Genomic DNA, 114,351 nt, shown 5'->3' with positions numbered 1-114,351 from the left:
CGCGAGCTGCTTGATGAGGATGCCCCCGGCCGCGTCGGGGCGGCGCTCGCGCACCACCACGTGCGCGGCCAGATCACGGGTCGTCCAGCCCTCGCACAGGGTGGGGGCCTCAGGGCCCGCGGTCTCCAACAGGTCGGCGAAGAGAAGCCGTTCACGCTTGGCATGGGTCGACATGCCAGCCAGCCTACGACCGTGCGGGCGCCGCGCCCAGCGCAGGTCCGGCCGGGACGCGGCGAACCGCCCCGGGCCGGGGAGGCACGGGCGCCCGGCCGGAGCGGCGTTCGTACGACAAGCAGGTCCGGCCTGTGGACAACGGACGAGGCCGGTCGGCGTGGCGCGGCACAATGGCACGCATGACCAGCACGCCGTCCTCCAGCAGCCCCCTCGATCCCGGAGCCCCCGCCGGCCCCGGCACCCCCAGTGCGCTGGACCCCGAGATCGCCGCCCGCCTCAAGCGCGGCGCCGACGGGCTCCTGCCCGCCATCGCCCAGCAGTACGACACCGGTGAGGTGCTCATGCTCGGCTGGATGGACGACGAGGCCCTGCACCGCACCCTCACCTCCGGGCGCTGCACCTACTGGTCGCGCAGCCGCCGCGAGTACTGGGTCAAGGGCGACACCTCCGGCCACTTCCAGTGGGTGAAGTCCGTCGCCCTGGACTGCGACGCCGACACCCTCCTCGTCAAGGTCGACCAGGTCGGCGCCGCCTGCCACACCGGCGACCGCACCTGCTTCGACGAGGACGTCCTCAAGGTCGTGGAGGGCGCCCCGGGCGCCGCCGATTCCGACGTACCGTCACTGGATCAGTAAGGTCAGCCGCCATGGACCTCGAGACGTTCCGCAAGCTGGCCACCGACCGTCGTGTCATCCCCGTCAGCCGCAAGCTCCTCGCCGACGGCGACACCCCCGTCGGGCTCTACCGCAAGCTCGCCGCCGAGCGCCCCGGCACCTTCCTGCTGGAGTCCGCCGAGAACGGCCGCTCGTGGTCCCGCTACTCCTTCGTGGGCGTCCGCAGCCACGCCACCCTCACCGCCCGCGACGGCCAGGCCCACTGGCTCGGCACCCCACCCGTCGGCGTCCCCGTCGACGGGGACCCCCTCGCCGCGCTGCGCGCCACCATCGAGGCGCTCCACACCCCGCACCAGGAAGGCATGCCGCCCTTCACCGGCGGCATGGTCGGCTACCTCGGCTACGACATCGTGCGCCGCCTGGAGAAGATCGGCCCCGGCGAGCGGGACGACCTGCGGCTGCCCGAGCTGACCATGCTGCTGACCAGCGACCTGGCGGTCATGGACCACTGGGAGGGCTCGGTCCTGCTGATCGCGAACGCCATCAACCACAACGACCTGGACACCGGCGTCGACGAGGCCCACGCCGACGCCGTCGCCCGCCTCGACGCCATGGAGGCCGACCTCGCGCGGCCCGTGGCGCAGCCCCCGGCGGCCCTCCCGCCGTCCGAGCTGCCCGAGTACACCGCGCTGTGGGGCGGCCCCGACTTCCAGGAGGCCGTCGAGGACATCAAGGAGCGCATCCGGGCCGGCGAGGCCTTCCAGGTCGTCCCCTCCCAGCGCTTCGAAACCCCGTGCACGGCAAGCGCGTTGGACGTCTACCGCGTCCTGAGGGCCACCAACCCCTCCCCGTACATGTACCTGTTCCGCTTCGACGGCTTCGACGTCGTCGGCTCCTCCCCCGAGGCCCTGGTCAAGGTCGAGGACGGACAGGCCATGGTCCACCCCATCGCCGGCACCCGGCACCGGGGCGCCACCCCGCAGGAGGACCAGGCCCTCGCCGACGAGCTGCTCGCCGACCCCAAGGAGCGCGCCGAGCACCTGATGCTCGTCGACCTGGGGCGCAACGACCTGGGCCGGGTCTGCGAACCGGGCTCGGTCGAGGTCGTCGACTTCATGTCGGTCGAGCGCTACTCGCACGTCATGCACATCGTGTCCACCGTCACCGGCCGGGTCGCGCCGGGCCGCACCGCCTTCGACGTCCTCACCGCCTGCTTCCCCGCGGGCACCCTCTCCGGCGCCCCCAAGCCGCGAGCCATGCAGATCATCGACGAACTGGAGCCGTCCCGCCGGGGCCTGTACGGCGGCTGCGTCGGCTACCTCGACTTCGCCGGGGACTCCGACACCGCCATCGCCATCCGCACGGCCCTCCTCAGGGACGGCACCGCCTACGTCCAGGCCGGAGCCGGCATCGTCGCCGACTCCGACCCCGTCGCCGAGGACACCGAATGCCGCAACAAGGCGGCAGCGGTCCTGAGGGCGGTGCACACGGCCAACCGACTCGGACAATAGGGCGCTTCTCACGTGGCCCCGGGTGACAACCCACCCGGGGCGCAGGCGATAGTGGAGCACGTGACCGCAAGTCCTGACCCCCGTTCCGAACCCGCGTCCCACCGCTCCGGTCGGCGCAGCCTCGCCCTGGCCCTGCTCAGCGGTGCCCTCGGCGCGGCCGTCGTGCTGCTCGCCACCCGGCAGCGCTGGTCGGAGGGCACCATCACGGTGGCCGGCGGCTCCTTCCCGCTGACCGCCAGGGGCAGCGACGTCACCGGCGTCCCGGCGTCCCTCGCCGTGGTGGGCCTCGCCGCGCTCGTCGCCGTCTTCGCCGTGCGCCGGTCCGGGCGCGTCCTGGTCGCCGCCCTGCTCGCCCTCTCCGGCGCGGGCACCGTCGCCGCCGCGCTGCTCGGCGCGTACGACAGCTCGGCGCTCGACGACAAGGCGGCCGAGGCCTCCGGCGACACCGCCGCGACCGTCGACGCGCTCAGCCACACCGGCTGGCCGTACGTCGCGGCCGTCGGCGGCGCGCTCATCCTGCTCGCCGGGCTGCTCGCCCTGCGCTACGGACGGCAGTGGCCCACGATGTCCGGCCGCTACGAGCGTGACGGCACCCCCCGCCCCCGCAGGGCCAGGCCGATCGACCCCGACCGGCCCGAGGACATGTGGAAGGCCCTGGACCGCGGCGAGGACCCGACGGGACCCGACCCGGCCTGACGCTGCCCGCCCGCGCGCGGGCACGCATCCGGAACGTGAGAGTGGACACCCCCGCTCATGGCACCCGTACCCGTACGGAACAATGGACGACGAGCGTCCGACTCAGCACAGGCATCGAGCGTCACGCACCGAGCACGACGCAATGAACAACGAGGAGCAAGTCATGGCGGGCAGCAGCCACGGTCACACCCCGGCCGCCTGGACCGGCGTCACCATCGCCTTCATCGGTTTCTGCGTCTCGGGCGCCTACATGGTGATGGCCCAGCCGCTGGGATTCTGGGCCGGCATGGTCATCGTCGTCCTCGGCGGCGTCGTCGGCATGGTCATGCGCGCCATGGGCATGGGCCAGCCGAAGGACGCGCACGCCGTGTACGAGACGGCGGCGGTGCGCGCCAACACCACGACGAGCACCGAGCCGGCCGCCGCCCAGAGCTGACGTCAGCGGGAGGGGCGGTCCGGCGGCACGAAACCGCCGGACCGCCCCTCGTGCGCGTGTACGGCCCGCGCGGGGCAGAATGCGGTGTGTGAACGTCGAGACCGCACCGCCCGCGCCACAGCGGAGCCGCGCGCTCTGGGTGCCCGCCGGGGTGCTCACGGCCGTCGGCGGCGCCTTCGCGTACGTCGCGGCCGTGGACCCCAACGAACCCGGCCACTACCCGGTCTGCCCGCTGTGGCGCTTCACCGGCCTCTACTGCCCAGGCTGCGGCGGTCTGCGCAGCGCGCACGCCTTCGCGCACGGCGACCTCGCGACCGCGCTCACGAACAACGCGCTGGCCGTCGCGGGCTTCGTGGGGTTCGCGGCGCTGTGGACCGTCTGGGTGGTCCAGGCAGCGCGCGGACGACCCCTGAGCCTTCGGTTCGGGACCGTTCAGATGTGGTCGGTCGGCGCGTTGGCGCTGGTCTTCACGGTTGTCCGGAACCTGCCGTTCGGTGGCTGGCTCCATCCTTGATCGAACGGCGAACGTCCAGGTAGTGGGACCGCCGTCAACCGGATGCGAGGCCTACGCCCTCCTCCGGATACCATCGCAGTGAACTGCCTGAACCCTGAGAACCGCTCGACTGTCAATACATGACCGTCAAACGTTGTCACCGATTTTCACCGTCTGAAAGGGGGCCGCTCGCGTGAGTGTGCTCGACGAGATCATCGACGGAGTCCGTGCCGACCTCGCGGAGCGGCAGGCGCGCGTCAGCCTCGACGAGCTCAAGGAGCGCGCGGCGAAGGCTCCGGCGGCCAAGGACGGCGCGGCCGCCCTGCGCGGCGACGGCGTCAAGGTGATCTGCGAGGTCAAGCGTTCCAGCCCTTCCAAGGGCGCGCTCGCCGCGATCGCCGACCCGGCCGGGCTCGCGGCCGACTACGAGGCGGGTGGCGCGGCCGTCATCTCCGTCCTCACCGAACAGCGCCGCTTCGGCGGCTCGCTGGCCGACCTGGAGGCCGTCCGCGCCCGCGTGGACATCCCCGTCCTGCGCAAGGACTTCATCGTCACCTCGTACCAGCTGTGGGAGGCGCGGGCGTACGGCGCCGACGTGGCGCTGCTGATCGTCGCGGCCCTCGAACAGTCGGCGCTGGAGTCGCTGATCGAGCGTGCCGAGTCGATCGGACTCACCCCGCTCGTGGAGGTCCACGACGAGGACGAGGTCGAGCGCGCGGTCGACGCCGGCGCCCGGGTGATCGGCGTCAACGCCCGCAACCTCAAGACCCTCGAGGTCGACCGCACCACGTTCGAGCGGGTCGCCCCCGAGATCCCCGACTCCATCGTCAAGATCGCCGAGTCCGGCGTCCGAGGCCCGCACGACCTCATCGCCTACGCCAACGCCGGCGCCGACGCGGTCCTCGTGGGCGAGTCCCTCGTCACCGGCAAGGACCCCAAGACCGCTGTCGCCGACCTCGTGGCCGCGGGCGAGCACCCGGCGCTGCGGCACGGCCGGAGCTGACCCGGCCATGACCGACCGCACCCGCACCGCCGACCGGCCGGGGCCCGCCCCGGCCGGGGCGACGGCGTGCGGGGCGGCGGCCTCCGGGGCGGCGGACCGAGTGCCGTCGGCCGGGGCCGGTGCCGCCCACACGGGTGAGTCGGTCCCGGTAGGCTGTGCCCCGATGTTCTCGATCACCATGACCCCCAGGGACCCCTACGCCCGCCTCGCGCGCGGGTGCCGTCCCCGTGGCTGCCGGGCGCCCGCCCGTCGCGTCCACGGGCGCCGGGTCCGCTACGTCATCGGTGACGAGCCGGGTCAGGTGAACGGCATGCGATGGCCCAGGACACGTACGCGCCGACGCCCTGTGGGCAGCTGAGCCGCGTCCGTCCTCCCGACCCGCCGGGTGTTCCCTCCCCTGCGGCGACGGTTCGGCGGCGCCACGGACGGCGCGTGTACGTGATCACGCGAGTCATAGTCCGGCCAACGACGGGGCCCTGCCCCTGCGAGGTATCCGCATGTCCAGTGAGTTCTTCATTCCCGACCCCGAGGGTCAGGTTCCCAGCGCCGAGGGATATTTCGGCGCGTTCGGCGGCAAGTTCATCCCGGAGGCGCTGGTCGCCGCCGTGGACGAGGTCGCCGTGGAGTACGACAAGGCCAAGCACGACCCCGAGTTCGCGCGCGAGCTCGACGATCTGCTCGTCCACTACACGGGGCGGCCCAGCTCGCTCACCGAGGTGCCCCGGTTCGCCGAGCACGCCGGCGGGGCCCGGGTCTTCCTCAAGCGCGAGGACCTGAACCACACCGGGTCGCACAAGATCAACAATGTGCTCGGGCAGGCCCTGCTCACCAAGCGCATGGGCAAGACGCGGGTGATCGCCGAGACGGGAGCGGGCCAGCACGGCGTCGCCACCGCCACGGCCTGCGCGCTCTTCGGCCTCGACTGCACGATCTACATGGGCGAGATCGACACCCGGCGGCAGGCCCTGAACGTCGCCCGGATGCGCATGCTCGGCGCCGAGGTCGTCGCCGTGAAGTCCGGCTCCCGGACCCTCAAGGACGCCATCAACGAGGCGTTCCGGGACTGGGTCGCCAACGTCGACCGCACCCACTACCTCTTCGGGACCGTCGCCGGGCCCCACCCCTTCCCCGCCATGGTCCGCGACTTCCACCGGGTCATCGGCGTCGAGGCCAGGCGGCAGATCCTCGAACGCGCCGGTCGGCTGCCCGACGCGGCCGTCGCCTGCGTCGGCGGCGGATCGAACGCCATCGGCCTCTTCCACGCCTTCATCCCGGACACCGGCGTACGCCTCATCGGCTGCGAGCCGGCCGGGCACGGCATCGAGACCGGCGAGCACGCGGCGACGCTGACCGCCGGGGAGCCGGGCATCCTGCACGGCTCGCGCTCGTACGTCCTCCAGGACGAGGAAGGCCAGATCACCGAGCCGTACTCGATCTCGGCCGGCCTCGACTACCCGGGCATCGGCCCCGAGCACGCCCACCTCAAGGACAGCGGCCGCGGCGAGTACCGCGCCGTCACGGACGACGCGGCCATGCAGGCACTGCGTCTGCTGTCGCGCACGGAGGGCATCATCCCGGCGATCGAGAGCGCCCACGCGCTCGCCGGCGCCCTGGAGGTCGGCCAGGAGCTGGGCGAGGACGGGCTGATCGTCGTGAACCTGTCCGGGCGCGGCGACAAGGACATGGACACGGCCGCGCGCTACTTCGGCCTGTACGACAGCGGTGCCGACGCCGAGGTCGCCGCCGACGCGGCCGATCTCGCCGAGATCGAGGGGGACGCCAAGTGAGCGGGAACATCCAGCTGTTGAGTGACACCCTCGCCGCCGCCAAGGCGGAGGGCCGGTCCGCGTTGATCGCCTATCTGCCGGCCGGGTTCCCGACCGTCGACGGCGGTATCGCCGCGATCAAGGCGGTCTTCGAGGGCGGCGCCGACGTCGTCGAGGTCGGGCTGCCGCACAGCGACCCGGTCCTCGACGGACCCGTCATCCAGACCGCCGACGACATCGCCCTGCGCGGCGGCGTCAAGATCGCCGACGTGATGCGCACGGTCCGTGAGGCGTACGAGGCCACCGGGAAGCCGGTGCTTGTCATGACGTACTGGAACCCCATCGACCGCTACGGCGTGGAGCGCTTCACGGCCGAGCTGGCCGAGGCGGGCGGCGCGGGCTGCATCCTGCCCGACCTGCCCGTCCAGGAGTCGGCGCTGTGGAGGGAGCACGCGGAGAAGCACGGCCTCGGCACGGTCTTCGTGGTCGCGCCCAGCAGCAAGGACGCTCGGCTCGCGGAGATCACCGCGGCCGGCAGCGGCTTCGTCTACGCGGCCTCGCTGATGGGGGTCACCGGCACCCGGGAGTCGGTGGGCGCGCAGGCCCAGGACCTGGTGGAACGCACCCGGGCCACGGGTTCGGGCCTGCCGGTCTGCGTCGGCCTCGGCGTCTCCAACGCCGAGCAGGCCGCCGAGGTCGCCGGGTTCGCCGACGGTGTGATCGTCGGCTCCGCGTTCGTGAAGCGGATGCTGGACGCGCCCGACGAGGCGGCCGGCCTGGACGCCGTACGGGAACTGGCGGGCGACCTGGCGAAGGGCGTACGCCGGGTCGCGTGAGCGGCCGGATGGTGAGGCGTGCGACCCGGCGTGTGCGGGAGCCCGAGCCCGTGACGTTCACCCGTTTGTCGTACGGGGATCGCTGGACGTAGCAGGCAATCCGCTCACTCGAACGGGTGGAAGTGGGATCGGGGAGGCGCTGAGCGCCTCCCCGGTTCGTTCTGCGGGATGTGAGCGAGAAGAACCGTGAGGGAAAGCGCACCGCCCGTGAACGGCTGGCGGAGGAGCGCGAGAAGCAGAAGGCCGCCGAGAAGCGCCGTCGGGTGCTGATCGTGGGCGCGTCCGTGGTCTGCGTGCTGGGGCTGGCCGCCGTGATCGGCGTCGTCGCGGCGAACGCGGGCAAGGACGACGGGGCCGACACCTCGGGCCCGGTGGTCGCGCCCTCGGGGGCGAACGGCGAGGACAGCCTCGCGATCCCCGTCGGGGACGCCGGCGCCAGGTCGACGCTCTCCGTGTGGGAGGACTTCCGCTGCCCGGCCTGCAAGTCCTTCGAGGACGCCTATCGCTCGACGATCCACGAGCTGACCGCGGCCGGGAAGCTGAAGGTCGAGTACCACCTCGCCACCCTGATCGACGGCAACATGGGCGGCAGCGGCTCCCGCAAGGCCGCCAACGCCGCCGCGTGCGCGCAGAACGAGGGGAAGTTCCCCGCGTACCACGACGTGCTCTTCCAGAACCAGCCGCCCGAGACGGACGACGCCTTCGCGAGCGAGACCAAGCTCCTCGACCTGGCGAAGAAGGTGGACGGGCTGGACACCGCCGCCTTCCGCACCTGCGTCGAGGACGGCAAGCACAACAGCTGGGTCGCCAAGTCGAACGAGGCCTTCCAGAAGGGCGGCTTCTCCGGCACGCCGAGCGTCTTCCTCAACGGCACCAACATCTACGCGGACCAGTCCATGACCCCCGCCAAGCTGAAGGAGATGGTGGAGGCGAAGGCCGCGGGCTGAGGCCGGGAGTGCCTCGTGGGGCCCGTGGGGTGTCAAGGCGGCAACGGGGCGGCGTTATGGACCCGTTGCCGGGCTGCCTGCCGTCGGCCAGGCCCGGCAGGGTAGCGTCGACCCTGCCATGGAACTTGCCTACATTCCCAGCCCGTCGCGCGGGGTGCTGTACCTCGGTCCCGTCCCGCTGCGCGGCTACGCCTTCTGCATCATCATCGGTGTCTTCGTAGCCGTCTGGCTCGGCAACAAACGCTGGGTCGCGCGGGGCGGACGGGCCGGAACGGTCGCCGACATCGCCGTCTGGGCCGTGCCCTTCGGCCTGATCGGCGGCCGGCTCTACCACGTGATCACGGACTACGAGCTGTACTTCAGCGAGGGCCGTGACTGGGTGGACGCCTTCAAGGTCTGGGAGGGCGGCCTCGGCATCTGGGGCGCGATCGCCCTCGGCGCGGTGGGGGCGTGGATCGGCTGCCGCCGACGTGGCATCCCGCTGCCCGCGTACGCCGACGCCGTCGCGCCCGGGATCGCTCTCGCGCAGTCGATCGGCCGCTGGGGCAACTGGTTCAACCAGGAACTGTACGGAAAGCCGACGGATCTTCCGTGGGCCGTGGAGATCACGTCCTCCACGGACGGTCGGCTGCCGGGTACGTACCACCCGACCTTCCTCTACGAGTCGCTGTGGTGCATCGGCGTCGCGCTCCTCGTCATCTGGGCGGACCGCCGGTTCAAGCTCGGGCACGGGCGGGCGTTCGCGCTGTACGTCGCCGCGTACTGCGCGGGGCGGTTCTGGATCGAGTACATGCGGGTCGACGAGGCCCACCACATCCTCGGACTGCGCCTCAACAACTGGACCGCGCTGTTCGTCTTCATCCTCGCCGTGATCTACATCGTCCTGTCGGCCCGGAAGCGGCCGGGGCGCGAGGAGATCGTCGAGCCGGGGGGCCCCGACGGTGACGGGGACGAGGGCGCTGCCACGGTCGGCGACGAGGAGTCGGAGAAGCCGTCGGGCAAGGCCGAGGCCGAGGCCGACGAAGAGAAGGACGCGGAGGCCTCCGGCGTGGAGGGCGAGAAGGGCGAGAAGAAGGAGACCGAGTCCGCGAAGAAGAGCTGAGCACCGCGTATCGGTCGATGTGCTGCCGACCCACCTGTCCCTTCGGGGCGGGTGGGTCTGTGGTTCGGGGTGCCTAGCAGCTCGGGGATTCGGGTTCGTCGGCGGCTGCGGGTGGTTCGTGGTTGCTCGCGCGGTTCCCCGCGCCCCTGAAGGGGCGCGGCGGGGGCGATCAAAGTCTGCTGGGGCGGGCCGCAAGGGTCAGGGTTCTGCGCGCCGCGGCGACGACGGCCGGGTCGATGAAGTGGCCGTCGGGGAGGGCCAGTGCCCCGGCCGTACCGGTCGCCGCTCTGAGGGTCCGCTCGGCCGACTCCACCTCCTGGGGAGTCGGGGTGTACGCGCGTTCGATCACCGGGAGCTGGCGCGGGTGGATGGCGGCGCGGCCCAGGAACCCGAGCGCGCGGCCGTGGGCGGAGGTGGCCGCCAGGCCCTCCAGGTCTTTCGTGTCCGGGTAGACCGACTGGGCGGGTGACGGGAGACCGGCGGCACGGGCGGCGAGGATCACCCGGGAGCGCGGCCAGTCCAGCGCCCGGTCGTCGCTGACGGCCAGGTCGGCGCGGAGATCCGCCTCGCCGAGGGCGATGCCCCGCAGGGCGGGGTGCGCGGTGGCGATGTCGTACGCCCGTTCCACGCCCAGGGCCGATTCGATGAGGGCGTACAGGGGGATCGCTCCTCCTTCCGCCGGCGCGATGCGTTCCGCGACCTTCGCCACCTCGTCGGGGGACGTGATCTTCGGCAGGCGGAGGGCGGCCAGGCCGGGGAGCGGGGCGAGGGTTTCGAGATCCTCCTCGGCGTCCGCGGTGTGCAGGGCGTTGACGCGTACGTGGACCGGAACGGGCGGCGGTGCCGCGAGGAGTTCGGCGGTGGCCGCGCGGGCGTAGGCCTTGCGGTCGGGGGCCACCGCGTCCTCCAGGTCCACGATCACCACCTCCGCGCCGGAGGCCAGGGCCTTGGTGACGACCTCAGGGCGGTCGCCGGGGACGTACAGCCAGGTCAGGGGGAAGGGTGTCGGCGACTGGGGGGTCACAGGGCACCTTCCCGGCGGAGGGTCTCGATCTCCGGTGCGGACAGGCCCAGTTCGGTCAGGATCGAGTCCGTGTCGGCGCCGTGCGGACGGCCCGCCCAGCGGATCGCACCGGGGGTGCTGGAGAGGCGGAAGAGGACGTTCTGCATGCGCAGGGGGCCGAGGTCGGGGTCGTCGACGGTGGTGATCGTGTCCAGGGCGCGGTACTGGGGGTCGGTCATCACCTCCCGGACGTCCTGGATGGGGGCCACCGCGGCCTCCGCCTTCTCGAACGCCTCGACGACCTCCTCCCGCGTGTGACGGGCGATCCACGCGCCGACCGCCTCGTCCAGGACGTCCGCGTGCCGGGCCCGCTCCGCCCCCGAGCCGAACCAGGGCTCGTCGATCAGCTCGGGCCGGCCGACCAGGCGCATCAGGCGTTCCGCGATGGACTGGGCCGAGGTGGACACGGCCACCCAGGAACCGTCCGCCGTGCGGTAGGTGTTGCGGGGCGCGTTGTTCGCGGAGCGGTTGCCCGTGCGGGGCTGGACATGGCCCAGTTGGTCGTACCACAGGGGCTGGGGGCCGAGAACGGTGAGGATCGGCTCGATGATCGCCATGTCGACCGTCTGCCCCTGGCCGGTACGGTCACGCGCGGCGAGTGCGGTCATCACCGCGTACGCCGTCGCGAGGCCCGCGATCGAGTCGGCGAGCCCGAAGGGTGGCAGGACCGGTGGGGCGTCCGGTTCGCCGGTGATCGCGGCGAATCCGCTCATGGCCTCGGCGAGCGTGCCGAAGCCGGGGCGGTGCGCGTACGGGCCGAACTGGCCGAATCCGGTGACCCGGGCGAGGACCAGAGCGGGGTTCACCGCCGACAGCTCCTGCCAGCCCAGACCCCATTTCTCCAGGGTGCCGGGGCGGAAGTTCTCGATGATCACGTCGGCGGTGGCGGCGAGACGCAGCAGGGTGGACCGGCCGCCGGGGGTGGAGAGGTTCAGCGTCAGGGTGCGCTTGTTGCGGCCCAGCAGCTTCCACCACAGGCCCACGCCGTCCTTCGACGGGCCGTGGCCCCGGGACGGGTCCGGTTTCGTGGGGTGCTCGACCTTGATGACCTCCGCCCCGAAGTCGCCGAGCATCGTGGCGGCGAGGGGGCCCGCGAAGAGGGTGGCGAGGTCGAGGACGCGGAGGTGGCTGAGCGGAGGGTCGTACGCCTGGGGCGGGGGTGGCGCCTGGGTCATGGGTGGGGGGTCTCCCGGAGGGTGAGGTGGGCCAGGGTGTCGAAGCCGACGCCGTTGAAGTCGGCGATCGAGGTGGCCAGGCGGTTCTTGAGGGGAGCCGTCCAGCGGTCGGGGAGCGCGTCCGGGTGGCCGGTCAGCAGCCCCGCGATGCTGCCCGCCGTCGCACCGTTGGAGTCGGTGTCCCAACCACCGGACACCGCACGGCAGATGGAGGCCGTGTAGTCGCCGTCCGCGTGGGTGAGCGCGGCGGTGAGCAGAGCGGTGTTGGGGAGGGCGTGGACCCAGTGGTGGTCGGCGTAGGTGGCGTGGAGTTCGTCGACGATCGTGTCGAAGTCCTCGGTGCCGGCGGTGAGTCGGAGGGCGTGGTTGATCGCTCGCGCGAGGCGGGAGTCCGGGGGGACGACCGTCAGGCCGGTGCGCAGGCACTGGTGGACGTCGTGGGTGCCGGTGGCCGCCTCGGCGATGGTGGCCGCGACGAACATCGCCGCGTAGACGCCGTTGGCGGTGTGGGTGAGGGTGGCGTCCCGGTGGGCCTGTTCGGCCGCGGCGGCCGGGTCGCCGGGGTTGGTCCAGCCGTGGACGTCGGCGCGGATCAGGGCGCCGATCCATTCGCGGAACGGGTTGCGGTGGCGGGCGGTGTGGGGTGGCTCGATGCCGGTGAGGAGGTTGCGGTAGGCGACGCGTTCGGCCGTGAAGGTGCGGCCCGCGGGGAGTTCGTCGAGCCAGAGGCCGGCTACGTCGGCGGTGGTGAAGTCCCGGCCGTGGCGGGTAAGGAGGAGCAGGTTGAGGAGGGGGTAGTTGAGGTCGTCGTCCTCGGGCATGCCGTCGATGTTCTCGGCGAGGGAGGTGGGGGCCGAGCGGCGGTTCCAGGGGTGGGCGGTGAGGAGTTCCGCGGGGACGCCTCGGGCGGTGAACCACGTGCTGAGGGGCCAGTTGCCGGTGACCGCGGCGAGTTGGCGGATGGCGTGGAGGGGGAGTTTCTCGACGGGCTTGCCGAGGAGGCAGCCGGCGGCCCGGCCGAGCCAGGCGGCTTCGAGGCGCCGCGCGTAGGTGGCCGGGGCGGGGAAGGTCGCGCGGGCCCCCGCCGGCCGGGTGGAGGCGGGCTGAGCGGGGTGGGACCGCACGGTCGGAGCCGGGGCCCCGGTCGGGTGCGTGGGCTCGGGTGGCCGCGTGGCCTCGGTCGGCCGCCTGGGCTCGGTCGGCCGGGTGGGCCAGTTCGGGCACAACGCCTTGATCCTGCCGAGGTCCGTCGGCTCGTCGTCCCTCAACGCGCTCGGCAAATCCGCCAGTTCGTCCAGCAGGTCCTCGGCGAGTTGGCGGAGGTAGCGGGAGACCCGGTGGGGGGAGGCGCCGGCGCGGAGGGGGGCCGGGGGGCCGCCCGCCGCCCGCCAGCGGGCGGCGATGACCGAGGGCTCGCGGCCGTCCTGACGGGCCTGGTGGAGTTCGTGGCCGAGGAGGTCCTCGGGCTGTACCCAGGTGAGACGCAGGGCGGTCACCGGACGGGGGCCAGGGCGGTGAAGGCCGACTCGTGGGCGCGGCGACGGCGGACGTCCTGGGTGTGGATCTGGAGCGCGACCTCCGTCAACGTCCGGGCGGGGGCGTGCAGGTCCAGGCGGCTCGCCTCGGCCACCGTCTTGGCCCAGTCGGACGGGACCTCCGAGCCGAGCGCGCCGGCGACGGCGCCGGCCATCGTGGCGATGGAGTCGCAGTCGCGGCCGTAGTTCACCGAACCCAGCACCGCGTGGCGGTAGTCGCCGCGGGCCACGAGCACCATGCCGAGCGCGACGGGGAGTTCCTCGATCGTGTGGAGGCGGGAAGGGCGGCGGGCGCCGAGGGAGGGGGCCCGGTAGTCGGGGCCGACCGTGTCGAACGGGGCGACCGCCTCGCGGAGCGGCCGTAGCGCCGACTCGAAGTCCGTGTGGCGGCGGGCCACTTCGCACACCGACTCGATCGCCGCGCGGGTGCCGTCCTTCGCCAGGGCGAGGCAGGCCTCGACCACCGACTCCGCCGTCGCGCCCGGCATGCACGCCGCGGCGACCGCCGCAGCGAACACGCCCGCCGCCTCCCTGCCGTAGGACGACTGGTGGGCGCCCGCGACGTCGAGCGCCTCGGCGTACGCGCCGCGCGGGTCGGCCGCGTTGACCAGGCCGACGGGGGCCATGTACATCGCGGCACCGCAGTTGACGATGTTGCCGGTGCCGGCCTCGCGGGGGTCGATGTGGCCGTAGTGGATACGGGCCACCAGCCACTTCTCGGCGAGGAAGACCCGCTGGAGGGGGAGCGCCTCGGCCTCCAGCTCGGGGATCCAGCGCGGGGTCGTCATCATGTCGGGCACCAGGTGCTCGGCGACCGCGTACGCGTCGAGGTGGTCGCGTACGCGGTCGTACACCCGGACGAGCGCATGGGTCATCAAGGTGTCGTCGGTGACGTGGCCGTCGCCCTTGTGGTACGGGGCGATGGGGCGGGCGGTGCGCCACCGGTCGCCGTTCCAGGGGCCGACGACCCCGTGCACGCGGCCGCCGTGGCGTTCGAGGATCTGTTCCGGGGTGTAGCCCTCCACCGGGCCGCCGAGGGCGTCGCCGACGGCGGCGCCGACGAGGGCGCCGGTGATGCGTTCGTCGAGCTTGGCTTCCGGAGCGGCCGCGGGGGCGGGCGCCGGGACGGGTGCGGGATGCGATGCGGGCGTCATGCCCGGCTAACGCCGTGCGGGGTGGGGAGTTCCGCTGTGCGGAGAAGTTCGGCGAGGTGGACGAGGTCGGTGCCGGTGAGGCGGGGGAGGGCGCAGCCGGAGAGGGTGCGGCAGGCGTCCCGCCAGGTGTCGGGGACGGCGACGCCGCCGCCGAGTGCTCCGGTCAGGGCGCCGGCGAGGGCCGGGGCGGAGTCGGCGACCCGGGAGAGGCAGGCGGCGGCGGGGACGGCTTCGGCGATCCGGCCGCGGGCGGCTGTGGCCAGGGCGAGGGCCACGGGGACGGTCTCGGCGGCGGCGATGCCGTAGCTGTAGACGTGGTCGACGATCTGGTGCTCCAGGAGGGGGATCAGAGCGAATGTTCCTTCTTTTTTGTGGCGGTGGGCGAGGTCGAGGGCGTGGCGCGCGTTGCGGCCGATCTCCGTCGAGGCGGGGAGTTCGGCCAGGGCCGCGGCCGCGCAGTCGTCGACGTCCGCGCCGGCGAGCGCCAGCGCGAGCGCCGCGGCCATCGCGCGGGCGCCGTGCACGCCGTCGCCGTCCTGGGTGTAGCGGGCGTCGAACTCGGCCAGGTCGGCGGCGCGGCGGGGGTCGCCCGGGTGGGCCACCGCCAGGACGCAGGCGCGGACACAGGCCGCGTCGTCGAAGTAGTGCGGGTTGTCGTGGCCGGTGGCGGGTGGGCGCAAGCCGGTGGCGAGGTTGCCGAGGCCGGCGCGTACGGAGATACGGGCGCGCAGGGGGAGTACGGCGGACTCGACCTCGGGGGCGCGTTCGGCCGCGGCGGCGATCTCGCTGGCCACGGCGTTCCAGGAGAGGTCGATGGAGGCGCGGGTGCGGCGTTCCAGGCTGAGGTCGCCGAGGGCGGCGGCGTCGCCGGCGCGGAGGAGGGCCTCCGCGGCGAAGGCCGCCCATTCCGCGTCGTCGGAGGGGCCGAGGCGCAGGGGTTCGGGGGGTTGGTTGAGGGCGATGGGCACGGGGAGGGTGGTGGTGGCGTTCTGCTCGGCGAAGGTGTCCAGTTCGCGGGTGAGGCGGCGGGTCCACTCGGGCATGCGGGCGGCCCGGTGACGGGCGGCGGGCCAGCCGGCGGCGTCGCCTGCGGCGAGGCCCAGGAGGAGGCCCTCGATACGGCGGGGGGCGCGGGCCGTGGCCTCGGCTCCGCCTTCGGCTTTGGGTCTCCCACCCGCGCCGCCCGTGCGAATCCCGTCGTCGAGTGAGGTCGGCCCCTGGGGGGTGCCTCCACCGTCGGCGGCCGTGGCTCCGTGCGTGAGGGGCTTCGCCGGGACCCGGCGGGCGGGGGCGAGGTGTTCGGGGGCGAGAGGTTCGGCCGGCGGCGCGGGGACGAGTGGTTCGGTGTCGGGTGTGGGTGTGGGTGTGGGTGTGGGTGTGGGCGTGGGCGTGAGGGGCATGGTGACGGTCGGCTCGGTGATGGTCGGCTTCGGTGCGTTCGGGCGTGTGCGCTCGATCGGCTCCGCCAGGAGATGCCGCTCGCCGATGTCGGGCGGGTCCGTCGGCTCTGCCGGTGGTACGTGCGGTGCTGTGGGAGCCGGGGCGTCGCGCGGTGGGGCCGGTGTCCTGGGCGGCAGCTCCTCGTACGGCGTGGAGGGTGACGTGGGGGTCGTGTCGTCCCACGGGGCGGGTGGGGTCATGCGGGGGTCTCCGTCGTGTCGGCCGGGGCGAGGGTGAAGGTGGTCGGGGTCGGCAGGGGCAGGTCGCCGTGGGGGAACAGGGCCGTGCCCGTGGCCCATTTGCCGCCCTCGGTCGGGACCAGGAGCTCGGCCACGTCCAGGACGTGATGCCCGGCCATGGAGGGCAGGCAGCTGCCTCTGGCCGGGCCGATCGCGGCGGTCCACTCGGCCGGGATCGACGCCGCTCCCCGGGTCGCGCCGGCCAGCGCGCCGGCGACCGCGGCGGTCGTGTCGGCGTCGCGGCCCATGTTCACCGCCGTGAGCACCGACTCGGTGAAATCGCCGTCCGCCGCCGCGTAGGCACCGAAGGCGAGGGCGACGGCTTCGGGGGCGAGATCGGTCCAGGGGTAGCCGCCGATGACGACGGCGGAGCGGACCGCGCGTTCGCCCCGGTGGGCGACGGCGACCGCCCGGCGCAGGGAGCGCGCGGTCCAGGAGTCCTCGGGGATCACGGCGAGCGCGGAGGCCACGACCGCGATCGTCGGCGCTCCCGCCATCGCCGCCGCCACTCCCGCCGCGACCGCCTGGCCGCCGTAGATGCCCTCACCGTCGTGGCTGACCGAGCCGTCGATGGCGACCAGACGGGCGGCCTCCGCCGGGCGGCCCGCCGCGAAGACGCCGAAGGGGGCCGCGCGCATGGCCAGGCCGTCGCTCCAGGCGTGCCGGTGCTGGGCGGAGATGGGCGCGGCCAGCCCGCGGCGGAGGTTCTCCAGGGTGCCGCGTTCGCTGAAGCCCGCGCCGCGGAACGGCCCCTCGTCCCGGTCCGCGATCCACTGGTGCCAGGCCGTCTCCACGTGGGTGACGGTGAGCGCCGAGCCGTGCCGGGCCAGCAGCAGCCCGGAGAAGATGGCGTACTCGGTGTCGTCCGTGCCCGAGGGGCGTTCGGCCACGTACCCGGTGATGCGCCCCCAGCGCGCGCGGATCTCGGAGGGCTTCATGTTCTCGGCGGGCGCCCCCAGCGCGTCCCCGACGGCGAGCCCGAGCATGGCCCCCCGTGCCCGCTCGCGGAGGTCGGCGGCGTCGCCGGGTGCCGGGACCGAGGGAATGCAGGCGATGGAAGGCATACGGTCGCCTCTCTGGCCCGTGGGCAGGTCTGGCCCGATGGGCAGTTGATCCGCTCTGAAGATTTGCCAGCTTTCACTGGGAAGATCTCTCCCACATCCGGCGCCCCGGCGGCGCGCGGAACGCTCGTGTATCACCCGGTCGACATCTGTGCAGAGCCCTGTACGAATGAGCGGCAGTCGTTTCTCGAACAGCCGCCAACCCGGGTAAGTACGGCCTTCCTTGCTGGCAGAAGCGATTTTCCGAGCGTACGTTCGACGTGAGGAAAGGGGCTTGATCGTGGCGATCATCGACACCGAGGCCGCGTTGCACGAGGCGCACCGGGACAACCACACCCACCGGGACGTGAACGGCGGCTGGCTGCGGCCCGCCGTGTTCGGGGCGATGGACGGGCTCGTGTCCAACCTGGCGCTGATGACCGGTGTCGCCGGCGGAACGGCCGGGCGGGAGGCGGTCGTCGTCGCCGGGCTGGCGGGGCTCGCCGCCGGGGCCTTCTCCATGGCCGCCGGCGAATACACCTCCGTGGCCTCGCAGCGCGAACTCGTCCAGGCCGAACTCGACGTCGAACGGCGGGAGTTGCGCAAGCACCCCAAGGACGAGGAGCAGGAGCTCGCCGCGCTCTACGAGAGCCGCGGGGTCCAGCCGGGGCTCGCCCGGGAGGTCGCGCGGCAGCTCTCGCGCGATCCCGAACAGGCCCTGGAGATCCACGCGCGCGAGGAGCTGGGCGTCGACCCCGGCGACCTGCCCTCGCCCGTCGTCGCCGCCGTGTCGAGCTTCGGCTCGTTCGCGCTGGGCGCCCTGCTGCCCGTACTGCCGTATCTGCTCGGCGCGAGCGCGCTGTGGCCGGCCGTGCTGGTGGCGCTCGCCGGGCTCTTCGGGTGCGGAGCCGTGGTGGCCAGAGTGACGGCCAGAACCTGGTGGTTCAGCGGGCTGCGGCAGCTCGCCCTCGGTGGTGCTGCGGCGGGTGTGACGTACGCCCTGGGCAGCCTGTTCGGAGCGGCCGTATGATGGATCGGATGGCTACGTATGCGCGGGACCGTATAAGTAGTCGTTACCAGGCGGTTTCGAATGCTTAACCGCTGGGCATGAGCCGTAAGCGCCGCGGGCAACGACGCCCGTCAAGCACCTGAAGCACCTGAAGTAGTGGGCGACGACGCCTCCTGCGCCCCGGTCGACCGACATCGATCTGTCCGGTCGGCTCCCCCTTGATCGCGTTTGATCACGCCACCGTGCGCGGCGACCCCTCCGCGGCGTGGCGTCCGCATGTTGGGACGAAGTATCCGCTTCCCGAGAATCGTTCCATCATGTAACCTGCACGAAATTTTGCACCTTACGCAGAGGGCCAGCGTCGTCCCTCGGCAATCGCATATGCCAGATGACGACGACGGGAGAGCCGATGCGTACGCCGCGCCAGCCGTCCCAGCACTCCACGAGTGGCCAGAAGTGGTCGTTCATGGATGCTCGCCCTGCTGCGCAGGGTATGTACGACCCCCGCAACGAGCGCGACGCCTGTGGCGTCGGCTTCGTGGCCACCCTCACCGGCGAGGCGAGCCATGCGCTGGTCGAGCAGGCGCTCACGGTTCTGCGCAACCTGGAGCACCGCGGGGCGACCGGTTCGGAGCCCGACTCGGGTGACGGCGCCGGCATCCTCTCGCAGGTCCCCGACGCGTTCTTCCGTGAGGTGGCCGGATTCGAGCTGCCCGAGGCCGGCTCGTACGCCGTCGGTACCGGCTTCCTGCCCGAGGAGGGCACCGAGGACGCCGTCGCCCGCATCGAGGCCATCGCCGCCGAGGAGGGCCTGACCGTCCTCGGCTGGCGCGAGGTGCCCGTCGCCCCCGAGCTGCTCGGCGCCACGGCCCGCTCGACGATGCCCGCCTTCCGTCAGGTCTTCGTCTCCGACGGCACCTCGAAGGACATCGACCTCGACCGCAAGACGTTCGTGCTGCGCAAGCGCGCCGAGCGCGAGGTCGACGTCTACTTCCCCTCGCTCTCCGCGCGGACCATCGTCTACAAGGGCATGCTGACCACCGGCCAGCTGGAGCCCTTCTTCCCGGACCTGTCCGACCGCCGCTTCGCCTCCGCGATCGCGCTGGTGCACTCCCGGTTCTCCACCAACACCTTCCCGTCCTGGCCGCTCGCCCACCCGTACCGCTTCGTCGCGCACAACGGTGAGATCAACACGGTCAAGGGCAACCGCAACTGGATGGTGGCCCGCGAGTCCCAGCTGGCCTCCGACCTGTTCGGGCCGCAGGACAAGCTGGACCGGATCTTCCCCATCTGTACGCCGGAGGCCTCCGACTCGGCGTCCTTCGACGAGGTCCTGGAGCTGCTCCACCTCGGTGGCCGCACCCTGCCGCACTCCGTGCTGATGATGATCCCGGAGGCGTGGGAGAACCACGACTCCATGGAGCCGGCCCGCCGCGCCTTCTACCAGTTCCACTCCACGATGATGGAGCCCTGGGACGGCCCGGCCTGTGTCACCTTCACCGACGGCAAGCAGGTCGGCGCGGTCCTCGACCGCAACGGCCTCCGCCCCGGCCGCTACTGGGTCACCGACGACGGTCTCGTCGTCCTCGGCTCCGAGGTCGGCGTCCTCGACATCGACCCCGCCAAGGTCGTCCGCAAGGGCCGCCTGCAGCCGGGCCGGATGTTCCTGGTCGACACCGTCGAGCACCGCATCGTCGAGGACGACGAGATCAAGGCCGGCCTCGCCGCCGAGCACCCCTACGCGGAGTGGCTGGAGGCCGGCGAGATCGAGCTGTCCGACCTGCCCGAGCGCGAGCACATCGTGCACACCCACGCCTCGGTCACCCGCCGCCAGCAGACCTTCGGGTACACCGAGGAGGAGCTGCGCGTCATCCTCGCGCCGATGGCCAAGGCCGGCGCCGAGCCCATCGGCTCCATGGGCACGGACTCGCCGATCGCGGCGCTGTCCTCCCGCCCGCGCCTGCTCTTCGACTACTTCACCCAGCTGTTCGCGCAGGTCACCAACCCGCCGCTGGACGCGATCCGCGAAGAGCTGGTCACCTCGCTGCGCTCCTCGCTGGGCCCCGAGGGCAACATCCTGGAGCCGACCGCCGCGTCGTGCCGCAGCGTGACCCTGCCCTTCCCGGTGATCGACAACGACGAGCTGGCCAAGCTCATCCACATCAACGCCGACGGCGACATGCCCGGCATGAAGGCCGCGACCCTCTCCGGCCTGTACCGGGTCTCCGGCGGCGGTGAGGCCCTCGCCGCGCGCATCGAGGAGATCTGCACCGAGGCCGACGCGGCCATCGAGAACGGCGCCCGGCTGATCGTCCTCTCGGACCGTCACTCGGACGCCGAGCACGCGCCGATCCCGTCGCTGCTGCTCACCGCGGCCGTCCACCACCACCTCATCCGCACCAAGCAGCGCACCCAGGTGGGCCTGCTGGTCGAGGCCGGTGACGTCCGCGAGGTCCACCACGTCGCCCTGCTCATCGGCTTCGGCGCCGCGGCCGTCAACCCGTACCTGGCGATGGAGTCCGTCGAGGACCTCGTCCGCGCCGGAACGTTCCTCTCCGGTATCGAGGCCGAGCAGGCCATCCGCAACCTGATCTACGCCCTCGGCAAGGGCGTCCTGAAGGTCATGTCCAAGATGGGCATCTCCACCGTCGCCTCCTACCGCGGCGCCCAGGTCTTCGAGGCCGTCGGCCTCGCGGACGAGTTCGTGGAGAAGTACTTCAACGGCACGGCCACCAAGATCGGCGGCGTCGGCATCGACGTCATCGCCAAGGAGGTCGCCGCCCGCCACGCCAAGGCCTACCCGGCCAGCGGCATCGCGCCCGCCCACCGCGCCCTTGAGATAGGCGGCGAGTACCAGTGGCGCCGCGAGGGCGAGCCGCACCTGTTCGACCCGGAGACGGTCTTCCGCCTCCAGCACTCGACCCGGACGCGTCGCTACGACATCTTCAAGCAGTACACGGACCGCGTGAACGAGCAGTCCGAGCGTCTGATGACGCTGCGCGGCCTGTTCGGTTTCAAGGCGGGCGAGGGCCGTGCGCCGATCTCGATCGACGAGGTCGAGCCGGTCTCCGAGATCGTCAAGCGCTTCTCGACCGGCGCCATGTCGTACGGCTCGATCTCGCGCGAGGCGCACGAGACGCTCGCCATCGCCATGAACCAGCTGGGCGGCAAGTCCAACACCGGGGAGGGCGGCGAGGACCCGGACCGTCTCTACGACCCGGCGCGGCGTTCGTCGATCAAGCAGGTCGCCTCCGGCCGCTTCGGCGTGACGAGCGAGTACCTCGTCAACGCCGACGACATCCAGATCAAGATGGCCCAGGGCGCCAAGCCCGGCGAGGGCGGTCAGCTGCCCGGCCACAAGGTCTACCCGTGGGTCGCCAAGACGCGTCACTCGACGCCGGGCGTGGGCCTCATCTCCCCGCCGCCGCACCACGACATCTACTCCATCGAGGACCTGGCCCAGCTGATCCACGACCTGAAGAACGCGAACCCGCAGGCGCGGATCCACGTGAAGCTGGTCTCGGAGGTCGGCGTCGGCACGGTCGCGGCCGGTGTGTCGAAGGCGCACGCGGACGTCGTCCTGATCTCCGGCCACGACGGTGGTACGGGTGCCTCCCCGCTGACCTCGCTGAAGCACGCGGGCGGTCCCTGGGAGCTCGGTCTCGCCGAGACCCAGCAGACGCTGCTGCTCAACGGCCTGCGCGACCGCATCGTCGTCCAGACCGACGGCCAGCTGAAGACCGGTCGTGACGTCGTCATCGCCGCGCTCCTCGGCGCCGAGGAGTTCGGCTTCGCGACCGCCCCGCTGGTCGTCTCCGGCTGCGTCATGATGCGCGTCTGCCACCTGGACACCTGCCCGGTCGGCATCGCCACACAGAACCCGACGCTGCGCGACCGGTTCACCGGCAAGGCCGAGTACGTCGTGAACTTCTTCGAGTTCATCGCCGAGGAGGTCCGCGAGATCCTCGCCGAGCTGGGCTTCCGGTCCATCGAGGAGGCCGTCGGCCACGCCGAGGCGCTCGACGTGACCCGCGCGGTCGACCACTGGAAGGCACAGGGCCTGGACCTGGAGCCGCTGTTCCACGTGCCCGAGCTGCCCGAGGGCGCCGTCCGCCACCAGCTCATCGAGCAGGACCACGGCCTGGAGAAGGCGCTCGACAACGAGCTGATCAAGCTCGCCGCCGACGCTCTCGCCGCCTCGGACGCCACCGACGCCCAACCGGTGCGCGCCCAGGTCAAGGTCCGCAACATCAACCGCACGGTCGGCACGATGCTCGGCCACGAGGTGACGAAGAAGTTCGGCGGGGCGGGTCTGCCCGACGACACCATCGACATCACCTTCACCGGCTCCGCGGGCCAGTCCTTCGGCGCCTTCCTCCCGCGCGGTGTCACGCTGCGCCTGGAGGGCGACGCCAACGACTACGTCGGCAAGGGCCTCTCCGGCGGCCGGGTGATCGTCCGTCCCGACCGGGGCGCCGACCACCTCGCCGAGTTCTCGACCATCGCGGGCAACACCATCGCCTACGGCGCGACCGGCGGCGAGCTGTTCCTCCGCGGTCGTACGGGTGAGCGGTTCTGTGTCCGCAACTCCGGCGCCCTGGTGGTGTCCGAGGGCGTGGGCGACCACGGCTGCGAGTACATGACTGGCGGCCACGCGGTCGTCCTCGGCGAGACGGGCCGCAACTTCGCGGCCGGTATGTCGGGCGGCATCGCCTACGTCATCGACCTGAACCGCGACAACGTCAACGCCGGCAACGTGGGCGCCGTCGAGGCCCTGTCCGACGACGACAAGCAGTGGCTGCACGACGTGGTGCGCCGCCACGCCGAGGAGACCGGATCCACGGTCGCCGAGAAGCTGCTCGCCGACTGGACCGTCGCCGTGGAGCGCTTCAGCAAGATCATCCCCAGCACGTACAAGGCAGTGCTCGCCGCCAAGGCCGCCGCCGAGCAGGCCGGTCTCTCCGAGACCGAGATCACCGAGAAGATGATGGAGGCGGCGATCAATGGCTGACCCGAAGGGCTTCCTCAACCACGGGCGCGAGGTCGCCAAGTCCCGCCCCGTCGACGTACGGCTGAAGGACTGGAACGAGGTCTACGTTCCGGGCTCGCTGCTCCCGATCATCTCGAAGCAGGCGTCCCGCTGCATGGACTGCGGCATCCCGTTCTGCCACAACGGCTGTCCGCTCGGGAACCTCATCCCCGAGTGGAACGACTACGCCTACCGCGAGGACTGGGGCGCCGCCTCGGAGCGCCTGCACGCCACGAACAACTTCCCGGAGTTCACGGGCCGTCTGTGCCCCGCTCCCTGTGAGTCGGCGTGCGTCCTCGGCATCAACCAGCCGGCCGTCACCATCAAGAACGTCGAGGTCTCGATCATCGACAAGGCGTGGGACAGCGGCGACGTCGCGCCCCAGGCCCCGGAGCGCCTCTCCGGCAAGACGGTCGCGGTCATCGGCTCGGGCCCGGCGGGTCTCGCGGCCGCCCAGCAGCTGACGCGGGCCGGCCACACGGTCGCGGTGTACGAGCGCGCGGACCGCGTCGGCGGTCTGCTCCGCTACGGCATCCCCGAGTTCAAGATGGAGAAGCGGCACATCAACCGCCGTATCGAGCAGATGCGCGCGGAGGGCACCCGCTTCCGTACGGGCGTCGAGATCGGCCGCGACCTCAAGGCGACGGACCTGAAGAAGCGGTACGACGCCGTCGTGATCGCCGCGGGTGCGACGACCGCCCGTGACCTCCCGGTCCCCGGCCGCGAGCTGAACGGCATCCACCAGGCGATGGAGTACCTGCCGCTCGCCAACAAGGTGCAGGAGGGCGACTTCGTGGCGCCCCCCATCACGGCCGAGGGCAAGCACGTCGTCGTCATCGGCGGTGGCGACACCGGCGCCGACTGCGTGGGCACCGCCCACCGCCAGGGCGCGGCCTCCGTCACGCAGCTGGAGATCATGCCCAGGCCGGGCGAGGACCGTGCCCCGAACCAGCCGTGGCCGACCTTCCCGATGCTCTACAAGGTCACCTCCGCGCACGAGGAGGGCGGCGAGCGGGTCTACTCCGTCTCCACCACCCACTTCGAGGGCGACGAGGACGGCAACGTGCAGTGGCTGCACCTCGTCGAGGTCGAGTTCGTCGACGGCAAGCTGACGCAGAAGCCGGGCACGGAGCGCAAAATCCCCGCCCAGCTGGTCACCCTGGCGATGGGCTTCACCGGCACCGACCGCGAGAACGGCCTGGTCGAGCAGTTCGGCCTGGACCTCGACGAGCGCGGCAACATCGCGCGTGACGCCGACTTCCAGACCAACGTGCCGGGTGTGTTCGTGGCCGGTGACGCGGGCCGCGGTCAGTCGCTGATCGTCTGGGCGATCGCCGAGGGCCGCTCGGCCGCCCGCGGCTGCGACCGCTTCCTCACGGGCGCGAGCGAGCTGCCGGCGCCGATCCGGCCGACGGACCGTTCGCTGATGGTCTGATCCGCCGGGGTCCTGACCGCCCGGGTCCTGACCCGCCGTGTCAGTGATCCACCGGATCGACAGACGTCCCGTACAACGGCGTACGGAACACTGACGGCGCCTGCCCACCAGTCCCCGACCGGACTACAGGGCGGGCGCCGTCGCATGTTCCGACGTCCCCGCGCCTACTTGGCCGGGGCCAGCCAGGTGATGACGACCGCGACCGCGACGGCGAGAATGCCGAGCAGCGCGAGCCATGTCGCCCACTCGATCAGCGTCCAGATCCTTCTGGGGCGTTGCGTCTCGTAGTCCAGCAGGCGGGTCGGCTCCCCGTAGAAGTCCGCGCCGGGGCGTCCGTGCGCGGCGAGCACGGTGAGCCACGAGGCGATGATCAGGGCCAGGAAACCGCCGGCGAGCAGCGTGATGACCGCCCAGCGCGGGCAGTCCGGCAACTTGCTCAGGTCCTCCTGGCCCTTGAGGACGAAGACCGCGGTCAGCAGCCCGGTGAGGGAGGCCACGAAGTTGCGGTAGCCCTCGGCCTGTTGGAGGGCGGCCGCCAGCTGGCGCTCGGGGCGCGTCATCTGCTCCAGGCGGCGCTCGGCGTCGTCGAGTTCGGCGCGGGTGTACGGCATCGTCAGGTCCCGTTCGTCCAGGACGCGATGGTGATCCGGGCACCGCATCCGATCTCGACTCCGTCGGGGCGGTCCGTGTGCAGGGAGGTGCAGCGGCACAGGGTGCTGAAGGGCTGGGAGCCGGGATCCTTGCGACGGCTCCAGAAACCACCGCCCTTGGCCTGGGCGTACTGGGCCGCCGTGAACCGCCTGGTCATGGTGCAACCGCACTCCGGGCAGGCGCCGGTGGCCACGTACATCTCCTTGCCGTTCGACACGGTCCGCGTCCACTGGAAGGTCACCGGGGTGGTGTGGTGGGGTTCGTCGTTGTAGGGGAGGAGTGGGCTCAACTGACTCTCTCGCTTTCCTGTTCCTGGTTCGGGACGCGCAGCCCGAAGAGCGCGGCGTAGCGGCCCAGACGCTCGCGCACCTCCGCCTCCGTGAGGTCCGTCTCCTCCGAACAGAGGGTGACGTGGTCCGGCGTGACCGTCCCGGAGACGGCGGGGGCCCGGCCGGTGAGCTGCTCGGTGAGGACGATGACGTCGGCCCAGTGCGGGATGATCTCGGCCTCCTGCGGGGTGGGTTCGCGGACGGTGACGTCGAGCCCGAGGCAGCGGAAGGGGACGTAGCGGTCGTAGGTCGCCTTGAGGGTCCGGCCGAAGCGGCCGGCGAGCAGGACCAGTTCCAGGGGGCCCAGGGTGCCGGGGCCCAGGAGGTCGGAGTTGAAGGCCACCAGGTCGAAGCGGTCGGGCCGGAAGTCGGCGAGAGCATCGGCGTCAGGGCCGGTGACCTCGCCGGGCAGGGGTGGGACGCCGATGGCAGTGAGGGTGGTCAGCCGACCGATGGAGGACGACAGGGGCGTACCGAGCCTGTCGGCGTGCCGGAGGAGACGTCGGATGGTCGAGCTGGCACGGGTGTCGGAAGCCTCCGGCTCCGAGTCCTTGGCGGGGAGGAGGTACGAGTCGAGCGCCGTGACCCGCACCGAGCGGGCCTCTGACGACAGCTGGGGGAGGTCCAGGGGCAGGTTCTCGCTCTCCGCTTCCAGCCAGTCCAGGACAGTTCCCAGTGTCTCGCCCAGGCCCGCGAGTTCGAGGCAGTACGAGACGGGCACAGGCCGAGCGTCGAGAAGGCTCTCCGAGAACGCGGTGCTGGCGGAGCCGACCTGCGGAGCCGCCGCCTGCCGTATCAGAGCCTCCTGATCCCATGACGGGTCGCTTGCGAGGAGTCCGCAGGCAGCCAGGACCTTCACCGTCTCTCTGAACTCGTCGGTCCCTCGCGAATCCAGGGTCCGACCGTCGAGAAATGAGTTCACGAGTTCCCAGGGTCCGAACACTTGTGTCTGCTTCCGCCAGTACCGCATGGCACGGGCAACCCACGAAGGGGGCGTCCATCCGAGGGCCTCGACGGGGACGTCGGGAGCCCGGATCCCCGTGTAGCGGGAGGCCTCGTTGAGGATCCGTGCTGCCTCGCCGAGCGAGACGGTGACTCCTTCCGACGCGGCCACGAGTTGCCGCAAGGACACGACCCCCTCCTGCCAGGGGTTGCCGTGGGAGGGGTCGACGCGCAGAAGCAGGCGTTCGGCGGACGTCAAGGCGTCGTGTTCGGTCAGCGGTGTTCCGGGAGCTCCCAGGACGGTGAATCCCAAGGGAGCCATGTGGCGGAGGCGGCCCAGCAGTTCCCCTGCCGCCGACGCACCGGCACCGATCAGCGAGACGCGCTTCCTGAGATGGGTGATCGATGTTTCACCGGGATACCACCGGGGCGTCGAGAGCGGCCCGGTGGTGGTGTCGGCGGCCAGCACTTGGGCTTCCGCCCGGGTGAACCGCTCCCGGGCGAGTGCCTCGTCCAGTTCAGGGGCCGGCGGAAGGTCGACATCCAGGGCCCGGAGCCGACACAGCAGGGTCACACACTCGCCGAGAGACAGTTGGTGCTCGCTGGAGATGACGACCATCGGCGCGTGTGTCGCTCGACCACGGGTCGGCCGCGCCGTGTACGCGGCGTAGAGGTCGGCCGCGGCGGGGCTGATCCGTACCGAGAGTCGCGAACGGATGTCCGGGACCGCGGGGACGTGGACTCCGGCGATGGCATAGCGGCGCAGCGCCTTGACCGTGTCTCTGAGGGGAACACCCGCCCATGCCGCGGCTGTCAGAGCGCTGGCCCACCCCCCTCGGGGCGACGAGGTCTCATGGAAGATCAGCGCGTCCAGACTGGCCGGCTCAGGATATCCGGCAGGTGAGAAGCCCTGTTTGAGGACGGGTGCGTGCTCCAGCCGCGTCATGCGCCACCGTCTGAACAGAGAACGGTCCAGGTTCTGCCGACTGGCTGTGTTCCCTCGGGAGACGATCGTCGCGTCGATGGGCAGACAGCCCGTGGACCGCAACGGGAGCCGTTCACGCAGCAGCCGTACGTCGCTCTCCAGGGGCTCTAGGATCGCCGTCACGTCCTTCGGGAGCGCGTCCAGCAGCGCCACAGCCAGCGGAGGCCGCGTCCGCGCAAGCTCCCACAGCCACCGCAGGGACACCTCGCTCCACTGCGCGGCCGCCTCCGAAACGGTCGCACGCAGTTCCTCCAGGACCATGTCCTCGTCGTACGACAGGAGGTTGTTGCGGTCCACGCTCGGCACCGGCCGGTGCCGCTCCCGCAGGTTGACCACGTATCCGAAGACGGAGGGCGCGTCCGAGATCACGACTCCGTCGAGCAGCAGTTGACCGGGGCCCTGGACGAGCCACACATCGGAGCCCTCCGCGTGCGCCGCGGGTCCGCGCCAGCGTGCCACCGCCTGAAGCCTCCCCGGTGCCCACGTCCTGCCCCGCACCTCCCGCTCCGGGTCGTCCCGCGCGTACTCCACCGCCCGCACCGTGTAGTCGCTCACCCACAGCACCGACTGCAACGTCTCCACCAGCGAAGGCGGCTGTTCGTCCTCTCCCAGGGCGAGGTACAGGCGGACCCGTGTGCCTCCGTCGGAGGGCGCGCCCTTGCCCGGGGTGATGCGCAGCAGGCCGGAGCCCGACTGGATCTCGGCGCGGGAGGCCTGGTCGAGGGATTCGCGCAGGCCGTGGCGGTCGACGGGGGCCGTGGTGACGACGACCTCCTCGGCGAGCATGAAGTAGCTGAAGGCACCGATGCCGAAGCGGGAGTTGAGCGCCACGGGCGTGAGTCCCGCGCGTCGCCACTCGCGGCGTTCCTGCATGAACTCGGGGTCCTGCTCGTACCGCTTGCCCGCCCGGGCGAACATCGAGGTGAGCTTGGCGCGGCTCATGCCCGTGCCGTTGTCCTCGCACTCGATGTAGAGACGCCCTTCCTCGTCCCAGCCCTGGGTGAAGGTGATCCGGCCCGTCCACTTCTCGGCGGCCTCACCCTGTCTGCGGCCGTACTGGTCCCGCATGTCCCGCAGCCGACAGGCGTCCAGCGCGTTCTGGTACAGCTCACGGACGGCCAGCATCCTGTCGCCGTACAGTTGCGCGCCCATGAGCAGGGGCCGGATCTCGTCCTCGGCGAGACGGAAGCGCTCCAGCGGGGCGGTGTACTGGCCGGGCTCGGGGACCAGTTGCCGCGCGGTGACGCGTTCGGGCAGTCCACGCAGGAGGGAAGGCATGCTGGAACGCTGCGCCAGCCAGCGTTCGCGGATCGCTGAGACCGACGCGTCGGCCCGGGCCGCGAGTTCCTCCACGGCCGCGTGCAGCGCCGGGTGCGGACAGGGGAAGCGCACGTCGAGCCGGTATCCGCCCGCCGACAGTTCGCCCACCGCGGCCAGCTCGAACTCCTCGGACAGCGCACCGACGACCGTGTGCGCGGCCAGCGGTTCGTGCGCACCGAGGTGGTCGATGAGCACGCTGGACATCCTGCGCGGGTCGGCCGACAGCAGGCCCGCCGTCCACAGCAGTTGCGCCAGCTCCTGGGCACGCCATCTGCCGCCGAGCACCGGAGCGAAGGTGTTCCACGTGTCGTTCTCGAAGTCGTTGACGCGGGGCCGGTCGCCGGGCTCGACCGTCACGTGACCCAGCACCTGGCGGAGCTGTCCGTCGATGCGTTGCAGCGATTGTTCCGAAGGCCCGCCGAGCGGCACCTCCTCGGCGGAGTCGGCGATCACCCGGGCCAGTCTGCACAGCAGAACGTCCACCGACGGGTAGTCGCCGGTGCGCTCCCACAGGGCGTCCCAGTCCGCGATGAACCGGTGCCGCAGCCAGTGCTCGGCGGCCTTGGCCTCCGTGACGAGACCACGGCCGCGCAGGGTCTCCAGGGTGCCTTGGACCTGCTTGTGCGCCCGGCGCACGTCCTCGACCGCGGCGAACACCAGCTCGGCGTGGGGCTCGGGCTCGACATCGGCGGGGCGCTCACGGTCGAGCACCTGGCGCAGGTCCTCCAGAGCGACGGCGGTGATGTCCTCGTACACGAGGGGCGCCGCGAGCAGCACCGCCGTCTCGGCCGGCGACAGGAGGGCCTGTGGGGCGCTGTGCTGGGCGCGTTTGACCAGCCCGACGAGTTGACGCTCGAAACGGGCCGGGTACGTCGACCGCGCGTCCGACCACGGGTCGTCCTGGTGGGCCCCCGCGCTCCGTACGTTGCGGCCCACCTGTTCCGCCAGCTCCGCCAGACCCGCCTTGACCCGGGCCTGCACCGCTTCGCTGCCCGAAGTGTGCTCCCACAGGGCGGACTTGGTCACCATCTCGGCCCATGGGAGGGGCTCCTTGTAGCCCTTGCACAGTTCGAGCGTGTCCACGGGCTGGCGGAACGGGGCGAGATGCCTGACCGTCGGTGGCTCGACCGGCTCGTCACCGGCCAGACGGCGCATCTCGTGTTCGGTGTACCGCATGATCTCGCCGAACGTGGTCGGCGGGGTCTCGGGTGCGAGCGCGTGTGCCAAGGCCCGGCCGAACCAACTGCCGTGCTCCTGGTCGGCGTACGACCGCTGCCCGTCGCCGCAGCTGTAGAGCCAGGCGGCGTCCTGCGCGCCCACCCACGCACCGGTCTGGTCCTCGTCGCCGCGCTGGGGCGGTTCCGTCTCCCGGCAGGCGTCCAGGCAGATGACCGTGGTCACCCCCTGCGGTCGAAAGCCCAGTTGCAGCCCGACGGGGTTGGCGGGAAGCAGGGAACTCTGCATGAGGGCCGGTGAGCCGTCCGAGAGCGGCTCACCGGGCTGGGCGTCGGCCGCCAGCAGGAAGTCGTCGTCACCGATGGTGACCCCGTGACCGGAGAGGTAGACGAAGGCGGTGTCGCCCGGCTCGCAGGAGGTGAAGAACTGGCGCAACGCGCGCTGAATGCCACTCTTGACCAGGTCGATCTCGCGGACGCGGCCCGCGTGGTGCCGGGTGACCTCGTACTCCGACTTCTCCAGTGCCTCGGCGACCGCCTCGACATCCCTCTCGGCGCAGGTGAGTTCGCCGTACATGGCGTGGAGCTCCGGATCGTCGGCCAGGGCCGGTGTCGCCGTCACCCCGATCAGCAGCGCCCGTCGCCGCCCCTGGAACTCATTCTGAACCGTGCCCCCCGACCCCACCCGGAACTCCCTCGCCGACCTGCCGATCAGCGACATGATTCCAGAACCGCCGCATGCGTGGAGGGTGTTGGAGGTACGCGCGTGCTCCGCTCAGCCCGTCATCGCCGCCGCCTTGGCCAGCGCCAGCACCACCAGCAGCGCCAGCACCCCCACGCACGCCCCCGCCTGCACCAGCACCCTGCGCCGGTCCCGGGGTGCGTACGCGAAGCCCAGAGCGATCAGGCCGCCAGTCAGGAGGCCGCCGAGGTGGCCCTGCCAGGATGTCACGACCGCCGAGATGACCAGCCAGATCAGCAGGCCCGCCATGAAGCGGTTGATGCCCGCCGGGTCCGCGCCCAGGCGGCGGGCCAGCACGTAGTACGCCGTGCAGACGCCGAAGATCGCGCCGGAGGCGCCGACCGTGCTGGCGTCGGGGGCGAGGAGGAGGACCAGGACGGAGCCGCCGAGGGCGGAGAGGAGGTACAGGCTCAGGTAGCGGGCCCGGCCCAGCTGGGCCTCCACCACCCGGCCCACGTTCCACAGCGTGACCATGTTCATCACGATGTGCAGGATGCCGAACGTGCCGTCGGTGGGCGGGATGTGGAGGAAGGCGCCGGTGAGGAGGCGGTACCACTCGCCGTCGATCACGCCTTCGAGGTGGAAGTCGGCCGGGTAGGCGCTCTGCCAGACGTAGTGCAGACCGTCCGGGCCTGCGAGGCCCCGGCCCAGCATCGCGAAGTCGTCGACGATCGACGGGCGGAGCAGTTCGGCGACGTAGGCCACCACGTTCAGGCCGATCAGGACGTACGTCACCAGCGGGACCGCCGAGATCCGGCCGCCGAAGGCCGTGCGGGCCTGGCGGACCGTTCTCGCGCCCTCCTGCACGCACTCCGGGCACTGGTGGCCCACGGCCGCGTCGCGCATGCAGTCCGGGCAGATGAACCGTTCGCAGCGGGTGCAGCGGACGTAGGACTCCACTTTCGGGTGGCGGTAGCAGGTGGTGACGGCGGGCTCGGACGACGACGGGGACTCGGGTTCCACGGCCGGCTCCTTGTGGGTGCGGGGCTGATGACGAGCCGGTGAGGACGGCGGCGAACAAAATAGCGAACCTGGGCGGGAGTGTGCTGAGGGGGACTGCCCTAGCCTCGGGATCTTCGTCGTGCTCCAGTGCCGGGAGGACCCTCATGTCCGCGATCAGTCTCAGCAAGGTGCGGGAGACCGCCCCCGCGCTGGTGGACCTGTACAAGGCCGCCGGGGTCTCCCTCGACAAGCACGGTCTGCGGGGGCAGCGCGCCGCCGTCTACCTGGTGGTCGACCACAGCGGCTCCATGCGGCCGTACTACAGGGACGGCAGCGTGCAGGCACTCGCCGATCGGGTGCTCGGGCTGTCCGCGCAGCTCGACGACGACGGGAGCGTGCCGGTCGTGTTCTTCTCGACCGGGGTCGACGCGGTCACCGAGATCGCTCTCACAGGTCACCACGGCCGGATCGAGCGGATCGTGGCCGGGCTCGGGCACATGGGGAAGACCAACTACCACGTGGCCATGGACGCCGTCATCGACCACCATCTCGACCGCGGCGGAGCCGACCCGGCCTTCGTGGTGTTCCAGACCGACGGCGGGCCGACCAGCAGGCTCGCCGCCGAGAAGTATGTGTGCAAGGCCGCCCGCCTTCCCTTGTTCTGGCAGTTCATCGGCTTCGGCGATCCCGGCAGCAAGCAGTTCGACTTCCTGCGCCGGCTGGACGAGCTGGCGGTGCCGGGGAAGCGGGTCGTCGACAACGCCGGTTTCTTTCACGCCGGTTCTGATCCGGGGGCGGTGTCCGACGCGGAGTTGTACGACCGACTGCTGGGCGAGTTTCCCAGCTGGCTGGCGGCGGCGCGGGCGGGCGGGATCGTCCCGTAGTCCCGGGTCCGACCCGTCGACCGGCCGCCCGGCCGGTCGACGGGTCGTGTTCGGGCCCGGGACGCGGATCCCGCGACCCACGGTCGAGGAGTACCGCGATCACCGGCGGAAGCCACCACCGCCGAGGACCACGCCCCGGCACTCGGCGGGGCTGCCCCACGCGCTCCGCAGCGCACGCGCCTTGGTCAGCCAGAGCGACAGGTCGTACTCCGCGGTGTAACCGATCGCGCCGTGCAGCTGCAGCGCCGTGCGCGCGGTCGTGTACGCCGCCTCGCACGCCGTCACCTTGGCCGCCGCCGCGTCCGCCGGGTCCAGGGTGACCGCCGCCCCGAACACCAGCGGACGCGCGAACTCCAGGGCCACCTTGGCGTCCGCCAGCCGGTGCTTCACCGCCTGGAACGACCCGACGGGCACACCGAACTGGGTGCGCTGCCTCACGTACGCCACCGTCCTGTCCAGCAGGGACAGTCCGACGCCGAGGGCCTGCGCGGCGACCGCGAGACGCGCCCGGACGACGGCGTGGGCGAGCAGGGACGGGTCGGTGGCGAGGAGGTCGCCGCCGGGGGAGAGCCGGGTCGGACGGCGGGCCGGGTCCAGGGACGGGCGCACGGGGCCGTGACCGGGGGCGAGGCGGAGTTCGCCCGTCTCCGGGGCGAGGGCCAGGCGGGTCGCCGCCGCGTCCCCGTCCAGCGCGTACGAGCCCGGCGAGGGCGCCACCGTCGCCATCGCCTTGCCCGACACCAGCGCCGGGAGCAGGCGCTCGGCCGGGCCCGGATCGTCCAGGCCGGCCAGGAGGACCGCCGCCGTCACCGTCTCCACGAGCGGCCCCGGAACCGCATGTCGCCCCAACTCCACGAAGGCGACGGTCAGTTCGACGGGGAGCGGGCCGACCCCGTCGTACTTCTCCGGCGCCGCCAGCGCGAAGACGCCCGCTTCCGCGAGACGCGCCCACAGCGCACGCCCTGCCTCGTGCTCCCCGCGCCCCCAGGCCCGTACGACGGCGGGTGTGCCGGCGGCCGTCAGCATGGCGTCCAGCGACTCGGCGAACGCCCGCTGCTCGGTGTCCAGGAGGAAACGCATCGGGTGGCGGCCTTTCGGGCGGGGGCCACGCGTCGGCGGTGGCCCTTGGGTCGGGGTCGCGCGTCCGGTGGCCCGCGGGTCGGGCCGCGCGTCGGCGGTGGCCTTTCGGGCGAATGACCGCCCGTCAGCGGACTGCCCTCGCAGTCGAGGTCACACGTCGGGGGCAGCCATTCGGGCCGGCGGCTCCGAGCATCAGTGGCATCCCGTTCAGGAGGGCTCCGCATCAGCGGCCTTTCCGGGCCGGCCCACGCATCAGCGGCGCCCCTTCGGCAGGCCGAGGAGGCGCTCGGCGATGATGTCGCGCTGGATCTCGTTGGTGCCGGCGTAGATCGGGCCGGCGAGGGAGAAGACGTACCCCTCCGACCAGTCGGTGTCCGCCGACTCGCCCTCCTCGCCGAGCAGGTCCAGCGCCGTCTCGTGCAGGGCGATGTCGTACTCGGACCAGAAGACCTTGTTCAGGCTGGCCTCGGGTCCGATCGGCGTGCCCTCCCGGAAGCGGGAGGCGGCCGCGTGGGTGAACAGCTCGTAGGCGCGGGCGCCGATCAGCGCGTCGGCCACCGCGTCGCGGGCGGACGCCGGGCTTCCCCGGTCGTGCCAGAGGTCGAGCAGGCGGTGCGCGGAGGCCAGGAAGCGGCCCGGGGAGCGGAGCGTCAGACCCCGTTCGTTGCCCGCGGTGGACATCGCGACGCGCCAGCCCTGCCCGGGCTCGCCGATGACGTCCTCGTCCGGCACGAACACGTCGTCGAGGAAGAGTTCGGCGAACGCGGGCCTGCCGTCGAGGCGGCCGATCGGGCGGACCGTCACCCCGGGGGCGCGCAGGTCGAACATGAGGTACGTCAGCCCCTGGTGAGGCCGGGCGGTCCCGGGCTCGCTGCGGAACAGGCCGAACGCCCGGTCCGCGAACGCCGCCCGCGACGACCAGGTCTTCTGCCCGCTCAGCAGCCAGCCCCCGTCCGTGCGCACGGCCCTGGAGGTGAGCGAGGCCAGGTCGGACCCGGCCTCGGGCTCCGACCAGGCCTGGGCCCACACCACCTCGCCGGAGGCCATCGGCGGCAGCACGCGCGCCCGCTGCTCCTCCGTGCCGTGGTCGAAGAGGGTCGGGGCGAGGAGGTTGACGCCGTTCTGGCCGACCCGGCCCGGAGCGCCCGCCGCGTAGTACTCCTCCTCGAAGACCAGCCAGCGCGGCAGGCCCGCGTCGCGGCCGCCGTACGCGACCGGCCAGTTCACCACCGACCAGCGGTCGGCGGCCAGTTCGGCCTCCCAGGCGCGGTGGGCGGCGAAGCCCTCCTCGGTCTCCAGGGAGGGGAGCGGCTCCGACGGGACATGGGCGCGCAGCCAGGCGCGGGCCTCGGCGCGGAAGGCCTCGTCGGCGGGGGAACGGGCGAGGTCCATGGAGCGCTGCTCCTTCCCTAACAAGTGTTTGGTAGGTTAGCGTGCCCGCATGAGGAACGTCGACCCTCCGACGTACGTCCCCGGCCACGGCCTGCTCGCCGGACGCACCGCCGTGATCACCGCGGCGGCCGGCACGGGCATCGGCGGGGCCACCGCGCGACGCTTCCTCGAGGAGGGCGCGCGGGTGCTGATCAGCGACGCCCACACGCGCAGGCTCAAGGAGTACAAGACCGAGCTGGTCGCCGAGTTCGGGGCGGACTCCGTCCGAGCGGTGCCGTGCGACGTCACCGACGACGACCAGGTACGGGCCCTGTTCGAAGCGGGGGCACGGCTGCACGGACGGCTCGACATCGTCGTCAACAACGCCGGCCTGGGCGGCACCTCGGACCTCGTCGACATGACCGACGAACAGTGGTCCAGGGTGCTGGACGTGACACTGAACGGCACCTTCCGCTGCACCCGGGCCGCCCTGCGGCTGATGCGGGAAGCCGGTGGTGGCGTGATCGTCAACAACGCCTCCGTCGTCGGCTGGCGCGCCCAGGCCGGCCAGGCGCACTACGCCGCGGCGAAGGCGGGCGTCATGGCCCTGACCAGGTGCGCGGCGATCGAGGCGGCCGCGTACGGGGTCCGCGTCAACGCCGTGTCGCCGAGCCTCGCCATGCACCCGCACCTGGCGAAGGTCACCACCCCGGAACTGCTGGAGGAACTGACCGCGCGCGAGGCCCTCGGGCGGTACGCCGAACCCTGGGAGGTGGCCAACGTGATCGTCTTCCTCGCGTCCGGCTACTCCTCCTACCTGACGGGTGAGATCGTCTCCGTCAGCAACCAGCACCCGTGAGGACGAGGAACAGCGTGCCGACCAAGAAGAAGCCCCCGACGACCGCCGGCGACAAGCCCTCCGCCGCGCCCGCCCGCCGCCGGGAACTCCTCGACCGGGCCGCCACGGTCTTCGCCGACCTGGGCTACAACGCCACCACCGTCCGCAGGATCGCGGACGACGTCGGCATGCTCGCGGGCAGCCTCTACTACTACTTCGAGTCCAAGGACGCGATGCTGGAGGAGATCCTGCGGACCTTCCTCGACGAACTCTGGGAAGGCTACGACGCCGTCCTGGACGCCGAACTGCGCCCCCGGGAGACCTTCGAGGCGCTGGTCGTCGAGTCGTTCCGCGCCATCGACCGGCACCGCGCCGCCGTCGCGATCTACCAGAACGAGGCCAAGAAGCTGGTCGCGCAGGACCGGTTCCTGTTCCTCGCGGCGTCGCAGCGCAAGTTCGAGAAGGCATGGCTGGCCACGCTGGAACGCGGGGTGGCCGCCGAGGAGTTCCGGGCCGACCTCGACACCAGGCTCACCTACCGGTTCGTGCGCGACACGGTGTGGGTCGCCGCCTCCTGGTACCGGCCCGGCGGACCACTCGGCCCGGAGGAGATCGCGCGGCAGTACCTGTCGATGGTCCTCGACGGGATCGCCGCCGCACCCGCCGAGCCGGCGAGCACCAGAGCTCATTCGCATGCGGTGAACCACCTCTGACGTCAAGGGAGTCGCCATGGCCGAGGCCTACATCGTCGAAGCGGTCCGGACGCCCGTGGGGAGGCGCGGAGGAGGGCTCGGCCAGGTCCATCCGGCCGACCTCGGCGCACACGCCCTCAAGGCGCTCGTCGCACGCGCCGGGGTGGACCCGGCCGCCGTGGAGGACGTCGTCTTCGGCTGTCTGGACACCGTCGGCCCGCAGGCCGGCGACATCGCCAGGACCAGCTGGCTGGCCGCCGGACTGCCCGAGGAGGTACCGGGCACGACCGTCGACCGGCAGTGCGGCTCCTCGCAGCAGGCCGTGCACTTCGCCGCGCAGGCGGTGCTCTCCGGCACCCAGGACCTGGTGGTCGCGGGCGGCGTCCAGAACATGACGATGATCCCCATCGCCTTCGCCTCCCGCCAGGCCGCCGTCCCCCTCGGACTCACGGACGGTCCCTTCGCGGGCAGCGAGGGCTGGCGGGCCCGCTACGGCGACCGGCCGGTGAACCAGTTCGCCGGCGCCGAGATGATCGCCGCGAAGTGGGGTATCAGCCGGCGCGACCAGGAGGAGTACGCGCTGCGTTCCCACCGGCGGGCGGTACGGGCCGTCGACGAGGGCCGCTTCGCGCGGGAGACCGAGCCGTACGGGGACGTGACCGTCGACGAGGGGCCGCGCCGCGACACCTCGCTGGAGAAGATGGCCGCGCTGAAGCCGGTCATCGACGGCGGCACCGTCACCGCCGCCTGCTCCTCGCAGGTCTCCGACGGCGCCGCCGCGCTCCTGCTCGCCTCCGAACGCGCCGTACGGGAGCACGGGTTGACCCCGCGCGCCCGCGTGCACCACCTCTCCGTACGCGGTGAGGACCCCATACGGATGCTCACCGCGCCGATACCGGCGACGGCGTACGCCCTGAAGAAGTCCGGCCTCACCCTCGACGCGATCGACCTCGTCGAGATCAACGAGGCCTTCGCGCCGGTCGTCCTGGCGTGGCTGAAGGAGACGGGCGCCGACCCGGAGAAGGTCAACGTCAACGGGGGCGCCATCGCCCTGGGCCACCCCTTGGGCGCGACCGGCGCCAAGCTGATGACGACCCTCCTGCACGAACTGGAGCGCACGGGCGGCCGCTACGGCCTCCAGACGATGTGCGAGGGAGGCGGACAGGCGAACGTGACGATCATCGAGAGGCTCTGAGGGCACGGGGCGCTGTCCGGCGGGTCCGTTGGCGGTGGTTGGGTGCTGCCGGGTGCCGGGTGCCGGGTGCCGGGTGCCGGGTGCCGGGTGGCGGGTCGGTGGCTCGGTGGGGCTGTCGGGGGGGGGCAGGCGCCGCCGAGACGCGGTGTGGCGGCCGGTCGCGCAGCTCTCGTGGTCGACGACCGGGCGTCAAAGCCGGGCACGGGCAGCCCGCAGGAGCCATCGCCTGGGCGCCAGTGGGCCAGTTGATGGTGAGGGAGCCGCAGGTCTCGGTGGAGCCGTAGGCGTCGAGCGGCTCTCCGGGCGGCGGGTCTGGGGCGGTGGTCGGCGTCCCGCGTCGCCTCCCGTGAGGGTCGCCGGATGTCGCGTCCGTGAGGTGCTGTACGGCGGGTCCGTGGCGGTGGCTGGGTGCCGGGCGGCGCATCCGTGGGGGTGCCGGGGCAGGCGCCGCCGATCGCGGCTGCGTCGCCTCCCGTGAGGGTTGTCGGGTGTCGTGTGCGTGGGGTGGCCGTACGGCGGGTCCGTGGTCGTGGCTGGGTGCTGCCGGGCGGCCGGACCGTGGGCTGTTGGGGGCAGACGCCGCCGAGCCGCGCTGGGCGGTGGCCGGCCGCAGGCGCCGAGCGGTGGGCGTCGAGGGTCAGGCGCCGCCGAGACGGTGCCGTACCTCGTCCGCCTCCCTCATGATCCGCTCCACCAGCTCCGCACACGACGGCAGGTCGTCGATCACCCCGGCGACCTGCCCGGCCGCCATCACCCCCAGGTCCGTACGGCCGTCCACCATCGCGGACCTGAGCAGCATGGGCGTGTTGGCGGCGAGCAGGACCTGGCTCCAGGCGAGGTCCTTGCCGTGCCGCAGCGCGAGGCCGTCGCGGACCATGCCGCGCCAGGTGAGCCCGGAGAGCCGCCGGAAGCCCGCCGCGTGCCGTACGGCGCGCACCAGGGCGCGCGCCCGTCCGGACGCCTCCAACGCGCTCACGAACTCCGTGCGGAGCATGCGGTGCGGCAGCCCGTCCACGGCCCGCGTGACCGTGACGTCCTTGACGGTCGCCGCCAGATAGCGGGCCTTCACCGCGTCCGGCACCGTCGAGTCCGAGGTGAGCAGGAACCGGGTGCCCATCGCCACCCCGGCCGCGCCGAACGCCAGCGCGGCCACCAGACCACGCCCGTCGTGGAAGCCGCCGGCGGCGACGACGGGGATGTCGACGGCGTCCACGACCTGCGGCAGCAGCACGGTCGTCGCCACCTCCCCGGTGTGTCCGCCGCCCTCGCCGCCCTGCACGACCACCGCGTCCGCGCCCCACGCCGCCACCTTCTCGGCGTGCCGCCGGGCGCCCACGGACGGGATCACGACCACGCCCGCGTCCTTGAGCTCGGCGATCAGCTCCCTGGACGGCGCGAGCGCGAACGACGCCACCCTGACGCCCTCCTCCACGATGATCCGCACCCGTTCCCGCGCGTCGCCCGCGTCGGCCCGCAGGTTCACCCCGAACGGCGCGTCCGTGCGGGACCGCACCTCCCGTACGGCGTCCCGGAGCCGCGCGGGTGTCATCGTCGCGGAGGCCAGGACGCCGAGCGCCCCGGCGTTCGCCGTGGCGGAGACCAGCCGGGGACCGGCCACCCAGCCCATACCGGTCTGTACGACCGGATGGCGGACGCCGACGAGCCGGGTGAGCGGGGTCTCCATCAGCCCCGGACCTCACGGTCGCGGGTGCCCGCCGGATCGATCACCTCGCGGATCAACCACAGCTCCTCCGCCGTGGGGTCCCGGGTGTACGGCACCTCGTCCGGGACGGCGAGCGCGAAACCGGTCGCCTCCGCCACCTGCTCGACCGTGACCCCGGGATGCAGCGAGGCCAGCCGCATCGCGCGGTCGGGCGTCGCGAAGTCGAACACCCCGAGGTCGGACACGACACGCGGCAGGCGGTGGAAGCGGGCGGCGGCCGGATGCGCGGCCACGCGGTCGTGACCCACCCCGCACACCATGTCGACCTGCTCGACGAAGACCCGCCGGGAATGCTTGGGGACCCAGTAACTGGTCGGATTGTTCAGGGTGTTGACCGGCGCTCCGCGCACCCCCAGCAGCTGTCGCCGCGGCCTCGCCCAGTCGCCGACGCAGGAGATGTTCTGGTTGCCGTACCGGTCGATCTGGCTCGCGCCCATCATCACGTGCCGTCGGCCGCCGGTGACCAGGGCCAGGTGCCTGCGGTAGGGCAGCCATCCCTCCACGGTGCCGTCGAGGTCGACGAGCAGCGCCTCGCCGTCCGTCAGCAACAGGTCCGGCGCGAAGGTCCGCCGGGCGAGGCGCGCGCCCAGCGACGGGATCAGCCCCATCGGACTGGCGAGGATCTCCCCGGCCCCGCGCCAGGCCTCGGCACAGGCGATCACGCAGTACTCGGCACGCGTCGCTCCGCTCGTCGTCGGCACCTCGTTCACGAGCCCTCCTTCTCCCAGGCCCGTACGGCCGACCGGTAGGCGGATTCGTCGCCGGAGAGGAACCGCTCGGCGAAGTCCTCCCAGGGCATGGCCGCGTACGTCTTCTGGAAGGCCTCGTCCCGGCCGTAGTCGGGGGCGCACGAGGTGAAGTGCGCGCCGTTCGGGGCCTCGATCACACCTGTCACCACGTGGCGGCCGACCAGCAGCGTCTGCGGCGGGGCCTCCTTCGTCAGCTCGGCGGTGTCCACGATCCGTTCGCAGGAGACGTACGCCGTGTCGGCCGCCTCGCAGAACAGGTCGTCGAAGTACGGGTCCGGGCCCAGATACTGGCCGTTGCCCCCTCGGTCGGCCCGATTGACGTGCACGAACGCGGCGTCGAGGCGCAGGGCGGGCATGGCGACGAAGGTCTCCCCGTCGTCGTACGGCGAGGTGACCGTCCGCAGACCGGGGTTGACCCGCATCACGTCCGAGCCGATGCCCGCCCGCACCGGCAGGAAGGGCAGCCGGTGCGTGGCCGCCCGCAGGCCCCACATGAACATCGCCTCGTCGATCTCCGTCAGCTCGAACGCGCCCCGCTCGCGCGCCGCGCGGAAATGGGGTTCGAGGGGGATGGAGTCCAGGGTGGCGAAGGGGGCGACCAGTTTCCGGATGCGTCCGGCGGCGGCGAGCATGCCCACGTCCGGGCCGCCGTACGACACGACCGTGAGATCGGTGATGCCCGACCGGAGCAGCGCCCGCACCAGGGCCATCGGCTTGCGGCGCGAGCCCCAGCCGCCGATGCCGAGTGTCATCCCGCTCGCCAGCCGTGAGACGGCCTCGTCGGCGGTCATGGTCTTGTCACTCACCGAGGTCCCCCTCCATCGCGCCCCTGCCCTCCACCGCGTCGCTTGCCCCGGCCGCGCCCCTTCGCTCGGCAGGCGGACGTGCCTCGGCCGCTCCCTCGACGGCCGGACGTACCTTGGCTGCGCCGGCCGTGCCCGCCTTCCCCGCCGTCCCGAATCTGTCGCGGACCTCGTCGGCCAGCCCGCTGAGGTTCGCCTCGAAGGTGAACCCCTGCTCGAAGCGGTAGCTGCGGCGGACGTCGACGGGGTCGATGCCGTTGATGGCGGCCTTGGCCAACCGCAGCAGCCGGCCGTCCTTCGCGGCGATCTCCCGCGCCAACCCCAGTGCGGCGGAGGTCAGTTCGGCACGCGGTACGACCCGCCACACCGAGCCGTGGGCCCATAGCTCGGCGGCGGTCGCCGTCCGCGAGGTGTAGTACAGCGCGCGCATCAGATGCGGGGGCACCAGCCGGGCCAGATGCGTCGCCGCGCCCAGCGCGCCCCGGTCCAGCTCCGGCAGCCCGAAGGTCGCGTCCTCGCTCGCCACGATCGCGTCCGCGTTCCCCACCAGCCCGATCCCGCCGCCCAGACAGAACCCCTGGACGGCGGCGACCACCGGCACCTCGCACTCGTACACGGCGGCGAAGGCCTCCGCGCAACCGTGGTTGGCGCCGATCAGCGCGCTGTGCCCCGCCGCCTGGATCTCCTTGATGTCCACCCCGGCGTTGAACCCGCGCCCCTCCGCGCCCAGCACGACACACCGCACCTCTGGATCGCGCCCCGCGTCGCGCACGGCCTCGGCCAGCTCGAACCACCCGCGCACCGGCAGTGCGTTCACCGGCGGGAAATCGACGCTGACGACGGAAATCCCCTTTTCCGGGGACGAGGTGGAGACAGTCATCGGAGCATCAGCTACCTTCCACCTAACGTTTGTTTGGTGCGTCTCTCCTGCGGAAGGTAGCAGCGGATGCGGCTCAACGGGAAGGTCGCCGTCGTCACCGGCGGCACGCGCGGCGTCGGTGCCGGCATCGCCCGAGCCTTCGCCGAAGCCGGCGCCGAGGTCGTGACCTGCGCCCGCAGACCGCCCGAAGTGCCGCTCAAGGGAACGGAGTTCATGCCGCTGGACGTCCGGGACCCCGACGCGGTGCACCGCTTCTTCGCCGAACTGCCCCGCGTGGACGTCCTCGTGAACAACGCCGGCGGCACGCCCCACCGCCCGCTCACCGCGACCGACGCCCGCCGCCACGCCCGCGTCGTCGAACTCAACCTCACCGCTCCGCTGACCGTCTCCCTCGCCGCCCACGAGCACCTCCGGCGGGCGGGCGGCGCGATCGTGATGATCGGCAGCGTCAGCGGCAGCCGTCCCTCACCCGGCTCGGCTGCCTACGGCGCCGCCAAGGCGGGCCTGGAACACCTCGCGCGCTCCATGGCCGTGGAGTGGGCCCCGGAGGTACGCGTCAACACCCTCGTCCTCGGCATGGTCCGCACCGAGCTCTCCCACCTCCACTACGGCGACGAGCACGGCATCGCCGCCGTCGCCCGCACCGTCCCGCTGGGCCGCCTCGCCACCCCCTCCGACATAGGCGACGCGGCGGTCTTCCTCGCCTCCGACGCGGCCGCCTACATCACCGGCGCCTCCCTCCTCGTCCACGGCGGCGGCGAACGCCCCGCCTTCCTGGACGCGGCGACGGCCCACACCGACGAAGGAGCAGCACGATGAGCGGCACACACCGGACCCGCGCGGGACGGCTCTGCGAAGGGCGCGTGGTCGTCGTGACCGGCGCGGGCCGCGGCCTCGGGCGCGCGCACGCGCTCGCGTACGCCGCCGAGGGCGCGCGCGTGGTCGTCAACGACCTCGGCGTGGGACTCGACGGCACACCGGACCCCGACAGCCCCGCCGCGCGCGTCGTCGAGGAGATCCGGGCCGGGGGAGGGGACGCGGTCGCGCACGGCGGGGACATCGCCACCACCGACGGCGCCGCCTCCCTCGTCCACACCGCCCTGGACACCTACGGCCGACTCGACACCCTCGTCAACAACGCCGGCTTCCTGCGCGACCGCATGCTCGTCAACCTCGACGAGGACGACTGGGACGCCGTCCTCCGCGTCCACCTCAAGGGCCACTTCCTCCCCCTGAAACACGCGGCCGCCCACTGGCGCGCCGAGACCAAGGCGGGCCGGACCCCGACCGCGCGCATCATCAACACCAGCAGCGGCGCGGGCCTGTCGGGCTCACTCGGCCAGGGCAACTACAGCGCCGCCAAGGCCGGCATCGTCGGCCTCACCCTCGTCGCCGCCGCGGAACTCGCCCGCTACGGCGTGCAGGTCAACGCCATCGCCCCCGCGGCCCGCACCCGGATGACCGAGACGGTCTTCGCCGAGACCATGACCGCCCCCGGCACCGGCTTCGACACCATGGCCCCCGAGAACGTCTCCCCCCTGGTGGTCTGGCTGGGTTCCCCCGCGAGCGACGGCGTCACCGGCCGCGTCTTCGAGACGGAGGCGGGCCGCATCACCGTCATGGAGGGCTGGCACCCGGGCCCGACCGACGACAGGGGCGCCCGCCGCACCCCGCGCGAGGCGGGGGAGACCGTACGCAAACTCCTCGCGGAGGCGACGACACCGCGACCGGTGTACGGCGCCTCATGACCGCGACCGCACCTGTCAGGCCGTCGAGGGGCGCGGGAACTGCGCGACAGGCCCCCACGCCCCCCGAGCGCACTCACCGCCCGCTCACGCGCCCCCACCCCTACGTGTCGCACTCCAGCACCGTCCGACACAACCCGCACCGAGCCCGCACCCGCCCCCGCACCGGCACCCGAATCCGCTGCTGACACGTCGGACAGGGAAACGACACCCGCAACTCCCCCCGCTCCTCCGGCGTGAACACATACGGCACACCCACCCCGGACACCCCGACTCCCGGCGATGCCGACCGCGGCTCGTCCCGCGCATGGCGACGATCCCGCGCGTACCTCCGCCGCCCCGCCCACCCCGCCGCCGTCAGCGGCGGCTGCCGCTCGTCACCGCGCGCCCGCACCCGGCCCGCCGTGTACGCCGCATACGCCTGCGCACTGGTGAACCACACCGACGGATCCTCGTCGAACACCTGCGCCCGCTTGGCCAGCACGTACCCGAACTCCTCCGGCGTCAGGTACCCCAGCTTCTGCGACGACGCGGCGTCCTCCCGGTACGCGTCCAGCAGCAGCCACCCCGCCCCCAGATACGTCGCCGCCGTGTCCGTCAGGATCTCGTTCTCGCGGACACCGGGAAAGGACAGCCCGAGCCGGTGCAGATAGACGTGCATGACCTCGTGCGCGAGGGCCGCCCCGATGTCCCGCCGATGCGTCCGGAAACGGTCGTTGAGCTCGACGAAGTACTCCGGCCCCGCCTCCAGCTCGACATGCGCCGCGTGCGTCATCTCCCGGAACGCGACGATCATCCGGGCGTCCGGCAGCCGAAAGTGCCGCACCAGCTCCCGCGCCACCCGCTGCGCCCCCAGATGCAGATCGTCGGTGTCGCAGAACGCCACGTCCACGGGAGCCACACTGGTGGCGAAGGTCTGGATCGTGTCGTACGAGAGCCGCTTGTACAGCGCGGTGATCGACGCCCGCACGGTGTCCAGATGCGGGTAGCCGTGCTCGACAGGTCCGCCGTTCGCCACGTCCGCACCCCCGAAAGACGCTTCGATACGTTCCACTCTAAGCCGGTGCGTACGCGTGTTCACCGAAAGCCGCCCCCGGAGGACGGCCCACCGCCGCGTCGTAGGGTGACGACCATGACCACCAGCGACACCAACGAGTCGAACACCGGCGCCGCGCGGGCCGGCGAGGTCGACGCGGACGTACGGGCCGAACTCACCCGGCTGCGCGACAGCATCGACAACATCGACGCCGCCGTCGTCCACATGCTCGCCGAACGCTTCAAGTGCACCCAGCGGGTCGGCCACCTCAAGGCCGCGCATCACCTGCCCGCCGCCGACCCGGGCCGCGAGGCCCAGCAGATCAACCGCCTGCGCGGACTGGCCGAAAGCGCCAAGCTCGACCCGGCGTTCGCGGAGAAGCTGCTGAACTTCATCATCGCCGAGGTCATCCGGCACCACGAACGCATCGCGGACGACGCCCTGAACGGCACGACGAACACGACCGGCACGACGAACACGACCGGCACGACCGGCCCCACCGGTACCGCGCCGGACACGGGGGAGTGACATCGCGTCCTCCAGCGGGCATCCTGCGTGGGCACTCCTTGTCAGGAATCGACCACACACCGTGAGTAGCCATGCCGTCGGAAGCCAAGATCCTCATCGTCGACGACCATGAGGACACGCTGTACGCCCTGGAGAGCGCCCTGGCCCCGCTGGGCTACCTGCTGACGCGCGCCACCAGCGGCGACGCGGCACTCAAGGAAGTCCTCCGCGGCCAGGTCGGCCTGCTCCTCCTCGACGTCCGCATGCCCGGCGTCAGCGGCCTCGACGTCGTCCGCTACATGCGGGGCGTCGAACAGACCCAGCACATCCCCGTCATCCTCCTCACCGGCTTCGGCCCCGACGCCGAACTCACCGCCACCGCCTTCCGCCTCGGCGTCGCCGACCTCGTCATGAAACCCATCGACCCCTGGGCCCTGCGCACCAAGGTCCGCTACCTCTACGACGCCCACGAACGCTCCCAGGCCCTGGAACGCGAGGTGCGCGACCTGCGCGCACGCCTCAAGGACCACGACGAGATCAAGCGCCACAGCGACGGCGGCCACCGCGGCAGGGGGCGCCTCCCCGCGCAGGCCGACGGCGCCAAGGACCGGGCATAGGCCGCATACGGCCGGGCGCACGGCGCGTACGACCGGACATAGGTCGCGTACCAGGCCCGCCCCTGTCCTGCGTCAAGGGCATCAGGCAGCATGTCCCTCATGTCCGTACTGACGCGCGACGAAGCGCATGCCCGTGCTCGGCTCCTCGACGTCCACCGCTACGAGATCGCACTCGACCTCACGCGCGGCGACGAGACCTTCGACTCCCGTACCGTCATCCACTTCACCGTGCGGGGGAAGAAGAAGGCCGCGGACACCTTCGTCGAGCTCAAGCCCGCCGACCTGCGCTCAGTCACCCTCGACGGCGAACCCCTCGACCCGGCCACCCTCGACGGCAACCGCCTCCGTCTCAAGGGCCTCACCCCGGGTGAGCACGAACTGCGCGTCGACGCCGCCATGCGCTACTCCCGCACCGGCGAGGGCATGCACCGCTTCACCGACCCCACCGACGGCGAGACCTACCTCTACACCCAGCTCTTCATGGACGACGTGCAGCGCGTCTTCGCCGCCTTCGACCAACCCGACCTCAAGGCCGCCTTCGACCTCACCGTCACCGCCCCCGAAGGCTGGACCGTCCTCGCCAACGGCATCACCGAGCGCCAGGACGACGGCACCTGGCGGGCCGCCACCACCCCGCTGATCTCCACCTACCTCGTCGCCGTCGCCGCCGGCCCCTGGCACTCCGTGCGCACCGAACACCGCGGCCTGCCCTTCGGCATCCACTGCCGCCGCTCCCTCGCCCCCCACCTCGACACCGACGCCGACGAGATCCTCGACGTCACCCGCGCCCTCTTCGACCGCTACCACGAGAAGTTCGAGGAGCCGTACCCCTTCGACTCCTACGACCAGGCGTTCGTCCCCGAGTTCAACGCCGGCGCCATGGAGAACCCCGGCCTCGTCACCTTCCGCGACGAGTTCGTCTACCGCTCCGCCGTCACCGACACCGAACGCCAGACCCGCGCCATGGTCATCGCCCACGAGATGGCCCACATGTGGTTCGGCGACCTCGTCACCCTCAAGTGGTGGGACGACATCTGGCTCAACGAGTCCTTCGCCGAGTACATGGGCTACCAGACCCTCACCGAGGCCAGCCGCTTCACCGACACCTGGGTCGACTTCGGCGTCGCCCGCAAGGCCTGGGGCTACGACGCCGACCAGCGCCCCTCCACCCACCCCGTCGCCCCCGGACACGTCGACGACACCGCCGCCGCCCTCCTCAACTTCGACGGCATCTCCTACGCCAAGGGCGCCTCCGCCCTGCGGCAACTCGTCGCCTGGCTCGGCGAGAAGGACTTCCTCGCCGGCATCAACGCCCACTTCACCCGCCACCGCTTCGGCAACGCCACCCTCGCCGACTTCATCGACAACCTCGCCGGCGCCACCGAACGCGACGTCCACGCCTGGGCCGACGCCTGGCTCCGCACCGCCGGCGTCGACACCCTCACCCCCCGGATCACCCGCGCCGCCGACGGCACCCACACCCTCACCGTCGACCACACCGGCAGCCGCCCCCACCGCATCGCCGTCGGCCTCTACGACCGGGACCACGGCGACGACCAGGGCCACCTCACCCTCCGCGACCGCGTCGAACTCGACCTCCCCCAGACCACCGCCCAGCCCATCGGCAAGCGCCCCGCACTCCTCCTCCTCAACGACGGCGACCTCACCTACGCCAAGGTCCGCTTCGACCCCGACTCGTTCACGGCTGTCACCGGCCACCTCTGCGGCCTGCCCGACCCGCTCACCCGCGCCGTCGTCTGGAACGCCCTGCGCGACGCCGTACGCGACGCCGAACTCCCGCCCACCGCCTACCTGGAGGCGGCCCGCACCCACCTCCCCCGCGAGACCGACCTCGCCATCGTCCAGGGCGTCCTCGCCTTCGCCGGCACCCAGGTCGCCGACCGCTTCCTCGCCCCCGAGCAGCGCGCCGCCGGCCTCGCCACCCTCGGCTCCCTGTGCCGCGACCTCATCCGCCGCACCGAGGACGGCGACAACCCCGGCCTGCGCCTCACCGCCGTACGTCACTTCATCGACGTCGCCGCCCACCCCGAGACCATCGCCGCCTGGCTCGCCGAGGGCACGGTCCCCGGCGGGCCCGAACTCGACCCCGAACTGCGCTGGCGCGTCCTCGGCCGGCTCGCCGTCCTCGGCGCGGTCGACACCGCCACGATCGACGCGGAACTGGAGCGCGACCCCAGCGCCAGCGGTCGGGAGGGCGCCGCCCGCTGCCGGGCCGCGCTGCCCGACGCCGAGGCCAAGCGGGCCGCCTGGGAGGCGATGTTCACCTCCGACGACCTCTCCAACTACCTGTTCACCGCCACCGCTCAGGGGTTCTGGCAGCCGGAACAGGAGGAACTCCTCACGGAATACGTCGAGCGCTACTGGGCCGACGCGGTCGCGCTGGCCGCCCGGCGCGGACCGGCGATCGCGGAAGCCGCCGGACGGTGGGCGTTCCCCGTGTACGCCGTGGATCCGCAGACACTGGGGCTGGGGGAGCGGTGTCTTGAGGACGGCGAGGTGATCCCGGCGCTTCGGCGGAAGCTGGTGGATCAACTGGATGATCTCGCCAGGGCGTTGCGGGTTCGAGAGGTGTAGACCGGGACGCGCCGTAGGGGCTTGGGGCGTCTGCGGGCCTGCGGGCCGTTCGTGGCTGGTCGCGCAGTTCCCCGCGCCCCTGACGGGGCCGCTGCTGTGCGGGGCGTCCTCCCGTACCCTCTTTCGGCTGTAATCAACGGCCTTTTCGGGCGCGGCACCCGATTGGCGTACAAGATGGGATTCCCCGTGCTCGGAGGAGCCCATGACCGCCCCGCCCCTCGCCTCGGGACCCCAAGGTCCCGGCGCGCTCCGGCCGTTGCTCGACACCGTGCTCGACGCGTTGCGGGAAGGGGCCGAGACACGGGGCGGCCCTCTCCCCTCCGGCGGCCCCGAGGCGGTCGCGGCCATGGTGCGGGACGCGCTCGGTGAGCCGCTGCCCGTCGACGGCGAGCCGGACGCCCTCCACCGCCTGGTCCGGGCCCTCGCCGCCGGCACCGCCGACCCGGCCGACCCCCTGTGCGCGGCCCATCTGCACACCCCACCGCTGGCCGTCGCCGCCGCCGCGGACCTCGCCGTCTCCGTCCTGAACCCCTCCCTGGACTCCTGGGACCAGGCCCCGGCCGCCTCCGCCCTCGAAACACTCGTGACGCGGGCACTGGCCGCGGAGGCCGGCGCCGCCGACGCGCTGGTCACCACCGGGGGCACCGAATCCAACCAACTCGCCCTGCTCCTGGCCCGGGAGACCCACCCCGGCGTACGACTCGTCTGCGGGGCCAACGCCCACCACTCCCTGGTCCGCGCCGCCTGGCTGCTCGGACTGCCCGAGCCCGTCGTCGTCCCGACCCCGGCCGGCACCCTCGACCCCGCCGCCCTGGACGACGCCCTCACCCACATCCCGGGCCCCCTCCTCGTCGCCGCCACCGCCGGCACCACCGACGCCGGCCTCATCGACCCCCTGCCCGCCATCGCCGACCTGTGCCGGACCCACGGAGCCCGGCTCCACATCGACGCGGCCTACGGCGGAGGCCTCCTCCTCAGCGACCGGCACCGGCCCCGCCTCGACGGCCTCGCCCGCGCCCACACCATCACCCTTGACCTGCACAAACTGGGCTGGCAGCCGGTCGCCGCCGGACTCCTCGCCGTACGGGACACGGCAGACCTCGCCGCACTGGACCACCGCGCCGACTACCTCAACGCCGACGACGACACCGAGGCCGGCCTGCCAGACCTCCTCGGCCGGTCCCTGCGCACCACCCGACGGCCCGACATCCTGAAGACCGCCGTGACCCTCAAGACCCTGGGACGCACCGGACTGGGCCGACTCGTCGACCAGGTCTGCGCACTCGCCCAGGAGTTCGCCGCCACCGTCGAGGCGCACCCCCGCTTCGAGCTCCACGACCGGCCCACCATCAGCACGGTCCTCTTCCGGCCCGCCGGAGCCCCGGACGCCGCCGTGGCCGCCGTCCGCCGCCGACTCCTCCACGACGGCCGGGCCGTCATAGGCCGCGCCGTACTCGACGGCCGGCTGTGGCTCAAGGCCACCCTGCTCAACCCCCACACCCGGCCGGGCGATCTCACCGCCCTGCTGAACCTCGTCGACCTCGCAAGCCTCGCCGAAGGACACGCCCCCACATGAGCACCACCCCCGCGCACGACCAGCCCGACCCCGAAGCCCCCCGTGACGTCGTCGGCGTCGGCATCGGACCGGCCAACCTCTCCCTCGCCGCCCTCGCCCACCCGCTCGCCGAACTCGACGCCGTCTTCTACGAGCGGCGCCCCGGCTTCGACTGGCACCCCGGCCTGCTCATCGACGGCGCCACCGTCCAAGTGCCCTTCCTGGCCGACCTGGTGACCCTGGCCGACCCGGTGAGCCCCTGGTCGTTCCTGAACTACCTCAAGACCCGCGACCGGCTCTTCCCGTTCTACTTCGCCGAGCGCTTCCACATCCAGCGCGCCGAGTACGACGCCTACTGCCGCTGGGTCGCCGAGAACCTCCCCGGGCTACGGTTCGGCCACCAGGTCGACTCGGTGCGCTGGAACCCCGAACGTGACCTGTTCGAGGTCGACTTCAGCCGACTCGACCCCGACGGCGAGGTCGAGGCCCTCGGCCGTACCCACGCCCGGAACATCGTGCTCGGCGTCGGCACCGAACCGTATGTTCCCGAACCCCTCAAGCCGCTCGTCGAGGCGGCCGGCGTGCCCGTCATCCACGCCTCGGACTATCTCGGCGAGCGCGACCGCCTGCTCACCGCCGGACACGTCACCGTCATCGGCGCCGGACAGTCCGGCGCGGAGGTCTTCCTCGACCTGCTCCGGCACCGGCCCGTCGGCCGCGAAGGGCTGCACTGGCTGGGCCGGACCGAGGCGTTCGCACCCATGGAGTACTCCAAGCTGGGCCTGGAACACTTCACCCCCGACTACACCCGCTACTTCCACGCCCTCGCCGAACCCACCCGGGACCGGCTCGTCGCCGCCCAGTGGCAGCTCCACAAGGGCATCGGCGCCGACACCATCGCCGCCATCCACGACGAGCTGTACCGCCGCACCCTGGACGGCGGCTGGCCCGACGCCGTCCTCACCCCCGGTGTGCACGTCCGCACCGCGGGCCGACTCGCCACCACCAGGGTCGAACTCCACCTCGAACACAGCGAGCAGGGCACCCGCTCCCGCCTCACCACCGACGCCGTCGTCCTCGCCACCGGCTACCAGGAACGCCCCCTGGACCGTGTCCTCGCCGGCCTCGACCCGTACATGCGGCGCGACAGCCGCGAGCGGCCCCGCGTCGACGAGAGGTTCCGGATGATCCTCGACCCGTCCGTCACCGCCTCCGGCTGCCACGTCTACGTCCAGAACGCCGAACTGCACTCCCACGGCGTCGGCGCCCCCGACCTGGGCCTCGCCGCCTGGCGCAGCGCCACCATCCTCAACACCCTCACCGGCAAGGAGCCCTACCCCCTGCCCGGCCGCACCGCCTTCACCACCTTCGGCCTCGAACCCCGGCCGCAGATCCCGCCCGCGCGCAGGCCCGACTCCGCCGTCCCCCTCAGGCCCCTCGTCGACGTGAGGTAATCGACGAGTGAAGAAGGAGGGCAGGAGTGGTGACGGCCGCAGAGAAACTGCCTACCTTTCGCCCATGGCCAGCACCCGCCCAGGCAAGACCTGGATCGCCGCCCACCGCTCCGCCGTCATCGACCCGCACGAAGCCTTCAAACTCTTCGAGGTCCGAGGCTTCACCGACCAGACCGTACGCCAGACCCTGCGCCCCACCGGCGGCGGCGAGGCCCTGCGCGTCCACCTCAGCAACCGCTACGGCCGCACCCCCCTGGCGATCGGCGGCGCCCACCTCGCCCACCGCGTCGAGGACAGCACCATCGACCCCACCACCGACGTCACCCTCCTCTTCGCCGGCGCCGAGAACGTCACCGTCCCACCCGGCGAGGAGATCGTCAGCGACCCCGTGGAAACCCCCGTCACCGCCGGCCAGGAACTCGCCCTCACCCTCTACCTCCCCGGCGACACCGGCCTCACCACCCATAGCGCCATGCCCCACGACGTCGGCCACGCCGTCCCCGGCGACCAGCTCACCGCCGAATCCCTCGACGAGTCCGACGAACTCATCACCGGGCACTTCGTCACCGGCATCGACGTCCTCGCCCCCGACACCACCCGCATCGCCGTCGCCTTCGGCGACTCCTGGATCGAGGGCATGGCCACCACCCCCGGCACCGGCCACAGCTTCCCCGCCCAGCTCGACCGCCGCCTCACCACGGCTGGATCGTCGCCACCGGCATCTCCGGCAACCGGCTCCTCACCGACGAGATAGGCGCCCACCTGCTCTCCAGGGTGCGACACGACGTCCTCGACGTGCCCGGCGTCAGCCACGTCATCATCCACACCGGACTCAACGACCTCGGCCTGCCCGGCGCCATCGCCTTCCCCGAACCCGCGAAACTCCCCACCGCCGCCGACCTGATCACCGGGCTCACCGCCCTCGCCGACCGCCTCCACACCGCGGGCCTCACCGTCATCGGCACCACCCTCGGCCCCTACGCCGGCACCGTCTACCCCGGCTACGACAGCGAAGAGGGCCAGACCGTACGCGCCGAGGTCAACACCTGGCTCCTCGGCGACAGCCACCCCTTCGACGCCGTCGTCGACATCGCCGCCGCCGTCGCGGACCCGGACCACCCCACCCGCATCCGCGACGCCTACGACAGCGGCGACGGCCTCCATCTCAACGACGTCGGCGCGAAAGCCGCCGCCGACGCCGTCGACCTGTCCCTCCTGGACCTGTAGCAGCCTCTACAAGCCTTTAGAAGACCGGCGTACCGTTCCGCGTCAGCTTCCAGTCCACCGAAGCGAACTCCGCCGGGTCGATCGCGCCCTTCGCCTTCACCCACGCGATCATCGTGTTACGGATCTCGTCCGAGTTCGACCACAGCAGCTGCGCCGCGGCCACATGCGGGAAGTTGCCACCGCCGTTGGCCCGGTAGTTGTTCACCGCGAACACGAACTTCTGCTCGTCCGCGAGCGGAGCACCCTCGAACCGCACGTTCGTGACGCGCGACCCCGCGGGCTTCGCGATGTCGATCTCGTACGACAGCCCGCTCACCGCGTCGTAGTTGTAGTCCGGCGTCCCGTTCGCGTTCGTCAGCTTCGCCGGATCGACCACCGCGTCCGCCGCCGTCTGCACGAAGTAGTTCGCCGAGAACTCCAGATACGCCTTCATCTGCGCACCCGTCATCAGACGCGCCTCCAGCGTGTTCTCGAAGACGTACAGACCGGCGACATCCCGGATGGTGACGTTCCCCGCCGGAATCACCGCGCTCCGCGAGAACGCCGCCGCCTGCGACAGCACCGGCAGCGACCCGTACTCGGTCGAGGCGAGAGCCAGCCGCACCGTGTCGGCCTGGATGTGGTTGATCAGATCGATGATCGGCACATCCTTGTACGGCGCCTCCACCGACGTCATCTCGGCGGCATTCGTACCGATGATCTGATTGACGTACGCCACGACCTTCTCGTGCTCGTCACCGAGCATCCTCACGATCGCCGGGTCCTCCTCCACCGTGTTGGAGTTGAGCACCTGCGCCGCGACCTTCTCGACCTTCCAGCAGCCCTTGCTCCACACCAGCTCGAAGTCGAACAGCGTCAGCCGCTGCCCCCACTTCAGCGGCTCCGACAGTACGACCCGCTTGCCCGTCTCCTTGTTGGTGACGAAGTACTCCGGGATCTCCGTGTGCGCGTGCCCCACCAGAATCGCGTCGATCCCCGGCACCTGCTCGGCGACGAGCCCGGCCGCGTTCTCGATGTACGGCAGCTGGTCACCGTAGGAAGACGTGCCGGAAGACCCACTGTGCGCCGACACGATGACGACATCCGCCCCCATCGACCGCAGCTTCGGCACCCACTTCGCCGCCTGCTCCTCCAGCCCCGGGAACGTCATCTTCCCCTGCACGTTCGCCTTGTCCCAGATCGCGATACCCGGGTTGGTCAGCCCGAGGACCGCCACCTTCACATCCCGCCCGTGCGGCGTACGCAGCCGGTGCATGCTGTACGGCGGAAAGGCCGGACGCAGCGTCTTCGCGTCCAGCGCGTTCGCCCCGAGCAACGGGAAACGACACTGCTCCTGGAACTTCCGCAGCACCGGGATGCCGTAGTTGAACTCGTGGTTGCCCAGCGCCGCCGCGTCGTAGTCGATCGCGTTCATCGCCTGCGCCATCGGGTGCACCGGACCACCCTTCGCGGTGATCGGGTCGACCTTCGCGTAGTAGTACGACAGCTGCGTGCCCTGAATGGTGTCACCGGCGTCGATGAGCAGCGTGTTCCGGCGCCCCTTCTCCTCGCGGATCCGGTTGACCAGCGTGGAGATCTTCGCCAGACCGACGTCGTTGTGCGCCTTGTCGTCGAACTCCTTGTCCGTGAAGTAGTCCCAGTTGAAGACGTTCCCGTGCAGGTCCGTCGTCCCCATCACGGTGAAGCTGTACCGCTTCGGCGCCTTCTTACCGCCGGCCGTCACCTCGGCCGCCTGCGCGCTCGGAGCGAGCGCCGTACCGGCGACGGCCACACCCGCACCGGTCACGGCCGACTTCTTCAGGAACTTCCGGCGGTTCAAGGGCATCTCGGGGCACTCCTCGGAGGAACGGACGATCGCAACGCGCGTAGACAAGAGACGTCACAACGCGCGTAGATTCTGACCCGCCACGCCCCCACCGCAACAGACCCTCCAGGTTGCGATCTGATGACCAGCCGGGCCTCCCCACCAGGCCATCGGTGACAGAGTGGGGCGTATGACCACCAGTCCAGAGGAAGCCCAGCCCACCGCCGTCCCCTACGGCACCCCCGACGCGCCCCGCATCGCCGTACGCGGCGAAACCCGCCTCGAAGTCGACCCCGAGATAGCCCGCATCGGAGTCACCGTCTTCGCCCGGGGCAAGGACCGGCGCGCCGCCCTCGACGACCTCACCCGCCGCAACGCCACCGTCCTCGACCTGGTCAAGACCTACGGCGAAGCAGTCGAACGACTGGAGACCGGCGCCTTCTCCATCACCCCCGAACTGAAGGAGAAGGGCAGAGGCGAACGGATCCAGGCCTACCACGGCCGCGTCCACATCACCGCCGACCTCACCGACTTCACCGCACTCGGCGAACTCACCACCCGCCTCGCCGACCTGGACCTCACCCGAGTCGACGGCCCCTGGTGGTCCCTCCGCCCCGACTCGCCCGCCCACAAGCAGGCCCGGCAGAAAGCGGTGAAGGAGGCGGTGCAACGCGCCCGGGAGTACGCCGAAGCCCTCGGCACCACCCTCGCCGCCCTGGTCGAACTCGCCGACATCGGCGCCGAAGCCCCCCAGCCGGTCCGCCCCGGGGCCCCCGGCGGCCGCATGCGCTCCGCCCGAGCCAAGGACGCCGAGGACACCGACGCCCCGCCCCTCGACCTCGAACCCCAACGCCAACGCGTCCACGCACAGGTCAACGCCCGCTTCACGATGCGGCCACCCAGCCTGTGACGCACTCCGTCGCACGGGTGAAGGGGCCGGAGCCCCTTCACCCCGCTTCATCATCTGATGACACCTTGTCAATTACCCTTCACGCGAAGGCCGTTGAGTAGTCACGCTCCGCCAAGTCGCTACCGGCGGGTAAGCCATAGGCTCGAACCATGCGCCGAGCAAAGATCGTCTGCACCCTCGGGCCCGCCACCGACTCGTACGACCAGATCAAGGCCCTGGTCGAGGCCGGCATGGACATCGCCCGCTTCAACCTCAGCCACGGCGGCCACGCCGAACACGATCAGCGGTACCAGTGCGTCCGCAAGGCCACCGACGAGACCGGCCGCAGCGTCGGCACCCTCGCCGACCTTCAAGGCCCGAAGATCCGCCTCGGCCGCTTCACCGAAGGCCCCGTACTCCTCGAACGCGACGACACCTTCACCCTCAGCGTCGAGGAGGGCGCGACCGGCGACAGCGAGGGCTGCGGCACGACGTACCAGGGCCTGGCGGCCGACGTCACCCCCGGCGAACTGATCCTCGTCGACGACGGCAAGGTCACCCTGGAGGTCACGGCGGTCGACGGCCCCCGCGTCCGCACCCGGGTCCTCGAAGGCGGCATGGTCTCCGACCACAAGGGCCTGAACCTGCCCGGCGTCGCCGTCTCGGTCCCCGCTCTCTCCCGGAAGGACGAAGAGGACCTCCGCTGGGCCCTGCGCACCGGCTTCGACCTCATCGCCCTGTCCTTCGTCCGCTCCGGCCGGGACATCGAGGACGTCCACCGGATCATGGACGAGGAGGGCCGCCGACTCCCCGTCATCGCCAAGATCGAGAAACCGCAGGCGGTCGACTCCATCGAGGAGATCGTCGCCGCCTTCGACGGGATCATGGTCGCGCGGGGCGATCTGGGCGTGGAAATGCCCCTCGAACAGGTCCCGATGGTCCAGAAACGGGCCGTCACCCTCGCCAAGCGCAACGCCAAGCCGGTCATCGTCGCCACCCAGATGCTCGACTCGATGATCCACAACTCCCGGCCGACCCGCGCCGAGGCCAGCGACGTCGCCAACGCGGTGCTCGACGGGACGGACGCGGTGATGCTGTCCGGCGAGACGAGCGTCGGCAAGCACCCGGTGGAGACGGTCCGCACGATGGGGCGCATCGTCGCCGCGGCGGAGGAGGAGATGCTGGCGAAGGGCCTCCCACCCCTCACCGAGCACAACAAACCCCGCACGCAGGGCGGCGCGATGGCCCGCGCGGCAGCCGAGATCGGCGACTTCCTCGACGCGAGGTTCCTCGTCGCCTTCACCCAGTCCGGCGACACGGCCCGCCGCCTCTCCCGCTACCGCTCACCCATCCCCCTCCTGGCCTTCACCCCGGACCCGGCGACGCGCTCACAGCTGAGCGTGACGTGGGGCGCGGAGACCTTCCTCGGGCCCCAGGTCGACTCCACGGACGCGATGGTCGACCAGGTGGACGAACTGCTGCTGAAGTACGGCCGCTGCCAGAAGGGCGACGTGGTCGTGATCACGGCGGGCTCACCGCCGGGCGTCGCGGGCACGACGAACATGGTGCGGGTCCACCACATCGGGGAGGACGACGGCCCGCAGTAGGCCGTCGTCAACATGGCAGTGCACACGGCTACTCAGTGTTACTGATCGCCGTCGCGCTCAGCAAAAAGCGGAGGTCCACGCGAACGTGGACCTCCGCTCTCAACGGTACCGGGTGCGGGACTCGAACCCGCAAGCCCTCACGGGCAGAGGTGTTTGAGACCTCCGTGTATACCGTTCCACCAACCCGGCCGGCGCTTCGGAGAGTGTACCGGGTCACCGTGCTGCGCCGCAGCTAGGTACCCTCATGTCAGCAGTACCCCTGCCCCGAACAAGGAGCCACCCGTGACCGCCCCCGAGTCGCCCCAGCCCCTCGACGTGCCCGATGACGACAAGTCGCACGTGCCTCCGCTGACGACCCGTGTCGTCATCGCCGAGGACGAGGCGCTGATCCGTCTCGACCTCAAGGAGATGCTCGAAGAAGAGGGCTACTCCGTCGTGGGCGAGGCCGGTGACGGGGAGCAGGCCATCGAGCTGGCCCGGGAGCACCAGCCGGATCTGGTGATCCTGGACGTGAAGATGCCGAAGATGGACGGGATCTCGGCGGCGGAGAAGATCGCCGAGGAGCGTATCGCGCCCGTGCTGATGCTGACCGCGTTCTCGCAGCGTGACCTCGTCGAGCGGGCTCGGGACGCCGGGGCGATGGCGTACCTCGTGAAGCCGTTCAGCAAGAGCGATGTGGTGCCGGCCATCGAGATGGCCGTGTCCCGGTTCACGGAGCTGAAGGAGCTGGAGAAGGAGGTCGCCGACCTCACGCTCCGGCTGGAGACGCGGAAGCTGGTGGACCGGGCGAAGTCGATTCTGCAGACGGAGTACGGCTTGACGGAGCCGGCCGCGTTCCGGTGGATCCAGAAGACGTCGATGGACCGTCGGATGTCGATGCAGCAGGTGGCGGAGGCGGTCATCCAGGACGCGGACGAGAAGAAGGCGGCCAAGGGCTGAGCCCGGCTCCTCGGTTCGGATACGACGAGGCCCGCACCCCCTACCTGAAAGGGGATGCGGGCCTCGTCGTCGGTGGGCCGGAGGCTAGTCCTCGCCGAGGTAGGCCTTGCGGACCGACTCGTCGTGCAGGAGGTCGGAGCCGGAGCCCGAGAGGACGATCTTGCCGATCTCCATGACGTGGCCCTGATCGGCGAGGGAGAGCGCCGCCTGGGCGTTCTGTTCGACGAGCAGGATGGTGGTGCCCTGGGACTTCAGCTCGGCGATCGTGGCCATGATCTTCTGCATCATGATCGGCGAGAGGCCCATGGAGGGCTCGTCCAGCATGAGCAGTTTCGGCTGGGACATGAGTGCGCGGCCCATGGCCAGCATCTGCTGCTCACCGCCGGAGAGGGTTCCGGCGGCCTGCTTGCGGCGCTCTCCCAGGATGGGGAAGAGGTCGTAGGCGCGCTGGATGTCCTTCTCGATGCCGGGCTTGTCGTTGCGCAGGAAGGCGCCGAGGCGGAGGTTGTCCTCGATGGTCATGCGCGGGAAGATGTGCCGCCCCTCGGGGGAGTGGGCGAGTCCGAGCGAGACGATGTCGTGCGCGGGGATCTTCTTGAGCGACTTGCCGTTGAACTTGACCTGGCCGCCGACGGGCTTGAGGAGGCCCGAGAGGGTGCGCAGGGTGGTGGTCTTGCCGGCGCCGTTGGTGCCGATGAGGGTGACGACCTCGCCGGCGTCGACCTTGAAGGAGATGCCCTTGACGGCTTCGATCTTGCCGTAGGCGACCCGGAGGTCCTCTACTTCGAGCAGTGCGGTCATCGGTCGTTCTCCTTGCCGGGCGCGTCGTCGGTCGTGGCCTCGGCGTGTGCTTCGGCGGCTTCGACCTCGGCGATCTCTTCCTGGCCGGGTGCGTCCTCGAAGGGTTCGCCGAGGTAGGCGGCGACGACGCGCTCGTCGCCCTGCACGGTGGCGCTGTCGCCCTCGACGAGTTTCTCGCCCTGGACGAGGACGGCGACGCGGTCGCAGAGGTTGAAGATGAACCGCATGTCGTGCTCGATGACGAGGACGGCGATGCCCTTGTCGCGGATGGCGAAGACCAGTTCCTCGGTGGCTCGCGTCTCCTGGGGGTTCATGCCGGCGGTGGGCTCGTCGAGGAGGAGCAGGCCGGGCTCGCTCGCCAGCGCGCGTGCGATCTCCAGCTTGCGCTGTTCGCCGTAGGGGAGGTTGCGGGCGAGGTGTTCGGCCTTGGCGTCGAGGCCGACGAACGCGAGGAGTTCCATGGCGCGTTCGCGGGAGGCCTTCTCCGCCTTGTGGAAGCCGGGGCCGCGCAGGAGGGCGGACCAGAGGCCTTCCTTGGTGCGGGTGTGGCGTCCGACGAGGACGTTCTCCAGGACCGTCATGTTGGCGAAGAGACGGATGTTCTGGAAGGTGCGGGCGATGCCGGCCGCGGTGACCTTGAAGGACTTGGGCGGCAGGATCTGGCCCTTGTAGCGGACCTCTCCCTCGGTGGGGATGTAGAGGCCGGTGAGGCAGTTGAAGAAGGTCGTCTTGCCGGCGCCGTTGGGGCCGATGAGTCCGACGATCTCGCCGCTGTTGACGGTGAGGTTGACGTTGCGTACGGCGGTGAGGCCGCCGAAGCGCATGGTCACGCCGCGTGCGTCGAGGACCGTTTCCCCGGGGGCGTTGGCGCCGGGTGCGACGTCCTTGGTGGTGGTGTCGGTGGTCATGGGTCAGGCCCCTGCCTTGCTGAGGACTGTGGGTGCTTCGGCGTCTTCGTGGAATTCGAGCTGGCGGCGCCGGTTGGGGATGAGGCCTTCCGGGCGGAACCGCATGAGCAGGACGAGTGCGAGTCCGAAGGCGAAGAGCTGGTAGTCGCCGAGGAACTGGAGCTTGGCCGGGATGAGGTAGAGCAGTGCGGCGCCGACGAGGGGGCCGCTGATGGTGCCCATGCCGCCGAGGACGACGGCCGCGAGGAGGAACGCCGAGTTGGGCGGGACGACGTGGGCGAACTGGTACTGCTCGGGGGTCACGGTGTAGGTGACGTGTGCCTGGACGGTGCCGGCGAGGCCGGCGAGTGCGGCGCCGAGGGCGAAGGCGATGAGCTTGACCCGGAAGCCGTTGATGCCCATGGCGAGTGCCGCGGTCTCGTCCTCGCGGATGGCGATCCAGGCGCGGCCGATGCGGGAGTCGCTGCTGCGTCGGAAGACCACCACGACGACGAGCGTGATGAGCAGCATGAGGAAGAAGTAGTTGGCGAACCGGGCGATGGTGAACCCGGCGATGGTGTGTTCCTGGCCGAAGTCGAAGCCGAGGATGTTGAGGTTCGGGATCGAGGAGATGCCGTTGGAGCCGTTGGTGATGTCGGGGCCCGAGGTGCCGTCCATGTTGAGGACGGCGAGGCGGAAGATCTCACCGAAGCCGAGGGTGACGATGGCGAGGTAGTCGCCGCGCAGCCGCAGGGTCGGGGCGCCGATGATGACGCCGAAGATCATGGCGACGACGGCGCCGAGGATGGCGCTGGCCCAGAAGGGCAGGTGGATGTCGAAGGGGGAGGAGGGCGAGCCGGAGACCATGGCCGCGGTGTAGGCGCCGACGCCGAGGAAGGCGACGTATCCGAGGTCGAGGAGGCCGGCGAGGCCGACGACGATGTTGAGGCCGAGGGCGACGGTGGCGAAGATCAGGATGTAGACGCCGATGGTCGCGTACTGGTCGTCGGACTGGGTGAAGGGGAACGCGGCGGCCGCGGTGAACGCGCCGATCATGGTGACCGTGCGGTGCTTGGCGGTGACGGCGGAGACCCGGGCGACGAGGCCGGCCTTGGAGAGGGCGCCGATGGCGAAGCCGGCGGTGATCAGGAAGCCGACGAAGAGTTCGTCGTACTCGGTGCCGATGCCGTAGGTGAAGACGAGCAGGCCCACCGCCATGGCCGCGACGATGATCAGGATCTCGGCGTAGGCGGGGATCTTGCGGGCCGGGGCGGCGGTGCCGGGGGCGAAGCAGGCCTTCATGACGGCGCGGGCGTTGCGTGCGCCGAGCAGGAACTCTTCCCAGGCGGTGTCCTCGGGGTCGGCGGTCTCGGGTGCCGGTCGTTCGAACGGCAGGGCGAGTGCGCCGAGGAGGGCGGCGAGGGTGGCGACGGCCGCGACGTAGGCGCCGGGTTCGAGGTTGACGAGCCCGCCGAGCTGGATGGTGATCGCGAGGATCGTGTACCAGGCGGTGGTGAAGGTGCCGAGTGCGGCGAGCTTGATGGAGCTGTCGGCGCCGGCGGGGACGAGCCAGCCGAGGCCCTTGATGCCGTAGGAGGCGAGGCCGAAGAGGGCCGTGAGGGCGCCGCCGATGAGGACGAGGACCTGGAGGCCGCCGGGGTAGCCGTAGACGGTGAGGTCGCCGGGGAAGGCGGAGGTCCACGTCCAGGCGAGGAAGGTGGAGATCACGGCGAGGGCGCCGCCGCCGGTGGCGAGGGCGCGGCCTGTGTTCTCGGGGAGGGCGACGAGGCCACGGGGGGTGGTGTCGTGCTTGGCGGCGGGTGCGGGAGTCGCGGTGGTGTGTGTGGTCATCGGTGTCACGCCCTGTCCGCCACGCGCTCTCCGAGCAGGCCCTGTGGCCTGAACAGGAGGACGAGGATGAGGAGTACGAACGCCCAGACGTTGGCCCAGGACTGGCTGCCGAACTGCTCCATGCCGGGGATGTCGGCGATGTAGGCGGTGGAGAGGGCTTCGGCGAGGCCGAGGACGACGCCGCCGAGCATGGCGCCGTAGATGTTGCCGATGCCGCCGAGGACGGCCGCGGTGAAGGCCTTGAGGCCGAGGATGAAGCCCATGCGGAACTGGACCTGGCCGTACTTGAGGCCGTAGGCGACGGCTCCGACGGCGGCGAACGCGGCGCCGAGGGCGAAGGCGACCACGATGATGCGGTCGGTGTTGATGCCCATGAGCTTGGCGGTGTCGGGGTCCTGCGCGGTGGCCTGCATGCCGCGGCCGGTGCGGGTCTTCATGACGAAGTAGGCGAGGATCGCCATGCTGATCGGGGCGGCGACGAGGAGGAAGATGTCACCGGTCTGGATGGTGACGTTCCCGATCTCGAAGGGGCCGCCCTCGATGTGGGGGAAGTTGATGGACTCCTTGGCGTCCGGGTACCAGGCCCACACCGCCTGCTGCAGGGCCAGGGAGAGGCCGATGGCGGTGATGAGGGGGGCGAGGCGGGGTGCGGTGCGCAGGGGCCGGTAGGCCAGGCGTTCCGCTCCCACGGCGGCGAGCACGGCGACGATGATGCCTCCGACGAGCATCAGCGGGAGCGCCACCCACATGCTCGTGCCGTCGGGCAGCACGTACAGGTAGACCGTGATGGCGCCGAAGCCGCCCAGCATGAATATCTCACCGTGGGCGAAGTTGATGAGCTGGACGATGCCATAGACCATCGTGTAGCCGATGGCGACCAGCCCGTACATGGATCCTAGTAGCAGGCCGTTGACCAGCTGCTGCGGCAGTTCGTTCACCGCATGTCCTCCGAGACTTTCGGATGTTCGACGAATGTGACCGGATGCGAGTCCGCGCGGGGCGCCATGGTGCAGCGCCCCGCGCGGCTCAGATGTGTGCGGGTGGGATCAACCGGCGTAGGTGCCGGACTTGACCGCCTTCCACTCGCCGCCCTCGACCTTGTAGACCGTGAGCTGCTTGTTGGTCGTGTCGCCGTACTCGTCGAAGGAGACCTTGCCGGTGACGCCGTCGAACGAGACGTTCTGCATGGCCTCGGTGATCTTGGCGCGGGCGTCGTCGGGAAGCTTGCCGTCGTTGTCCTCGACGACCTTCTTCACGGCTTCGATGATCGCCCAGGCGGAGTCGTAGGAGTAGCCGCCGTAGGCCGCGTAAGGCTCCTTGTAGCCGCCGGCCTTGTAGTCCTCGATGAACGTCTTGGCGGAGGGGAGCTCCTCGACCGGGGCGCCGACGGAGGTGGCGAAGTCGCCGGTGCTGGCGCTGCCGCCGAGCTCGATGTAGGTCGGGTCGTACATGCCGTCGCCGCCGGCGACCGGGATCTTGGCGCCCGCGGCCTTGATCTGCTTGGTCAGCGGGCCGGACTGCGGGTACTCGCCGCCGTAGTAGACGACGTCGGCGCCGGAGTTCTTGACCTTGGTGGCGACCGTGGAGAAGTCCTTGGTCTCGGGGTCGATGTGCTCGGTGCCGACGACCTCGCCGCCGAGCTTCTTGAACTCGTCGGTGAAGGTGGCGGCCAGGCCGGCGCCGTAGGTCTTCTTGTCGTCTATGACGAAGACCTTCTTCTTCTTGGCGTCGTTGTACAGGTACTGCGCGGCGAACGGGCCCTGGATGGCGTCCGTGGTCGCGGTGCGGAAGTACGACTTGTACGGGCGGACCTTCTTGGTCTGCCAGTCGGCGCCCTGGGTGAGGGTCGGGCCGGTGTTGGCCGGGGAGACCTCGACGAGTTTGGCGTCGTCGAAGACCTTCTGCATGGACTCGGCGACCGAGGAGTTCAGGGGGCCGACCACGCCGAGGACGTCCTTGTTGGCGACGAACGTGGTGGCGTTCTGCTGGCCCGAGGAGGGCTGCGCCTGGTCGTCGAGGGCCTCGATCTCGAAGGTTATGCCCTCGACGTACTTGTCCTTGTTGGCGGTCTTGGCGGCGAGGTCGGCGGAGTTCTTGATGCCGAGGCCCAGCGCCGAGAGGTCACCGGTCAGCGGGGCGTCGACGCCGATGACGACAGTGGTGCCACTGCCGGTGTCCGAGCCGCCCTTGTCGTCGTCGCGCGAACCACAGGCGGTGAGAGTAAGTGCTCCCGCCGCCAGCGCGGCGGTGATGGCGATGAGCGAACGTTGACGCACGATCAGTCCTTTCCCTGGCACGGCCCTTCCTGTTGGAAGTGGCCGAGTCGAGCGCTGGGCCGAAGACGTGACTTCGATTCCGTTGGCGCGGTGACTGGGCGTGACTCTAAGCGTGTGTGGGGAACGTGGAGGAGGGTCTGACCAAGGCTGTGACGCTCTTGTTATGACACGAGGTAATGCAGAGCGGTACTCAGTGGGTGGATGCGCGGAATTCAGGCCGATTCGCCCTGTCCGCATAGTGAGAACGTGCAGGGTCGACGCGGGTAGGTTCAGGAGTGTTCAGCCGTTTGGTGATGACATTGAATCGTTGCTACAGGCGACTTGGAGGGCGTCGGAGAGGTCCTGTGCGTAGCGCTCGCCCAGGATGAAACTATGCGCTTCTATTGCGCGCGTATTACGTAGAGTTACATCCAGGAATGGAAGTCCGGCGCTCTCCGGTGCTTTTCCGCATTCGACGACGCGCATGGTGACGACGATCTTTTGGGCCGTTTTGGTCCCGATCCGGAACGGAGTCCTCGGGTCCGTGCGCAGGGACAGTCCCTCGTAGGGCTGGGTCAGCTGTTCGACGGTGATCGGGGGGCCGTACCGCACGCTCAGCTCCACCTCGAAGCCGAAGCGTCCACGCGGCGTCCGGCCGGACCGCGTCACCGGGCCGAGGTAGCTCACGACGACGGCCTGGGAGGGGTACGGCGTCTCCCGCGGTGTCGGCTCCGGCTTCGGCGCCGATGCGGGCCGCGTGGCGTAGAGGTAGCCGCCGCCCGCGAGCACGACGACCGTCGCGGCACCGGCGAGCACGGCCCGGCGGTGGGCCGCGTACACCTGGGCGTACCGTCCGCGTGGCGGCTCGGGCGGCTCCGGCGGGGTGCCCGCGTCCGCCGCGTCGTCCGCCGTGTCCCACGCGCGGGTGCCCTCGCCCGGCTCCACGGGGCCGATCCCGCTCAACTCCAGGGCCCCTCGCCCGGACCGCCCGAGCGGTACCACTCCTGGCAGCCCGCCCGGGCCCGACGCTCGATCAGCCGCCGCGCCGCGGTGGAACCCGCGCGCTTCTTCTCGGCCCTGGCCTCGTCGACGACCTCCCGCAGGATGTCGTACTGCCCGTTCGACAGTCCCATGGCCTGATAATCCCCGTAGGTGTCGCCGTCCAGCACCTCCAGCGACCAGTGCGAGACGAGCTTCGCGCACAGTTCCTCGGGCGGGGTCACCGACGGCGAGGGCGGGCCGCCGCCGTCCGTGGCCGTGGACGGGCTCGCTGCTCCGCCCGCCTCTCCCGCCCCCGCGCACCCGGTGACCAGGACGCCGATCAGCAGCGCCGGCCCGAGCACCGCCCCCCGCCAGAGGGCTCCTCCCGTTGCCATGCCCCGACGCTAGGCCCTGCGAGCCCCGGGGGACCAGAGGCGAACAGGTCCCCGCTCCGGCCCGCCCCTCGTCCGCATGTCTCACTCCGCGTTCCGGGCCCTCGCGCTCGGGGCGGTCGGGGCGTCCCGCAACAGACAGGTCAACCGGGCCGTGCAGACCCGCTTGCCGTCCTCGTCGCTGATGACGATCTCGTACGTCGCGGTCGAGCGCCCCTGGTGCAGCGGGGTGGCGACACCGGTGACCAGCCCGGACCGTGCGCCCCTGTGGTGGGTGCAGTTCAGGTCCACCCCCACGGCGATCTTGGAGCTGCCGGCGTGCAGCATGGAGCCGACCGACCCCAGGGTCTCCGCCAGCACCGCGGACGCGCCGCCGTGCAGCAGCCCGTACGGCTGGGTGTTGCCCTCCACGGGCATCGTGCCGACGACCCGGTCCGCCGAGGCCTCCGCGATCCGCACGCCCATCCGGGTGCCCAGGTGCCCGGCGGAGAACATCGCGACCAGGTCGATGCCGAGGGTCGCGTACTCGTCGATGACCTCTTGCGGGAACTTCACGTGGTGCTGCTCGCCCATGGGGCTCCGTTCGTCGTCGATCGCGTGCGCCGCCGGCGGAGGGGCGCCGGTCGGCTGAGCAAACGCTCAGTCGGTGGACGATTGTTCCAGACGGACCACGACGGACTTGCTGGCAGGGGTGTTGCTGGTGTCGGCGGTGGAGTCGAGCGGCACCAGCACATTGGTCTCCGGGTAGTAGGCGGCCGCGCAGCCCCGCGCCGTCGGGTAGAGCACCACCCGGAAGCCGGGGGCGCGCCGCTCGACGCCGTCCTTCCACTCGCCCACCAGGTCCACGTACGACCCGTCGGCGAGCTTCAGCTCCCGCGCGTCGTCGGCGTTGACCAGCACGACCCGGCGGCCGTTCCTGATGCCCCGGTAGCGGTCGTCCAGGCCGTAGATGGTGGTGTTGTACTGGTCGTGCGAACGCAGCGTCTGCAGCAGCAGGCGGCCCTCGGGCAGCCGCGGGTACTCCACCGGCGCGGCCGTGAAGTTGGCCTTGCCGGTGGCGGTGGGGAAGCGGCGCTCGTCGCGCGGGGCGTGCGGGAGGGCGAAGCCGGACGGGTCGGCCACGCGCGCGTTGAAGTCCTCGAACCCGGGCACCACGCGCGCGATGCGGTCGCGGATCGTCGCGTAGTCCTTCTCGAACTCCTCCCACGGCGTACGGCTGTCCTCGCCGAGGACCCGCCGGGCGAGCCGGCACACGATGGCCGGCTCGGACAGCAACTGCCCGCTCGCGGGCTCCAGTCGGCCGCGTGAGGCGTGCACCATGCCCATGGAGTCCTCCACGGTCACGAACTGCTCGCCGCCGCCCTGGAGGTCGCGCTCGGTGCGTCCCAGGGTGGGCAGGATCAGCGCCCGCGCGCCCGTGACCGCGTGCGAGCGGTTCAGCTTCGTCGACACGTGCACGGTCAGCCGCGCACGGCGCATCGCCGCCTCCGTGACCTCCGTGTCGGGGGACGCCGAGACGAAGTTGCCGCCCATCGCGAAGAACACCTTCGCCCTGTCGTCGCGCATGGCCTTGATGGCCCGTACGACGTCGTAACCGTGCTTCCGGGGCGGCGCGAAGCCGAACTCCCTCTCCAGGGCGTCCAAAAACGCCGGGGCGGGCCGCTCGAAGATGCCCATCGTGCGGTCGCCCTGCACGTTGGAGTGGCCGCGCACCGGACAGACACCGGCGCCGGGGCGGCCGATGTTGCCGCGCAGCAGGAGGAAGTTGACCACCTCACGGATGGTCGGCACCGAGTGCTTGTGCTGGGTGAGACCCATCGCCCAGCAGACGATGGTCCGCTTCGAGGCGAGGACCATGCGCAGGGCCTCGTCGATCCGCTCGCGCGTGAGACCGGTCGCGGTGAGCGTCTCGTCCCAGTCGGCAGCGCGGGCCGCCGCCGCGAACTCCTCGTACCCGTGGGTGTGTTCGCGGACGAACTCCTCGTCGACCGCGCCCTCGGTCTCCAGGATCAGCCTGTTCAGGAGACGGAACAGGGCCTGGTCGCCGCCGATGCGGATCTGGAGGAACAGGTCGGTCAGCGCGGCGCCCTTGAGCATGCCCTGCGGTGTCTGCGGGTTCTTGAACCGCTCCAGACCGGCCTCGGGCAGCGGATTGACGGTGATGATCTTCGCGCCGTTCGCCTTGGCCTTCTCCAGCGCGGAGAGCATCCGGGGGTGGTTCGTCCCCGGGTTCTGCCCGGCGACGACGATCAGGTCGGCCTTGTAGAGGTCCTCCAGCAGGACGCTGCCCTTGCCGATGCCGATGGTCTCGGAGAGCGCGGAGCCCGACGACTCGTGGCACATGTTGGAGCAGTCCGGCAGGTTGTTCGTGCCGAACTCCCGGGCGAACAGCTGGTACAGGAACGCGGCCTCGTTGCTGGTCCGCCCGGAGGTGTAGAAGAGCGCCTCGTCGGGGGAGTCGAGGGCCTTCAGCTCCTCGGCGACGATGTCGAAGGCGCGGTCCCAGGACACCGGCTCGTACCGGTCGCCCCCCTCGGGGAGATACATGGGGTGGGTGAGCCGCCCCTGCTGCCCCAGCCAGTAACCACTGCGCGTGGCGAGATCGGCCACGCTGTGGGCGGCGAAGAACTCCGGGGTGACCCGACGGAGCGTGGCCTCCTCGGCGACCGCCTTCGCGCCGTTCTCGCAGAACTCCGCCGCGTGCCGGTGGTCCGGCTCCGGCCACGCGCAGCCCGGGCAGTCGAAGCCGTCCTTCTGGTTGACCCGGAGCAACGTCAGCGCGGTCCGCTTCACGCCCATCTGCTGCTGCGCGATCCGCAGGGTGTGCCCGATGGCCGGCAGCCCGGCCGCCGCGTGCTTGGGCCCCGCGACCTGGGGCGCGTCCTGAACCGGATCATTCTTCGGCGCCTTGCCGGCCATGACTGCTCCCCATTCGCATACACGTGCTGTTCGGGCTGGTGGCTACGTCTCCGATCCTCGCACGTGTCATCGGAGGGGCACGAGGGCGATCGGAGAGGGGGGTGGTGGGGGAGCGGGGGCGCGGTGGGCCGGGATTGAGGAGGGGCTGTGGGGCGGGTGTCGGACCGAGGCGGGCGGGGCGGGGGCTTGTGCCGGGGCCAGGGGTTGTACGGGGCCGGGGGCTTGAGCCGGTGCAGGGCTTGTACCGGGGCGGGGCTGAGGCGGATCGGTGGCTGGGACTGTGGAGATGCTGCGCCGAATCGGGGCGGACTGAGGGGACTGGGCAGGGCGGATGGTGGCCGGGGCGTGGGTCGGGGCTGACGCGGTCAGGCGGCGGGGCGGGGTGTGCCGGGGGCCGGGACCGAGGCGGAGCGGTCGCCGAGGCTGTGGCTCGGCGTGGGCCGGGGCGGCGGTGGGCACGTGGCCGGTCGGCGGGCCTCGGGGGCGTGGCCTGTCGGTGGTCGGCGGTCGGCGGTCGAGCTCGGCGGGGCCTGTGGCGGGCTCCCGCCGCCCCCCACGGTCCGCCGTGACGGTGATCGGCCGGTCGCGGTGTCGGTGCCCGGCGGCGAACCAGCCGGGGCCGGGTCTCACCGCGGTCCTCCGCACCTCTCTGGGCCCGGCTGTCAGTGGCACGTGGCCGGTCGGCGGGCCTCGGGGGCGTGGCCTGTCGGTAGTCGGTAGTCGGCGGTCGGCGGTCGGCGGTCGGCGGTCGAGCTCGGCGGGGCCCGTGGCGGGCTCCCGCCCCCCACGGTCCGCCGTGACGGTGATCGGCCGGTCGCGGTGTCGGTGCCCGGCGGCGAACCAGCCGGGGCCCGGTCTCACCGCGGTCCTCCGCACCTCCCTGGGCCCGGCTGTCAGTGGCACGTGGCAGGATCGGGGTCGTGGCAGAGACAGGATCGAAGAAGACCGACAGCACCCCCGGCGGCAGCCGTCCCCGGCTCATGCTCATGGACGGGCACTCGCTGGCCTACCGCGCGTTCTTCGCGCTGCCCGCGGAGAACTTCACGACGGCGACGGGCCAGCCGACCAACGCGATCTACGGCTTCGCGTCGATGCTGGCGAACACGCTGCGCGACGAGGCCCCCACCCACTTCGCGGTCGCGTTCGACGTCTCCCGCAAGACCTGGCGCTCGGAGGAGTTCACCGAGTACAAGGCGAACCGCTCGAAGACCCCGGACGAGTTCAAGGGCCAGGTCGAGCTGATCGGCGAGCTGCTCGACGCGATGCACGCCGTCCGCTTCGCCGTCGACGGCTTCGAGGCCGACGACGTCATCGCCACCCTCGCCACCGAGGCCGAGGCCGAGGGCTTCGAGGTCCTCATCGTCACCGGTGACCGCGACTCCTTCCAGCTCGTCAGCGAGCACACCACCGTGCTCTACCCGACCAAGGGCGTCTCGGAGCTGACCCGGTTCACCCCGGAGAAGGTGTTCGAGAAGTACGGTCTCACCCCGGCCCAGTACCCGGACTTCGCGGCCCTGCGCGGCGACCCGTCCGACAACCTCCCCGGCATCCCCGGCGTCGGCGAGAAGACCGCGGCGAAGTGGATCAACCAGTTCGGTTCGTTCGCCGATCTCGTCGAGCGCGTCGAGGAGGTCAAGGGCAAGGCCGGGCAGAACCTCCGCGACCACCTGGAGGCCGTCAAGCTCAACCGCCGCCTCACCGAGATGGTCCGCACGGTCGAACTCCCCAAGGGCGTGGGCGACCTGGAGCGCGCCGCGTACGACCGCAAGGCCGTCGCGATGGTCCTGGACACCCTGGAGATCCGCAACCCCTCGCTGCGCGAGCGTCTGCTCGCCGTCGACCCGGGCGCCGAGGAGGCCGACGCCGGCTCGCCGGCCGCCCCCGGCGTCGAGGTGGACGGCACGGTCCTCGGCACCGGCGAACTGGCCCCGTGGCTCACCGAGCACGGCACGGACGTCCTCGGCGTCGCCACGGTCGACACCTGGGCGCTCGGCACCGGCTCGGTCGCCGAGATCGCGCTCGCCGCCGCCGGGGGAGCGGCCGCCTGGTTCGACCCGACGCAGCTGGACGAGACCGACGAGACGGCGTGGGCGGCCTGGCTCGCCGACACCGCCCGCCCGAAGGTGTTCCACAACGCCAAGGCCGCCATGCGGGTCTTCGCCGAGCACGGCTGGACCGTGGCCGGCGTCTTCATGGACACCGCGCTCGCCGCCTACCTGGTCAAGCCGGGCCGCCGCTCCTTCGACCTGGACGCCCTCTCCCTGGAGTACCTGGGCCGCGAGCTGGCGCCCGCCGCCACGGCCGACGGCCAGCTGGCCTTCGGCGCGGACGAGGGTGCCGAGGCCGATGCGCTGATGGTGCAGGCCCGCGCGATCCTCGACCTCGGCGGTGCCTTCGGGGAGCGGCTGGAGGAGGTCGGCGCGGCGGAGCTGCTGCGCGACGTCGAGCTGCCCACCTCCGCGTTGCTGGCCCGGATGGAACGCCACGGCATCGCGGCGGACCGGGCGCATCTGGAGGCCATGGAGCAGATGTTCGCGGGCGCCGTGCAGCAGGCGGTGAAGGAGGCGCACGTGGCGGCGGGGCACGAGTTCAACCTGGGCTCGCCCAAGCAGCTCCAGGAGGTCCTCTTCGGCGAGCTGGGCCTGCCCAAGACCAAGCGCACGAAGACGGGCTACACGACGGACGCGGACGCCCTCGCCTGGCTCGCCGGACAGACGGACAACGAACTGCCGGTCATCATGCTCCGCCACCGCGAGCAGGCGAGGCTCCGGGTCACCGTCGAGGGCCTGATCAAGATGATCGCCGGGGACGGCCGGATCCACACCACCTTCAACCAGACGGTCGCCGCCACGGGCCGTCTCTCCTCCGTCGACCCGAACCTCCAGAACATCCCCGTCCGCACCGACGAGGGCCGGGCCATCCGTCGCGGCTTCGTCGTCGGCGAGGGCTTCGAGTCGCTGATGACGGCGGACTACAGCCAGATCGAACTGCGCGTCATGGCCCACCTCTCCGAGGACGCGGGCCTCATCGAGGCGTTCACCTCCGGCGAGGACCTGCACACCACGGCCGCCGCCCAGGTCTTCGGGGTCGAGCAGTCGGCGGTCGACGCGGAGATGCGCCGCAAGATCAAGGCGATGTCGTACGGCCTGGCCTACGGGCTGTCCGCGTTCGGCCTCTCCCAGCAGCTGAACATCGAAGCGGGTGAGGCGCGGGCCCTGATGGACGCGTACTTCGAGCGGTTCGGCGGCGTGCGGGACTATCTGCGCCGGGTCGTGGAGGAGGCGCGGGCGACGGGGTACACGGCGACGCTCTTCGGGCGTCGGCGCTACCTGCCCGACCTCAACAGCGACAACCGGCAGCGCCGCGAGGCGGCGGAGCGGATGGCTCTGAACGCACCGATCCAGGGCACCGCCGCCGACATCGTCAAGATCGCCATGCTCAACGTCGGCCGCGCCCTGGACGAGGCGGGTCTCGCCTCCCGCATGCTCCTCCAGGTGCACGACGAAATCGTCCTGGAGATCGCCCCCGGCGAACGCGAGCGCACCGAGCAACTCCTCCGCCACGAAATGTCCAACGCGGTCCACCTGCTGGCCCCGCTGGACGTCTCGGTGGGCCACGGCCCGGACTGGGAGTCGGCGGCGCACTAGCCGACGGAGGTGGGGTGGGTGCGGGGGGCGTTTTCGGGTGCGGGTGCGTGGGGGCTGGTCGCGCAGTTCCCCGCGCCCCTGAAAAGCAGGGGCTGCGCCCCGTGCTTTTCGGCCCGAAAGGCCGTAGGCCTTTCAGGGGCGCGGGGAACTGCGCGAGAAGCCCCACCGGAGCCGCACCCGAAAACGCACCCACGACCCCCCGCCTGCTCACCCGACCGGCCCACATCAGGCCGCCCCGGCGGAGCACAGCCGTAAGGATGCCCGCATGGGCATACGCACGCTCCGCCGTCGTACAGCGACAGCTGCCACCCGCCTGTCAGGGGTGCGAACCCGCCTCACCCGCGGCCCCTGGAACCGCATCCGCGTCCGGCGGCCGCACAGCCTCTACCCCTGGCCGCTGACCCACCCCCTGGCGGCCCTCCTCGGCCACGTCCCGCCGTACGCCGCACGCGCCGCCAGACCCCGCATCCCCAGCGGGGCCCCGGCCCGGCGCCCGGTACTCAGCGGCGGACCGAACTGTCCGCCTCCGCGTCGACGGCGGGAGCCGCGACGGCGGGAGCCGGGCGCCGCACCCTGACCCCGACGCCGTAGAGAACCAGGCCGACCACCAGCCCGGCGCCCGCCCCGAAGCACACGGTCGGGATGACCTCGTACGGCTTGGCGACCGACCCCCAGTGCGCCCACCACCGGGCCACCCGCTGCGCCGCGGCGACCAGCGCGCACCCACCGATGACGACGCCCGCCACCCACCGGTCGGCCGAGGAGAGCACCGGCACGCCCACGGGCTCGCCCACCGGCTGCCGACGCAACGCCCGCACGACGAAGACGGCGAGCACGACCGCCGCGACCGCGGAGCCCCCGTACTGGAGGTACCAGTAGAGCGGCGAGCCCGCGATCTCCTCGCCGAGGACGGGGAAGAGCCGCATCCCCCACCGGTCGAGATGCGTGAAGGCGTCCCACACCACATGGGTCAGCGAACCGAGGGCGGCCGACACGTACCACCACAGCGCCACCGGCGGGCTGAACCGCCGCGCGCCCGTCCCGCACCGCACGAGCGCGGCCACCCTGCCCTGCCGCCTCCTCGGCAGCAGCGCCACCAACGGCTCCCGGAGCATCAGCCACAGCCCGACCAGCGCCCAGGTGACGAGCACGTCGACGGTGAAGACCCCGGCGAAGGAGTGCGTGACATCCCCGAACTCCATGGCCTCGGGCAGCACACTCGCCACGTAGTAGGTCATGTCGGGCGCGAACGAACCGGCCACGAGCACCGAGGGCACCAAGGGCCCGCGTCCGGTCCCGTTTCCCCGCAGGGCGGGCAGTACGGCGGCCGCGTGGCTGAGCGTGAAGGGCAAGTCGTCCCCCTGTGACGGACTTTGGCCGGACGGGTCGACCGGCGATGACCGGTCGCCAGTATGCGCGACCGGGTTTCGGCCCTCGGAAGGACGTCCGCGGACAGCAAACCGATAAGGCCAATCGGTGAATATCGGGCACGAACGGGTGTCCGGGCGACGGAAGTTGTCGTAGGGTCGCCTGGGCCGTCGCGCCGGTCGGTGCGGTGGTCACCGGAGTTCTGGAAATGGAATGCCGGAACAGCGCAACCAAGACCGGAACTCCGGAGTCGGTGTACCTGGGCGGGGAAGCCGGCCCGGCGAAACCGAAAGAAATACCCGAGACAGCACGAGACGGGAAGAACGCCAAGGCGTTCGGTCACCGGGAGGGGTTCACTCAATGGCGGCGCAGTTCGGTTTGAGGCTCCGCAAGGGGGCGGCCACCACCGTCCTGGCCGCGGCCACGGTGGCGGCGATGGCCGCCTCCCAGGCCCCGGGGGTGACCACCGACGGCGCGGGCAGACAGACCACGGGCTCGCCCTCCCCGGAGATGAGCACCCAGGCCGACGAGACCGCCTCCGGCAACTCCCGGTACTACACCGACCTTCCGCCCCTCGACAGCCCCAACCCGTCGACGGGGACGGGCGACGGCTCGGGCACGACCGGCGGCTCCGAGCGCGGCATACCCGCGACCGTCCTCGACGCCTACAAGCAGGCCGAGGCGTCCCTGCGCGAGGCCAAGCCCGGCTGCAACCTGCCCTGGCAACTCCTCGCCGCCATCGGCAAGGTCGAGTCCGGCCAGGCGCGCGGCGGCCGTGTCGACGCCGAGGGCACGACGATCGGCAAGATCCTCGGTCCCCAGCTCAACGGCAACGGCTTCGCGAACATCAGCGACACCGACGACGGCGCCTACGACGGCGACCGCACGCACGACCGTGCGGTCGGCCCCATGCAGTTCATCCCCTCCACCTGGGAGTGGGCGGGCCGCGACGGCAACGACGACGGAGCCGAGGACCCCAACAACGTCTACGACGCCGCCCTCGCCGCCGGCCACTACCTGTGCCGCTTCGACTGGGACCTGTCGAACGACGCCAACCTGCGCAGCGCGATCCTCAGCTACAACAACTCGACGGAGTACTACAACACCGTCATGAGGTGGCTGGAGCACTACCGCGGCGGCACCCACGAGATCCCGGACGGCACCGGCTCCCTGCCCCGGAATCCCAGTGGCGGGAACAGCAACACCACCGGCAACAGCGGCAATGGCAACGGCAAGGGCAACAACGGTGGCGGCAACTCCACGCCGAGCCCCAAGCCGTCGCCCCCGTCGAAGCCGCAGAAGCCGGGCGGCGGCGAGCCGGGCGGCGGCGGCAGCACCCCGAAACCGCCCACCACCACACCGCCCGCGACGCCGGAAACCCCCACGGACACCGTGCACCACCTGGAGAACGCGGGCGCGTCCAACCTCACGGCCATGGCCGGGGACACCTTCACCGGCAAGCTCGCCACCCGCACCGAGACCAAGGCCGGCAAGGCCGTCGCCAAGGTCCGGGTCCGCTTCACCGTCGTCGGCGACACCGACACCACCTTCATCGGCGGCGAGAAGGTGGCGACCGTGATCACCGACAGCGCGGGCAAGGCCACCGCCCCCGCGCTCGTGGCCGGCGAGAAGACCGGCACCGTCACGGTCCGGGCCACCGTCGTGGGCCGCGCCGTGACCGCCCTGGACCACAAGGTCACCGTCACCGCCCGCCGGGCCGACGCCCTCGCCCGCACGGGCACGGCCGCGCTGACCTGCGTGACGAACGGCGAGTTCGCCGAGCAGATCGGGCTCAAGGCCACCTACCGGGGCGAGGTCGCGGACAAGGTCGCCGTCAAGGCGACCCTGATCAAGTCCGTCCTCGACCCCACCGCGAACGACAAGGGCCCCTACTTCGGCAAGGACGCCGCGGGCAACCCGATCCGCACCCTGACCGCCCTGAAGACCGACGCCGACGGTCTGCTCACGCTCCCGAAGCTCTACTCGGACGACGCCACCGGCACGTTCCTGCTCCGCGTCGAGACCGAGGGCGGCGCGACCCTCACGCTCGAACTGAAGGTGGAGGCCCCGGCCGAGACGACCGAACCCACCCAGCCCACCGAGACGACCGAGCCGACGACGCCGAGCCCCAGCGCGTCCTAGACCCCCCGGCCCGTCCGTACGGCCACGGCGGCGCCCCACCCGGAGGTGGGGCGCCGCCGCCGTGTGTGCGCGACGTGTTCTCATCTCGCCCGCCCGTTGCTACGGTGCCGGACCTGACGAAGTATCAGTTCCCGTCCTGAGGCCCGTAGCCGGGAGGTCCGTATGCGCGCCCTGATCGCCGCCGCGACCGGTCTCGCCCTCGCGTTCGCCCTGGTGTTCACGCTCACCGCGCTGGGCTCACCGACGGGGAAGACCTCACCGAAACCACTGCTGACGACGGTCCCCGCACACCCGTGACCCGCCAGGGAGGGAGGCCCGAGATGCGCCGTAGGGCCGGTCTGATCCTGCTCGCGCTCGCCGTGTTCTTCACCGCGCTGTCCCCACTGCTGCGCTGGTACGCCTTCCCGAACCTGGCCAAGATTCCGGCGAACCAGTACCAGGACATGGTCCTGGAGGCAAAGGACGCCACCCTCCTCGACTACGGCACGATGACCGCCCGTACGGTGCCGAAGGTCACCATCGTGCAGACCCTCAAGGGCAACGTGGAGGCCTCCGAGGAGATCGAGAAGACGACCGACCGGGACGTCGTCGTCTGGGACGGACTGTCCTACGTCCAGGGCCCCGACGGCGAGATGGTCTCCCGCATCCCCGAGCGCTACATCTTCGACGCCCACACCCAGGAACCCGTCCACGCCAAGGGCGAGATGGTCGACGGCGACCCCGTGGAACGCCAGGGCCTGGAGTTCAAGTGGCCCTTCCTCACGGAGAAGAGGGACTACGAGTACTTCGACGCCCAGGCCCGGATCACCGCCCCCATCCACTACAAGGGCACCCAGGACTTCCGCGGCGTCGAGGTCTACTACTTCGAACAGACCATCCCCTGGACCGAGGTGCCCTTCCCCCGGACCATGCCCGTGGAGGGCATCACCCGGGAGACGGTCGCGCAGACGGGCACGACCCGCTGGTACACCACGGTCCGCAAGTTCTGGGTGGAACCCGTCACCGGAGCCCCCGTCTACGGCGAGGAGATCCACAAGGAGGAACTGCGCGGCGGCACGCTCCTGGGCGACCGCGAGAAGGTGACCGCCTTCGCCGGTCACGTGAAGATGCGCGAGGACTACATCGAGCACACCGTCGACCTGGTCACGTCCCAGCGCACCCTCGTCCTCCTCATGACCTCCTACCTCCCCTGGGGCTTCCTCGGCCTCGGCCTGCTGCTCCTCGCCCTCTCCCTCTACGTCGAGGCCCGCGGCCGCAGGCCCGGCGAACCGGAGTCGGCGAGGCCCCCGGCGTCCGAGCCGGTCAACGCCTGAGCCGCGCGTTGGTGTACCGGGTGGGCTCGGCCGTCGCCGGGTCCTCCGGCCACGGATGCCTGGGGTACCGGCCCCGCAGCTCCGCCCGCACGGCCCGGTACCCGTCCCGCCAGAACGAGGCGAGATCGGCGGTGACGGCGGCGGGCCGCCCGGCGGGGGACAGCAGATGCACCAGCACGGGCACCCCGGCCAGTACCGGCGACTCCCGCAGCCCGAACATCTCCTGCAACTTCACCGCCAGCACCGGCTGTTCGGGCCGGGAGTAGTCGACCCGGATCCGGGACCCGCTCGGCACCTCGATCCGCTCGGGCGCCAGCTCGTCCAGCCGGACGGCGTCCCCCGTGGCCCACGGCAGCAGCCGCTTCAGCCCCTCCCCGGCATCGATCCGCCCGAGGTCGGCCCGCCGGCGGGCCCGGCTCACCTCGGGCTCCAACCACTCCTCCACGCGCGCGTGCAGGGCGCCGTCGGACACATCGGGCCACGGTTCACCCAACCGCTCCCGCAAGAACGTCAGCCGCTCCCGCAACCGCGCCGCGTCCTGGGACCACCGCAACAGCCCGAACCCCTCGTCCCGCAGTCCTTCCAGCAACGCCTGCCGTACGCGTGCGGGCGCCGCCTCCCGCAACGGCCGCACCGCCAGCTCCACCGCCCCCAGCCGCTCCACCCGCCGCGCCACGACGTCCCCGTCCCGCCACGCGACCTCCTCGTCCCGGCGGTACAGCTCCCCGGCCGCCTCCCGGGCGACCCCCTCGTCGACCGCGACCCCGAGCCGCACGCGCGCGTGCCCGCTCCCCACCGCCCGATCGGCCACGGCCACGGCGATCCAGGCCACCCCTCGCAACCCGGACCCCTCCGCCACCTCTGCCCGGGTCCCGGACACCATCAGAAACGCCCCGCCCTCCTCCCGGGCCACCCTCTCGGGGAACGCCAGCGCCGCCACCACTCCGACCCCCCGATCGCCCCCGGCACCCGCCGGCGTCCCACCCGGCCGGGAGCCCAGGGCCGGGGCGGGGCGGGAAGGAGGCCCGGCCTCGGGCGCGGACGAGGACGCGGTCCGCAGCCGCCGGACCTCGGTGCGCCAGCGAGCCGCGTAGGCGTCACCCCCGTGCCGGGCGCGGCGCAGCGCGGCGGCCAGGTCGTCGCCGTACTCCCGCGGCGGCTCCTCGCTCAGCAGCGCGACCACCTCGGCCGCGCACTCGGCTCCCACCAGCGGCGTCGCGTCGAGGAGTGCGCGGGCGAGCCGCGGGTGGAGGCCGAGCCGGGACATACGGACACCGCGTTCCGTGGCGTGCCCCGTGGGGGAGACGGCGCCGATCGCGGAGAGGACGTTCCGGGCCGCCGCCATCGCCCCACCGGGCGGCGGATCCAGCAACGCCAGCCCGGTGGCCTCCGGGTCGCCCCAGCACGCCGCCTGCAACGCGAACGCCGTCAGGTCGGCCACCTTGATCTCCGGCGAGGGAAAGCGCGGCAGGCGGGCGTCCTCGGCCTCCGCCCAGCAGCGGTAGACGGTGCCCGGGGCCTCGCGCCCCGCCCGCCCGGCCCGTTGCCGTCCGGCCGCCCGCGAGGCCCGGACCGTCGTCAGCGAGCCGATGCCCCGCGCGTGATCGACCCGCGGCTCGCGCGCGAGCCCGGAGTCGACGACCACCCGCACTCCGGGCACCGTCAGCGAGGACTCGGCCACCGACGTCGCCAGCACCACCCGCCGCCGCTCCCCGCCCGCCAGCACCGCGTCCTGCACCGCGGTCGGCGCCCGCCCGTGCACCTGGAGCACCTCCACGTCACCGAGCCCGCCCAGCTGTCCCGCCACGCGCGTGATCTCGCCCACCCCCGGCAGGAAGCACAGGACGTCGCCCTCCCGTTCGGTCAGCGCCCGCCGCACCACCGACGCGACATGCGTCAGCGCCGCCGGGTCCACCCGCATCCCGTGCGGCGGCCGTACCGGACGGGCCGGCGGCGCCCAGACCACCTCGACCGGATACGACACCCCCTCGGCCGCCACCACCGGCGCCCCGCCCAGCAGCCGCGCCCAGCCCTCGGCGTCCGTCGTCGCCGACGCCGCCACCAGCCGCAGCTCGGGCCGCAGCGCCGCCCTGACGTCGAGCAGGAACGCCGCGACCGTGTCCGCGTCCAGATGCCGTTCATGGCACTCGTCGAGCACGACGACGTCGACCCCGGGCAACTCCTGGTCCCGCTGCAACCGTTGCAGCAGCACGCCGGTCGTGACGACCTCCACGCGTGTGCGGGGCCCCACCACCCGCTCGCCGCGCACGGTGTGGCCGACGCTCTCGCCGACCTTCTCGCCCAGCAGCCACGCCATCCGGCGGGCCGCCGCCCGCGCCGCGATCCGCCGCGGCTCGGCGACGATCACCCGACGCGCCGGCCCGCCGTCCGACAGGCCCGCGAGAGCCAGGGGCACCAGCGTCGTCTTGCCGGTGCCGGGCGGCGCCACGAGGACAGCGGTGCCGTGCCCCTCCAGGGCGTCGGCCAGCGAGGGCAGGGCAGCACGAACGGGCAGCGCGTCCAGGGCGTCGTAACGGATCACGCCCCCAGTGTGTCGCGTGCCCGTCTCAGTCCCGCTCGCACACGAAGATCGCCGTCCCCGGGATCAGCTGACCGCGCAGCGGGGACCAGCCGCCCCACTCGGAGGTGTTCCAGGCGGGCCACTCCGGCTCCACGAGGTCGACCAGCCGGAAGCCGCCGGCCACGACGTCCCGGACGCGGTCGCCGATCGTGCGGTGGTGCTCCACGTACACCGCCCGCCCCCGCTCGTCCTGCTCGACGTACGGCGTGCGGTCGAAGTAGGAGGAGGAGACGGACAGACCCTCCGGGCCGGGCTCGTCGGGGAAGGCCCAGCGGATCGGATGGGTCACCGAGAAGACGAAACGGCCCCCGGGGCGCAGGACGCGGCGGACCTCCCGCAGCACCCGCACCGGGTCGGCGACGAAGGGCAGCGCCCCGTACGCCGAGCACGCCAGGTCGAAGGAGGCGTCCGCGAAGGGCAGATCGCCCGCGTCGGCGCACACCAGGGGGAACGCTCCCCCGATGCGCAGCGCGTGCTGCAGCTGGCGGTGGGACAGGTCCAGGGCCACCGGGCGGGCCCCCTGGGCGGCCAGCCAGCGCGCGCACTGCGCGGCCCCGGCGCCGATCTCCAGGACGTCCTTGCCCTTCAGCTCCTCGGGCGGGCCCAGCAGCTCCGCCTCGATCTCGTCGAGCCCTTCCGGGCCCCACACGAAACGGTCGTCGCCGAGGAACGTGCCGTGCTCGACCTGGTAGTCGTCGGCGTTCCGGTCCCACCAGCCCCGGTTGGCCCGGGAACTCTCCGTCACCCCGGCGTCGCGCCGGGTGGCCTCCGCTTCGTCGGTCCCGGCGGCACCGGAGGCCCCGTGGGCCTCGACGGCTTCGTGGTCAACGGGCTCTTGGATGATCGGCTCCCTCGTCGTACTCTTCCGTAACCTGCGTGCCGCGACCCGCTCCGGTGGTGTCACGAAAGGGGTCTCCCAGGCCTGCGTGGCCTCAAGGGACAGGTTTTGTGCCGGGTATGCGGCGTTCCGCCCCGGGTGTGCGCCTTCGCGCATTGACCCTGCCTGGCTGCCCCCGTATGCTACAAGTTGCGCTGCGGGCCTGCGCACCTCAGACGTAGCAGGCTGCGCTCGCATCTGTTGTATGTCCCCTCGGTTTTCGAGGCGCCACCGGCTTTTCGTCATGGGGCGCTTCCTTGGCTGTCCGGCTTCTTCAGAGCGATACGGGCTCCCGGCGTAGCAGTACCTACGACTCACTGTCCGTACCGGAGCCCTTTCCCACATGACGAGCAGCACCGAGACCACCGCCACCACCCCGCAGGTAGCGGTCAACGACATCGGTAACGAGGAAGCCTTCCTCGCCGCGATCGACGAGACGATCAAGTACTTCAACGACGGCGACATCGTCGACGGCGTCATCGTGAAGGTCGACCGGGACGAGGTCCTGCTCGACATCGGTTACAAGACCGAAGGTGTCATCCCGAGCCGCGAGCTCTCGATCAAGCACGACGTCGACCCCAACGAGGTCGTCGCCGTCGGTGACGAGATCGAAGCCCTTGTTCTCCAGAAGGAGGACAAGGAAGGCCGCCTGATCCTCTCGAAGAAGCGCGCCCAGTACGAGCGCGCCTGGGGCACCATCGAGAAGATCAAGGAAGAGGACGGCATCGTCACCGGTACCGTCATCGAGGTCGTCAAGGGTGGTCTCATCCTCGACATCGGCCTCCGTGGCTTCCTGCCGGCCTCCCTCGTCGAGATGCGCCGTGTCCGCGACCTCCAGCCCTACGTGGGCAAGGAGCTCGAGGCGAAGATCATCGAGCTGGACAAGAACCGCAACAACGTGGTCCTGTCCCGCCGTGCCTGGCTGGAGCAGACCCAGTCCGAGGTCCGCCAGACGTTCCTCACGACCCTCCAGAAGGGTCAGGTCCGCTCCGGCGTGGTCTCCTCGATCGTCAACTTCGGTGCCTTCGTGGACCTGGGTGGCGTCGACGGTCTGGTCCACGTCTCCGAGCTGTCCTGGAAGCACATCGACCACCCCTCCGAGGTCGTCGAGGTCGGCCAGGAGGTCACGGTCGAGGTCCTCGACGTCGACATGGACCGCGAGCGCGTCTCCCTGTCGCTGAAGGCGACCCAGGAAGACCCGTGGCAGCAGTTCGCCCGGACCCACCAGATCGGCCAGGTCGTGCCCGGCAAGGTCACGAAGCTGGTTCCGTTCGGTGCGTTCGTCCGCGTGGACGAGGGCATCGAGGGTCTGGTCCACATCTCCGAGCTGGCCGAGCGCCACGTGGAGATCCCGGAGCAGGTCGTCCAGGTCAACGACGAGATCTTCGTCAAGGTCATCGACATCGACCTCGAGCGCCGTCGCATCAGCCTCTCGCTGAAGCAGGCCAACGAGTCCTTCGGTTCGGACCCGGCCTCGGTCGAGTTCGACCCGACGCTGTACGGCATGGCCGCGTCGTACGACGACCAGGGCAACTACATCTACCCCGAGGGCTTCGACCCCGAGACCAACGACTGGCTCGAGGGCTACGAGACCCAGCGCGAGGCTTGGGAGGGCCAGTACGCCGAGGCGCAGCAGCGCTTCGAGCAGCACCAGGCCCAGGTCATCAAGTCCCGCGAGGCCGACGCCGCTGCCGCGGCCGAGGGCGGCGACGCCGCGGGTGCGGCTCCGGCCGCGGGTGGTGGCGGCTCGTACTCCTCCGAGGGTGCGGACACCTCCGGTGCCCTCGCCTCGGACGAGGCCCTGGCTGCCCTGCGCGAGAAGCTGGCCGGCGGCCAGAGCTGAACGCTCACGGCTGATCGTTAGCCGATAACACCTCGGGCCCGCATCCACCTCGGATGCGGGCCCGAAGTGCGTCCCGGGGCGGGGTGTTGAAACCTCTCCCCGAGCAACACGCCACCGGCCGCGCCCACTTCGCCGGTGACCCGATCGGCCTCACCCCCGACCGCCGGCGCGGGCGTTCGTGCCGGGCCGTGTTCGGGAGGCGTTGCGGGGAATGCCGGGGCCCGCTCCCGCGTTGTCGAGTACGAACACGAGGAGGAGCGTTCACAGTGCTTGATCCGCAAGGTTTGTACGCATGGGAGCCGAAGGGCCTGGCAGTCGTCGACATGGCGCTCGCCCAGGAGTCGGCGGGACTTGTCATGCTCTACCACTTCGACGGATACATCGACGCGGGTGAGACGGGCGACCAGATCGTCGAACGGCTCCTCGGCTCGCTGCCCCACCAGGTGGTGGCCCGCTTCGACCACGACCGGCTCGTGGACTACCGGGCACGCCGCCCGCTGCTGACGTTCAAGCGCGACCGCTGGAGCGACTACGAGGTTCCGGCCCTGGAGGTGCGGCTCGTCCAGGACGCCACCGGAGCACCGTTCCTGCTGCTGTCCGGTCCCGAGCCGGACGTGGAGTGGGAGCGTTTCGCGGCCGCCGTCCAGCAGATCGTGGAGCGGCTCGGCGTGCGCCTGTCGGTGAACTTCCACGGCATCCCCATGGGCGTCCCGCACACCCGCCCGGTCGGCCTCACCCCGCACGGCAACCGGGCCGGGCTCGTCCCCGGCCACCGCAGCCCCTTCGAGGAGGCCCAGGTGCCCGGCAGCGCCGAGTCCCTCGTGGAGTACCGCCTCATGGAGGCCGGACACGACGTGCTGGGCGTCGCCGCGCACGTGCCGCACTACATCGCCCGCTCGCCCTACCCGGACGCCGCCCTGACCGTCCTGGAGGCCGTCACGGCCGCCACCGGCCTGGTCCTGCCCTCCGTCGCCCACGCCCTGCGCACGGAGGCGCACCGCACGCAGACGGAGATCGACCGGCAGATCCGGGAGGGCGACGAGGAACTGGTCGCCCTCGTGCAGGGCCTGGAGCACCAGTACGACGCCGCCGCGGGCGCCGAGACGCGGGGCAACATGCTCGCCGAGCCCGTCGAGATCCCCTCCGCCGACGAGATCGGTCGGGAGTTCGAGAAGTTCCTGGCCGAGCGGGAGGGCGAGGGCTGAGCCCCGAGAATCAAGGTCTCCCGCAGTCGTGTCGGCGGCAGGGCCTATGCTGCCGGGCATGCTGAAAGTGGGTCTGACCGGCGGCATCGGCGCCGGCAAGAGCGAGGTGTCGCGGCTGCTGGTGGAGTGCGGCGCCGTGCTGATCGACGCCGACCGCATCGCGCGTGAGGTCGTCGCTCCGGGCACCCCCGGGCTCGCGGCGGTCGTCGAGACCTTCGGCGAGGGCGTCCTCGCGCCGGACGGCGGCCTGGACCGCCCGAAACTGGGCTCCATCGTGTTCGCGGACCCGCAGAAGCTCGCCGCGCTGAACGCGATCGTGCACCCGCTGGTGGGCGCCCGCTCCAGAGAGCTGGAGGCCGCCGCGGCCGAGGACTCCGTGGTCGTCCACGACGTCCCCCTGCTCGCCGAGAACGGCCTCGCACCGCTGTACGACCTGGTGGTCGTCGTGGACGCGGCCCCCGAGACCCAGCTCGACCGCCTGGTGCGTCTGCGCGGTATGACACCGGAGGACGCCCGCGCGCGCATGGCCGCCCAGGCGACCCGCGAGAAGCGGCTGGAGATCGCGGACATCGTCGTCGACAACGACGTACCCCTCGACGACCTGCGGCGACAGGTGCGGGAGGTGTGGGCGGACCTCACCCGTCGGGCCCACGCGCCCCGGGAAGGATCCGAACACCCACAGGAATAGCGGGGGCGCGGGGGGCGTTGAACCGTCCCAGCAAGGGAAGGACTCAGCCGTGCCCGAGACCAGCGGTTCCACCGGACGTACTCCGGAGACGCATGTCATCGACTTCCGTGCCGCCGAGCATCTGCTCGCCGCGAAAGACCCGCGGGGCGCGGTGAAGCTGCTCGACCGCGTCATAGCCGAGCACCCCGAGAACACGGCCGCCCGCCTGCTGCGCGCCCGCGCCTTCTTCGCCGCGGCTCAACTGCGGCCCGCCGAGCTGGAGTTCACCATCGTCCTGGAGCGCGAACCGGACAACGCGTTCGCGCACTTCGCCCTGGCCCGCACCTATCAGCGCCAGGCCCGCGACGACCAGGCCAAACGCCACTTCCGGCTCGCCGCGGCCCTCGACCCGAACCCGCAGTACCTGGAAGCGGCCCGGTTCGACTCCTGACGGCCGGGGCGCCGCTACGGCTGGTGATGCCTCGGCGGCTGGTACGGCGGGACGTCGCGGCCCGGCTGGTAGTGCGGGCCCTGACGGATGTGGCGCAGGACCATGATTAGGTCGACGGTGACGATCAGCCACAGCACCCCGCAGGCGACGGCCCAGCCGGTACGGCCGACGACAGCGAAGGCCGCCGTCCCGGCGATCGCCCAGACCATGCCCCATACGCTCAGCCAGAGCCGCATCCGCAGAGGACTGCGCGCTGTCGTCGGTTCACTGCCGGTACGCATCGGATCGCCACTCCTCCTCGTCCTACTCGGAAACGTACTCCCCGTCCCGCACGTTTCTCCACCGGACCGACGGGAACGGGGAGACGATGGTGCTGCTGGACGCGGTGCGGGCGGACGAGAGGCTCGCCGACTGGCTCAAGGGCCTGGAGGGGAGCGGGAGCGTCTCCGGAGCGGAGGCGCGGCTGCCGGACGCCGACGACGGACTGCTCGACGCGCTGGTGGACCTCGCCGTGCCGTACGAGGACATCAACGACCTGATCGCGCTGCGCCGCACGCTGGCGGCCGACGAGGGGGCGACCTGGCTGTTCGGGCGGTGCGTCGACGGCCTGGTGCGGGACATGGGCCGGGTCGGCAAGGGGCTGCGACTCCTGCCGCTGCCCCTGGAAGCGGGCCCGCTCGGCCGCTACTTCCATGTGTTCGTCCTCGTGGCGGCCCTGCCGTACGTGCGCGCCTACCACCGCGAGCGCGCGATCCCCGACGACGTCTCCCGGCGCACCCTCGCCGACCTGGGCCGAGGTCTGGTGCTGCACCGCCGGCGGTACGGCGTGGGCGGGCTCGTCGCGCCGACCTGGTACTCGCTGCACTTCCACGGGGAGCTGTTCCAACTCGGCCGGCTGCAGTACCAGCGGGCCCGGGTGGGCGGACGGGAGGGCGTCGCGCTGGCGGCGGCGGGCCTCGCCCTGGGGCCCGGGGACCCCTGCCTCGACCTGCACATACCCGACTACGCGGGGCCCCTGACGCCGACGGCGTGCGACCGGTCGCTGGCGTCGGCCCACGACTTCTTCGCACGGCACTTCCCGGAGGAGCGGTACACGGCGGGCTGCTGCCACTCCTGGCTCCTCGATGCGCAACTGCGGCGCTATCTGCCGACGGACTCCAACATCGTCCGGTTCCAGCAGCGGTTCCGCGTCGCCGACGGCACCGGCGAACCCGAGGACGACCTGCCGCTCCGGTTCGTGTTCGGTGACCCCGACCGGCCGGTGGAGACACTGCCGCGCCGCACGCGTCTCGAACGGGCCGTGGTCGATCACTTGCGCGCGGGCGGGCACTGGTACAGCGGGCACGGCTGGTTCGCCTGGTGAGACGCCCGAGCTCTGCCCGAACCGAGCCGGCGGGGACACGCAGATTCACTCCATGGGGTGAGACCTGACAGGAACGCCCCCTGGCCGCCCGGCCGTTGGACGGATATGGGCATTCACATGCGTGAGGGGTACGAGGGGACCGGGTCCGGCGCGATCACCCCCGACGGCTGCGCGGTCGAGCTGTACACGCGGCTGCCGGTGGGCGACGAACCGGAGGTGATCGCGGGCGTCGCACCCGCGGGTGCGCGCATTCTCGAACTGGGCTGCGGGGTGGGCCGGATGACCCACCCCCTGATCGAGCGGGGGTTCACCGTCACGGCGGTCGACGAGTCGGCGGAGATGCTGGCGCGCGTGCGCGGCGCCCGCACCGTGCATGCCTCGATCGAGGAACTCGATCTGGACGAGACGTTCGACGTGGTGCTGCTCGCCTCCTTCCTCGTCCACACCGGGGACCCCGAGGTGCGGCGGGGGATGCTCGCGACCTGTCTGCGGCATCTCGCGGACGACGGCTTCGTACTGATCCAGCGCGAGGGGGAGGACTACCACACGAAGGTCCCCCGGGAGCGGGTCGACCCCCGAGGCTTCACCATCCGCATAGCCTCGACCGAACCGGTCGGGGACGGCGTCAACTCGGTGGTGGCGGAGTACTTCTTCCCGGACGGCGAATGGACCCAGACGTTCCGCTCGCGCCCCATGACCAAGGAGCAGTTCGAGGAGGCGCTGGCGGAAGCCGGGCTGACGGTGGACCGGTATCTGACGGAGGACCGGATCTGGGTGAAGGCGGTGCCGGTGGGGTGAGAGGCGGCCGGGGGCGAAGACTCTCGGCGTGAATTCCGGTCGGGCGGCGATGAGTCCGGTGGAGTGGTCCGGTCTACCTCTGTGACAGCGAACATCCACCCGCTTCACTCAGGAGATCCCATGTCCGAGACCACCGCTCCCGTCACCCGCGCCGCGTCCGCCACCGGCTCCGCCACCCCTGCGCGGGCCGTCCCGCGGGGCAAGGGCGCCCGGATCTCGCTGCGCGCGCTGCAGATCGCGCTCGCGCTGTTCTACGGGTTCGCGAGCGCCCTGCCCAAGCTGATCGCGCACCCGTCGGCCGTCGAGTCCTTCGAGACGCTCGGCTGGGGCAGCGCGGGGATGTACACCATCGGTGCGCTCGAACTGGCGGGGGCTGTCGGGCTGTTGATCCCCGTGCTGGCCCCGGTCGCGGCGGTGTCGCTGAGCGCGCTGATGGTGGGGGCGTTCCTCACGCAGATCACCGCCTTCGACGGGGAGTACGCGGCGACACCGCTCATCCTGATCGTCCCGCTCGCCCTGATCGCCTGGGTGCGACGCCACGACGCGGCCGGACTGACGAAGCTCGCGCCCGGCCGTCGGGCGTGACCGTCGCGGCCGGGCGGCGGGGCGAGCGACGGCCACCGGTGGGCCTCCGGCGGGCGGACGACTCAGGTGGGACGGCGATGACGGTCGGCGTTCGCCGCCTCGGCCAGGCCCCGCAGGCGCTCCATGTCCCGCCGGTCGCGCTTGGTGGGGCGGCCGGCGCCCCGGTCACGGATCCCGGCCGGTGCGACGGCCTCGCGGGGCGGGGGCGGCGGGGAGTTGTCGACGTAGCACTCGGCGGCGACGGGCGCGCCGACCCGCTTGCGGATCAGCCGCCGCACGATCACGATCCGCTCGTGGCCCCCGGCCTGGCGCAGTCGTACCTCGTCGCCGACGCGCACCGCGTACGCGGGCTTGACGCGTTCGCCGTTGACGCGCACGTGCCCGCCACGGCAGGCGGTGGCGCCCATCGAACGGGTCTTGACCAGGCGCACGGACCAGATCCAGCTGTCGATGCGCACGCTCTCGCCGCTCGCCGGACGGGCCGCCTCGGCGGACGCCGCCGTCGATCCGTCGGAGCCCCCGTTCGTCACGGCCGGATCGCCCGCCCGCTCCCGCGTACCTTCAGAAGCCATGCCTCGACCTTAGCTCCCGGCCGGCCGCACGGGGGAGGCGATCACCGGACGTACCGTGGAGAGATGGACGGCGGCGGCAGCGGTGGTGACGACGTGGTGGCCGACAGCGGATGCGATGGCGATGGCGGCGGCGAGGGCGCCGGGCTGGCCGCGCTGGACGCGCGGATCACCGGATGCCGGGCCTGTCCCCGGCTGGTCGAGTGGCGGGAGGAGGTCGCGCGCACCCGTCGGGCCGCGTTCGCCGACCAGGAGTACTGGGGGCGGCCGGTACCGGGCTTCGGACCGGCCGACGCCGCGCTGCTGATCGTCGGGCTCGCGCCCGCCGCGCACGGGGCGAACCGGACGGGCCGGATGTTCACCGGCGACCGCTCGGGCGACGTGCTGTACGCGGCGCTGCACGACGTGGGCCTGGCCTCACGCGCCACGGCGACCGCCGTGGACGACGGGCTGGAGCTGTACGGCGTACGGATCACCTCGCCCGTGCACTGCGCGCCGCCCGCGAACAGGCCGACGCCCGAGGAGCGGAACACCTGTCGGCCCTGGCTGCGCCGGGAGCTGGAACTGCTGCGGCCGACGCTGCGGGCCGTGGTCGTCCTCGGTGCCTTCGGCTGGCAGGCCGCGCTGCCCGCGCTCGCCGAGGCCGGTTGGGCCGTGCCCCGGCCCCGGCCCGTCTTCGGTCACGGCAGCCACGTACGGCTCGACGGTCTCGACCTCTTCGGCTGCTTCCACGTCAGCCAGCGCAACACCTTCACCGGCCGCCTGACCCCCGCCATGCTGCGGGACGTCCTGCGCACGGCGGCGAGGTCGGCGGGGCTGGCGGTCGCGTCGTAGGCGAGGGGAGGGGCCCGCCGGCCCGGCGGAAAACCGGCTGCCGACCGTGTCGTACGCCGGTTAGGGTCGCGCAATGCCCCTCTATCCGGAGATCGAACCGTACGACCACGGCATGCTCGACGTCGGGGACGGCAACCGCGTGTACTGGGAGGTCTACGGGAATCCGCGGGGCAAGCCCGCTGTCGTGCTGCACGGCGGGCCGGGCTCCCGGGCCAACGCCTGGTTCCCCCGCCTCTTCGACCCCGAGGCGTACCGGATCGTGCTGTTCGACCAGCGCGGCTGCGGGCGTTCGACGCCGCCGGCGAGCGCGTACGAGACCGACATGAGCGTCAACACGACGGATCACCTGATCGCCGATCTGGAGCTGCTGCGGCGGCACTTCGGGATCGGGCGGTGGCTGGTGTGGGGTGTGTCGTGGGGGTCGGCGCTCGGCCTGCGCTACGCCCAGACGCATCCGGGGTCCGTGACGGAGCTGGTCCTCACGGGGGTCGCCACCGGATCCGACGCCGAAGTCGCCCTGCTGACCAGGGGACTCGGGCAGTTCTTCCCGGAGGCGTTCGAACGGTTCCTGGCCGAGCTGCCCGAGGACGAGCGGCACGGGAATCTGCCGGCGGCCTACAACCGGTTGATCGAGTCGCCCGACGAGGCGGTGCGGGCCCGGGCCGCGCGCGCCTGGACGGACTGGGAGACGGCCATCGCGGCGCAGCCGCCCCGCTCCGTGCCGCGCTACGAGGACCCCGTCTTCCGCTACGGCTTCGCCCGTACGGTCACCCACTACTGGGGCAACGGCCACTTCCTCGGCGACGGCGGGGGCGACGGTGTGGTCCTGCGTGACGCGCCGCTGCTCAAGGGCATCCCGGGCACCCTCGTCCAGGGCAGCCTCGACCCCGGCAACCTCCTCGGCGTCGTCTGGCGCCTCCACCACGCCTGGCCCGGCAGCGAGCTGGTCCTCGTCGACGACGTGGGACACGACGCGGGCGCGCCGGACATGGCGGAGGAACTGGTGGCGGCGACGGACCGCTACGCCGGGAACGGCTGAGCGTCGGACGACGCGGGCCGCCGAGACGGGACGGGCGTCCACGTCGTGGTCCGGCGAGGCGCCGTAGAGCTCCAGCGGTACCGGGAGAAGCGGGTGCGTCGCCGTCCGTGAGCCGGACCCGGGCCGCGTGTGACGGTCGGCAGGGTGCAGGCGGAGCGGTGCTCACGGGTCACGGGTCTACCGCCCGCTGCCCTCTCCGTCCTCGCCGAACAGATGCCGCACGGTCGACCGGTAGGTGGTCCGGACGTGGGTGAGGGCGTGCGCGCGGGCGCGGTCGGGGTCGCCGGAGGCGATGGCTTCGTACAACTCCCGGTGTTCGTGCAGAAGTTGGGGCCACTCGGTGTTCTGGCGGGTCAGCCAGCGCAGTCGGCCGTCGACCGGCTCCATGACGGAGCTGAGCAGACTGTTGCCGGCCATGGCGAGGACGCGGTCGTGGAATCGCGTGTTGATGTCGGTGATCGCCTCGGCGTCCCCGGCGCGGGTCGCCTCCGCCGCCCGGTCGAGCAGGGCCGAGAGCTCGGCGAGGGACTCCGGGGTGGCGCGGGAGGCGGCGAGCCCGGCCGCGTACACCTCCAGGGCCTCGCGCAGCTCGAAGAGTTCCGTCACGTCCGCCGGGGTGAGACGGCGGACGACCGTACGGCGCGGGGTCTCGAAGTGGACGAAGCCCTCGGCGACCAGTGCGCGGATCGCCTCGCGGACCGGGACCCGGGAGACCCCGAAGCGGTCGGCCAGCTCGCGCTCGACGAGCCGGTCGCCCGGGCGGAGGCGTCCCGCGATGATGTCCTGCCGCAGGGTGCCCAGGACGCGCTCGCGCACCGCGCCCAGGGGTTCGATCTTCGCTCCTTCGGGAGCCAGGGAGCTCATGGAGCAATCTTCGCCGACTCGGAGGGTGTTTTACGGGGCGTTAACGACAGCGACATCGGTCCGAACGGTTGACGGGAGGAGTATGGGCGCAGTTTGGTATACCAAACAAGCCGAGCCGGTGCTCTCCTGGTCCCCCACGCCGGTCGCGCACCCGTCCCCTCCACCCACCCTCGTCTCCTCTCGCTCCTGGAGGCCCCGTGTCCCTCGCCGACAGTGCCGAAGCCACCGGCACCACAGCGTTCGTCCCCGACCCCCGCCTCACCAACGAAGACCTCGCGCCCGCCGAGAAGCGCAACTGGAAGGTCTTCGACCTCTTCGCCCTGTGGATGTCCGACGTCCACAACCTCGGCAACTACACGTTCGCCGCGGGCCTCCTCGTCCTCGGCATGAACGTCTGGCAGGTGTTCACGTCGCTGCTCGTCGGCTTCGTGATCATCTACATCGGGATGAACTGGATGGGGAAGATCGGCCAGCGCCACGGCGTGCCCTTCCCCGTGGTCAGCCGCATCAGCTTCGGCGTCTGGGGCGCCAACATCCCCGCCCTCATCCGGGCCGTGATCGCCATCATGTGGTACGGCATCCAGACCTACCTCGCCTCCGTCGCCGTCAACATCATGCTGCTGGCCGCCTGGCCGGGCCTGGAGTCCTGGACCCACGACTCCTTCCTCGGCCTGCACCACCTCGGCTGGATCACCTTCGTCGCCCTCTGGCTCATCCAGGCGCTGATCATCAGCCAGGGCATGGAGTCGGTCCGCAAGTTCCAGGACTTCTGCGGCCCGGCGATCTGGATCGTCATGATCGCGCTGGCCGTCTGGATCCTCGCCGAGGCCGGCTGGACCATCTCCCTCACCTCGACCCCGAACCCGGTCTCCGTCGGCGAGCAGTGGCGGCAGTGGTTCGGCGCGATCGGGCTGGTCCTCGCCACCTACGGCACGCTGATGCTCAACTTCTGCGACTTCTCCCGCTTCGCCCCCGACTACACAACGGTCAAGCGCGGAAACTTCTGGGGCCTGCCGATCAACTCGACCGCCTTCGTGGTGGTGTCCGTCATCGTCACCGCGGGCTCCATCGAGGTCTTCGGCAAGGCGATCACCGATCCCGCCCACCTCGTCGCGGAGATCGGCAACACCTGGATCCTCGTCCTGGGTGCCCTGACCTTCGCCATCGCCACCATGGGCGTCAACATCGTCGCCAACTTCGTCTCGCCGGCGTACGACCTCGCCAACGTCTGGCCGCAGAAGATCACCTTCAAGGTCGGCGGCATGATCAGCACGGTCGCGGCGCTGGTCGTGACCCCGTGGAACCTCTTCTCCAACCCCACCGTCGTGCAGTACTTCCTCGGCGGCCTGGGCGCCTTCCTCGGCCCGCTGTTCGGTGTGATCATGCTCGACTACTTCTGGGTCAAGCGTGGCCGCATCGACGTCGACGAACTCTTCAACGCCGAGCCCGGCTCCCGCTACTACTACCGCAACGGCGTCAACCCCAAGGCTCTGTGGGCGTTCCTGCCGGCCGCCGCCGTCTCGGCGGTGCTCGCCCTGGTGACCACCTTCAGCGAGGTCGCCCCGTACTCCTGGTTCATCGGCACGGCGCTGGCCGCCGGGCTGTACGCGGTGCTGTGCCGGGACGAGCGGGCCGCGGCGTCGGCCTCCTCCGCGACGGCTCCCTCCGGCACCCCTTCGTCCGTGTCGACGCCCGCCGTGGAGGGCTGAGCGTGCGCATCGTCGTCACGAACTGCAACACGACGCAGGGAATGACCGAGGAGATCGTGCGAGGTGCCCGGGCCGCCGCAGGCCCGGGCACCTCCGTGACCGGACTGACCCCCGCGTGGGGGCCCGAGTCCGCGGAGGGCTGGCTCGACAGCTACCTCTCCGCCGCCGCCGTCCTCGACGCCCTGCGGGCCTACGAGGAGCCGTGCGACGCCGTCGTCATGGCCGGCTTCGGCGAGCACGGGCGTGAGGGCGCGCGTGAACTGCTCGACGTCCCCGTCGTCGACATCACCGAGGCCGCCGCCCACCTCGCCTGCCTGCTCGGACGGCGCTACGGGGTGGTGACCACCCTGGACCGCACCTGCGGGCAGATCGAGGACAGCCTGGACGCCGCCGGCGTGGGCCGCAACTGCGCCGCGATCGTCGGCACCGGGCTCGGCGTCCTCGACCTCGCCGACACCGACCGCACCACCCGCGCCTTCCTCGCGGCCGGGCAGCGCGCCCGCGACGCCGGGGCCGAGGTGCTGGTCCTCGGGTGCGCCGGGATGACCGGGCTGCAGCGGACGGTGGGGGAGAAGCTGGGGGTGCCGGTCGTCGACGGGGTGGGGGCGGCCGTGAAACTCGCCGAGTCGCTGGTGGCGCTGGGGCTGACCACCAGCAGGGCGGGGGGTTACGCGAAGCCGTTGCCGAAGAGCCGGATCTGGGGGAACGGGACGGGGCGGTAGGGGGCACGCACGTCACGGGACCACTGGCCTTGCGGGGCCACCGTCCTTGGGGGCCTCGGCCTTTACGGATCACGGCCTTACGGGACGACGGCCTTACGGGACGACGGCCTTACGGGACGACGGCCTTACGGGACGACGGCCTTACGGGACCACGGCCTTACGGGACCACCGCCGTCGCCGTGATCTCCACCAACTGTCCCGTGTAGCCGAGGCAGGCCACACCGAGGAGGGTCGAGGAGTGGGGGCCGATGCTCAGGCCGGACGCCTCGACGACGTCCCAGACGGCGGACAGGACAGCCGGCTCGCTGCTCACGACGTACACGTCCGTGTAGGCGACATGCTCGAAGTCGCTGCCCACCGCCCGTAGTTGCTCGCCGAGGTTGGCCAGCACCTGCTGGGCCTGCCGCACCGGATCGCCCTCCCCGACCAGTTTCCCGTCGGCGTCCAGCGGGACGGAACCGGCGAGGAAGGCGAGCTTCGTACCGGCCTCGACGACCGACGCGTGCGCGTAGACGGGCGGTGTGAAGAGGCTGGGGACCGTGGTGCGCCGGATCATGACTGCTCCCGGTGGACGACGTGGGGAAGAACTGGGTGAGGGCAACCTGTCGATCATGCGCGCCGCCCCTCTCCCTCCGCATCCCAATTCCGGCGGGCGGAAGGGGAGCGGCGAGCGGTCGGTCAGTCGTCCGAGGTCACGACGGTGGGCTGGCCTGCGAGGATGCCGCCGTCGAGAACGAATGCGCAGCCCGTCGAGAACGTGGCGTCGGCGATGACGAAGAGCACCATGCGTGCGACCTCCTCGGGTTCCCCGAAGCGGGGGAGGGGCTGCCCGGCGGTGTAGGCGTCGCCGAAGCCGGCCGTCATCGGAGTGCGGATGGCGCCGGGGTGGACGGAGCAGATCCGGACCCCGTCGGGGGCCAGTTCCAGCGCCGCCGTCCTCGTCAGCCGCGCAGGCCCCATGTGCTCGCCGCGTACGAGCCGATGCCCGCGTACGAGGTCAGTCCGGCGAGGGAGGAGATGTTCACGATCACGCCGCCCCCGGCCCGGCGCAGCGAGGGCGCCACCGCGCGCATGCCCAGCCACGGGCCCTGCAGATTGACGTCGAGGACACGGCGGAACGAGGCGAGGGACTGCTGCTCCATCGAGCCCCACTCGGCGATCCCCGCGTTGTTCACCAGCACCGAGACGGGACCCAGGTCCTGTTCCACCTCGGCCACCGCCCGTTGCCAGCCTCCTCGTCGGTGACGTCCAGGCGCTGGTAACGGGACCGTCCGCCGAGCTCCGCCGCCAGTTCCGCCCCTTCGTCGTCCCGGACGTCGGTGACCACGACATCGGCCCCCTCCGCCGTGAGGAGACGCGCCACCGCCGACCCGATCCCTCCCGCGCCGCCGGTGACGATCGCCACCCGCTCGTCCAGACGTCCCATCACGACCTCCCGCTCCTGGAACACGGTGTCATCGGCGCGCCGTCCCCAGCATGGAACGCGCCACGGCCGACGGCGGTCCGAACCGCTGCGATTCCGCTCGTTCTCCGAGCCGAACAGCCCTGCGGAATAATCCTTCGAAAAGAGAGAACCTCCGCTGTTAACGTCTTCCGCGTGGCGAAACTCAATCAGATCATCGCAGTGGAGAAGGGCGTCAAGGCCAAGTCCCAGCAGGACCTGACGGCCGCTCATCACGGGCTGCAGAAGCCGGCGTTGCTGGCCGGTATCGCGCGTACCTATCAGCCGAAGGACGAGGAGGGCGAGCAGTTGCCGCCCGAGTCGACCCGGGTGCAGGTGCGGGCGGAGGACGTGTTGCGGGAGACGGCGGGCGTTCTCACGCGACTGTTCGACGTGACCGCCACCAAGGACTGGGCCAACTGCACCGCACGGGCGGACGTGAAGGTCGAGGGCCGGGTGCTCGTCGCCGACGTGCCCGTGGCCTATCTGCTCTTCCTGGAGAAGCAGCTCGGGGAGATCAACACGCTGGTGCGCAAGCTGCCCGTCCTCGACGCCTCCGAGGCGTGGGCGCAGGACCCTTCCACCGACGCCTGGAAGACCGAGGCCGTGCGGACGGTGCGGACGAAGAAGGTGCCGCGCAACCATGTGAAGGCCGAGGCGACCGAGAAGCACCCCGCCCAGGTGGAGGTGTACTACGAGGACATTCCGGTCGGCTACTGGACGACCGTGAAGTTCTCCGGAGCCCTGCCCGCCCGGCGCGTGAACGAGATCCTCGACCGCGTCGAGAAGCTCCAGCAGGCCGTGAAGTTCGCGCGGGAGGAAGCGAACGGCGTGGACGTCGTCGACCAGCGCGTCGGTGACGCCGTATTCGGTTACCTGTTCGGATAGTTCGGGTAGCCTCATGAACTCCCCGCTCGGCCTGTGAGCCGGGCGGGGTGCGCGAGGAGCGCAAGCTGAAGCTGAGGCTTGTCGTGACGGAGCGGTCCGTACCCGCCCAAGAATTCAGGGACGGGCCGTGATCAATCTCAGACTATTGCTCCAGACTCAGTATTCGCCGCCGATCGCCGCAACAACCGGACTCAGGCCCCGGACGTCGAAATGCTGGTTCAAGTCCAGCCCGCGCAGCTCGATGCGTGGTGGTCCAAAGGCAGGACGCGGCGACATCATGACTGACCTGGGTTCTCAACCGTGGCGGCGTGCCCATGGGGCGGCATATCAGGGCCCGGGGGCCGGCTACGCCCCCGGGTCCACCTTTATTGCGTTCATAAAGAACATGGCCTCTACAGAGATCGTCACATCGCGTTAATACGAGCGCCCCATATCCTCCAGGTCCGCGACCTACGGTGGAACGCACACACGCACACCACCAACGCCCCGGCCACCGTCGCCCGAAGGCACACCCCCGCCCTCACCCGACGACAGGAGCCCCGTGTCCCGCCGCGCCGTCCTCGCCCTGCCGCCCTGGCTCGCCCATGCTCTGCGTGCGCAGAGGGGGCCGGTGCCCTGGAACGCGGTGCTGCGGGGCGCCTTGGCCGGCGGACCGTTGCTGCTGGTCGCCGTGGTGTCGGGGCGCCCCTCCGTCGGGGTTGTCGCCGCACTCGGCGCCATGCTCGCCGGAATCAACGACCGGCCCGGCAGCAGGCGCGTCGCCGTGCAGCGTCTCGGAGTGCCCGCGCTCGCCGGAGCCGTGGGGCTGCTCGTCGGGACGTACGCCGGACAGTACGTCGGAGCCGTCGTCCTCACCCTGCTGCTCACCACGCTCGGGCTGCTCGCCGGCGCGATGAGCGCGGTCGGGCCCGTCGCCTCCGGAGCGGGCACCCAGCTACTGGTCGCCGCCGCCATCGGCGCGGGGATGCCGCTGCCCGAACCGGGATGGCAACGGGCGCTCGCCTACCTCGCCGGCGCCGGATGGCTGCTCGCGCTGCGCCTCGCCCTGCCCACCCCCGCGATCCTCACCGCCGGCGACTACCGCTTCGACGGCGAACGGGACGCCGTCGCCGCCGTGTACGACGCGATCGCCGGTCTGCTGGACGCCGTGGGCACCCCGGACGCGATCGCCCGGCGGGCCGCGCTGACCGCCGCCCTCGACCACGCCCAGGACGCGCTCGCCGGGCCCCGGCTGCGGCGCTACGCCAGTTCGTCGTCCGAGCGGCGACTGCACGCCCAGTACGCCGCCGCCCTGCCGCTCGCCGAGGCGGCGACCGCGCTGGCCTGGGCCGGGGACGCCGTCGTCGGCCGGGCCTCCGAAGGGCCCCGGCGCCTCGCCGCCGCCGTGCGCGGCAACACCGCCACCGGGCCGCTGCCCGCGCCTTCCCGCTCCGCGCCCGCGCTGCGCGCCCTCGACGACGCGCTCCTGCGCGCCGCCGAGGCCTTCGACCGGGGCGGCGACGCACACGACCTGCACACCCGTCGCCGCACCCTCGGATCGCTCGTACGGCTCGGTCTCGGCTCCGGCGGGCGCGAGTACGGGCTGCGGGTCGCCCTGTCCTTCGGCGCCGCCGCGGCCGTGGCCCAGGCGCTGCACCACCACCACTGGTACTGGCTGCCCGCCACCGCCGTCTTCCTGGTCAAGCCCGACCTCGGGCCGCTCGTCTCCCGGGTGCTGTGCCGGGCCGCCGGGACCGTGCTCGGCGCCGTCCTCTTCGCCGGGTTCGCCGCCGTACTGCCCCGGCCGGAGGGACTCATCGCACTGGTCGCGGTGAGCGGGGCGCTGATCCCCGTCGCCACACGGCACTTCGCCGCCCAGACCGCCGTCGTCACCGTCCTCGTCCTCGCCCTCGTCATGGTCGGCGGAGACCCCCAGGCCTCCTGGAGCCGTATCGCCGAGACACTGCTGGCCTGCGCCATCGTCCTGCTCGTCGGTCACCTGCCGATGCCCAAGGGACAGCGCGGCGGGGGCGTACGCGCCCGGCTCACCGAGGCGGGCACGGCGGCGCACGCCTACCTGGCCCACGTCCTGAACGAGTCGCGCGCGCCGGGCGGGTCCGCGCGGACCGGGGTGTCCACACCCAACGGCGTGACCGTATCCGTCGGGGCCGCCCTGCCGGGGGAGACCGACGACAGGGCCGCCCGCTGGACCCTGCGCCGCGAGGCCTACCGCTCGCTCGCCCGGGCCCGCGCCGCGATCGCCCTCTCCGGGGCCGAACTGCCCGCACTGGCCCGGCACACCGAGGGCACCGACGAGATCGCCGCCGTTCTCGAACGACTGGTCGACACCACCACCGCCTGCGCCGTGCACCTCGACGACACCGGGCGGCTCGGGCGCCACCACACCGAGCGGCTCACCGCACTCCTCGACGAACTCGCACGCCACCGGAGGCACGCCCACATCAGCCTTCCCGACGCACCGGACGTGGCCGACGTACTGCCGAGGCAGGGCCTCAGCGCCTGAGCCGTGCGCCGGAGCCCGCGCCCGTTGCCACCGCGAAGCCCGCGCGCCCGCCCGGTGAGGCGCGCCGGACGTCGCCGGGTCCCCCATCCTCCCCCGGATGCGCCCGTTCGGCCCCCTCCCGAGCGCGCCACGGCCGTACCGTGACGACATGACGTCGCCTCCCTCCTCGTCCCCCTTCTCCCCGCCCTCGGCCCCGTCTCCCGCCGATCTCGTCATCACCGGCTGCACCGCCCTCGTCCACGACGAGCACGAGCGGATCGCGTTCGTCGAGGACGCGGCGATCGTCGTACGGGAGGGGGTGATCGTCAGCATCGGACCGGCGGAGGAGACGGCCCCCGTGGCCACGGCCGAACGCATCGACGCGCGGGGCCAGGTCGCCGTGCCGGGGCTGGTCAACTGCCATACGCACACGCCGATGGTGGCGCTGCGCGGTATCGCGGAGGACCTGCCCGCTCAGGAGTGGTTCGACGACGTCATCTGGCCCGTCGAGTCCAACCTGACGGCGCGGGACGTCGAGCTGGGAGCGCGGCTGGCCTGCGCGGAGATGATCCGCGGCGGCGTGACCTGCTTCGCCGACCACTACTTCGCGATGGACGCCGTCGCCGCCGTGGTCGAGGAGACCGGCCTGCGGGCGCATCTGGGAGAGGCCTTCTTCTCCTCGCAGGGACCCGAAGGCCGCGAGAAGTCCCTGGAGTTCGCGCTACGGCACCGGGGCACGGCCGGCGGCCGCATCACCACCGCGCTCGCCCCGCACGCCCCCTACACCGTCGACGACGCCGACCTCGCCGCGACCGCCGCACTCGCCCGCGACCACGGACTGCCGGTGCATCTGCACGCCGCGGAGAGCCGCGACCAGACCGACAACAGCCTGGCCCGGCACGGCGTCACCCCCATCGAGGTCCTGGAGCGCACCGGACTGCTCGGCCTCCCCGCGGGCGTCCTCATCGCGCACGGCACCGGCATCGTCGAGCGCGACCTGCCGGTCCTGGAGCGGGCGAGGGGACCGGTGGCCGTCGCGACCGCGCCCCGCGGCTATCTCAAGTTCGCCTGGCCCACCACCCCGGTGCGCGCCCTGCGCCGTATCGGCGTCCCCGTCGGACTCGCCACGGACGGCGCCGCCTCCAACAACTCCCTCGACGTGTGGGAGGCCATGGCCCTCACCGCGCTCGTGCAGAAGTCCACCGAGGGCGACCCGCGCTGGCTGACCTCCCGCCAGGCCCTGCACCACGCCACGCTGCAGGGCGCCCGGGCCGTGGGACTGGGGGAGAGCATCGGCAGCCTCGCACCCGGCCGGCGTGCCGACATCGCTCTGGTCGACCTCACCGGCCCGCACACCCAGCCGGTGCACGACCTCGCCGCCACCCTCGTGCACAGTGCCCGCTCCGCCGACGTGACCACCACGATCGTCGACGGCCGCGTCCTCATGCGCGACCGTGAGCTGCTCACCGTCGACGTGCGGGCGACGGTACGGGAGATGACGGGCCGCCTGACCGCCCTCACCGACCGCAGCCACGGCCGCCGGATCCAGGACTACGACAAGCCGCCCGGGTAGCCGACGGATCCCGCCCTCCGAGGCGCGCATGGGACGGGCGGCGCGTTGGTACCCGTCGTACGGCAACGCCTTCGACGGGGTGACAAGTAGTGCAAGTGTTGGCACGAAGCGTCACCGGAATGTGTGGTTTCTGAGAGGTACCTCACGATCCGCCGTTGACCTCGTGTCAACTACGTCTCAGTACCGTCACTTCGCGAGCCGTTCACCCCATGGTTGGCGTTTAAATCTACGAGCTGACTAGCCGCGGGCTACGGGCTCACGGGTACAGCGCGACATGGAGGTGCAGGGTGAACGGGCGAACGGTGCTGGGGCGCTTTCCCGCCGGGGGGCCGCGCGGCTCGTGGCCGGCGGAGGAGTTGGCGCACGCGGCCCGCCTCGAGGGGCAGCAGGCGGAGGTCGTCATGGACATCGCGACGGACATGTTCCTGGTCATCGTGCGCGGCGCCGAGACCCCGGCGACCGCGTCGGCCTGATCCCCGCGACCGCGTCGGCCCGACCGTCACCTTCGCTTGGGCGCGGGAACCCTCCCCGCGGCGGCCCGCTCGGCCGGCACCCTCGCCGCGAACTGCTCCGCCTGGAGCGAGTACAGCTCGGCGTACACCCCGCCCGTGGCCAGCAGTTCCTCCGGAGTGCCGGACTCCACCAGGCGTCCCTGGTCGAGGACGTGCACGAGGTCGGCGTGGCGGACCGAGGCCAGCCGGTGGGTGATCAGGACGACCGTCTGACCGGTGCCCGCCAGGGCGCGGATCTTCTCGAATACCTCCAGCTCGGCGCGCGCGTCCAGGGCGGCGGTCGGCTCGTCCACGATGAGGATGCGCCCACGCCGGTACGCGGCCCGCGCGATCCCCAGCCGCTGCCACTGCCCGCCCGACAGCTCGTGCCCGCCGCTGAAGCCCCGGGCCAGAAGCGTGTCGAGGCCACGCGGCAGATCCTCCACCACGTCCTGCGCCCCGGCCTCCGCGACGGACGCGGCGAGCCGCTCCTCGGTCAGCGGCGCCGAGGGCCGGCCGATCGCCATGTTCACGCGGGCGGTGAAGGGCCATCGCTTGAAGTCCTGCGCGACCATCGCGATGCGCTCGGCGAGCTGCCGCCGGTCGGCGCCCGCCGCGTCCACGCCGTCCCACATGATCTTGCCCTGGTCGGGGGTGTACAGCCCGGCGAGCAGCTTGACCAGGGTCGTCTTGCCCGAGCCGTTCTCGCCGACGAGGGCCACGATCTTGCCGAGCGGCACGTTCAGGGTGACGTCCTTGAGCGCGGGCCGGCCGGCCTTCCCCGGATAGGAGAAGGTCACGTTCTCCACCCGGATCTCCCGCGGGTCCTCGGGCAGCGGATCACCGCCCTCCGGGATCGCGCGCTTGGCGGCCTCCACGTACAGCCGCTGCATGTCGCCCACGAAGAGGGCCTCCTCGTGCAGGGAGTTCACCTCCAGGACCAGCGTGTCCAGGCTCGACGAGCCCGTGCGGATCGCGATGACCGCCGTCCCCGCCACGGACAGCGCCATGGCACCGGCGAGCAGCAGACCGCCCAGCGTCGCGTACGTCGCCACGGTGGCCAGCCCGGTCCACACGGCCGCGTACAGGCCCGTACGGGCCGCCAGCCGGGCCAGCCGGGCCTGTTCGGCCTCCGCGGTCTCCGACATCGACCGGAAGTGGCGCAGCAGGAAGGGGCCGACGCCGTGCACCCGGATCTCCGGGGCCGCCTCCGGCTCGATCAGCAGGGAGCCGATCAGATAGCCCGCGCGCGCGTGCTGCACCCAGGCGTGGAAGGACGTGTAGCGGCGGCGGGCGATCGTCAGGGAGCTCCAGGCGCTCGGCAGGGTCATCGTGACCAGCAGCGGCAGCAGGGCCGGGTGCAGCACGGTCAGCACGCCGGCCGCCGCGATCAGCGAGATCAGCGCGTTGACCACACGCGCCGAGTAGCTGATCATCCGGCGGGCCGACTGGGCGCCGTACTTCGCGGTGTCCAGCAGCTTGTGGAAGCCGTCGTCCTCGATCGCGGACAGCTCCACCGCCGCCGCCCGCTCCAGATACAGCTCGGTCGCGACCCGCTCCACCTTCGGTTCCAGCCGGCCCGTGGCGTACGTCGACGCCGCCCGCAGCAGCGTGGCCACCAACATGACCGCGGCGATGGTGACGAGGGCGGGAACCGCCTCCCGCAGTCGCGCTTCGACCGTGCCGTCCGCCATCAGCCGGGCCAGGATCGTGTTCACCGCGAGCAGGCTCACCGCCTGGGCGAGACCACGGCCCGTCTCGGCGGCCAACACGGTCCGGGCGGCCCGCCGGTCCGCCTGCCAGGCGAGCCGGAAGCTCGACGCGAGCAGCGACGGCAGCCGCCGCACCATCGCGCGGAAGTTCAGCTCCAGAAAGGCGTTGGCGTGCTGCGACCAGCCCATGTCGTACCGCAGCGGCCCCCCGAAGAGCAGTGTCTCCGACTCGGACGTCTCCGGCTTGCCCCCATCGCGCGCCTTCCCCACTCACGGCCTCCCCCGGTCGTCGCAGAGGGCCACTATCCCGACACCCTCCGCTCCCGACCAGGGCGCACGACGGTGCCACCACGACCCACCCGGAGCACAAGGGGCGCGCGAAGGGGTTTTCGGGAGCCCCGGAGCCCCCTTTTCCGTAAGGGCCGCAGGCTCCTTCGGTCAGGGGCGCGGAGAACGGCGCGATCAGTGCCCGGCGTCCGGCAGCCGCACACCGGCCGGACCCACCCGAACCCGCCGCGGACCAGGAGCGCAGCCCCTGTCAGGACACGGCCCACCGGCGGGGCCGAGCCCTACGCGGTCATCCGGGACCATGTGGGCGTCGTCCCCGTCACCCGGCACAACGCCAGATACAGCGGTATCGGCGGCGTATAGGGAATCGTCCCCTCGGGCCTGAGGATGAGCCCGGGAGCGGCCGCGCCCTCGGAGACCAGCGCGCCGGTGGTGTAGCGCACCGGAGACGGCCATTCCAGCGCGTAGTCGGAGTCGGCAGGGACGAGCCACCACCAGTGCGCCCGGTCGGCGTAGACACAGCCCACCCGCGGCAGCCGGGGCAGGACCATCGGCCCGAAGCGGGAAGGGACGGCGACCGCGTCACATCCCATGGGCGCGGTCATGCCGTCGGGCAGGGGGATGGGGCGGGGCGGCGCGGCGGAACGCTGGGCGCGGCGCAGTCGGGTCAGGGTGTCGAGGCTCACCACGCGGGCCACTCTGCCCCCACCGGGGAGCCGAGTGGGACCGATCGACCCGCTCACACCCATTCGGCCCCCGTCCGCCGTCCGACCTGCGGCCGGACTCCGACTTCCGTACGACATTCGAAACCCGTGCGGTATCCGGCCTCGCCGGCGCCTCGGCCGCCCTCGACGCTCGTGAGACGGAAGGCCTCCGCCCCACCGTCCCGGTCCTCCGTCGGCGGCTTCTTCGCGCCCCACCCCAGATCCGAGCGGGGCGCCGTGTCCGTGCCTCCGCCGGCGCCCAGGGTGATGTCCGCGACCGTCTCGGGCGTGGCCGCGGGGGCGAGGTGGCCGCGCGGCACGTCCGCCCACACCAGGAGTCCCAGACCGACCGGCTGCGCACCCCACGAGCGGCACATGGACTCTATGAGGAGCAGTCCCCTGCCGTGTTCCTCCTCGGGCCGCTGCGGCGAGGGGTGCGGCTCGCCGGGAGCGCAGCCCTCGTCCCGTACCGCTATCCGCACCAGATCGTCGCCGTCGTGCAGCTCGCAGACGATCTGGGCGCTCGCGGTGTGCACGATCGCGTTGGTCACCAGCTCGGACACGACGAGGGCGGCCGTGTCGCAGGTGTCCTCGCACGCGGCCCAGCCGGTGAGCTGGTCACGGGTCACGCGCCGGGCCTGTGCCACGGCACCCGGGTGCGCGGCCAGCTCGAATCGAAACCGGCGCTCGGCGATTGTCTCGGGGCGCGCCCCGGCAGCCGGACCGGGACCGACACGGTCACCGGCGGCGTCTGTTCCTAACGGCGCAGGGGGCGGAATCACGCTTGCCACTATCGCCCCGCCGTGAACACTTGGCAAGTGTCACTCTGAAAATTGCAGAGTGCCGTATGACTCTCTGAACGGTCGTGGCACACTGCACGCAACAGCACGTGTAGCGGCGCCAGTTGGAAATCCCTCGCACAACGTTCGTATGCACGCACAGTGTTCGTATGTGTACACGGACAGGTGTGGTGCGCGGGGCCTCCGAACGGCGCCGCAAGGCTGTCGGCACCGGGACGGGCCGGACATCGACGCAGGTCAGCGCAGGGTCAGAGGGAAGAGAGGCGAGATGAGCGAGCCGCGGTCCGCGCCGACGGTCGGGCAGGTCGTGCTCGGTCGGCGTCTGCTGGACCTGCGCGAGCGCGCCGGCATCAGACGCGAGGACGCCGCACGCGTCCTGCACGTCACCGCCGCCACGGTCCGCCGCATGGAGACCGCCGAAGTCGCCCTCAAAATCCCCTACCTCCAGCTCCTGCTGAAGGCGTACGGGGTCGGCGACGAGGAGGCCGAGACCTTCGTCCGGCTCGCCGAGGAGGCCAACAAGCCCGGCTGGTGGCAGCGCTACCACGACATCCTGCCGGGCTGGTTCTCCATGTACGTCAGCCTGGAGGGCGCGGCCTCCCTGATCCGCGGCTACGACCCCCACTTCGTCCCCGGCCTGCTGCAGACCGAGGACTACGCGCGTTCCGTCATGACATCGGGCGCCATCGGCCAGACCAAACCCGCGGACATCGAGCGCCATGTCGACCTGCGCATGCAACGCCAGGAACTGCTCACCCGTGAGGGTGCGCCCCGGCTGTGGTTCGTGATGGACGAGACCGCCCTGCGCCGCCCCGTCGGCGGACCGGCGGTCATGCGCGCCCAGATCGACCGACTGCTGGAGGCGATGGAGCTGTCCCATGTGACGCTGCAGGTCACCACGTTCGACACAGGACCGCACCCCGGTACGTACGGGCCGTTCGTCCTGTTCCGTTTCGCCATGCCGGAACTCCCGGACATGGTCTACAGCGAGTACCTGACCGGCGCCGTCTACCTGGACGACCGCTCCGAGGTGGCGACCCACCTCGAGGTCATGGACCGCATGGCGGCGCAGGCCGCCACGGCACAACGCACGAAGGAGATCCTCCGGGATCTCCGCGAGGAGCTCTGAAGACACCGAATGGAACTCATCAAGTCGCAGTCGCAGGCGCGCACACGCACGCAGTCGCACCCGGGCGTCTACAACGGCATGCCCGCCCGGGAGCTGGGCAGCGAGGGCTGGCACAAGCCCTGGAGCGGAGGCAACGGAGGAAACTGCCTGGAGGCCATGAAGCTCGCCGACGGCCGGATCGCCGTACGCCAGTCCACCGACCCCGACGGACCGGCGCTGATCTACACACCGGACGAGATGAACGCCTTCATCCAGGGCGCCAAGGCGGGGGTGGCCGACTTCCTGCTCTCCTGAGGCCTGTTGCGCACTCCCTGTTGTTCAGCCGATCCCCCTATGTTGGCCTGAGTTGATCACTAACTGCCGCGGAACCTTATGGAGTTCGTCATGACCGGGCGTCCCCCCGTCGAGATCGATACGAGCAGACCCCATCCCGCGCGGATGTACGACTGGTACCTCGGCGGCAAGGACAACTACCCCGTCGACGAGGCGATGGGCCGGCAGATGCTGGCCCTCGACCCCCGAGTGCCGGTGATGGCGCAGGTCAACCGCGCCTTCATGCACCGCACCACACGCTGGCTCGCGGAGCACGGCGTCTGCCAGTTCCTCGACATCGGCACCGGTATCCCGACCGAGCCGAACCTGCACCAGATCGCCCAACGGGTCGCCCCCGACGCGAGCGTCGTCTACTGCGACAACGACCCCATCGTGCTCGCCCACGCGGCTGCCCTGCTGCGCGGTACGCCGGAGGGGCGCACCGAGTACCTGCAGGCCGACGCGCGCGACCCGCACGCCGTCGTCGAGGGCGCCAGGAAGGTGCTGGACTTCGACCGGCCCGTCGCGCTCTCGCTGATCGCGCTGCTGCACTTCGTCTCCGACGAGGACGGCGCGCACGCCCTCGTCCAGCGGCTGATGTCCGAACTGCCCTCCGGCAGCTATCTGGTCGTCACCCACGCCACCGCCGACTTCACCCCGGAGGAGTCGAAAGTGGCCACGGAGAAGCTCAAGGCCGCCGGTGTCACCCTGGCCCTGCGCTCCCGCGAGGAGTTCACCCGCTTCTTCGACGGCTTCGAACTGGTCGACCCCGGCGTCGAGGTGCCCCACCACTGGCACCCCGAACTCGGCGAACCCGTCCCCGGCCAGGACGACGGGGTCATCCCGGGCTACGGGGCGGTGGCACGCAAGCCGTAGGGCCACGTCGAGAACCGATGTACGCGTGCGCGGCGCGTCGACGACGCGGCTCACCGCGACCACCGGCAGCGGCGGCTGTGCCGTCGCCCGCTCCCGCTCCAGCATCAGCCCGTAGTAGATCTGCTCGATCGACGGCGGCCCGACCGACAGGTTGCGCCAGACCGCGCCGGGCGAGTCCTCCTGCCCGGTCTTCACCAGGTACGCCGCGGCCATCGTCCCCGTACGGCCGACACCGGCGCCGCAGTGCACGAACACCGGCCCGGAGTTCTCGGAGACGGTGTCGAGCACGCGCCGCACCTGCTCAGGCGTCGGGGTCTGCCCGTCACGCATCGGCACCCGTACGACATCGAGGCCCGCCTCACGCGGCAGGGCGAGCTGGGCGGCGCTCAGCTTCTCGGCGCGCAGGTCGACGACGGTGGTGAAGCCGAGGTCGGCGAGCGCCCGGTAACCGGTGGGGGAGGGCACGGCCCCGCGCCACAGCTCGCCGTCCGTGCCGACGGGCTGGAAGTTGTGGATGCCCTTCACCGAGCGCGTCCCCTCGGGCGCCGAGAGGGTCTCACGCGCCACGTACGACATCGCCAGGATGCCGAGGGAGCCCGTGGCCCACAGGGCGAGATAGCCGAGCAGCACACCGATCAAGACGCGCACCACCTTGCGGCGCAGCGAGCGGGGGCGGGAAGAGGGGGCGGAGACCGAATTTCGGCGTACGGGGGGCGGAGGCAGGGCGACAGACATGAATGACCCGGGGGTTGGGGACGGGGGGTCTCTCGCATCGTAGCCCGCCCGAGGTAAGCATTCTGTCTGGTTGTGTGACACCTCACGTCATATATGCCGATTATGATGATCTGGTCCGCCCGGTCGATCTTCAGAGGTTCACTGCTGGTCCGCGTCGCCGATGGCGACCACCGTGAGGTGGGCGCGGTCCACGTCGGCGTCCTCCAGACAGCCACGCAGCCGCAACCGGTCATGATCGGTCAGCGAGGGGCGGACGACCCCCGCGAACAGTCCCTCACCGAGTTCGCCGAGCGTGGTCCGCCGCAGCGGAACCGACGTGGAGTTCCGACAGCGCTCCCACGCCTGCGACGCCGCCATGGACTGCCGCTCGGCGCTCGTCGGAACGCCCCGCACGTCCACCCGGACCAGCACGGACGTCGCCTCCGCCCCGTTGCGCTCCTCCTTCCTGGTCTGCGTCAGGTCGGCGAGCCCGACCACCAGCGAGACCAGCAGACCGACACCGACACTCGCAGTGAGCAACCGCGCCACCCGCCCCCGCCCCCGTCCCAGACCCCCGCCGAGCGGCGCCGAGTCCTCCAGATCGCCGTCCGGCGCCGGATCGGGCGCGGTGAGCACCGCCAGCTGCCCGGCGAGATGCCGCTCCGCCGTCGGCCGGGCCGTGACCGACGCGATCCGCTGCACCAGCCACGCGATCCCCGACAGCACCACCCCGGTGATCAACAACACCGGCACGAAGACATACGTACGACTCGCCGGATCCTCCAGCCAGCGGAACCGGTCGCCACGCTCACGCGCGTGCGACTGCCGCAACCGGGCCAGCGCGTCCTGCTGCCGCCGGTCGCTCTCCCGGATCCGCTCCTCGATCCGCGCCAGCCGCCCCAACAGCACCAGCCCGAGCAACAGCACCCCGACGATCAGGAGCACCACCCCACTGAGGATGGCCCGCTGCCACTGCCACCGGTAGAGGTAGACGACGAAGTAGACGCCCGCGCCGACCGCCGCCGCGCCCCCGAAGAGGTAAGCGAGGCGCCTCATCACGAACCCTCCGCCCGCACGTCGCCGGAGCCGCCGTCGACCGTCACCCGGGTACCCGGCGGGAAGCGGCGCACCGCGTCGTCGACGCCCACCACGGCCGGCACACCGAACTCCCGGGCCAGCACCGCGAGATGGGACAACGGGCTGCCCGTCTGCGCCACCAGCCCCGCGACGCGCGACAGCAGCGGCCCCAGCGCCGGATCGAGCGTCCGCACCACCAGCACGGCGTCCGCCGGCGCGGTCCCCACGCCGTCCCACACCGTGCCGGTGCCCCGACCGCCGGACACACCCCGGCCTCCGTTCCCGTCACCCGGCCGGGAACGCCCGGCGGTGCGCTCGGCGACCACCACACCGCCCTCCGCGAGCCGGAACCGGTCCGGGAGCGGCGCGGACACGGCCCGGGGCGACCGTGCCTCGAAGTCCCCCGGCAGCCCACCGGTCTCCAGCGCCGTCACGAACTCCTTCCACCGCAGCGACCCCACCCGCCGCACCTCACCCAGCACACCCCGGGCGAGCAACCTGCGCGCCGCCTCCCGCACCAGCCTGACCTGCAGCTCCTGCACCCAGCGGATCCGCAGCCGCAGGGCCTCGCGCGGCGGGAGGACGCCCGGGGAGACGGAGACCGCGCGGCGGGAGGACGGGAGGGGGGCCGGGTTGTCGCCGGGGGCGGCGGCTGCGGCTACGAGGGGGGATGCGGATGTGGTGGCGGTGGCGGTGGCGGTGGGGGTGGGGATGGCGTTTGCGGTGGTGGATGTGGCGAGGGTGGTGGATGTGGCGAGGGTGGTGGATGTGGCGAGGGTGGGCGGTGCGGCGAGGGTGGGCGGTGCGGCGAGAGTGGCGGATGCGGTGGTGGTCGCGGAGGCGCCGTTCCGGTGGGCGGGCTCCGGTGGGGGCAGTCGCAGGTCGCCCCACAGACTCGGAGCCGTCAGGGCGAGGACCACGGGCTCGGCGGCCACCACCTGGTGGTCCGACAGGGTCCGATCCCGGTACCTCGACTCGGTGAGCGTGGCGAGAGCGGTACCCGCAGCCGTGACGTGGGGCTCCGGAAGGAGGGCACCGGCCAGAGCCTCCTGCGCGTGCAGCGAGACCAGGACGGAGCGCGTCCAGCGCAGGGTCGAGATCAACTCGACGGTCGGCAGCTCGCCGGCCGCCGGGGTCTCGACCAGCCGCCGGTCGACATCGGCCACCAGATCCGTCGCCAGGCCCGGCAACGTCGAGGTCAGCCGCCCCACCCGCCAGGCCGCACCGAGCCGCCGGGCGCCCGGCGCGGGGTTGAGCCACGCCAGCCGCGGGTGTCTCGGCGGGACGGCGCCCAGCAGCCGCAGGTCCGCCGCGGCCCGGCCCCCGACCGCCGTGACGACCGGCACCGACCGCAACCGCCGACGCGACGCGCTACCGCCGAGATCGAGCGCGAAGGCCAGCCCCCGCGCCATCGGCGCCACCCACAGATCCTCCTCCAGCGGCTCCAACTGTCCCGGCAGAGTCTCCGCCACCGGCCCGGGACCGAGCAGCCGCGCGCCGCGTGGCGGACGGGACCCCATCGCCGTGATCGGACGGCTCTGGAGCAACCACAGCCGCCCGCCCTCGTCGAAACCGAACTCGATGTCCTGGGCCCCGCCGAACACCCGGGCGGCCCGCCGCGCGAGACGCGCCAGACGACGCAACTCGGCGGCGGTCAGCAACGCCCCACTCCCGCCGGCCGCCCGCATGGCACCGGACTGGCCCGCCCCCGAGTGGTCCGCCCCCGACTGTTCCGCTCCTGGGGGTTCTGTCCCGGGCGATTCGGCTCTGGGCGGTTCCGCTCCTGGGGGTTCTGTCCCGGGCGATTCGGCTCTGGGCGGTTCCGCTCCTGGGGGTTCTGTCCCGGGCGATTCGGCTCTGGGCGGTTCCGCTCCTGGGGGTTCCGTCCCGGGCGATTCGGTTCCGGGCCGTTCCACCCCTGAGGGTTCTTCCGCCCCGGGCGATTCCGTCCGCAGCAGCCGCCCCCATCTGCTCAACCAGTAGTTCGTCCCCGGCTGCTCCCCGCTCACCAACGTGTCGGGCCCGCCGCGCACCGCGCTGACCAGCATCCGATCGGTCCGCCCGGCCACGGGATCCGCACCGAACAGCACACCCCCGACCCGGGCCCTGAGCATCGGCTGGACGAGCACGGCCATGGGAGCACTGTCACCACCGTCGGGCCGCCGCGCCGAGCCCAGCACCGTGCGCACCGCCGCCCGGAACTGCTCCCACCCCCGCACATCGAGCACGGAGTCGAACCGTCCCGCCAGGGAGGACTCCTCCGTGTCCTCCTGCGGTGAGGAGGACCGTACGACGAGGGGCCGCGCACCGTGCCGGGACAGCTCGGCCCAGGCGCGCGACAGGTCCCGCACGTCGTCGGGGTCCCGCCGCCGGTCATCCGCGTGCCCAGGGTCGTACGGGATCACGAATCCGGGCAGCACCGGCAACCCGGCGCGCGCCGCACGCGCGAGATGGGCCGCCTTCGACCCGGTGAGCAGAGGCAGCGAAGCCGTCGGCTGGTCGAGGAGGACGACGTGAGAACCGACGCTGCCGCCACCCCGGGGCGGAGCCCCGCCGTGCGACGCACCTTGTCCGTGTTCTCCGTGACGTTCGTCGAGCGTCGTCATCGAGCACCCTCCAGGACCGGCCGTCAACAGGGGGGACGCGAGGAAAAGGCCCTACGCCTGACGACGGAACGAAGGATGGGGGCAGGCCACCACCGACTTGTCGGGGTGCCCGCGGCCACAGCGGTGACGTACCTCCTGACCCCAATGGTCCCACCGCCCCGGTTTTCCTGTCGACCGGGAACCCTCGCCCCCACGCGTCGCCGACACACACCCCACTCACTCGGGCGGGAGCACCCCGCACAACGCCTCCACCGCCGCCCCGTACGCGTGCTCCGGCGGCGTCGCGTACCCCACGACCAGCCCGTCCGGAGCGTCCTCCCTCGCCTCGGGATGCCGGAACGCCGCCAGCCCGTCCAGCGCCACACCCCGCCAGGCCGCCGCCTTCACCGCCGACCGCTCGGTCCCGGGCGGCAACCGCAGCACGGCGTGCAGCCCGGCGGCGATCCCGGTGACCTCGATGTGCGGCGCGTGCGCGGCCAGGGCCGCCACCAGCCGGTCCCGACGCGCCCGGTACCGCTGCCGCATCCGCCGCACATGACGGTCGTACGCCCCGGACACCACGAAGTCCGCCAGCGCCAGCTGGTCCGGCACGCTCGCCCACGCCTCCCGCTCGCCCTTGGCCTCCAGCACGGCGCCCACGAGCCGCTCCGGCAACACCATCCACCCCAGCCGCAGCGCGGGCGACAGGCTCTTGCTGACCGAGCCGATGAAGACGACCCGCTCGGGATCCAGTCCCTGCACGGCCCCGACGGGCTTGCGGTCGTAGCGGAACTCCCCGTCGTAGTCGTCCTCCAGGACCATCCCGCCACGCGCGCGTGCCCAGTCCACCACCGCGGCCCGCCGCTCGGGATGCAGCGGCCCACCGGTGGGGAACTGGTGCGCGGGCGTGAGCAGCACCGCCCTCTCCCGGTCCAGCCCGTCCACCCGGGCACCGTCCTCGTCGAGCGCCAGCGGAACGGTCCGTACGGAGGCCGCCGCCAGCAGCTCACGGTGGAAGCCCAGCCCGTACGACTCCACGGCCAGCGGCCCCCGCAGCACCCGACCGTGGAACAGCAGTCGCAACGCGTGCGCGAAACCCGAGCAGACCACGATCCGCGAGGCCTCGGTCCGCACGCCCCGCGCACGTGCCAGGTACTCGGCGAGCGCCTCCCGCAGCTCGACCCGGCCCGCCGGATCACCCGGCCCGAACGCCTCGCTGGGCGCCCGCGTCAGCGCCCTGCGGTACGACGCCACCCAGGCCGCCCGCGGGAACGCCGACGCGTCCGGCATGCCCTGCCGCAGATCGTGCCGCGGCCCCCGCGCGCGTGGCGGCACCTTCCGAGGCACGCGCGCCGCGGCGCCCAGGGGTTCGACCCGCTCCGCGACCCGCGTGCCCGACCCCTGCCGGGCGGTCAGCCAGCCCTCCGCGACCAGCTCCGCGTACGCGTCGGCGACCGTGTTGCGCGCGACGCCCAGGTCCGCGGCGAGCGAGCGGTACGGGGGCAACCGGGTCCCGGGCGCCAGCCGACCACCACGCACCGCGTCCCGCAACGCCCGGATCAGCGCCGCCCGCCGCCCACCCCCACCGGACAGTTCGAGATGCAGATCGGCCCCGATCGACTCCGCGGAATTGACCCAAGAATCCACCATGAAAATGCACCCTACGACAGGTCTTTCCGCCCCATAGATTCATGGTCATGACGACGAACACGACAGCGACGACCGGCACGACAGCGACCGACACGACAGCGACGACCGGCACGACAGCCACCGGCACGACAGCGGCGAGCACGGCAGCGACCGACGCGACGGTGACGGCAGCCGTTCCCCGGCTCGACTTCGCGAAGTCCGCGCGGAACGCGTTCCGCGCCCTCATCGGCTTCGACGCGGCGGCCCGCGAGGGCATCGACCCCGCCCTGGTCGAACTGATCCAGATCCGCGCCTCCCACCTCAACCACTGCGCCTACTGCCTCCACATGCACACCAACGACGCCCGCAAGGCCGGCGAGAGCGAGGACCGGCTGCACATGATCCCGGTCTGGCGCGAGGCCCGGCACTTCTTCACCGCCCGCGAACAGGCCGCGCTCGCCCTCACCGAAGCGGTCACCCTCGTCGCCGACGGCGGCGTCCCCGACGCCGTCTACGCCGAAGCCGCCACCCACTTCGACGACTCCGAACTGGCCCGCGTCCTCGCCCTGATCTGCACCATCAACACGTGGAACCGCATCGCCCTCGCCACCGCCAAACAAGCCGGCACGGACGGCCGCTAGAACCGCCGGAACGCCTCACCACCTGCCCGCCACCGAACCGACGACATAAGCACTGTTCCCGCGACGACCGATCCGGCATTGGCGTGGTGGGGGAGCGATGGCTGACGGCCGGTGGCTGGTGGACCCGACGGCCGGGGACCCGACGGCCGGTGGCCGGTGGACCGGTGGCTACACCGTCATCGGGCGGTCGTACGGTCCGATCGGTGCCGGCAGGCGGTCCGTCCCGGTCAGCCCACGGTGGACCGCGGCAGCCACGGACCTCCCCTCGGCGATCGCCCACACGATCAGTGACTGCCCACGGGCGGCGTCCCCGGCGGCGTACACCCCGGGCACGTTCGTCGCGAAGTCCGGCCCCCGCGTGATCGTCCCGCGCGGATCGAGGGCCAGCCCCAACTGCTCCAGGAGCCCGTCGTGACGATCCGGGCCGGAGAACCCGAGCGCGAGCAGGACGAGATCGGCGGGCAGCGTCCGCTCGGTACCCGACCGGGCCTGCCGCCGCTCGTCCACCTCGACCAGGTGCAGGGCACACACCCGCCCCGACCCGTCCCCGGTGAAGCGGAGCGTGGAGGCCGCGAAGAGTCGCGCGTCCGCGTCCGCCGCGGGCGCGGACCGAAGATCCCGAGCCTCCTCGTGCGCCGCCGAGAGCCGGTACACCTTCGGATACGTCGGCCACGGCTCGACGTCCTCGTCACGCTCCGCCTCCGGCAGCGGATAGATGTCCAACTGGGTCACCGAAGCGGCCCCTTCCCGCACCGCGGTCCCCAGACAGTCCGCCCCCGTGTCACCACCCCCGACGATCACGACATGCTTGCCTGCCGCCGACAACGGCGACACCTCCAGATCCCCCTCACACACCCGGTCGGCCAACGGCAGATACTCCATCGCCTGATGAACGCCGGCCAACTCCCGCCCCGGCACGTCCAGTTCCCGCCACGCTGTGGCACCGGTCGCGATCACCAACGCGTCGTACCGGGCCCGCAACTCGGCCGCCCCGACGTCCACCCCGACCCCGGTCGACGTCCGGAACTTCGTGCCCTCCGCCCGCATCTGCTCCAACCGCCGGTCCAGATGGCGCCGCTCCATCTTGAACGCCGGGATCCCGTACCGCAGCAACCCGCCGATCCGGTCGGCCCGTTCGTACACCGCGACCGTGTGCCCGGCCCGCGTCAACTGCTGCGCCGCCGCGAGCCCGGTGGGCCCGGAGCCGACGACGGCGACCGTCTTTCCCGACAGCCGGTCGGGGGGACGCGGCGGGGTGAAACCGTCCTCCCAGGCCCGGTCCGCGATGGCCACCTCCACGTTCTTGATGGTCACCGCGGGCTGGTTGATCGCCAGCACACACCCCGCCTCACAGGGCGCGGGACACAAGCGCCCCGTGAACTCGGGAAAGTTGTTCGTGGCATGCAGCCGGTCGCTCGCCGCCCGCCAGTCCTCCCGCGACACGAGATCGTTCCAGTCGGGGATCAGATTCCCCAGCGGACAGGCGTCGTGGCAGAACGGGATCCCGCAGTCCATGCAGCGGTCGGCCTGCTTGCTGATGATCGGCAGCAGAGCCCCGGGAACATACACCTCGTCCCAGTCCCGGACCCGCTCCTCCACGGGGCGACGGGGCCAGTCCTCGCGTGGTGTGGTCAGGAAACCCTTGGGATCGGCCATGGCCGTCTCCCTCACGGAGAGGTACGCGTACGGGCCACGATACGACGCGCCCGCCGCCCCCGCCTCAGGCGAGCGCCAGCAGGTACGACAGGGCCGCGGCAGCCGCGGCGACCGCCCGCACGTGGTTCCACGTCGTCCACCGGCTCACGTACTCACGCCAGTACGTCGCCGCCTCCGGCGTGCCCGGGTCCAGCTTGGCGAGCGTCTCGTTGCGCGGCACGTTCGCCACCATCGTGACCCCGAAGCAGCCGAACAGATACAGCACGCTGCCCAGCAGCAGTTCGACCCTGCCCTCGTCCGGCCACAGCACGAACGTCACGACGGCCAGCACGGCACACAGCACCGCCGTGCCCACGAACACGAGCATGAACGCCGGCGTCAGAGCACTCACATTGATCGCCTGCATCGCCGCCACGCCCTGCGCGGGCGGCAACGACGCCAGCCCCTTCATCACGAACGTCGAGAACCCGCAGAACACGCCGGCCACGATCGCCGTCCCGAGCAGCCCCAGCACCGTCAGCACGAAGTACGGCCCATCGATCATGTCCGCTCCCACCTCGATCCCTCGAAGATCCTGCCCCACCACCCGACAACACGACCAGTGAACCTCCGCACACCCCCGGCCCCCATGGCCGAGCCGCTCACCCGCATACGCACGAGGCCAACCGGGGACCTGCGCCGACCGCTGCTCCGGGGGGCCTCCCCCCTCCCCCTCCC

Annotated in this window: 97 protein-coding genes, 1 tRNA gene and 2 pseudogenes (1 of these 100 only partly in view); 53 read left to right on the top strand and 47 right to left on the bottom strand. The window is 71.8% G+C overall.

All coding sequences use genetic code 11. The annotated features are described in order from the left end of the window. Positions 1 to 174: the 5' end (the start) of a TIGR03085 family metal-binding protein gene (locus RM704_RS19725; protein WP_033528081.1), read on the bottom strand. The gene continues 462 nt to the left of window position 1, outside the view; 174 of the gene's 636 nt are visible here — the first part of the coding sequence; it begins with the start codon at positions 172 to 174; its stop codon lies beyond the left edge, outside the window. A 179-nt stretch (positions 175 to 353) separates the two neighbouring features. On the opposite strand from RM704_RS19725, the gene hisI reads away from it, so the two are divergent. The 11 genes from hisI to lgt all read left to right on the top strand — a co-directional run bounded on the left by hisI (position 354) and on the right by lgt (position 9,578). Next, positions 354 to 809: a phosphoribosyl-AMP cyclohydrolase gene (hisI, locus tag RM704_RS19720; protein WP_052146115.1), complete on the top strand. Its 456-nt coding sequence runs from the start codon at positions 354 to 356 to the stop codon at positions 807 to 809. A gap of 11 nt (positions 810 to 820) precedes the next feature. Beyond that, entirely contained in the window at positions 821 to 2,299 is a 1,479-nt protein-coding gene (locus tag RM704_RS19715) for an anthranilate synthase component I (RefSeq protein WP_033528080.1), read from the top strand. Positions 2,300 to 2,350: 51 nt separating this feature from the next. Next, entirely contained in the window at positions 2,351 to 2,995 is a 645-nt protein-coding gene (locus RM704_RS19710) for a TIGR02234 family membrane protein (protein ID WP_033528079.1), read from the top strand. Positions 2,996 to 3,158: 163 nt separating this feature from the next. Then, on the top strand, positions 3,159 to 3,431 hold the full coding sequence (locus RM704_RS19705; protein WP_033528208.1) for an HGxxPAAW family protein: 273 nt from the start codon (positions 3,159 to 3,161) through the stop codon (positions 3,429 to 3,431). 79 nt (positions 3,432 to 3,510) lie between these two features. After that, positions 3,511 to 3,945 (top strand): DUF2752 domain-containing protein, encoded by a 435-nt coding sequence (locus tag RM704_RS19700; protein ID WP_033528078.1) that lies wholly within the window; start codon positions 3,511 to 3,513, stop codon positions 3,943 to 3,945. Positions 3,946 to 4,117: 172 nt separating this feature from the next. Then, the gene (gene trpC, locus RM704_RS19695) at positions 4,118 to 4,927 is read left to right on the top strand and encodes an indole-3-glycerol phosphate synthase TrpC (RefSeq protein WP_033528077.1); all 810 of its coding nucleotides are present in this window, start codon (positions 4,118 to 4,120) and stop codon (positions 4,925 to 4,927) included. 7 nt (positions 4,928 to 4,934) lie between these two features. Further along, a complete protein-coding gene (gene trpM, locus RM704_RS45590; protein ID WP_438828930.1) occupies positions 4,935 to 5,285 on the top strand; it encodes a tryptophan biosynthesis modulator TrpM in 351 nt (116 codons plus the stop codon). Positions 5,286 to 5,424: 139 nt separating this feature from the next. Then, entirely contained in the window at positions 5,425 to 6,714 is a 1,290-nt protein-coding gene (gene trpB / locus RM704_RS19685) for a tryptophan synthase subunit beta (RefSeq protein ID WP_033528076.1), read from the top strand. Continuing rightward, on the top strand, positions 6,711 to 7,529 hold the full coding sequence (trpA, locus tag RM704_RS19680) for a tryptophan synthase subunit alpha (RefSeq protein ID WP_033528075.1): 819 nt from the start codon (positions 6,711 to 6,713) through the stop codon (positions 7,527 to 7,529). The genes trpB and trpA overlap by 4 nt, the downstream gene beginning before the upstream one ends. A gap of 170 nt (positions 7,530 to 7,699) precedes the next feature. Beyond that, positions 7,700 to 8,476, top strand: a complete 777-nt coding sequence (locus tag RM704_RS19675) for a DsbA family protein (RefSeq protein ID WP_033528074.1) — start codon at positions 7,700 to 7,702, stop codon at positions 8,474 to 8,476. Positions 8,477 to 8,594: 118 nt separating this feature from the next. Then, complete coding sequence (lgt, locus tag RM704_RS19670) at positions 8,595 to 9,578, top strand: prolipoprotein diacylglyceryl transferase (RefSeq protein WP_033528073.1); 984 nt, start codon at positions 8,595 to 8,597, stop codon at positions 9,576 to 9,578. A gap of 169 nt (positions 9,579 to 9,747) precedes the next feature. Here lgt and RM704_RS19665 read toward each other — a convergent pair whose 3' ends face one another. The 6 genes from RM704_RS19665 to RM704_RS19640 all read right to left on the bottom strand — a co-directional run bounded on the left by RM704_RS19665 (position 9,748) and on the right by RM704_RS19640 (position 17,248). Further along, positions 9,748 to 10,602, bottom strand: coding sequence for an HpcH/HpaI aldolase/citrate lyase family protein (locus tag RM704_RS19665; protein ID WP_033528072.1), 855 nt, complete (start codon positions 10,600 to 10,602; stop codon positions 9,748 to 9,750). After that, positions 10,599 to 11,816, bottom strand: a complete 1,218-nt coding sequence (locus RM704_RS19660) for a CaiB/BaiF CoA transferase family protein (RefSeq protein ID WP_033528071.1) — start codon at positions 11,814 to 11,816, stop codon at positions 10,599 to 10,601. The genes RM704_RS19665 and RM704_RS19660 overlap by 4 nt, the downstream gene beginning before the upstream one ends. Then, positions 11,813 to 13,312 (bottom strand): ADP-ribosylglycohydrolase family protein, encoded by a 1,500-nt coding sequence (locus RM704_RS19655; protein WP_311590922.1) that lies wholly within the window; start codon positions 13,310 to 13,312, stop codon positions 11,813 to 11,815. The genes RM704_RS19660 and RM704_RS19655 overlap by 4 nt, the downstream gene beginning before the upstream one ends. Then, the gene (locus tag RM704_RS19650; RefSeq protein WP_033528069.1) at positions 13,309 to 14,505 is read right to left on the bottom strand and encodes an ADP-ribosylglycohydrolase family protein; all 1,197 of its coding nucleotides are present in this window, start codon (positions 14,503 to 14,505) and stop codon (positions 13,309 to 13,311) included. Before RM704_RS19650 ends, RM704_RS19655 begins: the two co-directional genes overlap by 4 nt. Further along, positions 14,502 to 15,905 (bottom strand): ADP-ribosylglycohydrolase family protein, encoded by a 1,404-nt coding sequence (locus RM704_RS19645; RefSeq protein WP_311590947.1) that lies wholly within the window; start codon positions 15,903 to 15,905, stop codon positions 14,502 to 14,504. Before RM704_RS19645 ends, RM704_RS19650 begins: the two co-directional genes overlap by 4 nt. Positions 15,906 to 16,141: 236 nt before the next feature. Further along, positions 16,142 to 17,248 (bottom strand): ADP-ribosylglycohydrolase family protein, encoded by a 1,107-nt coding sequence (locus tag RM704_RS19640; RefSeq protein ID WP_033528067.1) that lies wholly within the window; start codon positions 17,246 to 17,248, stop codon positions 16,142 to 16,144. A gap of 277 nt (positions 17,249 to 17,525) precedes the next feature. Between RM704_RS19640 and RM704_RS19635 the strand changes: the two genes are divergently transcribed. The 3 genes from RM704_RS19635 to RM704_RS19625 all read left to right on the top strand — a co-directional run bounded on the left by RM704_RS19635 (position 17,526) and on the right by RM704_RS19625 (position 24,697). Then, positions 17,526 to 18,254 carry a VIT1/CCC1 transporter family protein gene (locus RM704_RS19635; RefSeq protein ID WP_033528207.1) on the top strand — a complete coding sequence of 243 codons (729 nt, stop codon included), beginning with the start codon at positions 17,526 to 17,528 and terminating at the stop codon, positions 18,252 to 18,254. Between the two features lie 388 nt (positions 18,255 to 18,642). Further along, on the top strand, positions 18,643 to 23,244 hold the full coding sequence (gene gltB / locus RM704_RS19630; RefSeq protein WP_078937176.1) for a glutamate synthase large subunit: 4,602 nt from the start codon (positions 18,643 to 18,645) through the stop codon (positions 23,242 to 23,244). Continuing rightward, on the top strand, positions 23,237 to 24,697 hold the full coding sequence (locus RM704_RS19625) for a glutamate synthase subunit beta (RefSeq protein ID WP_033528065.1): 1,461 nt from the start codon (positions 23,237 to 23,239) through the stop codon (positions 24,695 to 24,697). Before gltB ends, RM704_RS19625 begins: the two co-directional genes overlap by 8 nt. A gap of 164 nt (positions 24,698 to 24,861) precedes the next feature. Here the strand turns inward: RM704_RS19625 and RM704_RS19620 are convergent, their stop codons facing one another. Genes RM704_RS19620 through RM704_RS19605 form a run of 4 tightly spaced genes read right to left on the bottom strand, consistent with a single transcriptional unit; the run spans position 24,862 to position 31,804 of the window. Then, positions 24,862 to 25,308, bottom strand: a complete 447-nt coding sequence (locus RM704_RS19620) for a hypothetical protein (RefSeq protein ID WP_033528064.1) — start codon at positions 25,306 to 25,308, stop codon at positions 24,862 to 24,864. A 2-nt stretch (positions 25,309 to 25,310) separates the two neighbouring features. Further along, the gene (locus tag RM704_RS19615; RefSeq protein ID WP_033528063.1) at positions 25,311 to 25,637 is read right to left on the bottom strand and encodes a hypothetical protein; all 327 of its coding nucleotides are present in this window, start codon (positions 25,635 to 25,637) and stop codon (positions 25,311 to 25,313) included. Further along, the gene (locus tag RM704_RS19610; protein ID WP_052146114.1) at positions 25,634 to 30,820 is read right to left on the bottom strand and encodes an HD domain-containing protein; all 5,187 of its coding nucleotides are present in this window, start codon (positions 30,818 to 30,820) and stop codon (positions 25,634 to 25,636) included. Before RM704_RS19610 ends, RM704_RS19615 begins: the two co-directional genes overlap by 4 nt. Before the next feature lie 54 nt (positions 30,821 to 30,874). Then, positions 30,875 to 31,804, bottom strand: a complete 930-nt coding sequence (locus RM704_RS19605) for a rhomboid family intramembrane serine protease (RefSeq protein WP_033528062.1) — start codon at positions 31,802 to 31,804, stop codon at positions 30,875 to 30,877. 143 nt (positions 31,805 to 31,947) lie between these two features. On the opposite strand from RM704_RS19605, the gene RM704_RS19600 reads away from it, so the two are divergent. Further along, positions 31,948 to 32,667, top strand: coding sequence for a vWA domain-containing protein (locus RM704_RS19600; RefSeq protein ID WP_033528061.1), 720 nt, complete (start codon positions 31,948 to 31,950; stop codon positions 32,665 to 32,667). Between the two features lie 99 nt (positions 32,668 to 32,766). Here the strand turns inward: RM704_RS19600 and RM704_RS19595 are convergent, their stop codons facing one another. After that, positions 32,767 to 33,747 (bottom strand): acyl-CoA dehydrogenase family protein, encoded by a 981-nt coding sequence (locus RM704_RS19595; RefSeq protein ID WP_033528060.1) that lies wholly within the window; start codon positions 33,745 to 33,747, stop codon positions 32,767 to 32,769. A 252-nt stretch (positions 33,748 to 33,999) separates the two neighbouring features. Continuing rightward, a complete protein-coding gene (locus RM704_RS19590) occupies positions 34,000 to 35,139 on the bottom strand; it encodes an acyl-CoA dehydrogenase family protein (protein ID WP_033528059.1) in 1,140 nt (379 codons plus the stop codon). 49 nt (positions 35,140 to 35,188) lie between these two features. Here RM704_RS19590 and RM704_RS19585 point away from each other — a divergent pair, with 49 nt between their 5' ends. From RM704_RS19585 to RM704_RS19575, 3 genes are read left to right on the top strand one after another with little or no spacing between them, the layout of a single operon-like run. Beyond that, complete coding sequence (locus RM704_RS19585; RefSeq protein WP_033528058.1) at positions 35,189 to 35,977, top strand: SDR family oxidoreductase; 789 nt, start codon at positions 35,189 to 35,191, stop codon at positions 35,975 to 35,977. 14 nt (positions 35,978 to 35,991) lie between these two features. After that, entirely contained in the window at positions 35,992 to 36,669 is a 678-nt protein-coding gene (locus RM704_RS19580; protein WP_052146113.1) for a TetR/AcrR family transcriptional regulator, read from the top strand. A gap of 16 nt (positions 36,670 to 36,685) precedes the next feature. After that, positions 36,686 to 37,843, top strand: a complete 1,158-nt coding sequence (locus tag RM704_RS19575; protein ID WP_033528057.1) for an acetyl-CoA C-acetyltransferase — start codon at positions 36,686 to 36,688, stop codon at positions 37,841 to 37,843. Between the two features lie 637 nt (positions 37,844 to 38,480). On the opposite strand, the gene RM704_RS19570 is transcribed toward RM704_RS19575, so the two are convergent. Genes RM704_RS19570 through RM704_RS19555 form a run of 4 tightly spaced genes read right to left on the bottom strand, consistent with a single transcriptional unit; the run spans position 38,481 to position 41,998 of the window. Then, entirely contained in the window at positions 38,481 to 39,527 is a 1,047-nt protein-coding gene (locus RM704_RS19570; protein ID WP_033528056.1) for an NAD(P)H-dependent flavin oxidoreductase, read from the bottom strand. Then, the gene (locus RM704_RS19565) at positions 39,527 to 40,294 is read right to left on the bottom strand and encodes a CoA-transferase subunit beta (protein ID WP_052146117.1); all 768 of its coding nucleotides are present in this window, start codon (positions 40,292 to 40,294) and stop codon (positions 39,527 to 39,529) included. The genes RM704_RS19570 and RM704_RS19565 overlap by 1 nt, the downstream gene beginning before the upstream one ends. Continuing rightward, positions 40,273 to 41,121 carry a CoA transferase subunit A gene (locus tag RM704_RS19560; protein WP_033528054.1) on the bottom strand — a complete coding sequence of 283 codons (849 nt, stop codon included), beginning with the start codon at positions 41,119 to 41,121 and terminating at the stop codon, positions 40,273 to 40,275. Before RM704_RS19560 ends, RM704_RS19565 begins: the two co-directional genes overlap by 22 nt. Then, entirely contained in the window at positions 41,114 to 41,998 is an 885-nt protein-coding gene (locus RM704_RS19555; protein WP_033528053.1) for an enoyl-CoA hydratase family protein, read from the bottom strand. The genes RM704_RS19560 and RM704_RS19555 overlap by 8 nt, the downstream gene beginning before the upstream one ends. Before the next feature lie 66 nt (positions 41,999 to 42,064). Between RM704_RS19555 and RM704_RS19550 the strand changes: the two genes are divergently transcribed. Further along, positions 42,065 to 42,817: an SDR family oxidoreductase gene (locus tag RM704_RS19550; protein ID WP_033528052.1), complete on the top strand. Its 753-nt coding sequence runs from the start codon at positions 42,065 to 42,067 to the stop codon at positions 42,815 to 42,817. After that, the gene (locus RM704_RS19545) at positions 42,814 to 43,746 is read left to right on the top strand and encodes an SDR family oxidoreductase (protein ID WP_033528051.1); all 933 of its coding nucleotides are present in this window, start codon (positions 42,814 to 42,816) and stop codon (positions 43,744 to 43,746) included. Before RM704_RS19550 ends, RM704_RS19545 begins: the two co-directional genes overlap by 4 nt. Positions 43,747 to 43,846: 100 nt before the next feature. Here the strand turns inward: RM704_RS19545 and RM704_RS19540 are convergent, their stop codons facing one another. Beyond that, on the bottom strand, positions 43,847 to 44,761 hold the full coding sequence (locus RM704_RS19540; protein WP_033528050.1) for a hypothetical protein: 915 nt from the start codon (positions 44,759 to 44,761) through the stop codon (positions 43,847 to 43,849). Positions 44,762 to 44,875: 114 nt separating this feature from the next. On the opposite strand from RM704_RS19540, the gene RM704_RS19535 reads away from it, so the two are divergent. The 7 genes from RM704_RS19535 (at position 44,876) to RM704_RS19505 (ending at position 52,734) form a co-directional block, all read left to right on the top strand. Next, positions 44,876 to 45,307, top strand: coding sequence for a chorismate mutase (locus tag RM704_RS19535; RefSeq protein WP_033528049.1), 432 nt, complete (start codon positions 44,876 to 44,878; stop codon positions 45,305 to 45,307). A gap of 71 nt (positions 45,308 to 45,378) precedes the next feature. Next, complete coding sequence (locus RM704_RS19530; protein WP_033528048.1) at positions 45,379 to 45,903, top strand: response regulator; 525 nt, start codon at positions 45,379 to 45,381, stop codon at positions 45,901 to 45,903. A 90-nt stretch (positions 45,904 to 45,993) separates the two neighbouring features. Further along, on the top strand, positions 45,994 to 48,498 hold the full coding sequence (pepN, locus tag RM704_RS19525; RefSeq protein ID WP_033528047.1) for an aminopeptidase N: 2,505 nt from the start codon (positions 45,994 to 45,996) through the stop codon (positions 48,496 to 48,498). A 202-nt stretch (positions 48,499 to 48,700) separates the two neighbouring features. Beyond that, complete coding sequence (locus tag RM704_RS19520) at positions 48,701 to 50,074, top strand: pyridoxal phosphate-dependent decarboxylase family protein (RefSeq protein WP_033528046.1); 1,374 nt, start codon at positions 48,701 to 48,703, stop codon at positions 50,072 to 50,074. Further along, on the top strand, positions 50,071 to 51,507 hold the full coding sequence (locus tag RM704_RS19515; RefSeq protein ID WP_033528045.1) for a lysine N(6)-hydroxylase/L-ornithine N(5)-oxygenase family protein: 1,437 nt from the start codon (positions 50,071 to 50,073) through the stop codon (positions 51,505 to 51,507). The genes RM704_RS19520 and RM704_RS19515 overlap by 4 nt, the downstream gene beginning before the upstream one ends. 64 nt (positions 51,508 to 51,571) lie before the next feature. Then, complete coding sequence (locus RM704_RS19510) at positions 51,572 to 52,261, top strand: hypothetical protein (RefSeq protein WP_311590915.1); 690 nt, start codon at positions 51,572 to 51,574, stop codon at positions 52,259 to 52,261. After that, the gene (locus RM704_RS19505; protein ID WP_311590944.1) at positions 52,213 to 52,734 is read left to right on the top strand and encodes a GDSL-type esterase/lipase family protein; all 522 of its coding nucleotides are present in this window, start codon (positions 52,213 to 52,215) and stop codon (positions 52,732 to 52,734) included. The genes RM704_RS19510 and RM704_RS19505 overlap by 49 nt, the downstream gene beginning before the upstream one ends. 16 nt (positions 52,735 to 52,750) lie before the next feature. Here RM704_RS19505 and RM704_RS19500 read toward each other — a convergent pair whose 3' ends face one another. Next, on the bottom strand, positions 52,751 to 54,559 hold the full coding sequence (locus tag RM704_RS19500; protein ID WP_033528044.1) for a 5'-nucleotidase C-terminal domain-containing protein: 1,809 nt from the start codon (positions 54,557 to 54,559) through the stop codon (positions 52,751 to 52,753). Positions 54,560 to 54,728: 169 nt separating this feature from the next. On the opposite strand from RM704_RS19500, the gene RM704_RS19495 reads away from it, so the two are divergent. After that, entirely contained in the window at positions 54,729 to 55,448 is a 720-nt protein-coding gene (locus RM704_RS19495) for an SIMPL domain-containing protein (RefSeq protein WP_033528043.1), read from the top strand. A gap of 149 nt (positions 55,449 to 55,597) precedes the next feature. After that, on the top strand, positions 55,598 to 57,034 hold the full coding sequence (pyk, locus tag RM704_RS19490; protein WP_033528042.1) for a pyruvate kinase: 1,437 nt from the start codon (positions 55,598 to 55,600) through the stop codon (positions 57,032 to 57,034). A gap of 106 nt (positions 57,035 to 57,140) precedes the next feature. On the opposite strand, the gene RM704_RS19485 is transcribed toward pyk, so the two are convergent. Next, positions 57,141 to 57,223: transfer RNA gene (locus RM704_RS19485), tRNA-Leu, on the bottom strand. 93 nt (positions 57,224 to 57,316) lie between these two features. On the opposite strand from RM704_RS19485, the gene RM704_RS19480 reads away from it, so the two are divergent. Next, positions 57,317 to 57,973, top strand: a complete 657-nt coding sequence (locus RM704_RS19480) for an ANTAR domain-containing response regulator (protein WP_033528041.1) — start codon at positions 57,317 to 57,319, stop codon at positions 57,971 to 57,973. An 84-nt stretch (positions 57,974 to 58,057) separates the two neighbouring features. Here RM704_RS19480 and RM704_RS19475 read toward each other — a convergent pair whose 3' ends face one another. The 9 genes from RM704_RS19475 to RM704_RS19435 all read right to left on the bottom strand — a co-directional run bounded on the left by RM704_RS19475 (position 58,058) and on the right by RM704_RS19435 (position 68,059). Then, positions 58,058 to 58,774, bottom strand: a complete 717-nt coding sequence (locus tag RM704_RS19475; protein WP_033528040.1) for an ABC transporter ATP-binding protein — start codon at positions 58,772 to 58,774, stop codon at positions 58,058 to 58,060. Further along, positions 58,771 to 59,682, bottom strand: a complete 912-nt coding sequence (locus tag RM704_RS19470; protein WP_033528039.1) for an ABC transporter ATP-binding protein — start codon at positions 59,680 to 59,682, stop codon at positions 58,771 to 58,773. The genes RM704_RS19475 and RM704_RS19470 overlap by 4 nt, the downstream gene beginning before the upstream one ends. A 3-nt stretch (positions 59,683 to 59,685) precedes the next feature. Then, positions 59,686 to 61,512 carry a branched-chain amino acid ABC transporter permease gene (locus tag RM704_RS19465; RefSeq protein ID WP_033528038.1) on the bottom strand — a complete coding sequence of 609 codons (1,827 nt, stop codon included), beginning with the start codon at positions 61,510 to 61,512 and terminating at the stop codon, positions 59,686 to 59,688. 5 nt (positions 61,513 to 61,517) lie between these two features. Then, the gene (locus RM704_RS19460; protein WP_033528037.1) at positions 61,518 to 62,450 is read right to left on the bottom strand and encodes a branched-chain amino acid ABC transporter permease; all 933 of its coding nucleotides are present in this window, start codon (positions 62,448 to 62,450) and stop codon (positions 61,518 to 61,520) included. Between the two features lie 108 nt (positions 62,451 to 62,558). After that, on the bottom strand, positions 62,559 to 63,788 hold the full coding sequence (locus RM704_RS19455; RefSeq protein ID WP_033528036.1) for a branched-chain amino acid ABC transporter substrate-binding protein: 1,230 nt from the start codon (positions 63,786 to 63,788) through the stop codon (positions 62,559 to 62,561). Positions 63,789 to 64,067: 279 nt separating this feature from the next. Continuing rightward, positions 64,068 to 64,730: a hypothetical protein gene (locus RM704_RS19450; protein ID WP_033528204.1), complete on the bottom strand. Its 663-nt coding sequence runs from the start codon at positions 64,728 to 64,730 to the stop codon at positions 64,068 to 64,070. Next, entirely contained in the window at positions 64,727 to 65,143 is a 417-nt protein-coding gene (locus RM704_RS19445; protein WP_052146112.1) for a hypothetical protein, read from the bottom strand. The genes RM704_RS19450 and RM704_RS19445 overlap by 4 nt, the downstream gene beginning before the upstream one ends. 81 nt (positions 65,144 to 65,224) lie before the next feature. Then, a complete protein-coding gene (locus RM704_RS19440; protein ID WP_033528034.1) occupies positions 65,225 to 65,713 on the bottom strand; it encodes a PaaI family thioesterase in 489 nt (162 codons plus the stop codon). 66 nt (positions 65,714 to 65,779) lie between these two features. After that, the gene (locus RM704_RS19435; protein ID WP_033528033.1) at positions 65,780 to 68,059 is read right to left on the bottom strand and encodes an FdhF/YdeP family oxidoreductase; all 2,280 of its coding nucleotides are present in this window, start codon (positions 68,057 to 68,059) and stop codon (positions 65,780 to 65,782) included. 920 nt (positions 68,060 to 68,979) lie between these two features. Here RM704_RS19435 and polA point away from each other — a divergent pair. After that, positions 68,980 to 71,706, top strand: a complete 2,727-nt coding sequence (gene polA, locus RM704_RS19430) for a DNA polymerase I (RefSeq protein WP_033527108.1) — start codon at positions 68,980 to 68,982, stop codon at positions 71,704 to 71,706. Positions 71,707 to 72,206: 500 nt separating this feature from the next. Here the strand turns inward: polA and RM704_RS19425 are convergent, their stop codons facing one another. Then, positions 72,207 to 73,058: a DUF4184 family protein gene (locus tag RM704_RS19425; RefSeq protein ID WP_033527107.1), complete on the bottom strand. Its 852-nt coding sequence runs from the start codon at positions 73,056 to 73,058 to the stop codon at positions 72,207 to 72,209. A gap of 376 nt (positions 73,059 to 73,434) precedes the next feature. Between RM704_RS19425 and RM704_RS19420 the strand changes: the two genes are divergently transcribed. The 3 genes from RM704_RS19420 to pgfA all read left to right on the top strand — a co-directional run bounded on the left by RM704_RS19420 (position 73,435) and on the right by pgfA (position 76,529). Beyond that, entirely contained in the window at positions 73,435 to 75,216 is a 1,782-nt protein-coding gene (locus RM704_RS19420; RefSeq protein ID WP_033527106.1) for a lytic transglycosylase domain-containing protein, read from the top strand. Positions 75,217 to 75,378: 162 nt separating this feature from the next. Beyond that, positions 75,379 to 75,513 carry an SPW_0924 family protein gene (locus tag RM704_RS19415; RefSeq protein ID WP_107072277.1) on the top strand — a complete coding sequence of 45 codons (135 nt, stop codon included), beginning with the start codon at positions 75,379 to 75,381 and terminating at the stop codon, positions 75,511 to 75,513. A gap of 23 nt (positions 75,514 to 75,536) precedes the next feature. Further along, complete coding sequence (gene pgfA / locus RM704_RS19410; RefSeq protein ID WP_033527105.1) at positions 75,537 to 76,529, top strand: cell envelope lipid trafficking protein PgfA; 993 nt, start codon at positions 75,537 to 75,539, stop codon at positions 76,527 to 76,529. Here the strand turns inward: pgfA and hrpB are convergent. Beyond that, positions 76,519 to 79,071: an ATP-dependent helicase HrpB gene (gene hrpB, locus RM704_RS19405; RefSeq protein WP_033527104.1), complete on the bottom strand. Its 2,553-nt coding sequence runs from the start codon at positions 79,069 to 79,071 to the stop codon at positions 76,519 to 76,521. The genes pgfA and hrpB overlap by 11 nt on opposite strands. Positions 79,072 to 79,096: 25 nt before the next feature. Then, positions 79,097 to 80,014, bottom strand: a complete 918-nt coding sequence (locus tag RM704_RS19400; protein WP_192829647.1) for a class I SAM-dependent methyltransferase — start codon at positions 80,012 to 80,014, stop codon at positions 79,097 to 79,099. A 316-nt stretch (positions 80,015 to 80,330) separates the two neighbouring features. Between RM704_RS19400 and rpsA the strand changes: the two genes are divergently transcribed. From rpsA to RM704_RS19380, 4 genes are all read left to right on the top strand, one after another. Next, on the top strand, positions 80,331 to 81,830 hold the full coding sequence (gene rpsA / locus RM704_RS19395) for a 30S ribosomal protein S1 (protein WP_033527102.1): 1,500 nt from the start codon (positions 80,331 to 80,333) through the stop codon (positions 81,828 to 81,830). 266 nt (positions 81,831 to 82,096) lie between these two features. Next, positions 82,097 to 83,035 (top strand): PAC2 family protein, encoded by a 939-nt coding sequence (locus RM704_RS19390; RefSeq protein ID WP_033527101.1) that lies wholly within the window; start codon positions 82,097 to 82,099, stop codon positions 83,033 to 83,035. Positions 83,036 to 83,093: 58 nt separating this feature from the next. Further along, positions 83,094 to 83,723 (top strand): dephospho-CoA kinase, encoded by a 630-nt coding sequence (coaE, locus tag RM704_RS19385; protein ID WP_033527118.1) that lies wholly within the window; start codon positions 83,094 to 83,096, stop codon positions 83,721 to 83,723. A gap of 49 nt (positions 83,724 to 83,772) precedes the next feature. Next, the gene (locus RM704_RS19380; protein ID WP_033527100.1) at positions 83,773 to 84,153 is read left to right on the top strand and encodes a tetratricopeptide repeat protein; all 381 of its coding nucleotides are present in this window, start codon (positions 83,773 to 83,775) and stop codon (positions 84,151 to 84,153) included. 14 nt (positions 84,154 to 84,167) lie between these two features. Here RM704_RS19380 and RM704_RS19375 read toward each other — a convergent pair whose 3' ends face one another. Then, a complete protein-coding gene (locus RM704_RS19375) occupies positions 84,168 to 84,434 on the bottom strand; it encodes a DUF6343 family protein (RefSeq protein ID WP_033527099.1) in 267 nt (88 codons plus the stop codon). Positions 84,435 to 84,523: 89 nt separating this feature from the next. Between RM704_RS19375 and RM704_RS19370 the strand changes: the two genes are divergently transcribed. The 3 genes from RM704_RS19370 (at position 84,524) to RM704_RS19360 (ending at position 86,899) form a co-directional block, all read left to right on the top strand. Continuing rightward, positions 84,524 to 85,516 (top strand): acyltransferase domain-containing protein, encoded by a 993-nt coding sequence (locus RM704_RS19370; RefSeq protein WP_033527117.1) that lies wholly within the window; start codon positions 84,524 to 84,526, stop codon positions 85,514 to 85,516. Between the two features lie 117 nt (positions 85,517 to 85,633). Then, positions 85,634 to 86,314 (top strand): class I SAM-dependent methyltransferase, encoded by a 681-nt coding sequence (locus RM704_RS19365; RefSeq protein ID WP_311590905.1) that lies wholly within the window; start codon positions 85,634 to 85,636, stop codon positions 86,312 to 86,314. Between the two features lie 120 nt (positions 86,315 to 86,434). Further along, complete coding sequence (locus tag RM704_RS19360) at positions 86,435 to 86,899, top strand: DoxX family protein (RefSeq protein WP_052145998.1); 465 nt, start codon at positions 86,435 to 86,437, stop codon at positions 86,897 to 86,899. Between the two features lie 62 nt (positions 86,900 to 86,961). Here the strand turns inward: RM704_RS19360 and RM704_RS19355 are convergent, their stop codons facing one another. Beyond that, on the bottom strand, positions 86,962 to 87,471 hold the full coding sequence (locus RM704_RS19355; RefSeq protein ID WP_033527097.1) for an RNA-binding S4 domain-containing protein: 510 nt from the start codon (positions 87,469 to 87,471) through the stop codon (positions 86,962 to 86,964). 63 nt (positions 87,472 to 87,534) lie between these two features. On the opposite strand from RM704_RS19355, the gene RM704_RS19350 reads away from it, so the two are divergent. Continuing rightward, complete coding sequence (locus RM704_RS19350) at positions 87,535 to 88,302, top strand: uracil-DNA glycosylase (protein ID WP_311590903.1); 768 nt, start codon at positions 87,535 to 87,537, stop codon at positions 88,300 to 88,302. 73 nt (positions 88,303 to 88,375) lie between these two features. Beyond that, positions 88,376 to 89,341: a prolyl aminopeptidase gene (gene pip / locus RM704_RS19345; protein WP_033527096.1), complete on the top strand. Its 966-nt coding sequence runs from the start codon at positions 88,376 to 88,378 to the stop codon at positions 89,339 to 89,341. A gap of 177 nt (positions 89,342 to 89,518) precedes the next feature. Here the strand turns inward: pip and RM704_RS19340 are convergent, their stop codons facing one another. Beyond that, positions 89,519 to 90,205 carry a GntR family transcriptional regulator gene (locus RM704_RS19340; RefSeq protein ID WP_033527095.1) on the bottom strand — a complete coding sequence of 229 codons (687 nt, stop codon included), beginning with the start codon at positions 90,203 to 90,205 and terminating at the stop codon, positions 89,519 to 89,521. Between the two features lie 197 nt (positions 90,206 to 90,402). On the opposite strand from RM704_RS19340, the gene RM704_RS19335 reads away from it, so the two are divergent. Beyond that, on the top strand, positions 90,403 to 91,914 hold the full coding sequence (locus RM704_RS19335) for an NCS1 family nucleobase:cation symporter-1 (RefSeq protein ID WP_033527094.1): 1,512 nt from the start codon (positions 90,403 to 90,405) through the stop codon (positions 91,912 to 91,914). Between the two features lie 2 nt (positions 91,915 to 91,916). Next, entirely contained in the window at positions 91,917 to 92,636 is a 720-nt protein-coding gene (locus tag RM704_RS19330; protein ID WP_033527114.1) for an aspartate/glutamate racemase family protein, read from the top strand. Positions 92,637 to 92,793: 157 nt separating this feature from the next. Here RM704_RS19330 and RM704_RS19325 read toward each other — a convergent pair whose 3' ends face one another. From RM704_RS19325 to RM704_RS45580, 3 genes and pseudogenes are all read right to left on the bottom strand, one after another. After that, positions 92,794 to 93,192 (bottom strand): RidA family protein, encoded by a 399-nt coding sequence (locus RM704_RS19325; RefSeq protein WP_033527093.1) that lies wholly within the window; start codon positions 93,190 to 93,192, stop codon positions 92,794 to 92,796. A 122-nt stretch (positions 93,193 to 93,314) separates the two neighbouring features. Beyond that, a complete protein-coding gene (locus RM704_RS45585) occupies positions 93,315 to 93,596 on the bottom strand; it encodes an SDR family NAD(P)-dependent oxidoreductase (protein WP_438828929.1) in 282 nt (93 codons plus the stop codon). Continuing rightward, positions 93,578 to 94,062 (bottom strand): annotated as a pseudogene (locus RM704_RS45580) (SDR family NAD(P)-dependent oxidoreductase). Before RM704_RS45580 ends, RM704_RS45585 begins: the two are co-directional and overlap by 19 nt. A 171-nt stretch (positions 94,063 to 94,233) precedes the next feature. On the opposite strand from RM704_RS45580, the gene RM704_RS19315 reads away from it, so the two are divergent. The 4 genes from RM704_RS19315 (at position 94,234) to RM704_RS19300 (ending at position 99,493) form a co-directional block, all read left to right on the top strand. Further along, positions 94,234 to 94,965 carry a DUF7873 family protein gene (locus tag RM704_RS19315; RefSeq protein ID WP_033527092.1) on the top strand — a complete coding sequence of 244 codons (732 nt, stop codon included), beginning with the start codon at positions 94,234 to 94,236 and terminating at the stop codon, positions 94,963 to 94,965. Between the two features lie 541 nt (positions 94,966 to 95,506). Then, positions 95,507 to 97,468 carry an FUSC family protein gene (locus tag RM704_RS19310; protein WP_033527091.1) on the top strand — a complete coding sequence of 654 codons (1,962 nt, stop codon included), beginning with the start codon at positions 95,507 to 95,509 and terminating at the stop codon, positions 97,466 to 97,468. Between the two features lie 148 nt (positions 97,469 to 97,616). Beyond that, positions 97,617 to 99,020: an amidohydrolase gene (locus RM704_RS19305; RefSeq protein WP_052145999.1), complete on the top strand. Its 1,404-nt coding sequence runs from the start codon at positions 97,617 to 97,619 to the stop codon at positions 99,018 to 99,020. Positions 99,021 to 99,307: 287 nt separating this feature from the next. Next, positions 99,308 to 99,493, top strand: a complete 186-nt coding sequence (locus tag RM704_RS19300; protein ID WP_033527090.1) for a DUF8839 family protein — start codon at positions 99,308 to 99,310, stop codon at positions 99,491 to 99,493. 26 nt (positions 99,494 to 99,519) lie between these two features. Here the strand turns inward: RM704_RS19300 and RM704_RS19295 are convergent, their stop codons facing one another. The 3 genes from RM704_RS19295 to RM704_RS19285 form a co-directional block, all read right to left on the bottom strand. After that, positions 99,520 to 101,493 carry an ABC transporter ATP-binding protein gene (locus RM704_RS19295; RefSeq protein ID WP_033527089.1) on the bottom strand — a complete coding sequence of 658 codons (1,974 nt, stop codon included), beginning with the start codon at positions 101,491 to 101,493 and terminating at the stop codon, positions 99,520 to 99,522. A 299-nt stretch (positions 101,494 to 101,792) separates the two neighbouring features. Continuing rightward, positions 101,793 to 102,260 carry a hypothetical protein gene (locus RM704_RS19290; protein WP_052145997.1) on the bottom strand — a complete coding sequence of 156 codons (468 nt, stop codon included), beginning with the start codon at positions 102,258 to 102,260 and terminating at the stop codon, positions 101,793 to 101,795. Continuing rightward, positions 102,251 to 102,997 (bottom strand): ATP-binding protein, encoded by a 747-nt coding sequence (locus RM704_RS19285; protein ID WP_078937098.1) that lies wholly within the window; start codon positions 102,995 to 102,997, stop codon positions 102,251 to 102,253. Before RM704_RS19285 ends, RM704_RS19290 begins: the two co-directional genes overlap by 10 nt. A gap of 286 nt (positions 102,998 to 103,283) precedes the next feature. On the opposite strand from RM704_RS19285, the gene RM704_RS19280 reads away from it, so the two are divergent. The 3 genes from RM704_RS19280 (at position 103,284) to RM704_RS19270 (ending at position 105,332) form a co-directional block, all read left to right on the top strand. After that, entirely contained in the window at positions 103,284 to 104,144 is an 861-nt protein-coding gene (locus RM704_RS19280; protein ID WP_033527088.1) for a Sco1979 family transcriptional regulator, read from the top strand. 9 nt (positions 104,145 to 104,153) lie between these two features. Beyond that, on the top strand, positions 104,154 to 104,438 hold the full coding sequence (locus RM704_RS19275) for a DUF397 domain-containing protein (RefSeq protein ID WP_033527087.1): 285 nt from the start codon (positions 104,154 to 104,156) through the stop codon (positions 104,436 to 104,438). 78 nt (positions 104,439 to 104,516) lie between these two features. Next, on the top strand, positions 104,517 to 105,332 hold the full coding sequence (locus RM704_RS19270) for an SAM-dependent methyltransferase (RefSeq protein ID WP_078937097.1): 816 nt from the start codon (positions 104,517 to 104,519) through the stop codon (positions 105,330 to 105,332). Between the two features lie 168 nt (positions 105,333 to 105,500). Here the strand turns inward: RM704_RS19270 and RM704_RS19265 are convergent. From RM704_RS19265 to pdxR, 4 genes and pseudogenes are all read right to left on the bottom strand, one after another. Further along, a pseudogene (locus RM704_RS19265) lies at positions 105,501 to 105,908 on the bottom strand (protein-tyrosine phosphatase family protein); the annotation flags it as partial. Between the two features lie 297 nt (positions 105,909 to 106,205). Beyond that, positions 106,206 to 107,102, bottom strand: coding sequence for a hypothetical protein (locus RM704_RS19260; protein ID WP_033527086.1), 897 nt, complete (start codon positions 107,100 to 107,102; stop codon positions 106,206 to 106,208). Then, positions 107,102 to 109,729 (bottom strand): PEP/pyruvate-binding domain-containing protein, encoded by a 2,628-nt coding sequence (locus RM704_RS19255; protein WP_311590900.1) that lies wholly within the window; start codon positions 109,727 to 109,729, stop codon positions 107,102 to 107,104. Before RM704_RS19255 ends, RM704_RS19260 begins: the two co-directional genes overlap by 1 nt. Positions 109,730 to 109,945: 216 nt before the next feature. Further along, on the bottom strand, positions 109,946 to 111,358 hold the full coding sequence (gene pdxR, locus RM704_RS19250) for a MocR-like pyridoxine biosynthesis transcription factor PdxR (RefSeq protein ID WP_033526659.1): 1,413 nt from the start codon (positions 111,356 to 111,358) through the stop codon (positions 109,946 to 109,948). A gap of 41 nt (positions 111,359 to 111,399) precedes the next feature. Here pdxR and RM704_RS19245 point away from each other — a divergent pair, with 41 nt between their 5' ends. After that, entirely contained in the window at positions 111,400 to 111,978 is a 579-nt protein-coding gene (locus RM704_RS19245; RefSeq protein ID WP_033526658.1) for a carboxymuconolactone decarboxylase family protein, read from the top strand. 168 nt (positions 111,979 to 112,146) lie between these two features. On the opposite strand, the gene RM704_RS19240 is transcribed toward RM704_RS19245, so the two are convergent. Both RM704_RS19240 and RM704_RS19235 read right to left on the bottom strand, forming a co-directional pair. Beyond that, a complete protein-coding gene (locus RM704_RS19240) occupies positions 112,147 to 113,634 on the bottom strand; it encodes a glutamate synthase subunit beta (RefSeq protein WP_033526657.1) in 1,488 nt (495 codons plus the stop codon). Between the two features lie 64 nt (positions 113,635 to 113,698). Continuing rightward, positions 113,699 to 114,178, bottom strand: coding sequence for an anthrone oxygenase family protein (locus tag RM704_RS19235; RefSeq protein WP_033526656.1), 480 nt, complete (start codon positions 114,176 to 114,178; stop codon positions 113,699 to 113,701). Between the last annotated feature and the right edge of the window lie 173 nt (positions 114,179 to 114,351).

The organism is Streptomyces gottesmaniae (genome assembly GCF_031845845.1).
GTDB lineage: Bacteria > Actinomycetota > Actinomycetes > Streptomycetales > Streptomycetaceae > Streptomyces > Streptomyces akebiae.
Note: the sequence above shows the minus strand (reverse complement) of the source record. Positions and strands in the feature narration are given on the sequence as shown.

What these genes read in the sequence shown, in the direction of transcription:
- hisI (WP_052146115.1), top strand. Translation starts at nt 354, where the DNA reads ATGACCAGCACGCCGTCCTCCAGCAGCCCCCTCGATCCCGGAGCCCCC.
- RM704_RS19715 (WP_033528080.1), top strand. Translation starts at nt 821, where the DNA reads ATGGACCTCGAGACGTTCCGCAAGCTGGCCACCGACCGTCGTGTCATC.
- RM704_RS19705 (WP_033528208.1), top strand. Translation starts at nt 3,159, where the DNA reads ATGGCGGGCAGCAGCCACGGTCACACCCCGGCCGCCTGGACCGGCGTC.
- RM704_RS19700 (WP_033528078.1), top strand. Translation starts at nt 3,511, where the DNA reads ATGCGGTGTGTGAACGTCGAGACCGCACCGCCCGCGCCACAGCGGAGC.
- trpM (WP_438828930.1), top strand. Translation starts at nt 4,935, where the DNA reads ATGACCGACCGCACCCGCACCGCCGACCGGCCGGGGCCCGCCCCGGCC.
- trpB (WP_033528076.1), top strand. Translation starts at nt 5,425, where the DNA reads ATGTCCAGTGAGTTCTTCATTCCCGACCCCGAGGGTCAGGTTCCCAGC.
- lgt (WP_033528073.1), top strand. Translation starts at nt 8,595, where the DNA reads ATGGAACTTGCCTACATTCCCAGCCCGTCGCGCGGGGTGCTGTACCTC.
- RM704_RS19660 (WP_033528071.1), bottom strand. Translation starts at nt 11,816, where the DNA reads ATGACCCAGGCGCCACCCCCGCCCCAGGCGTACGACCCTCCGCTCAGC.
- RM704_RS19650 (WP_033528069.1), bottom strand. Translation starts at nt 14,505, where the DNA reads ATGACGCCCGCATCGCATCCCGCACCCGTCCCGGCGCCCGCCCCCGCG.
- RM704_RS19645 (WP_311590947.1), bottom strand. Translation starts at nt 15,905, where the DNA reads ATGCCCCTCACGCCCACGCCCACACCCACACCCACACCCACACCCACA.
- RM704_RS19640 (WP_033528067.1), bottom strand. Translation starts at nt 17,248, where the DNA reads ATGCCTTCCATCGCCTGCATTCCCTCGGTCCCGGCACCCGGCGACGCC.
- gltB (WP_078937176.1), top strand. Translation starts at nt 18,643, where the DNA reads ATGCGTACGCCGCGCCAGCCGTCCCAGCACTCCACGAGTGGCCAGAAG.
- RM704_RS19625 (WP_033528065.1), top strand. Translation starts at nt 23,237, where the DNA reads ATGGCTGACCCGAAGGGCTTCCTCAACCACGGGCGCGAGGTCGCCAAG.
- RM704_RS19620 (WP_033528064.1), bottom strand. Translation starts at nt 25,308, where the DNA reads ATGCCGTACACCCGCGCCGAACTCGACGACGCCGAGCGCCGCCTGGAG.
- RM704_RS19610 (WP_052146114.1), bottom strand. Translation starts at nt 30,820, where the DNA reads ATGTCGCTGATCGGCAGGTCGGCGAGGGAGTTCCGGGTGGGGTCGGGG.
- RM704_RS19600 (WP_033528061.1), top strand. Translation starts at nt 31,948, where the DNA reads ATGTCCGCGATCAGTCTCAGCAAGGTGCGGGAGACCGCCCCCGCGCTG.
- RM704_RS19595 (WP_033528060.1), bottom strand. Translation starts at nt 33,747, where the DNA reads ATGCGTTTCCTCCTGGACACCGAGCAGCGGGCGTTCGCCGAGTCGCTG.
- RM704_RS19590 (WP_033528059.1), bottom strand. Translation starts at nt 35,139, where the DNA reads ATGGACCTCGCCCGTTCCCCCGCCGACGAGGCCTTCCGCGCCGAGGCC.
- RM704_RS19585 (WP_033528058.1), top strand. Translation starts at nt 35,189, where the DNA reads ATGAGGAACGTCGACCCTCCGACGTACGTCCCCGGCCACGGCCTGCTC.
- RM704_RS19575 (WP_033528057.1), top strand. Translation starts at nt 36,686, where the DNA reads ATGGCCGAGGCCTACATCGTCGAAGCGGTCCGGACGCCCGTGGGGAGG.
- RM704_RS19570 (WP_033528056.1), bottom strand. Translation starts at nt 39,527, where the DNA reads ATGGAGACCCCGCTCACCCGGCTCGTCGGCGTCCGCCATCCGGTCGTA.
- RM704_RS19555 (WP_033528053.1), bottom strand. Translation starts at nt 41,998, where the DNA reads ATGACTGTCTCCACCTCGTCCCCGGAAAAGGGGATTTCCGTCGTCAGC.
- RM704_RS19550 (WP_033528052.1), top strand. Translation starts at nt 42,065, where the DNA reads ATGCGGCTCAACGGGAAGGTCGCCGTCGTCACCGGCGGCACGCGCGGC.
- RM704_RS19545 (WP_033528051.1), top strand. Translation starts at nt 42,814, where the DNA reads ATGAGCGGCACACACCGGACCCGCGCGGGACGGCTCTGCGAAGGGCGC.
- RM704_RS19535 (WP_033528049.1), top strand. Translation starts at nt 44,876, where the DNA reads ATGACCACCAGCGACACCAACGAGTCGAACACCGGCGCCGCGCGGGCC.
- RM704_RS19530 (WP_033528048.1), top strand. Translation starts at nt 45,379, where the DNA reads ATGCCGTCGGAAGCCAAGATCCTCATCGTCGACGACCATGAGGACACG.
- pepN (WP_033528047.1), top strand. Translation starts at nt 45,994, where the DNA reads ATGTCCCTCATGTCCGTACTGACGCGCGACGAAGCGCATGCCCGTGCT.
- RM704_RS19520 (WP_033528046.1), top strand. Translation starts at nt 48,701, where the DNA reads ATGACCGCCCCGCCCCTCGCCTCGGGACCCCAAGGTCCCGGCGCGCTC.
- RM704_RS19515 (WP_033528045.1), top strand. Translation starts at nt 50,071, where the DNA reads ATGAGCACCACCCCCGCGCACGACCAGCCCGACCCCGAAGCCCCCCGT.
- RM704_RS19510 (WP_311590915.1), top strand. Translation starts at nt 51,572, where the DNA reads ATGGCCAGCACCCGCCCAGGCAAGACCTGGATCGCCGCCCACCGCTCC.
- RM704_RS19500 (WP_033528044.1), bottom strand. Translation starts at nt 54,559, where the DNA reads ATGCCCTTGAACCGCCGGAAGTTCCTGAAGAAGTCGGCCGTGACCGGT.
- RM704_RS19495 (WP_033528043.1), top strand. Translation starts at nt 54,729, where the DNA reads ATGACCACCAGTCCAGAGGAAGCCCAGCCCACCGCCGTCCCCTACGGC.
- pyk (WP_033528042.1), top strand. Translation starts at nt 55,598, where the DNA reads ATGCGCCGAGCAAAGATCGTCTGCACCCTCGGGCCCGCCACCGACTCG.
- RM704_RS19475 (WP_033528040.1), bottom strand. Translation starts at nt 58,774, where the DNA reads ATGACCGCACTGCTCGAAGTAGAGGACCTCCGGGTCGCCTACGGCAAG.
- RM704_RS19470 (WP_033528039.1), bottom strand. Translation starts at nt 59,682, where the DNA reads ATGACCACCGACACCACCACCAAGGACGTCGCACCCGGCGCCAACGCC.
- RM704_RS19465 (WP_033528038.1), bottom strand. Translation starts at nt 61,512, where the DNA reads ATGACCACACACACCACCGCGACTCCCGCACCCGCCGCCAAGCACGAC.
- RM704_RS19445 (WP_052146112.1), bottom strand. Translation starts at nt 65,143, where the DNA reads ATGGCAACGGGAGGAGCCCTCTGGCGGGGGGCGGTGCTCGGGCCGGCG.
- RM704_RS19440 (WP_033528034.1), bottom strand. Translation starts at nt 65,713, where the DNA reads ATGGGCGAGCAGCACCACGTGAAGTTCCCGCAAGAGGTCATCGACGAG.
- RM704_RS19435 (WP_033528033.1), bottom strand. Translation starts at nt 68,059, where the DNA reads ATGGCCGGCAAGGCGCCGAAGAATGATCCGGTTCAGGACGCGCCCCAG.
- RM704_RS19420 (WP_033527106.1), top strand. Translation starts at nt 73,435, where the DNA reads ATGGCGGCGCAGTTCGGTTTGAGGCTCCGCAAGGGGGCGGCCACCACC.
- RM704_RS19415 (WP_107072277.1), top strand. Translation starts at nt 75,379, where the DNA reads ATGCGCGCCCTGATCGCCGCCGCGACCGGTCTCGCCCTCGCGTTCGCC.
- pgfA (WP_033527105.1), top strand. Translation starts at nt 75,537, where the DNA reads ATGCGCCGTAGGGCCGGTCTGATCCTGCTCGCGCTCGCCGTGTTCTTC.
- rpsA (WP_033527102.1), top strand. Translation starts at nt 80,331, where the DNA reads ATGACGAGCAGCACCGAGACCACCGCCACCACCCCGCAGGTAGCGGTC.
- coaE (WP_033527118.1), top strand. Translation starts at nt 83,094, where the DNA reads ATGCTGAAAGTGGGTCTGACCGGCGGCATCGGCGCCGGCAAGAGCGAG.
- RM704_RS19375 (WP_033527099.1), bottom strand. Translation starts at nt 84,434, where the DNA reads ATGCGTACCGGCAGTGAACCGACGACAGCGCGCAGTCCTCTGCGGATG.
- RM704_RS19365 (WP_311590905.1), top strand. Translation starts at nt 85,634, where the DNA reads ATGCGTGAGGGGTACGAGGGGACCGGGTCCGGCGCGATCACCCCCGAC.
- RM704_RS19360 (WP_052145998.1), top strand. Translation starts at nt 86,435, where the DNA reads ATGTCCGAGACCACCGCTCCCGTCACCCGCGCCGCGTCCGCCACCGGC.
- RM704_RS19355 (WP_033527097.1), bottom strand. Translation starts at nt 87,471, where the DNA reads ATGGCTTCTGAAGGTACGCGGGAGCGGGCGGGCGATCCGGCCGTGACG.
- RM704_RS19350 (WP_311590903.1), top strand. Translation starts at nt 87,535, where the DNA reads ATGGACGGCGGCGGCAGCGGTGGTGACGACGTGGTGGCCGACAGCGGA.
- pip (WP_033527096.1), top strand. Translation starts at nt 88,376, where the DNA reads ATGCCCCTCTATCCGGAGATCGAACCGTACGACCACGGCATGCTCGAC.
- RM704_RS19340 (WP_033527095.1), bottom strand. Translation starts at nt 90,205, where the DNA reads ATGAGCTCCCTGGCTCCCGAAGGAGCGAAGATCGAACCCCTGGGCGCG.
- RM704_RS19325 (WP_033527093.1), bottom strand. Translation starts at nt 93,192, where the DNA reads ATGATCCGGCGCACCACGGTCCCCAGCCTCTTCACACCGCCCGTCTAC.
- RM704_RS45585 (WP_438828929.1), bottom strand. Translation starts at nt 93,596, where the DNA reads ATGGGGCCTGCGCGGCTGACGAGGACGGCGGCGCTGGAACTGGCCCCC.
- RM704_RS19305 (WP_052145999.1), top strand. Translation starts at nt 97,617, where the DNA reads ATGACGTCGCCTCCCTCCTCGTCCCCCTTCTCCCCGCCCTCGGCCCCG.
- RM704_RS19290 (WP_052145997.1), bottom strand. Translation starts at nt 102,260, where the DNA reads ATGGGTGTGAGCGGGTCGATCGGTCCCACTCGGCTCCCCGGTGGGGGC.
- RM704_RS19280 (WP_033527088.1), top strand. Translation starts at nt 103,284, where the DNA reads ATGAGCGAGCCGCGGTCCGCGCCGACGGTCGGGCAGGTCGTGCTCGGT.
- RM704_RS19275 (WP_033527087.1), top strand. Translation starts at nt 104,154, where the DNA reads ATGGAACTCATCAAGTCGCAGTCGCAGGCGCGCACACGCACGCAGTCG.
- RM704_RS19270 (WP_078937097.1), top strand. Translation starts at nt 104,517, where the DNA reads ATGGAGTTCGTCATGACCGGGCGTCCCCCCGTCGAGATCGATACGAGC.
- RM704_RS19260 (WP_033527086.1), bottom strand. Translation starts at nt 107,102, where the DNA reads ATGAGGCGCCTCGCTTACCTCTTCGGGGGCGCGGCGGCGGTCGGCGCG.
- RM704_RS19255 (WP_311590900.1), bottom strand. Translation starts at nt 109,729, where the DNA reads ATGACGACGCTCGACGAACGTCACGGAGAACACGGACAAGGTGCGTCG.
- pdxR (WP_033526659.1), bottom strand. Translation starts at nt 111,358, where the DNA reads ATGGTGGATTCTTGGGTCAATTCCGCGGAGTCGATCGGGGCCGATCTG.
- RM704_RS19245 (WP_033526658.1), top strand. Translation starts at nt 111,400, where the DNA reads ATGGTCATGACGACGAACACGACAGCGACGACCGGCACGACAGCGACC.
- RM704_RS19240 (WP_033526657.1), bottom strand. Translation starts at nt 113,634, where the DNA reads ATGGCCGATCCCAAGGGTTTCCTGACCACACCACGCGAGGACTGGCCC.
- RM704_RS19235 (WP_033526656.1), bottom strand. Translation starts at nt 114,178, where the DNA reads ATGATCGATGGGCCGTACTTCGTGCTGACGGTGCTGGGGCTGCTCGGG.